Origin of the sequence: Sorangium sp. So ce836, assembly GCF_028553905.1 — a bacterium.
GTDB classification, from domain to species: domain Bacteria; phylum Myxococcota_A; class Polyangia; order Polyangiales; family Polyangiaceae; genus Sorangium; species Sorangium cellulosum_D.
The window spans coordinates 5,079,729-5,195,071 of sequence record NZ_CP102233.1 but is presented as its reverse complement, the minus strand read 5'-3'; the positions used below and the strand labels follow the sequence as shown (position 1 = coordinate 5,195,071).

Sequence of the window (115,343 nt, the reverse complement as noted above, 5' to 3'; positions counted from 1 at the left end):
CGGCGCGCGCGCGCCGGACGACGAGGGCGCCGCGGTGTCGCTCCGGTCGACGCGGAAGGGGGCGCTCGACGCGGAGCTCGCCGAGGCCGAGCGCGCGCGCGCGACGCTCGAGCGCATCGCCGCCCTCGACGCGCTCGTCACGGCGCTGCCGGCGGGCGCGTCGCAGCGCACCGAGATCGTGCGCGGCGCGCTCGCCCGCCTCGCGCGCGCGCTCGGGGCGCTGAACGCGGCCCGCGCGCTCAGCGCGCTCACCGCGGCGGGCGACGGCGACGCGGACGCCTCGCCGCTCAGCGCCCTGGAGGACGCCCTGACGCGCCTCGGGCAGCTGACCGCCGGCGCCCGCCGCCGCTGCGGCGATCACCCGCCCTCCCCGCCCTCCGGCGCGACCGAGCCGCTGCGCCTCGCGATCGAGGTCGCGCTGCAGGAGGAAGCGGACGCGGAGCCGAGCGTCGCCGCGCCCGTCGAGGCGCTCGTCTCGGCTGCGCGCGCGAGCATCCCGGGCGCGCTCGCCGACGTGGTCGCCCTCGTCGTGCCGTGCGTCATGCAGCTCCCGGTGCGGCGGCCGAGCGCGCCGGGCGGCGTCGCCCGGCCCGAGCAGCCGCTGCCCGCGTGGCTGCCGAGCCGCCGCACGCTCGGCGGCTTCTACGTGCACCGCCAGCTCGGCGGCGGCTCGCTGGGCACGGTGTTCGTCGTCACCCGCACCGAGGAGCGGCACGATCCGTCGGCCGAGCGCTTCGCCCTCAAGGTGCCCGAGTACGATCACACGGCGGCCCGGAGCGTCTCGGAGGCCGACTTCCTCCGCCTGTTCCGGGAGGAGGCGGGCGCGCTCCTCTCGCTGCCCGATCACCCGAACATCGCCCGCTTCGTCACGTTCGACGCGGGCGCCCGCCCGAAGCCGATCCTCGTGATGGAGCTCATCGAGGGCATCCGCTGCGACAAGCTGCTCGACGCGCGGGGCCTCACCTCGCGGAGCGCGGTGGCGCTGCTCGACGGCATCCTCGCCGGGCTGGAGGCCATGCACGCGGTCGGCGTCGGGCACCTCGACATCAAGCCGACCAACGTGATCCTGCGCGGTGGGCGGGAGCCGGTGCTCGTCGACTTCGGCCTGGCCGGCCGCCACATCCGGCCCGGCTGCGCCACCGGCTGCTACGGCGCCCCCGAGATCTGGGGCGTCGCTCCGCCCGGGGCCACCGCGACCCCGCTCACGGCCGACATCTACAGCTTCGGCTGCCTCGCCTACGAGATCCTCACCGGCAAGACGCTGTTCGACGCGCCCACCGAGGTCGCCCTCATCACGGCGCACATCACGCACGACGGGCTGCCCGCGCCGGTCAAGCGCCTCGCCGACGACCCGAGGACCGCCGACATCGCGGCGTTCATGTACGCATGTCTACGACATAACCCGCAGGACCGCGCGACCGCATCATCCCTGCGCGAGATGCTGCTCCGCATCACGGGCCAGCTCGCCGATATGAGGTGGCCGCTCGACGACGTGCGGGCTCCGCGGCACGGCGCCGGAGGATCCCGGAAAAATCATACGGGAAATTCCTGACATCTTTTTCCTCCGAATCCTGTGGGCGCAAGGGGGGATTTAGGCAGTAGGCTCTCTCTTGGCGGCGCGTTCGGGGGGGCCGCGTATCACAAGGCCGCCATGGCCCCCGGGTCAGCGCTGCTCGATTCTATCGACGTTCCGGCGCACCCCGGCGGCCAACCTATCTCGAGCGCGTCGGATCGCTGGAGTCGCGCCGCGCGATGCTCTAAGGGCGGCGTCGTTGATCCCCGCGCTGGAACCGCCTCGCGACGAAGCCGAGCTCCGATGCCGGGCGTCCGCGCTCGCCGGCCTGACGCTCGCGGATCTGGCGCGCGCGCTCGGGCGCGCGGTGCCCCGCGGCGGCGTGCGCACGAAGGGGGCCGCCGGCGCGCTCGTCGAGCGCGCGCTCGGCGCGACCGCCGGCTCGACGTCGAGGCCCGATTTTCCTCACCTCGGCATCGAGCTCAAGACGATCCCCGTCGACGGGGCCGGGGCACCGCAGGAGTCGACGTTCGTCTGCTCGATCTCGCTCTCGGACGCCGATCGCGCGGAGTGGGAGACGTCGCGCGCCCGCGCGAAGCTGGCCCACGTGCTCTGGGTGCCGATCGTCGCCGCGCCGGGCGTGCCGAGCGAAGAGCGGCGGCTGGGCGCCCCGCGGCTCTGGCGCCCGACGGAGGCGCAGGAGCGCGTCCTGCGCGCGGACTTCGAGGATCTCATGGGGCTCATCGGCATCGGCGCCGTCGAGGGGCTCACCGCGCACGCGGGGCGCTGGCTCCAGGTGCGACCGAAGGCCGCGAGCGGGCGCGCGAGGACGCTCGCGTTCGGTCGCGACGGCGAGCTGATCGCGGCGCTGCCGCGCGGCTTCTACCTGCGCCCGGGCTTCACCGGCGCCATCCTGAGGGATCCGGCCGCGATGCCGGCGTGATCGGCGCGCGGGCGCGCGTCACTTGCAGGGGATGACCTTCTTGGTGCCGTCCGGCATCGTCGCGAAGCACGTCTCCATCGAGAGATCGTTGTTCACGGTCGAGACGGGGCGCGCCGGCTCGGGCTCGCTGGCGGGCGCCGAGTCGGTCGCCCCTGTCGTGCGCGGGCGCCCTCGCCCGCCCGCGCTCCCGCGCTGCGCTTTGCCCGGCGCAGCGCTCGCCGCCGCCGTGCCCGCCGCGGACGGCCCGGCCCCGCCGTCCGCCGCCGCCTCGGTCGCGCTGCCGCCCGCGTCGGCGGCCCCCGCGTCGGCGGCGCCCGCGTCGCTCGCGCTCGCGCCCGCGTCGGCGGCCTCCGGATCGCCCGCGGGGACGACGTTCGGGAGCGCGGCGGCGGTGTCCGTCGGCTGGGGCGACGGCGGCGCCAGATCGACGGGCGCGGCGGTGTCGCCCGGCGAAGGCGCGGCCGTCGGGGCGACCGCGTCGCCCGCGCCGATGGCGAGCTGGCTGCGCTGGAAATAGAGCGCGCCCCACGCGCCCACGAGCACGGCGACGGCCCCCACCGCCACGTAGAGCAGCGTGCGCCCGCGGCGCGGGGCCTCGTCCTCCGCCGGGGGCGTAGAGCCGGCGGTGCGCGCCACCTTGTCGGTCACCGACGGGCCGCCGCTGCTCGTGCGCGACGCGCGCGACATGGTCCGCGACATCGCCGCGCGCGAGGCCGGCGGGGGCAGATCGAGCTCCGCGGCGTGCTGGCGGAGGATCCCCGCGATGGTCGTGCGCGTGCCCGGCGCGGCGTACGGCGCGAGCGCCTGCACGAACTCCGCGATCGTCTGGTAGCGATCCTCCGGCTCGCGCGCGATCGACTTCTCGATCACCTCGACGAGGCCCTCCGGCACCTCGGGGCGGAGATCATGGAGCGGCTCGGGCGGCGACGTGTAGATCTTCGCGCACAGCTCGGGGAAGCTGTCGGCGACGTACGGCGGCCTGCCGCCGATGATCTCGAAGAGGCACACGCCGAGCGCGTAGATGTCGGTGCGCGGATCGACGCTCTTCGACGAGCGCATTTGCTCGGGCGACATGTACAGCGCCGACCCGAGGATCGTGGTCGTCTGCGTGAGGGAGACGTTGCCCGTGTCCCCGGTGAGGATCTTCGAGACGCCGAAGTCGAGCACCTTGATGAGCGGGGCGCCGTCGGGGCGCTTCGTGAGGAACAGGTTCGCCGGCTTCAGATCGCGGTGGACGATCCCGAGCGCATGCGCCTCCGCGAGCGCCTCGCACGCCTGGACGATGTGATCGATGCACTCGCCGATCGCGAGCGTGCCCGCCTCGTGCGCGTGGCCGGCGAGGTCCACGCCGTCGAGGAGCTCCATCACCATGTACGGCTCGCCGCTGTCCAGCGCGGCGACGTCGAGCACGCGCACGACGTGGTGCGTCTGCAGCTTGGCGACCGTGCGCGCCTCGCGCATGAACCGCTCCGCCGCCTCGGTGTACGACATGAACTCCGGGAGCAGGAACTTGATCGCGACGCGCGTATCGAGGTCGAGGTGCAGCGCCTCGACCACGAGCCCCATGCCCCCGCGGCCGATCGTCCGCTCGACGCGGTACTTGCGCGCAATGACGGTGCCAGGCGCGATCGTGTAGACGTTGTCGGCCTTGGGTTCCCCCGCGCCGAGCGGAAACGCAGCCGTCTCCGGGCCGACGGAGTCCTCCCCTTCGGTCGAGTCCGGCTCACCAGAGGAGCGCGCCATCGAGCTAAGGTATACACGTCGCGCTTCTCCGAAGCGATTCCCCTCACGCCGCAGGAATGCAAAGCGTTGCGAAAAAATGCCTCCGACGTGGGATGAGCGCGCGAAAGGGGTGGAAGCGAGCGCGCCTCAGGCCCTGCCTGCGCTCATGACGCACCGCGGGCGCATCGCCCGCGGCGAGCGGGCGCCGACGCTCCCTGCCGCTGCCGCGGGACCGGCGTCGGCCCGCGGTCACGCCAGGTCGATGGAGATTGACAACGAGCTCAGCGGGTGCGCGCCGGCGGGGTCCGGGAGCGGCGCATGTTCGCCGTCGAGGAGGTCCGGTGCGGCCCCTCGGTGCCCTGCGCCGGCGTCTGCCGCGTGGCCTTGAGGTTGCCGAGATCGGCCTCGATCTCGACGCCGAGCGCGCGGCAGCGCCGGATGAGGCGCTCCAGATCGACCCCCGCCTCGATCAGCAAGCCCGAGGGGGGCGACGGATCGACGAACATCTCGGCCGCTGGCCTCCGCGTACGGAGCAGCTCGCGGATCTCGGGATCCTCGATCCAGAGGAAGCCGGAGGCGCCGACGAAGCTCGCCTTGCCGATGACGACGCTCGCCTGGATGAGCATGCGCGAGATGGTGTCCGGCAGCGGCGCGACCGCCTCGATGCGTGAGCGCAAGGCGTCGCTGTCGAGCCCCACCGACAGCGCGCGCGCGATCGACGGCGGGGTGAGCAGGAGATCGACCTGGTCGCCGACGCGCCCGATCTCGGCGAACGCCGAGAGCCCGAGCACGGTCGAGACCTTGGCGCTCGCGCCGACGCGCAGCGCGTGCGCCTCCACGAACTTGCTCTTGCCGTTGTCCGAGCTCGGCGCCGAGCCCGCGAGCAGCGCCCGCCCGCGCGGCGTGAGCCGGAGCGCCAGGTCCGCGCTGGCCACGTCCTCGGCCCCGCCGAGGTCGATGATCCCGAGGGCCGGCAGCGACTCCAGCGCGATCCGCCGCGTGATCTCGGGGACCTCCGGCGCCTCGACCGAGGCGCGCTCGGCCCAGCGGCGGACGAGCCGCTCGACCCCGGCGATCCGCTCGTCGGCCGCGAGGTAGCCCTGCAGCGACTGCCACGGCACCCAGCGGCCCTCGCCGAGGTCGTGCAGCGCGTCGAGCACCATCTCGCGGAGCGCGCCGATCGGGCTCGCGTCGCGGTTGTCGGACGCGACCCGGAGCACCTCCCGCTCGGCCCGCGCCTCATCCCACGCGCCGCCGCGGCGCCACGTCGTGAACAGGAGCGGCGTCAGCTCCTGCACCTGGAGCGAGCCAGGCGGCGTGGCCGGCGACGCGGCCGAGGCGTCCCAGAGCCCGACCGCCCGCGACAGCGCGGCGACGAGCGCGACGCTCTCGACGTCCCGCCCGAAGCGCTGCGCCAACCGGACGAGCAGCGACCGCGGCGTCCCGACGCCGGGGCGCACGTCGCTCCCCGGCTCGCGCACGCAGTACGCGAGCGCCAGCGAGAGCATCCCCGGATCCGACGCGAAGCGGGCGCGCCGCGGGGCGTGGTCCTCCTCGAGGACGAACGACCGGATCTGCTCCCGCCGCTTCTCGCGCATCCGGCGGCGATCCGCGCCCACGATGGCGGCCACCTCGGTCGGCACGACGTGGCGGTTCGGGTGGATCGGGATGAGGAAGGCGCGGCGCTCGAGCGCGAAGCCAGCGCCGCGCCGGCTCGCCGTCACCCCGCTCGCGCTGCGGAGGCGCATCGGCTCCCGCTCCAGATCGAGCAGCTCCTGCGTGTCGACCTCGCCGCCGACGGACTCGATCGCCTCGAGCAGGCGGCGCTCGACCGGCGCGAGGCGATCGATCTCCTCGCGGAGCCGGTCCGGATCGCTCAGCGTCTCCCAGGCGACCTCGAGGGACAGCGCGATGGGCGGCGTGGCCGGACGGCCGAGGTAGTGCGTCGCGATCGCGCTCATCGTCTCGAACGGCGCCTGCGCGAGCAGCGCCCGGATCGCCCGCGGGTCCTCGCTCTCCCAGCTCTTCAGCTGGACCAGGAACGCCGCGGGGAGCACGAGCTCGATGCCCTCGTCGGTCTTGCGCGCGTAGACCACGCCGCGCGCGATGAGCGGCTCGAGCCCGGCCGGGAGCGAGGGGACGACGAGCACGCCGCCCGCCTCCGCGATGCGGTGGAGCAGCTCCCGGCTGGCGGTCGGGAGCCGCGACGGATCGCGCACGTCGGGGAGGCCGACCAGCGCTCGAGCCGCCTGAGAGGGCGCGTCGATGCGCTTCGCCGCGTCGATGCGGATCCCCATGCGCGTGATGAGGCCCTTGAGCTCCGACTCCGGGAGGGCGCGGAGGATCGCGTCGAGCCGCCTCGGCGACTCGTCGAGCTCAGCCTCATCACTGCTCGCCATGCCTCCCGATTCGCGTGTCACCCGACCTAGCTCCTCATCTGCAGGATTCCCCCGCCCCGACTGTCGTCCGTTGGTCGTGGTCATGCGTTCGACCTATCTCCCGAAGTTCCGATGACCCACGTTAACCAGCGGAATAGCCAGCCTCCTAACGTACACCAGGATGCTCGTCCAGCTTCAAGAAATCGAGCACTTTCCTCCTCCGTTCACAATTTTCTCCGTTCACAATTTCGTCGCGCGCCTCGGCGGCGCTGTCGTTCGCGCGTCGTTCGCGCATCGTTCGCGCATGGTCCGGTTCTCGTTCGCTCGTTCGCAGCGCCGTGCAGCGCCATCGCCGGATTCCGGTGCAGGATTCCTGATGGTCACCGCCGCTTCGCTCTCCGCCTGAGCCGTCTCGAGGTCTTGTGTCGTACGGCGGAGCCGCACGCAATCGCACGACCTCGCACGCACGCGCATGCGCCGGTGCGTTCGCGTGCCGCGGCGCGTGCCGCGGCACGACACGTCTCTACGCTACGCTCGACGTCGACCGCGATATTCCGCGCCGGCGTGCGTGCCCCCCGCCGCAAAGATTCCGTCGCGCGCCGCGCGCGCGCCATGGTCGCCGGGGGAAACGACCAGGTCGCCCCATCGCCTGCGCCGACCAGGTCGCCCCATCGCCTGCGCCGACCAGGTCGCCTCATCGCCCGCGAGGAACGCTCCTCGACGAGCCGCGCTTGCCTTCCCGTAGGCTCGCGTGGGAACGTCGCGCACCTCCTTGATTCCCCGCCCCTGTCCGATGCGCATCATGCTGTGCTCCACGCCGCACGCCCGGAGCGGCGCGGCCTCCCCTCCGCGCACACGCCCGCAGCGGGGCGCCATCAGGCAGCTCCTGAGTGACCTGCCGCCCTTCGCGCCCATGGGGTCGCGTGGAGAACCATCGTGATCCTGCGCGACCCCGTCCACGGCCTGATCGAGTTCGAGAGCGGCGAGGCGGCGATCGTCCCGCGCCTGCTCGGCGCCCGCGAGGTGCAGCGGCTGCGACGGATCCGGCAGCTCGGGCTGACCTCGCTGGCGTACCCGGGCGCTGAGCACACCCGCTTCGCGCACGCGCTCGGGGCCGCCCACGTGATGCGCCTCCTGATCGCGAGGTTCCGCCAGATCGACCGCGACCTCCCGTTCTGGCAAAGGGTGACCAGCGATCGCGCGCGCGACGCGATCGCCGCAGCGTTCCTGCACGATCTCGGCCATGGCCCGCTCTCGCACCTCTTCGAGGAAGCCATGCCGGGCGCGCTCCACCATGAGCGCTGGACCGAGCGCATCCTGCTCGACCCGGCCTCGGACGTGCACCAGGTGCTCGTGCGCCAGGATCCGTACCTGCCCCAGCGGGTGGCCGACCTCATCGGCGGGCGACACGAGCTGCCGTACCTCGCCAAAGCGGTGAGCGGGACCTTCGACGTCGATCGCTGCGACTACCTGCTGCGCGACGCGCACGCGACGGGCGTGAGGTACGGCGAGTACGATCTGCCGTGGCTGCTGCGCAGCCTCAGGTTCAGCGACGTCCAGGTGGAGATGCCCGGCGGCGGCGCCGCGTCTGCCCCGCCCGCTCCCGCGCTCGCCATCGACGGGACGAAGGGGATGCGCGCCATCGAGTCGTTCCTCCTCGCCCGCTACTTCATGTTCCAACAGGTCTATTTCCACAAGACCACGCGGAGCGCGGAGTGGATGATCGGCGCCATCCTCCGGCGCGTCGTCGCCCGCCTCGCCGCCGGCGACCGGATCCCCGAGGTCCCCGCCGCCGTCGCGGCGATGGCCGTCGGCGAGATGCCCACGCTGGAGCAGTACCTGGAGCTCGACGATCAGGTCCTGCTCGGGGCCATCCACGCGTGGGAGAACGCGTCCGATCCCGTGCTGTCCGATCTCGCCCGCCGCCTGCGCGCGCGCTCGCTCTTCAAGTCGGTCGAGCTGTTCCCCGAGCCCGGCGAGACGCCGGCCGGACGCGACGCGCGGCGCGCGACGGCGCTCTCGACCGTGCGCGAGATCGCGCAGGGCGCCGGGCTCGACCCCGAGGTGTATGTCGGCGTCGACGTCGCCGAGGACACGCCCTACGCCGAGGACGAGTCGCTCCTGGTCGTCTACCCGAGAGGACGCCCGCGGCGCCCCGCCGAGGTGTCGTTCTTGCTGGAGCGGCTGCGCAACGAGACGATGACGCGCACCCGGATCCTCTTCGCGCCCGAGCTGCGAGACACGGTGCGGGAGGCGCTGGTACGCTGATGACGACCACGAACAAGGCAGCACGGGGATCCGTCGAGCCCGCGCGGGTGCTCCGCCCGGCGCGCGAGCGCCGCGCCGTTGCCAAGGCGCTCGCCGGCGCCGTGGCGCTCGCGGCGCTCGCGGGGGCGTCCACGGCGCGCGCGGACGGCGACCGCGCGGCGCGCGCGGACGGCGACGGCGCGTACGGCCGCCTGGACGGAGACCTCGATCTGCGCGCGGGCGCGGGCGCCTCGTTCGCGAGCGGGGGCCCGGCGCTCTGCGCGCACGGCGCCGCGGCCTACCTCTCGACCGCAGGCCTGTATGCGCACTACACCGACGCCCTCGGCGCGCGGGGCGCGACCGTCGCGCGCTCGATCGCGGGCGGCGTCTTCATTCAACCGCTGTTCCTCGGCCGGTACGCGAGCGACCTCGAGCTCGGCGCGCCGTGGCTCGACCTGCTCATCGACTCGGTCGCGCTCGGCGTGGGCTCGTTCTGGGAGGCGCCGCCCGGAGGCGGGCTCGCGTCGGAGCCCGGGCTCGAGCTCTCGCTGTCGCTCGACGTGCCGCTCCTGGGCCGCGCCACGGGCCCGTTCCTCGGCGTGCGGGGCGCGCTCCGCTGGGGCGGACCGGCGCTCGCGGGCGACGCGAGCCCGCGCCACGAGCAACGGGCGCTCGTGTCGATCGCGCTGAGCTGGCACCACGTCGTCTCGGCGCACATCGTCGACGCCGGCGACCGCGCCCCCGCCCGGGTAGCGGCGAGGCGCAGCGAGGCCGGCGCGGGGGGCCGTTGAGCGCCGCGCTCGACGCGCTGCGCACGGCGCTCGTGTCCGCGTTCCGCGCCGGGCTGGCGGAGCTCGATCCCGCGGGGCTCGTCGAGCGCGCGCTCGACGCGGAGGCCGGCGCGCGCCGCGGCCGCGTGGTCGTGATCGCGGCCGGCAAGGCGGCGCTCGGGATGGCCCGGGGCGCGCTCCGCAGCTGGGGAGACGGCATCGCCGGGGGGCTCGCGGTCACCGTCGCGGCGCCGGCGACCTCCGCGCGCGATCGGCACGTCGCGCCGGCCGATCCCGAGGAGGCCGCGCTGCGCCCGCTGCGCGTGATGCGCGCGGCGCACCCGATCCCCGACGCGCGCAGCGTGGAGGCGGCCGAGGCGGCGCTCGCCGCGGCGGCCGCGCTCGGGCCCGGCGATCTCCTGCTGGCGCTCATCTCCGGCGGCGCCTCGGCGCTGCTCGCGGCGCCGCCCGAGGGCGTGTCCCTCGCGGACAAACAGGCCCTCGTGGCGGCGCTCCTGGAAGGGGGCGCCCCGATCCAGGAGGTCAACCTCGTTCGCCGCCACCTCTCGCGGATCAAGGGTGGGCGGCTCGCCGCGGCGGCGGCGCCGGCGCGCGTGCTGACCCTGCTCCTGAGCGACGTCGTGGGCGGGCTCCCGCACGACATCAGCTCGGGTCCCACCGTCCCGGACCCGACGCGCGTGGAGGACGCGCTCGCCGCGCTCCACCGCCGGGCCCCTCGGCTCGCGCGGCTCGCGCCCGCGCTGAGCGAGTCGCTGAAGCCGGCGGACGCGCGCCGCGTGGAGGCGCGCCTGCTCGCCGATCCGGACAGGCTCGCCGAGCGCGTGGCCGCCGCCCTCGCCGACAGCGCGGGGCTGCGCGCGGTCGTCGCCCCGGCCGAGGACGGCGACGCGCGCGCGATCGTCGAGCGCCGCCTCGCGCTCGCGCGCGCGCTCGCCCCGGGCGAAGCGGTCGTGATCCCGTGCGAGCCGACGCTCGCGCTGCCGGCCCGGCGCGGCGCCGGCGGCCGCGCGGGGTGGATCGCGCTCGCGGCCGTGCGCGATCTGCCGCCGGACGTGGCGCTCCTCTGCGCGGCGTCCGACGGCGCCGACGGCAGCTCCGGCGCGGCGGGCGCGGTCGTCGTCCGGCCTGCGGCCGCCGCGCTGGACGACCGCGCGATCGACGCGGCGCTCGCGGGCTTCGACGACGCCGCCGCGCACCGGGCCCTCGGTACGCGCGTCGAGACCGGCCCGACAGGCCACAACCTCACCGATCTGCACATCGTCGCGCGCGCGAGCTGATCGTCGGCGCGCACGGCCCGCGACACGCACGCGAGCCGACGCTGCTGCGCGGACGCGGCTGTGCGCCGCTCCCCCCGCGCGCCGCTCCCCCCGCGCGCCGCTCCCCCGCGCGCCGCTCCCCCCGCGCGCCGCTCCGCTCACCGCGCTGCCCGGCGCGCCACTCACCGCGCTACCCGGCGCGCTCCGCTCACCGCGCTGCCCGGCGCGGCCTCACGGCGGCTCGGCGACGGCCGCGGTCGTGTCGCCCATCGCCTCGCGCACGGCGAGGGCGAGCGCGCAGCTGTTCGCCTGCCGCTGCCGCGCCTCGAGCACGCTCCCCTCGACCGACGGCGTTCCGCCGATGAGATGGCCGCTCGCTTCGCGGCGCACCCGCAGCACCGGCTTTCCGTCCGACAGCCGCCACACCCCGACCCGCGCCATGTGCGGCACCCCGAGCAACGCCTCGGTGCTCGTCGCGCCCTCGGCCGGCTCGTCGAGGACGAGGAGGTAGTACTGCGCCCGCGTCAGCAGCTCCGCCGCGAGCGGCACGTCGTCGCGCATCGTGTCCTCGAAGCTCGACTCCAGGAGCCGCAGGCGCAGCTCGGCCGAGGCGTCCTGCGCGTCGCGCACCCACTCGTCGGAGAGGACGTGCATCGTCCGGTAGGCGACGCGCAGGTTGAACGGCTGCGCGGGCCGCGAGCAGCGCTCGGCCTCGTTGCAGTACTCGCCCGCAGGGCAGTCCCGCGTGCGCTTGCACTCCGCGCCCGCCAGCGGGTTCGGGTTCGGCACCCGCAGGAGGCACGCGGTGAACGCGTCGCGCAGCGACTGCTGCGCGTTCTTGCGGACGGCGTCGACGCTCGCCGCCTCGTCCACCCGGAGGCGCAGGTAAATGCCCGCGAGCTCCCGGAAATTCCACGCCTTGAGCGCCTCCCGATCCACGAGCTCGGCGCCCGTGCTCCTCGCCAGATCGAGCGTCCAGCCCTCGACGCGGTCGCGCATCGGGAACCAACGCGGGCCGAGCTCGACGGCGACCGCGCGCTGGCGCGCCATCAGCTTCTGGCGTGCGCTCTCGATCTGCCCCTGGGACCACTTCCAGTGGAGGATCGCCGAGACCGCGAGGACGAGCGCCGTGTAACCCCAGAACTTCCCCCGGGGCCAGCGCATCTTCGAGCGCGCTTCCCGCGCCCTGTAGACCGAAGGCAAGCCGCGTTCGCGGGGCGGCTGTTCAGACGACATACGAGAGGCTCCACGCAGGAGGGACCGGAACGATCACGCGCGCAGGGCGGCCTCCTCCACACGGGCTGCGCGGAGGGAAACGCCGCGCCGAGCGCGCCGCTGTTGCCACCACGTCCGATGGTGACCGGGGCCGCCGGACATCGCCCAGCGCGCCCCTTCCTTCTGTGCTCGATAGGTCAAGAAGCGAGGATCACTGCGACTTCGGGAGCTTGCTGACCATGAAGCTGACGTTCGGGTAACCGGCGAACGCCGCGGTCTGGAACACGCTCTTCACGACCAGCGCGGGCACGTTCTGATCGACCTGGAGGATGCACACGCCCGGGAACGGCTTGTTCGGCTGCACCTGCTTCCACAGCTCGCGCTTGTTCTTGAGCAGGTTGAAGAGCTCGTCGATCTTCTGGAGGCGCCCGAGCTCCTCGATCGCGCGCGTCGACCCGGCCAGGGCGCCGTCGACGAGGATCTGGTTGCCGTTCACCGCCACCATCGGCGCGTCGATGACGTCTTCGACGTTCTCCGCCTTCGGGAGCTTGACGTTCTTGTCGACGGCGATCTCGCCCGACGCCGAGAAGGACATCAGGAGGAAGATCACGGTCACGACGAGGAAGTCGATGAAGCTCACGAGGTTGAGCCCGGCGTTCGGGCTGCGAGCGCCGTGCCCCGACACCTTGTTCCACACGAACCGCAGCGGCACGCCCTTCATCAGCCGGCGGCCCGGCTGATGGATCACGTGAGCGTGGGGGTTCTTGTGGTGATTCGGATTGAACCTATCCATGTGCGCGCTCCTGCCTCAGCGGACCGAGAACGTCATGTTGAACACAGGGACCTGCTTGTTCCCATCCGGCAGCCTCATCTCGCGCTTCGGCGCGTAGAGCGCGTCGAGCACCGCGACGATCTCCTTGAAGGGCGTGCGGTTGTCGGTGTGGAGGATCGCCTGGTCGAGCTTCTTGTCGCTCGGATCCCGGTGGCCGCCGTGCGTCTTCCACTCCTCCTCGATCCGCTTCGCCAGCTCCGGGTAGCGGATGATCTTGGAGCTCGCGTCGCCGAGCTCGACGGGCGCCTTGTTCACCTTGACTTCGTTGACCACCGTCGCGCCCTGCTTCCACACGAGCCCGAACTCGCTCTCGCCGATGTGCAGGTTCAGCACTTTCTCCGGCGTCTGCGGGGTGAGCTCCTTGTTCGGATCGGGCGGGCCAGGGACCTGGGCGTCCGCGTTCATCCGCGAGTTGGTGACCCAGACCGCCGTGATCAACAGGAATGCAATCGTGACCATCAGCAGGTCGATGAACGGGATCATGTTGATATCGCTGTTCGTCGACCGCTTTTTGCCGCCACCGTCGCCGACGTCTACGCCGCCCATATTGCCTTCCCAACGTGAGCCGGAGCTCACTCATCCAAGTTGTTGCGGGAACACCCTGCTCGCAGCTCGCGCAGGGCCACCATGCTGGGTCTGACTTCGTCGCTCTTCTGAAGTTCCCGGGGCCCCGGCGGCGCGAGCCGACCGGGGCTTCGAGGCGCGAGAGCGGGCCCAGGCGGAAGCGCGCGGGACGCGCTCGACGACCTGGGCCCGCCGAGGACCATCAGGCAGCCGCCTGACCGACCGCAGCGACATTCACCTTCTGGCGGTTCGCGACGACGAGGTTGAGGATCTGCACCGATGCCTCGTTGATGTCGTCCTCGATGTGCTGCGTCTTGCCGTTCAGCACGGCGAAGCCGATGAGGCCGATGATCGCCACGCCGAGGCCGAAGGCGGTGCAGTTCATCGCCTCGGAGATGCCGAGGGCGAGCACGCGAGCCTTCTGGCTCGGGTCGACCGACTCGCCGGCGACGGAGCCGAAGGACTTGATGAGACCCGTCACGGTCCCGAGCAGGCCGGAGAGCATCGCGAGGTTCGCGAGCAGCGCGAGGTACGAGGTGCGCGCGCTGATCTTCGGCAGCTCGCGGAGAGCCGCCTCGTCCATCGCCGCCTGGACCTCCTCGTCCGGGCGGTTCACCTTGACGAGACCGGCCTGGACGATGCGGGCCAGCGGGGCGTTCGCCGCGGAACACATCTTCACAGCCTTGGCGACATCGCCCGCGAGGATGCACTTCTGCATCGTCGCGAGGAAGACGTCCTTGTTGATGGACGAGCCGAACAGGTAGAGGGCGCGCTCGACGATGATGCCGATCGTCAGGATCGACCAGAACAGGATGGGCCACATGCCCCACCCACCCTCTTTGAAAGCTTCATACGCTCCGTGCATTGCTTCTGTCCTCCAGTTCGCCTCGCGTCCCCGGGATGAGGTTTCGCGCAACTCGATCGGTTCCCTATGTCAGACTCGTGTTGCCGAGGGGCGGCAGTCTTTCACTCACACGTAAGAACGGATGAGAGGCCTATTTTGCTTGGCGGCGCTGGCCGTGGACGGCTTGCTCCTGTCGCTCTCTGGCGAGATGCCCACGGGACGCTAGCCGAGCGGCGCTGACCTCTGCAAGAGTCCTGATCGTCTCTTCTGGTCCCGGCGCCCGGCGCCGTCCCAGCTCTCTCACCTGTCGTCCAAGACTGACTTCGCGTCGTCACGCCAGGGGCCCGTGATGGCTCTGGGCGCGGCTCCCCGTTCACCGCAGAGCGTGCCGCCATCCGGCAAAGCTTCGCCGATGCACCCGGGGGACTCGCGCATCTTCGCGATTGAGACCCGGCGCCGTCAAGAGAGATTTGGCCACACGTGAGCGCTCTGATGCGGGCAAAACTTTACAACAATCGCAGGGTTATGTCACCATCTGCCGGGCGCGCCGCGCGCAGGCCCGCAGCGGGTCCCGCGAACCCTGGGGAGACGCGGCGCCGGGTCCGACGGCCGACGGCCGACGGCCGACGGCCGACGGCCGACGGCCGACGGCGCGACAGCGCACCGCGGCAGTGCGAGCGGCATTACCCCGAGAGGATGCGCAGTGACTCAGCGAGCGAGCGAGCGCTGGAGCGGTAGAGCACGGCCGCCTGGCGGGGCGCGGCGGCGGGGGCGATTCAGGGAGCTCCGTACCCCTCCGGCCGCCAGCGACCCGCGCCGCCTCGCCGCGGCCGGCGCGCTCGCCGCGAGAGGCACCGCTGGTTCTGCGGGGATTTGCGGAGATCCCGGCCTCTCGCCGCCCGGCGCGGCCGCATCGCCGAGCTTGCGCACGGGATCGGGCGGCAGTTATAGTCGCCGCGCCTAGAGATTGTCGGGCTTCTGACGACGCTGAGAAAGGGACTTCGAGGATGCGTCATCTGCTGATGTTGGCGGCCGAGGGTGGTGGCGAAGGCGGGATGTGGGAGGCCATCAAGCACAATCCGACCTTCCTGATCGCGAACCTGGTCGTCTCGGCGGTCGTGGTGACGATCATCATCGAGCGGACCGCGTTCCAGCTGGGACGCTACCGCGTGAACTCCAAGGAGTTCTTCGCGCAGGTCAAGAAGCTGGTGGCGGCCGGCAACATCGATCGCGCCATCAAGCTCTGCGACGCCAGCGATTACCCGATCCTGCAGCTCGTGAAGGCCGGCCTGACCCACGCGAACAAGGGCGCGGACGAGATCGACGCCGCCCTCAGCGAGAAGCTCTCCGAGCTCAAGCCCGCCGTGGAGAAGCGCATCGGCGCCCTCTGGTCGCTCGCGAACATCGCGACGCTGATCGGCCTCATCGGGACGGTCTCCGGCCTGATCAACACCTTCGCCTCCATCGCCGCCCAGGGCCTCTCGCAGGCCGACAAGCAGCGGATGCTCTCGAACGGCATCGCGGAGGCCATGTACAACACGGCGTTCGGCCTCGCCATCGCCGTCGTGTGCATGATCGCGCACGTCATCCTCCACACCCGCTCCAAGAACATCCAGCACGATCTGGAGGCGACCACGGAGCGCGTCTTCAACCTGCTCACGATCAGCAGCAAGCCTGGCTACTAGCCCATGGCGGACCCGCAAGACGTCCCGCTCAGCTCGGCGCAGCGATCGAAGATCCGGCGCCTCTCGCAGCCCAAGGAGCCCGAAGCCGGGGAGGAGGCCGGCGAACTCAACGTCGTTCCGTACCTCGACATCATCACGAACATCCTCATCTTCGTGCTCGCCAGCGTCTCGGTGACATTCGTGTCGTCGATCGACACGACGCCGCCCTCCATCGGCGGGGGCAAGGTGCGCAGCGAGCTCTCCAGCAAGGCGTTGAACCTGTCCGCGTTCATCACCAGCCAGGGGATCTCGCTGAAGACGTCGAGCGGCAACATCGCGACCGGCTGCCAGGACGTGGGCAGCGGGGTCACGGTGCCGAAGACGACGAACGACAGCTATGACTTTCCCGCCCTCACGGCGTGCGCGAAGCGCCTCAAGAACGCCCGCCCCGAGTTCAAAGAGGAGACGCAGGTGACGATCACGGCGAACCCGGGCATCGACTACAAGACGATCATCGACGTGATGGACGCGCTGAGGAGCGACGCGGGGGAGGAGCTGTTCCCGGAGGTCCACTTCGGAGTCGCCCGATGAGCGCCGAGCAGCCCCCTCCGCCTCCGCCCCGGCCGAAGGCGAGCATCGTCCGCTACAAGGCGGCCCTCCGGAAGGCGATCCGCCGGAACCGGCGGGAGCCCGAGATCGACTTCCTGAACATCACGGCGATGCTCGACCTGATGACGATCATCCTCGTCTTCTTGCTGAAGAGCGTGGGGTCGTCGGCGGCATCCATCCCGCAGTCGAAGGACCTCACCCTGCCGAAGTCGGTGATGCAGTCCGAGCCCTCCCAGGAGGGCGTGGTGGTCATCGTCTCGAAGTCGCAGATCCTGGTCGGCGAGGATTCGACCCCGATCGTCCTCCTGCCCAACCGCGAGCAGCTCGCCCAGTCCGGCGTCGACGCGAAGTACAAGCGCAGCGGACCGAACGATCTCTACATCGTGCCGCTCGCGAACGCCCTGTCCCACGCGCGCGAGACGGACAAGGCCATCCGCGCCGCGAAGGGGCTCGACCCTTCGTCGTCCGAGGCGATCATCGTGGCCGACGCCACCACGCCGTACCGCCTGCTGATCGAGGTCATGTTCACCCTCGGGCAGAGCGAGTTCGGCAAATACCACCTGATGGTCCTGAGCGGCAACAAGCAGTAAGCCGCCCCCTGCCCTTCCGGTAAGCCCGCCACCGCCGATTTTCCGGCGGTCACGTGACCGCGCGCTCGCGAGCGGCGCGCTCCCCCCGGGGCGCGCCGCGGTCCGCTCAGTCCACCGCGAACAGCTCTTCCAGGTCGGCCTTGGTGAGCTTCTTGGCGCCGCCCGCGTCCTCGCTGAGGACGGAGGCCACGAGCTGGCGCTTCTTGTCCTTGAGCAGCAGGATCTTCTCCTCGATCGTGCCCGCGGCGATGAGCCGGTAGGCGGTGACCACCTTCGTCTGCCCGATGCGGTGGGCGCGGTCGGTGGCCTGCTGCTCGACGGCCGGGTTCCACCACGGATCGAAGTGGATCACCGTGTCCGCCGCGGTGAGGTTCAGGCCGGTGCCGCCCGCCTTGAGGCTGATGAGGAAGACCGGCACGCTCGGGTCGTTCTGGAAGCGCTCGACGCGCTCCGGCCGATCCTTCGTGGAGCCGTCGAGGTACTCGTAGGCGACGCCGTCCTCCTTCATCGCCTTCTCGATCAGCTTCAGCATCATCACGAACTGGCTGAAGACGAGGACCTTGTGCCCGCCCTCGACCGCGTTCGCGATCAGCTCGCGGACCGCGACGAGCTTGCCCGAGTCGTCGTCGCCGAACTCGCGCGGCAACCCGAGCAGCCGCGGATCGCAGGCCGCCTGCCGCAGGCGGGTGAGGCCGGCGAGGATCTGCAGCTGGCTCTTCGCGAGGCCGACGCGCTCGACCTCGCCGAGGACCTGCGCCCGCACCTCGCGCGCGACCTGCAGGTAAAGCGCCCGCTGCTCGCCGGTGAGATCGCAGATCTGATCCATCTCGATCTTCTCCGGCAGATCCTTCGCCACCTCCTGCTTCGTGCGGCGCAGGATGAACGGGTGGATCGCGGCGCGGAGCCGCTGCGCGGTCTTGTAGTCGCCCGCCTCGATCGGCCGCGAGAAGCGGGCCTCGAACTTGTCGAGCGAGCCGAGCAGGCCCGGCGAGACGAAGTCGAAGATCGACCAGATCTCCGACAGTCGGTTCTCGATGGGCGTGCCCGTCAGGGCGAGCCGGCGCTTCGCGCGGAGCCGCTTGGCGGCGGCGGCGGTGGCGCTCATCGGGTTCTTGATGTGCTGCGCCTCGTCGAGGATGGCGTAGCTCAGGTCGAGCTGCGCGAGGAAGTCCTCGTCGCGCCGGAGGAGCGCGTAGCTCGTGATCACCACCTCGGCGGCCTTGACCTCGTCGATCTGGTCCTTGCGATCGGCGCCGTGCCAGAGGGCGACCGAGAGCGACGGCGCGAACCGGGCGAGCTCGCGCTCCCAGTTCGTCACGACGCTCGTCGGGGCGACGATCAGCGCGCGCATGTGCTTCTCCTCCTGCTTGACGGCGAGCAGGAGGGCGATCGTCTGGACCGTCTTGCCGAGGCCCATGTCGTCGGCGAGCACGCCGCCAGAGCCGATGTCATGGATGAACTTGAGCCATGACAGGCCGGCCTCCTGGTAGGGACGGAGCGTCGCCTTCAGGTTCCGGGGCCGCTTCGTGCTGCCGATCTCGTCGATGTTGCTGAGCTTGTGGAAGAGCTCGCGCGCGGAGGCGGTCACGTTCGAGCCGCTCGCGTGCTGGAGCAGCTCGTGCACCCGGCCGGCCTGCGCGAGCGGCAGCCGGCCGTTCTTGCCGGCCGCCATCATCAGCTCGACCTCGCGATCGAGCATCGCGCGCACGGCGTCCGGATCGAACGCGGCGAACGACCCGTCCTCGAGGCGGACGTACCGCTTGCCCTCGGCGAGGCAGCGGCGCAGCTCGTCGCGATCGACGCCGACGCCCTCGCTCTCGAAGCTGAGCCTGACGTTCAGCCAGTCCATCCCCGAGGTGACCTTGGCGAAGACGCCGATCGGCCGGCTGCGCACCTGCGTGTCGACGAGATCCTCGGGGACGAAGAGGTCCCAGTCGTCGGGGAGCTCGGCGAGCCCCTCGGTCCAGAACGTGAGCGCCTGATCGCCGTTCGCGATGAAGCCCTGGCCGGTCTCGTCCGGCTTGAGCCCGAGGGCGAGCAGCTTGCTCGCCGCCTCCTGCTGCGCGGCGATGTCCACGCGGATGCAGCGGGCGCGCTTCATCCCCTCCTCGGGCGGCTGCACCAGCACCGGCGGCGATATGCCGTCGGCGCGCACGGCGACCTCCGCGTCGCCGTACGCGGCGAACAGCGTGACGCGCGCCTCGATCAGCGAGCCGCCGGCGCGCATGCGGAACGTGGGCACGAGGTCGACGACCTCGGCGATCTGGTTCAGGTCGGGCAGCTCGGCGCCGACCTCGAGGGCGATCTTGGGCAGCCCCTGCATGATGATGCGGGGCAGCTCGCTCATCGGCTCGCCGATGGTCGGCGAGCGGAGCAGGCGGCGCATCGCCGCGGGGGAGACGCGCTTGTCGATGCGGCGCGCGAGCCCCTCCTGCGTGTCGATGTGCCAGCCCGGCCAGCCCTCGAACCACCCGCCTTGCAGGAGCGAGAAGCGGCGCTTGTCGTTCACCCGCTCGAAGCTCGCCTTCACGATGATGGTGTCGCCGCCGACGGTCTCGAGATCGAAGCGCGGCCGCAGGCTGTCCTCGCCGAAGCGGAGCTGCATCAGCGCGGGCTCGAGGAGCACGCGCTGGCCTTCCAGCAGCGGGAGCAGCTCGGCCACGTCCTCGCCGCGGATGTCGACGGCCGGGTGGCGCGGGTTGCCGCTCTCGAACCGCGCGAGCAGCCGGAGCGCGTCGCGATCGGGCGTCGGGTAAAGCGCCTGCCAGGCGAGCGCCGCGGACGGCAGCACCGGGACGCGCGCCTCGGCATCGAGGACGGTGACGGTCAGCGCCCCCTGGCGCACGTGGAGGCGGAACTCCACGCGGCGGGCCCCGGTGACCCCCTCGGGCGGGAGCCAGGCGCCGATCCCGGTCTGCTTGGCCGTGGCGTCGAGGACCGGCGCCGTGAGGTTGACGGCGGAGCCCGGCGGCCCGTGGGTGCCGACGACGGTCGGGACGGGCACCGGCGGCGTGATCGCCAGCCGCCCGCGGCGGTCGCGCCTGCGCACGCGCTTCAGGGCGTCCCCGCCGGCGTGGGCGGTCTGCGGGACGAGCGCCGGGATCGGCGGCTCGCGCCGGGGCTGCGCGCCGCGGGCCTGGTCGCGGATGCTGATGAGCAGCGCCGCGACGTGCTTGCAATGCTGTCCGGCCTTCTGGAATGCCGGACAGGAGCACTGGGACTGGATTCCATCGGGTGAGAGCTCGACCTTGACCGGATACGGCTCGGAGTCGGCGGCGCGGACGGTGCCGCTCGCCATCGTCTCGTTGATGGAGATGTCCTCGACGACGCGGCGGCGGAAGTACTCCAGCCCGCGGAGGAAGGTGCGGGCGCCAAGGAGCCTTCGCAGGCCACGATCGCTGAGGGTGGAGAGTGCGTCGGAGATCGGAGGCGGCACGTCGTGGGCTCGGGATACATGCGGCGGCAATTCGCCGGGATGGGTCGGGTGGACGGGACCCCTGGCGGATCCCGCTGGATGAAGAACCGTCATCAGATGAAGAACGGCAAGAACACGATGATCACGGCGGGGAGCATCTTGATCAGCACGTGGATCGCAGGACCGGCCGCATCCTTCAGCGGATCGCCGATCGTGTCGCCCACGACGGCGGCGCCGTAGGTGGGGTTGTCCGCCCGCGCCCCCGTCTCATCGACGAGGTAGCGTCCACCGTGCGCGCCGGTCGCGATGTACTGCCTCGCATTGTCCCAGATCGCCCCGGTATTCCCTAAGAAGAGCGACCCGAGGACGCCTGCGACCGTCCCGGCCATGATCAGGGCCGCGACTGAATCCGCCGCGACCAGAGGATTATCTTCCGTCCTTGCAAAGCGCAAGGCAAGTCCCACGACGACGGGCGCCACCGCCGCGACGAGGGCCGGCGCGATCATATGGCGCAGCGCCGCCCGGGAGACCATCTCGACGCACGGCTCGTGGTCGCCGACGAAGCCCGGCGGCCGGGCCCGGGCCTGGCGCTTCACCTCGTCGAGGACGCGGCGGCCGGCCTGAAGCACATTCCGGATACAGCGGCCGGCCAGCCAGAAGACCAGGAGGATCCCGACCAGCGCGCCGAGGTAGACCTCGGGCTGGTCGAGTCGCACGACCATCGCGGCCGTCTCGCCGCTGCTCGGCGCGCTCGACGTCAGCGCGCGCCGCCGGGACTCGTCGAGGTAGCCGGCAACGAGCAGCAGCGAGGCGAGCGCGGCCACCCCTGCCGTGTACGCCTTCGTGAGCGCCTTGGTCGTGTTGCCCACCGCGTCGAGCACGAGCGTCCGCCCGCGCACGTCCGGCCGCTCTCGGGCGACCGTCACGGCGACGATGCCGCCCGCGTTGTCCACGATCGGGCCGAACGCATCCATGGCGAGGACATAGCCCGCGGTGCCGAGCATCCCCATCGTGGCGACCGCGGTCCCGAACAGGCCCCCGCCGGCGAGCCCGGAGCGGGCGCCGAGCTGGTACGAGCCGAAGGTCGCGCCGACGACGACGAGGAGCGGGAGCACCGAGCTCTCGAGGCCGATGGCGAGCCCGCGCAGCACCGCCATCGCGGAGCCGCTGCGGGCGGCCTCGGCGAGCTCGCGCACCGGGCGGTGCCGCTGCTCGGTGTAGTACTGCGTCACGTGCAGCACGCCGATGCCGGTGGCGATGCCGAGGACGCCGCACGCGAAGAAGACGACCCAGTGAGCGCCGAGCAGCCACTTGGCGGCCCCGGCGATGCCGACGGCGTGCAGGATGGCCGTGACGTAGAGCCCCCGCAGCAGGGCGTTGAAGGCGTCCTCGCGGTCGTCGGTCTTGACGACCATGACGCCGAAGAGCGTGGCGATGAGGCCGAACGCGCGGCTGACCAGCGGGAAGAGCACGACGGCGAGGGCGCTCGGGAGCCCGGCGTTGTTGCGGAAGAGCATGGCGCCGACCACCATGGCGCCCGCGTTCTCGGCGACGGTCGAGGCGAAGACGCCGGCCGCGCGCCCGGCGCAGTCTCCGACGGTATCGCCGGCCAGGTCGACGATCGTGGCCGGGTTCTGGAGGTCGTCCTCGTCGAGGCCGACCTCGGCGCCCGCGAGGTCGGCCCCGAGGTCGGCCGCCTTGGAGAAGGTGCCGCCGCCGAGCTGCGCCATCAAGGCGGCGAAGGAGGCGCCGAGCGGATAACCGGCGATGACCCAGGGGATGGTCGGCGCGAGCGCGAGCGCCTCGGCCGGCTCGGCCCCGAAGCCGCCGCGGAACGCGAGGACCGCGGCGAACAGGCCGCCGAGGCCGAGCAGGCTCATGCCGACGACGAAGAGCCCCGACACGGCCCCGCCGCGCAGGGCGATCTGCAGGGCGAGGTCGAGGGAGCGGCGGGCGCCGCTCGCCGCGCGCACGCTGGTGCGGGGCGCGATCCAGGTGGCGACCCGGCCCGTGGCGACGGCGCTGGCGGCGCCGACCGCGAACGAGAGCGTCAGCCAGACCCCGAGCTCCAGCGCCGGGACCGGGTTCTTCTCCCCGGCGCTCCGGAGCAGGCCGTACGCGAGGAAGATGGCGCCGCCGAGCATCGCGGAGACCGCGGCGATCACGCTGCTCTGGCGGCGAAAATACGCCTCGGCGACGCCCTGGATGATCGCGGCCACCCGCTGCATCTCGGGCTCGACCGCGGGGCGCGCGACGACCCAGCGAGCGAGGTAGACCGCAAAGGCGAGCCCGATCAGGCCGCCGCTGAGGATGAGCGCAAGCTCCGTCATGACGGGCGGACCGGGCGCGCACCGTGGACGCGCTACCTCGGCCGGTGAGGGAGAGTGCGGGCGGTGCCCGCGGAAGCGCCGCAGGAACCCGCGCTGCAGCGGCGCACGCCTTCCCTACTCCGGCCGGGTGGGCCGCGCAAGCGAAGACGACGCGCGCGGTCCGGTCATTTCACGACGTTCGCGTCGCGCCCGAGGGCGTGGTCCAGCCGGGTCTTCGCGACCAGCGCCCCGACGCGCGCGTTGAGCTGCAGCAGCCGCGCCGTCGTGACCTCTCGCTCCGAGTCCACGAGATCGGTGCTCGTCGCGCGACCGGCCCGGAACAGCTCCGATTTTACGCGCATCGCCTCCACGGCCGCCGCGAGCTGCCGCTCCGCGGTCTCGATGCTGCGCGCGGCCTTGCTCACGTCGGTGTAGGCCTGGGCCACTTCCATCCGGAGCCCGTCGCGCAGCAGGGCCTTTTGCTCCGCGACCTGCGCGGTCCGGGCGCTCGCCTCGGCGGAGGCCGCGGCGGTCGTCGCGATGTCGTTGAGGACCCACGTGGCGCGGGCGCCGGCGGCCCACGTCAGGTCGAACTCCTCCCGCGCCGGGAAGATGCGCTGGTTGGGGTTCGCGTACGTGACGTCGGCGACCGCATCCAGGCGCGGGAAGTACCCGGCCCGCGTGAGCTGCTCCGACTTCTTGAGCGAGTACAGCGTCTCGTCCAGGGCGCGGATCTCGAGCCGCTTCGAGAACGCTTCCTCCTGCAACGTGGGGAGCGGCTGGGCCGGCGGCTGCGCGGCGACGCTGCCGGTCATGACGTCGATCCCGACCGTGAGCGGCCTGCCCTGCGCCGCCGCTCCGAGCGCGATCCGGATCTGCTCGTCGGCGACGAGGAGCGTCGCCTGGGCTTCGCTGAGCAGCTGCTCTGCGTTCGCCACCTGCGCCTCGAGACGGAGCACGTCTGCCCGCGAGAGCAGCCCCACCTCGAACGTGCGCTGCGCGTCCACGAGGTGCGCCTTCGCCTGGGACACGGCCTCGTCCCGGACGACGACCAGCCCCTTCAGCCCAACCCAGTTGAAGAAGGAGATCTTCGCGTCGGCCGCGATCTTCAAGGCCTCGGCCTGCACCTCGAGCTTCTTCGCGGTCTCGGAGTGGGACGCCGCCGCGTATCCCTGGGAGATGCGGAGCACGTAGTCCGAGATGGGCACCGCCAGGCTCGCCGACAGCGAATACTGGTTGAGGATCTGCGCGCCCAGACCGAACTGCGCCAGCCGCGCGTCCTGCTCCACCTCGGACAGGCGCATGTAGCTGCCTGTGAGGGTGATGCGCGGAAAGAAGTTCACCGCCGCCTGGTCGACCCGCGCGGACGCGGCCCTCAGCTCGGCCTGCTTGGCGCGGAGCGACGCGTGCGTCTGCAGGGCTATCTTCGAGAACTCGTCCGGCGTCAGCCCTCCCGGCTGGGGGGCGAGCGCGGTGGCGAGCGGATCGGCCTTCGGCGCCGGCAGCTGCGCCGCAGCGACGGGAGCCTGGGGGGGCTGCGGCTGACCGGCAGCGGGAGGCGCGGGCTGCGGGGCGGCGGGGGGCGGGGCGGCCGGCTGCGCCGCGGCGGGCGGTGCGATGAGCCCGAGGGCGACCAGCCCGGCGAGCGTCGAGGCCAGCGAGATGCTGCGTCGAAACGAGGGTGCGGTGCTTTTCATGACCGGTGGGTCACTTATGGGCGGTGAAAGCACCCGTCAAGATCGCAGGCGATCGCGCGCATCGCGCCTCGGCGATCGCTCGCCTCGCCCTCGCGCAAACGTGACCGGGCGGCCGGCGCGCTCGGCGCACGGCGCGTGTCGCCGCGCAGGCGCGCCTGAACCCGAGGAGGCGCCCGCGCGGTCCAAGGCCGCGCTGGCGCCGTGGTCTGACGTGTTCGTCATGCCGTGCCGCAATGGGCCAGGACAGCCGGGACATGATGACCGGCTCCAGGGAGGGAGCCCTACGTCCCAAAGACGGTTCGTACCGTCCGCGCGCGCTCCGTGGATGGCAGAAATCCGTCGCTTCCCCGGAGGCAACGCTTATTGCGGCACACAATCGAATGGAAGAACATCTCACCAAGTGGCCGCCATCTTGCTTGGCGGCGACCGGAGGGCCTCACATGCATAGACTGCTTGCATCGCGCCGCAGCTTCTCCCCGATGCTCGCCATCCTCGCGACCGCATCATCGTTTGCCGCCTGCGCACCATGGGAGCTCGGTGAGGACGAGCCCCCCCAGGTCGATGACCCCAGCAGCGTTGCGATCGCGGCGGAGCCGCCGCCCGCCATCAGCGGCGGGACGCTCGCCGTGAGCAAGAGCGCTGCGCGGGCGGTCGCCGCGGACCCGGATCGCGACCGGGTGTGGATCGTCGATCTCGAGGCGCAGCGGTTGACCGCCGAAATCGCCCTGGAAAAGGGGGACGAGCCAGGCCGGGTCGTGGAGGACGCCGCGGGGCGGTTCCACGTCGCGCTCCGCCGCGGCGGCGCGGTCGTCACGATCGACGCGGACAGCGGGAAGATCGTCGGCCGGCGCGCGGTCTGCGCGGCCCCGAGGGGGATCGCGTACGACGCGAGGACCGACGCGCTCCACGTCGCGTGCCTCGGCGGCGAGCTGATGACGCTCCCGGCGGCCCGCGGAGCCGCGACGCGCCACCTGCAGCTCGACCGCGACCTGCGCGACGTGGTCGTGGACGGGAATCGCCTCCTGGTCAGCAAGTTCCGCTCGACCGAGCTGCTCACCGTCAACGCGGACGGCAGCGTCGCGGAGCGGCAGAAGCTCCCGCACTTCAACCTGTTCGGGCAGGAGTTCGCGCCGACCGTCGCCTGGCGGACGGTCGGCCTGCCGTCCGGCGGCGTCGCGGTCGTGCACCAGCGCGCCCTCGTCGCGCCCGTCGAGGTCGTCGAGGGGGGCTACAGCTCCGGCGGGTGCGACGGAAGCATCGTGCACAGCACGGTGACGGAGGTCGGGGCCGCCGGCTCCACCGAGCGCCCGAGGGTCTCGCCCGCCTTCCCATCCGCGACCCTCCCGGTCGATCTCGCGGTGTCGGCGGACGGCGCGTCGTACGCCGTCGTCGCGGCAGGCAGGAGCGAGGTCCTCATCACCACCTCGGCGACCTTGAACGCGAACGCGATCTTGGACTTCGGGGACGGGGCGGGCTTCAACGGCGAGGGGACCTGCGTCGATGCGCAGCAGCGGGTGGCGGTGGACGGCGAGCCCACCGCCGTCGCGTTCGCCCGCGACGCGGTGATCGTGCAGACGCGCGAGCCCGCGGCCATCCACGTGCTCGGGACCCCGGGCATCTCCAGCAACCGCGTCATCACGCTCCCCGGCGAGAGCCGTAGAGACACCGGTCACGAGATGTTCCACAGGAACGAGTCCGGCCCGATGGCCTGCGCGTCGTGCCATCCGGAAGGCGGCGAGGACGGCCACACGTGGGTCTTCAACCCCATCGGCCCTCGGCGCACCCAGTTCATGAGCGGCGGAATCCTCAACACCGCGCCGTTCCACTGGGACGGCGACATGTCGGGCATCGAGGCCATCATGGACGAGGTGTTCGAGCGGCGCATGGGCGGCATGCACCAGGGGCCGCGCCGGGTGAACCTCTTCGCCCGGTGGATCGACAGCCTCCCCGCGCCGCCGGTGTCGCTGGTGCCCGACCAGAACGCCGTGGCGCGCGGCGAAGCCCTCTTCCACGACAAGACCGTGGACTGCGCGCGCTGCCACGCGGGCGCCCAGCTCACGAACAACCAGTCGTTCGAGGTCGGCACGGGCAAGGCCTTCCAGGTGCCGTCGCTGGTCCGCATCGGCGCGCGCGCGCCCTTCATGCACAACGGGTGCGCCCCGACGCTGCGGGACCGGTTCACCGACCCCGCCTGCGGCGGCGGCGACCTGCACGGCAAGACGTCCCACCTCCGCGCGGACCAGATCGACGATCTGATCGCCTACCTCGAGACCCTCTGACCCCCTCCCCCGGGCTCCCCGGCTGGATTTCCGCCGGGGAGCCCGCCCGGATCGCGCCCCCCTCACCGCGAATGATGTAACCCGCGCCGAGCCGCGATATGCTGGCGCGGCGTGAACGTCGCAGAGAAAGTCGCCACCCTCGAAGCGCTCCTCCAGCGGGTGCAGCGGAACGCCGCTGCGCCTCGAACCCGGTCGCAGCTCCCGGTCTCCGCCGAGCTCGTCCCGCACCGCGGCGAGGCGCCCGGCGCCATCGCCAACGACACGGCGGGCGCGGCCTTGCCCGACGCCAGGTTGACCGCGGCGGAAACGTCGTCGGCGAACGAAGCACGGTCGGCAGCCGCGGCCAGCGCGGTCGCCGCAGGCGGGCCGTCGGCATCGCGCGCCGCAGAGCCGGCCCTGGACGACGTCGGCAGCCTCGGCAGCCTCGACGGCCCCGCCGGCGATGCGCGCCAGGTCGCCGCGCAGGCGCCGCAGACCGCGGCCGCCGGCGCAGCGAGGCAGCCGGCAGCGGCCGCCAAGGCATCGCCGCAGCCCACCGCGAAGACGCCGCCGCAGCCTGCGGTGAAGACGCCGGCAGCGGCCACGCCCGCCGCGAGCGGAGCCAGGGCGCCGGCCGGCAAGCCGGCGGCCGCGACGCCGGCGCGCGTCCCCGCGCCGCCTCCCAGCTCCCCCGGAAGGCAGGCCGCGAGGCCCGGCGCTCCCCTCGATCTTCCGCGGGCCGAGGCCCGCGACGCCGGCCCGCAGGAGACCTATCGCCCGCCCGCGGAGCCGACGGAGCCGAGGCCGAGGGACGCGGCCAGGCCCGCGGCCAAGGTCGCCGCGCCGGTCGCCAGGCCAGCCGCGCTGGGCAAGGACGTGGCCGCCGCCGGTCCGGCAGTGCCCCCCGCGCGCGGCTCCAGCCCGCGCGCAGAAGGGAAGCCGTTCTTCCCGCACGAGGACCCTGCGGCGAGGGTGAAGGTCGCGGAGAGCGACAGCGAGCTCTCGTTCGCGGGGCTCCTCCCCGACGAGCCGGAGCCCGCGCAGAGGCCGGCTGCAGCGCTGAAGCTCCCCGCCGAGCGCAGGCCGGAGGCCGCCGCGCCCGAGGCGCGCGCCGAGCGCAGATCGTCGCTCGATCGCGCCGAGGCGCCCGTCGCGGCGCACGCCACGACCACGCCCGTCGGCAGGGAGGGCGCCTCGGCGCTGGACGCGGCCACGGCCCACGCGCCGTCGATCGGCGAGCCGGTCACCCCCAAGGCGCCGGAGCAGGTCGCCGCCGCCACGCGGCGCGCGATCGGGGAGCCTGCCAGCGAACGCGAGTTCAGCCGCGAGATGGTCGACGACGAGCCGACCGTGATCCGCGGCATGCTCGAGGACGAGCCCACGGTCATCCGCTCTCGCCCCGAGGGCCTCGAAGACGAGGAGACGGCCGTGCGCTCCGCGCGGTCCGAGGCCCAGGCGCTCGCGCGGTCGGTCCAGGACCAAGAGACCGTCGAGGCGCCGCCGGGCGTGTTGCCCAAGCTGGCGAGCGAGGAGGCAGACGCCAGGCCCAGGCCGAAGCCGGTCGATCGCGATCTCCTGCCGAAGGTCATCACCAAGGACCCGCCCATCCTCGCGGAGAAGGAGCTCAAGCCGTCCGAGCGCGTCACCACGCGACCGCCCGCGGACACCAGCGTCACCGATCGCCCGTCGCCGCGCCCGCGGTCCCGCGTGGGCCTCGTCATCGCGGCGGTGGTGCTCCTCGTGGGCGGCGCGGCGGTCGCGCATCGGCTCGGGTTGTTCGGCTCCGAGTCTGCGCCCCTCCCGAACGTCGCCCCCGACACCTCCCCGGGCGCGACGCAGGACGTGACCGCGCAGCCGCAGGCCACGGAGCAGGCGCCGACCGCCGCGCCCGCCGAGACCGCGCCCGCGCCGTCGGCGGCCCAGACCGCGGCGCCCGCCGAGACCGCGGCGCCCGCCGAGACCGCGGCGCCCGCCGAGACCGCGGCGCCGGCCGCGAGCTCGGCACCGGCCGCGGGCAGCGCGGAGGATCTGCCGTCGAACCGCGGGCACCTGCTGGTCAACTCGTCCCAGCAAGCGTCGGTGTACGTGAACGGCTCGCTGGCCGGAAACACGGGCGAGACGCTCGACGTGCCCTGCGGGACGCGATACGTGCGGCTCGGCAAGCTGACGACCGAGAAGGCGTCGACGCCCGCGTGGCTCTCCGCTGGCCAGGCGGTCATCGTCGGCTGCCGCAAGCAGACCGTCGTCGCGATCGAGCCCACCGCGGCGAGCCCGTCGCCGGAGCGGCCGACCAAGCGCAAAGCCAACCCCGCTGCTGACAACGAGGGCTCCGCCCCCGCCCCCGCCGAAGAGACCACGTCTCCCGCCCCGGCGGCCGACCCCGCTCCGTAGCCACCCCATCCCGCGCTGGTCCGGTCGCCTCCCGCGCCATCGAGGGCGGCTGCACGCTCTGCAGGGGGGCGGAAGCGCAGTGCTAGGCTCGGCGCTCCATGGACTCCAAGACGGCTGCCCATCCCGACGCGGCAGGCACGGCGGCCAGTGAAGCCGCGGCCTCGCCGGCGCCCGCCACGGCGAGCGCCGGACCTTTCCCGATGCGCAACCCGGCAGGAGGCGAGCTCCTCGAAGACGTCACGGCGACAGCGCCGAGCGCCATCGCGGCGATCGTCGCGAGCGCGCGGGCGGCGCAGGCCGCCTGGGCCGCGGTCCCGATCCGGGAGCGGGCGGAGCGCATCGCGAAGGTCAAGAAGCGCCTGCTCGCGCGGGCCGAAGAGATCGCGGCGCTCCTGCACCACGAGTGCGGCAAGCCGATCGAGGAAGCCGCGCTGGCCGAGGTGCTGCCGAACGCCGATCTCGTCGACTACTGGACCGTGTCCATCGAGGAGCTCCTCGACGAGTCCCCCGTCGATCTCGACGCGCTCGCCTATCCCGGCAAGGTCGGGCGCATCCGGAGGGACCCGCGCGGCGTCGTCGCGCTCATCACGCCCTGGAACTACCCCGTCGCGATCCCGCTGCGCACGATCGTGCCGGCGCTGCTCGCGGGCAACGCCGTGGTGTTCAAGCCGAGCGAGGTCACGCCGCGCGCCGGCGCGCTCGTGGCGTCGCTGTTCGACGGGCTTCTCCCGGAGGGCGTCCTCACCGTCGCGCAGGGCGGCGGCGACGTCGGCGCCGCGCTCATCGAGGCCGGCGTGGATCTCGTCGTCTTCACCGGCAGCGTCGCCACCGGCAAGAAGATCGCCGTCGCGTGCGCCGAGCGCCTCATCCCGACGTCGCTGGAGCTCGGCGGCAAGGACAGCGCCGTCGTGCTGAGCGACTGCGACCTGGAGCGCGCCGCGCGCGGCGTCGTCTGGGGGGCCTTCACGAACGCCGGACAGAACTGCGCCTCGATCGAGCGCGTCTACGTCGAGCAGGCGATCGCGGATCGCTTCATCGCGCGCGTCGTCGCGCTCACCGGACAGCTGCGGGCTGGCGTCGACGTCGGGGCGATGACCACCGCGCGGCAGGCCGAGATCGTGCGGCGCCAGCTCGACGCGGCCGTCGAGCGCGGGGCGGAGATCCTCGCCGGCGGCGCGCCGGAAGCGGGATCGCTCGCCTTCCCACCGACGGTGGTCAAGCTAGAGCGCGAGGACACGCCGCTGCTCCAGGACGAGACCTTCGGCCCCATCCTCCCCGTGATCGTCGTGGAGAGCGCCGAGGAGGCGATCGCGCGCACCAACGCGTCCCGCTTCGCGCTCACGACCAGCCTCTGGACGCGCGGCTACGAGCGAGCCCACGCGCTCGCTCGGCGGCTGCGCTCGGGCGTGGTGACGATCAACAACCACGGCTTCACGGGCGCGCTCCCGGCCGCTCCGTGGACGGGGACCGGCGACAGCGGCCACGGCGTCACGAGCAGCCCGCACGCGCTCGCGGAGCTGACGCGGCCGCGCTTCGTCCTCGAGGATCGGAGCAGAGCGAAGAGCGAGCTGTGGTGGTACCCTTATACGCCGTCGCTCCGGACCGTCGCCTTCGCGATGGCGCGGGCGCGAGGTGGAGCCGGCTTCTTCGGCCGCATCGGCGCCCTGGTCGAGCTCGTCGCCGCGTTCGCGAGGCGCCTGCTCGGCCGCTGATCCGGAGGCATCGAGCGAGCGCATGCGCCCTCTGATCCTCCTCTCCAACGACGACGGCTACTCGGCCCCGGGCCTCATCGCGGTGCGCGACGAGCTCGCCCAGCACGCCGACGTGGTGGTGTGCGCCCCCGCGGTCAACCAGAGCGCGACGAGCCACTCCCTGAGCCTGCACCGCGTCCTCCGGCTGCTGGAGGCCGCGCCCGGCGTATTCGCGGTCGACGGGACGCCCGCCGATTGCATCTACGTGGCCCTCCACGCGGGCACGCGCGTGCTGCCGCGCCGCCCGGATCTGGTCGTGTCCGGCATGAACCACGGTCTCAACCTGGGCTCGGACATCTTCTACTCGGGCACCGTGGCCGCGGCGCGCGAAGGAGCGCTCCGCGGCATCCCCTCGATCGCGCTCTCCGCCGACGCGGGCGCGTCGCGCCCAGCCGCGGCGGCGCTCGGCGTGCAGCTCGCCCTCGCCCTCCACCGGGCCGCCGGGCAGGAGGCGCGTCGGCCGGCGCCGCTGCTCAACGTCAACATCCCCGCGGGCAGCAGCTGGCCCGTGCGCGCCACGCGCATCGGCGCGCGCCTCTACACCGAGGAGGTGATCTTTCGCCAGGATCCGCGCGGGCACGAGTACCTCTGGATCGGCGGCGCGGGCGTGCGCCATGACCTCGTCCCCGGCTCGGACACGGAGGCCTACGACGACGGCGCCGTCAGCGTCACCCCGCTGACCCTCGACCTGTTCGCGGCGCAGCACGAGGGCGTCGCGCGAACGATCGCCGCGGAGCTCAACGACGGCCGCGCCGCCTGACGGCGCGAGCGTCGCCCTCGAGCGCTTTCCGGCTCGGGTGCGCTCGCCTACGCTCGGCGCCATGTTCGACCACGACGCCCTGCCCTCCGAGCACGCGCTCCGTTACCTCAAGGCCCACCTCCGCAACGTCCCGGATTTTCCGAAGCCCGGCATCCTCTTCAAGGACATCACGCCGCTCCTCGCCGACCCGCGGGCGTTCCACATCGCGCTGGATCTCCTGGCCCAGCGCTACATCGGGGAGCACGTCGACGTCGTGGTCGGCGTCGAGTCTCGCGGCTTCATCTTCGGCGGCGCGCTGTCGGCCCGGCTGAACGCGAGCTTCGTGCCCGTGCGCAAGCCCGGCAAGCTCCCGGCCGCGGCCGATCGGGTGGCGTACGCGCTCGAGTACGGCACGGCGGAGCTGGAGATGCACAAGGGATCGATCCAGCCGGGGGCCAGGGTCCTCGTCGTGGACGACCTGCTCGCGACCGGCGGCACGGCCTCGGCCGCCGCGGAGCTCGCGCGCAAGCAGGGCGGCGAGATCGCTGGCTTCGCCTTCGTCGTCGAGCTCGACTTCCTGGGCGGCCGGACGCTCCTCGCGCAGCGGGCCGGCGACGCGGCCCGCGTCTACTCGATCGTGCGCTTCGCCGCGGGCGAGTGATCGTTCAGTCCTGCCCCACGCCGACCTGCAGCTTGCGCGCGACGATGCGGCTCGCGCTGGTCGCCCGGGTCGGCCCGCCGACGGGAAACGTGATCACGACGGCGTCCGCCCCGCCCTTGGTGATGCCGCCGCCGTGCGCCCCGACCAGCTTGCCGAGGGCCGCGGCGTCGAGCGAGGCGCCGGCGCTCCGCAGCGCGTCGACCTGCCCCGCCCCGCGCAGCGCCGCCAGCGCGCCTCGATCGACCGCCGGCATCTCGGCGAAGAGGCCGGACGCATAGACGAGCGCCGTCGCGGCAGCCGCCGGATCCGGGCCGCGGAACCAGGCGCCCGCGTCGTGGTACGGCAGGTGCGCGCAGCGCGCGTACAGGGCGCCAAGCTCAGCGCTCGTCGCGTCGGCCATGCGATCGGCGAGCGCGACGAAGCGCGCCCGGAGCGCGGGATCGAAGTACGCCCGCGCGTATCCGCCGGAGAACCGGGCGATGACGGCGCGCCACGACGGCGAGCGCCCCGCCTCCGCCTCGTCGAACCCGGGGACGATCTCGACGAGCCCGTCGGCGATCGCCGCGAGCTCTGCGTCGGCGGCCCCGGTCAGCTTGCCCTGAGCGACGAGCGCCCCCACCCCCACCGACGCGGCGGAGAGGGCTTCCTGCCCCGCCGCGCCGGCGGCGGGCTGCGCCGCGCCGAAGCCGCGCGGCGTCGCCAGCCAGAGCTCGGCGACCCAGCCCGCGAGCTCGAACGGACCCATCGACGCCCCCGAGTAGATCCGCTTGCGCGCCGCCTCGCAGGTGCGCGCGTTCCGCGCAGCGTCCTCGCCGGCGGTCGTCTCGGGCGCGGCCGGCAAGGCGGCCGGCGCCTCGCGCGATCGGAGCAGGCGCACCGCGACGAGCACGCCGACGATCGCGAGCACCAGGGCCCCGATGGGGATCACGACGTGCCGCGCCGGCCGCACCGGCGCGGTCGGCGCGGGCGGCGCGAGCGAGCTCACCGCGCGGTGCGCCTGCGCGAGCCGCCGCGCGAGGTCGGACGCCTTGCGCGTGCGCAGGTCCTGCGGCAGGAGCGGCCACTGCTCGACCAGCTGCTCCAGATCGATCACGACCGGCGCCCCGCGACCGTGCAGCGCGATCTGCCTCCCCTGGACGCTCACCGCGCCCGATGTTCCGAACAGGCCCAAGGCCTCCTGGACAGCTGCCTCGATTTCACGCGCGCTGGAGTCGTCCACGATCGCAGAGTACCCGGATTTCCAGGCGGCATGCCGTCGCAACTTTGCGGAGCGCCCGAGGCTTTCGGGCGCCGGCGCGGGCGGCGCCGGGGCGGCGCCGGGGCGGCGCGGGAAATGCCGCGGAAGGGCGATGGAAATGGCACATTCCCGCGCGTGCAGAAGACGCGCGTCTACCTATCGCCAGGCATGTTCGGGTTCGCGACCCTCGGCTCCCTCGAGTACTTCGAGCATTTCATCCGCGCGATCGAGGAGCGGTTCCGCGATCGCGGCCGCGCCGCCGAGATCCACGTCTGCGAGGTGCACCCGACGGCATCCATCCTCCGCCGGGCCGCGAAGCTCGCCCGCCTCGTGGACGAGAGCGCCGGGGACGACGATGGCCCGATCCACATCGTCGGCCACTCGACCGGGGGCCTCGACGCCCGCCTCGTCGCCTCGCCCTCGGTGCGCCTGCCCGGCAACGCGCACCGCCGGCTCGGCTGGACGAGCCGGCTGCGGTCCGTCACCACGATCAACACGCCCCACTTCGGCACGCCGCTCGCCGCGTTCTTCGCCACGGTGAGCGGCCAGCGCCTGCTCTACGCGGTCACGGCGCTCACGGTGGCCGGCCTCAAGCTCGGCGCGCCGCCGCTCGCGGCCGCGTCTGCGCTCGTCGCCGCGCTCGGCCGGGCGCAGCTCGGCTTCTTCGAGATCGAGCTCGTCGATCGCTCGGTCGAGAGCTTCATCCGCGTGCTCGACGACGCGTCGAGCCGCGAGCTGCGCGCCTGGCTCAAGCTCCTGCGCGACGACCAGGGCGCCATCGTCCAGCTCATGCCCGAGGCGATGGATCTGCTCCACGCCGGCCTGGAGGACCGCGCGGGCCTGCGCTACCAGAGCGTCGCGACGTACGCGCCGCGCAACGCCGTCCGCGACTGGGTGTCGGCGCTGCGATCGCCGTGGGGCGCCATGTCGGCCGCCATCTTCACCGCGCTCTCGAACATCACGGCCCGCCTGGACGAGCACTACCCCTGTCGCTCGCACGACGGCTCGATCGAGCAGAAGCTCGCGCGCGTCCTCGGCGAGCTGCCGCCGCCGGACGCCAACGACGGCGTGGTCCCGCTCGCCTCGCAGGTCTGGGGGGATCTCATCTGGGCCGGCAAGGCCGACCACCTGGACATCGTCGGCCACTTCCCCGGCAAGGGCGGGCACATCGACTGGCTGGCGAGCGGCGCGCGCTTCAACCGCCTGCGCTTCGACGCGGTGCTCGACCGCATCGTCACCGGGATGGTGGCCGGCGAGCAGAGCAGCGCGGCGGAGCGCGCCGCGCCGCCGCCGCGCCCGGTCGTGGAGACGCGCGTGCTGGAGCGCGATCTCGACATGGCGCAGGGCAGCGTCCTCGACGCCGCGCAGGGCGGCGCCTCGACCGGATCGAGCGGAGAGCCCGCGTGAGCGGCGGCGGCGCGGCGCGCGCGCTCCAGGAGATCGCGGCGGAGCTCGTCGAGTGCCGCCGCTGCCCGCGGCTCGTGGCGTGGCGCGAGGACATCGCGCGGGCGAAGCGGCGCGCTTACCGGGACCAGGCGTACTGGGGCCGCCCCGTGCCCGGCTTCGGCGATCCGGAGGCGCCGCTCGTGATCGTCGGGCTCGCGCCGGCCGCGCACGGCGCGAACCGCACCGGCCGGATGTTCACGGGCGATCGCTCGGGCGACTTCCTCTACGCGGCGCTCTTTCGAGCGGGGCTCGCCTCGCAGCCGACGAGCGTATCGCGCGACGATGGGCTCTCGCTCCGGGGCGTGTTCATCACCGCCCCCTGCCATTGCGCTCCCCCGGACAACAAGCCCGCGCCCGACGAGCTCGCGGCGTGCCGCGGCTGGATCGAGCGAGAGCTCGCGGCCCTGCACCGCGCGCGCGTCTACCTCGCGCTCGGCAAGATCGGCTACGACGCCGTCGGCGCGCTCGCCCGTTCGCGCAGCGCGCCCGCCGGCGACCGCGCGCACCGCCGCGCCGAGGCCGACGTGCGCCTGCCGCCCTTCGCGCACGGCGTGGAGGCGACCCTCCCCGACCCGCGCGGCCGCGCCGGGGAGGTGCGGCTCTTCGGCAGCTACCACGTCAGCCAGCAGAACACCCAGACCGGGCGGCTCACCGGCGACATGTTCGACGAGGTCCTGCGCCGCGCCCTGGAGGCAGCGGGGCTTCGCGCCCTGGGGCGATAAGCTAGCCCTGCTTCGACAGGAGCTTCTGCAGATCGCCCGACTGGAACATCTCCATCAGGATGTCGGAGCCGCCGATGAACTTCCCGTCCACGTAGACCTGCGGGATCGTCGGCCACTGCGAGTAATCCTTGATTCCCTGGCGCAGCGAGGGGTCGGTCAACACGTTGACGTCTTTGAAGTCCACGCCGCACTTCTTCAGGATATCGACGGCCCGCGCCGAAAAACCGCACTGCGGGAAGGTCTTGGTGCCCTTCATGAAGAGGACGACGCGGTTGCTCTCGACGGTATCCTTGATCGTCTGGTGGGTGTCGCTCATGGCTTGTTCCTGATTTCCCGCCGCCAGCGGGATCGCCCGTTGTTCAATCTCCACGGAAGCGGCGCGTGACTGGCGGACCGCATCCGGTGCCGGCCGGCGGAGCTCGCAACGGGATCGCCCTTGGATCGCCAGGCGGACCACGTGACCGCCGCGTGCCAGACGCGCAGCTATAGACGGGGTTTTTGGGGTCGTCCTTCGCCCGCGTCAACTGGGGGAGCGCGCTCCCACGGGTCCGATGCGGGAAGCAGGGAGCCCATGCGCCCACGGGCGGATGCAACGGCGGCCCGGCGCCTCCTCGACGTCGACGCAACGGGAGGGTGGCCACATCGGCCGGGCTCAGCGCACCCGCCGGTGGATCGGACGACCGCTGCCTGGCACGCCGCGGCGCTCGGCGCGACGCCGTGCGCTCCTCTCCCCGTGGGCACGGGCGTCGCATGCCTGTCGACAGCGCGCTCCTCGGAGCCGAGGCGCAGCCGCGGCGACCTCCGCTTTTCGCGGGCTCTGCACGCTTCAGGTCGCCGGAAGCTCAGCGTCTGGCCTCGCGCCGCCAAGTCGTTGTAGAACACGCCCCCCACCTCAGCCGTCTTACCGACCGTGACCAGCGGCCGTGAGCCGCCGCGGGTGCGGCGAGCGTCCCAATGTCGTGGCCTCACCCCGCACAACCCTGAAGGAGCCTCGTATGCGCTTGTACGTCCTCATCCCTGCGGCCCTGCTCGGCCTCGCGCCCCTCGCTTGCGGCGGCAGCGACCCGGAGCCGAACAACCCGTCGCAGATGCAGAACCAGTACGGGGCGTCTACCTACCCGCCCGGCCAGTACCCCCCCGGGCAGTACGGTCAGCCCACCCAGCCGGGCCAGTACGGTCAGCCCACCACCCAGCCGGGATACACGCCGCCGGCCACCACGCCCCCCGCCACGACCCCGACCACGCCGCAGACCGGCACGAGCACCGGGCAGGCGACCCCGATCGCGCCCGCGGCCGTGAGCGCCGCGACCCCTGTGCTCACCGCCATGGCCGCCTCCGAGGTCCAGGGCATGCAGCCGGAAGGCGGCGCCTTCGCCGGGCAGTTCCAGGACGGCCAGACGCTCGAGCAGCCGTTCAACATCCAGCCGGGCAAGTGCTACTCGATCATCGGCGTGGGCCTCGGCGTCCAGGAGCTCAACCTGCAGATCGTCGCGCAGCCCGCGCCGATGCTGCCTCCGGTGGTGCTCTCGCAGGACAACACCACCGGACCGAACGCCACGCTCGGCGGCAAGGGCCAGTGCTTCAAGAACCCGCTCCCCGTCGGCGGCCCGGCGAAGGCCGTCATGACCGTCCGGGGCAGCGGCCTCGCCGTCGCCCAGATCTACGTGAAGTAGCCGCCTCCCTCCGCGGCTCTGCGCCGCCTTCCACGCATCCCGCGGCCCCGCGCGGCGCCGCAGCTCGCGCCTCATGGGGCCGCGGCCTCGCGGGCTCGCCCGGTGCGCGCCCGCGCTTGCGCCTGCAGGCCGCTCGCCGATCATCTGCGTCGCCGGCCACGGCTCGCCGGGAAGCGGCTATGCGCTCGGCCGTCGGCTTTTCGCCCGTGGAGGTGCGAGGTACACTCCACGAGTGAACTTGCCTTCGACGCACTGGGCGCTCCGGGTCGCCATGGTCGGACTGACGTCCTGCTCGTTTCGCCTGACCGATGGGGCCGCGGAGGGCGCCGATGTTCCCCCGGATGTCTCTCGGCCGGTGACGCTCGTGTTCGACGAGCCAGGGACGCTTCAGCTCGCGCCGGGGGAGCTGCGCACGGTGTGGGTCACGGGCCAGCCGCCCGCCCCCTACGAGGTGAGCTTCACCCTGCTCGGTGAGGCTGCGGGCGCGTGGGTCGACCGCACCACGGCGATCGCGGACGACAGCGGCAGGGCCTCGGTCCAGCTCCACGCCTCGAACCTGGGGAGCACGTTCCGGCTCCGCGCTGCCATGAAGGAGGGACCGTCCGCTGAGCTCGGTGTGTCGGTGAGCGCCGAGGGCTTCGGCACGCTGCGCGTCATTCCGGTCTACCAGGGCACGCGCGTCGCGAAGCGCTGGACGGCGAGCGTCGTCGCAGAGGCGACCTGCGAGGAGCTCTCCACCGCAGCGCCCCAGGCGCCGGTCGGCGCGCTCGTGGCGCACAGCGGTCCGGACGAGCCGGTCGTCATCGATGGCGCCCCCGTGGGTCCGAGCCTCACCGTCGCGCTCCACAGCGGTCGGATCATGTGGGGCTGCGTGGGCGAGCGGGAGCTGCAGGCCGGCTCCGCCCGCGATGTGTACGTCCCGGTCAAGGATCTACCGATCCATCTGGCAGCGACGCGCCTCGACGCGAAGCTGACGTTCGCGACGAACGATGGCCTGAACGCGATGCTCGAGGCGGCGGCCGAGCGGCTGATCGACGACTTCTTGCCGTCCGGCGCGGAAGCCGCGTCCCTGCTCGACGCCATGCAGCGCGCGGCGCCGCCCGCGCAGGCGGCCGCGTTCGCAGCGCAGCGCCTCGAGCGCGACTGGGACACGGCGGCGCAGGCGCACCTCGCCGCGCTCCCGGTCTCCCTGCGCAACCGGTGTCGTGAATGGGCCAGCGCCGGGCTCACGGGTACGCCGCTCGCGCTCGACGGCCACCTGAGCGGGCTGGACGACAAGCCGGGAAGCGCGCTGTTCGAGGCGAGCTGGCTCGGCAGCGTGACCGCTGACAGCGCGGGCGTACCAGCGGAGCAGCTCATGTCGTGGACAGCGGATCCAGGCGACGTGCTCCGCCTCGCCGGGACGCTCTCGTGGGATCCGAGCGGTTACGTCGGCGGCGCGGCTGGGCTCGGGGCCGCAGCGGAGACGACGGCGGAGTCCGTCCCCGCGGCGCTCGCCGCCGCAGCGGAGTGCGCGGCGCTCGGCGAGCGGCTCGGCGGCTACGCCGGCTGTGGCAGCGACTGCATGGCGACGCTGTGCGCGGGCGGGCTCAAGCTCCTCTGGCGCGAGGGCGTGGAGGCGTCGAAGAGCGCCGGGATCGTCGGCGAGATCATCGTGAACGCCTCGGGACCGGCGCAGGTGAACAGCGCCGCGGCGCCGATCACCTGGACGGCAGACTGGCTCGGAACGATCCGCGACGGCGCGGGCCAGGAGGTGAGCGTCGAGGGACAGGTGAACGCGGTGTCCGCCGACGTCACCTCCAACTAGGGCTCACCTCGCCGCGTCCTTCGGCTCGCAGCGCAGGCGCCACCTCCGGCCCGTCGCTCGCTCGGTCGCCGCGAGCGGGATCGCGTTCGCGGCGATGTCGAGCTGCTTCTCGGGCGCCTTCGAGAAGGTGCCCTGGAGCCTCACCGACATCGCCTCGACGCACGCGCTGCCGGGATCCAGCCGAAGCCGGAACTCGGCGCCATCGACGGACGGAGAGCTGCCGCCGAGATCGAAGCTCGGCGAGCCCTCCAGGCTGGTGTCGAGGAGCCAGCCGTCCTGACCCGGGAGACAGCGGTCGAGCGGCGTGTCCGCGAGATCTTTGCGGCCGAGCGGCACCGCCTCGCCCAGCGCGCCCGTGTCGCGATCCATCGGGAGCACGTACCAGGAGCCGGCGCGCACGCCGGGGTCCGGGGCCGTCGAGATGAGCAGGCCGACACCGCCGCCCAGCGCGCGCCGGACGAGGCGCGGCGGATCGACGCCGTAGCTCGTGCGCCCCGGGCGAGAGTAGGTCGCCAGCTGCCGCGCGATCCCGAGATCCGCGCGCCACAGCGCCACGGCGTCGTACGAGCCGCCGGGCGTCGCGAAGAACCAGGTCTCGCCGAGCCGCACGGCGCCGTTCGGGAACGGCCGGAGGAAATTGCCGGCGCGGCCGGCGCTGTCGCGCAACGGAAGGACCGGGAGCCCCTCGGAGACCGCGAACAGGTTGCATCCGGCGCCCCGGCACACGTGGGTCAACGCAGCCCGCCCGCCGGGATCGAGGTACGCCCCCCAGGACGCAGCCCCGTGGGTCGCGACGCCGAGCGCCTCGGCGGCCGACGCCTCATCCGACCAGGGTGAGGCGCTCACGCCGCTGGAGCGCACCCCGCCCTCCGGATCGAAGCGGTCGTCGAAGCGGATGAGCCAGCGCCCAGCGCGCGCCCAGTCCGCGCCGCGCTTGCCCCACGCGTAGGCGCGAATCGTCACGATGTCGTACGGCGCTCCGTTGTCGAAGCCGATCTCGTCCGCGCCGAGCGCGGGCGGCGGGGTGTTGCGGAACGGAGCCCACGCGGAGGTCGGCGTCTCCTTGGCCTGCGGGCGCGCGGCCGACCGCGCTGGCCGCGCGGTGGGCGCGGCGCGCGCGGCCGGCGGCCTGTCCGGCAGCGGCGGCGTCGAGGAGCCGAGCGCCTCGCAGCGCATTCCGATCGGGCTCCCCGCGCGCAGCGGCGTCTGGAGCACCGGCGGCGGCTTCGCTTCGGCGAGATCGTCCGGAAGCGCCGTCTTCCCCCAGCCGACCCGGATCCAGCCCTTGAACACGCAGCCGACAGGGCCGCATGCGCGCGTCCGCGACGCCGCCGTGTCGTCGTCGCGCTCCGGCACCTCGATCGAGCGCCAGGTCATGCCGCCGTCCGTCGACTCCGCGGCCTGCTCGCCCTCTCCGAGGGAGAGCGCGAACCGCCCCGAGAGGATCGCGCCCGTCGCGTCCTGGCGCGGCGCGCCCGCGCTCACGGCGCCGCTCTTCACGTCGATCCGGACGCCAACGATCGGACCGCCGGCCTCGACCCAGCCGCCGAGCACGCCGGGCTCGCGCTCCTCGAACCCCTCGAGCCACATCCCGCGCTGGAGCTCGCGGGCCGTGCTGCGAGGCTTGCTCGGAAGGATCAACGGGACGGCGGTGACGTCGCTCCCCTTGAGGAGCGTCACTTGCCCCGACGCGCCGGGGCGAGGCGGCGAGAGGACGGCGACCCGACCGTCCGCGAGCGCGACGACGCGCTCGACGCCGACGTCCCTCGCGGGCGCGCGCACGTGGATCTCGCGGGTGCCTCCGTCGGCGGCGACGACGCAGTACGCGCGGCCGTCGCGCACATCGCCGTCCTCCTCGCACGAGCCGCGGATCACCAGGGCGCCGTTGCCGCTCGAGGACACGAAGCGGGGCTTGTCGAAGCGCATCATGCGGCGCATGCCGAGCGGCGGCTGGAACGCGTAGAGCGTCGTCGGGCCCTCGCGCTCGCCGCAGACGAAGCCGAACGACGCGCCCGTGCGGAGCGCATGGCACGTCGCCTCGCGCTCGGGGTAGGCGTCGGTCGCGACGTCGACGACCGCCCCGTCGCGCAGCGAGACGCGAGCCAGAGCGCCGCCGCGAGCCACGACCGCGGTGGTGCTCGAGTCGGGCCAACCGTCCTCGACCGCGGCGCGCAGCGGGCGCCGCCCGAACGGCCCCTGGACGCGCGCCGGGAGCTCTTGCACATCGTCGGAGGCCTCGAGGGTCCGGTACGTCACGCTGCCGCGGGCGTCGACCGAGTAGAACCCGTTCGCCGTCATCACCGCCGGGTCGCCGCCGATGATGCCCACGGAGGTCGGACGCGCGTCGATCTCGACCGCGCGCCACGTGGCCCCTGCGTCGAAGGTGACGAGCAGCCCGCGCAGATCGGCCTCGACAACGGCGCGCCAGCCGTCGGCGAACGCGAGCTGTCCGTAAGAGCTCGCCGGTGGAAGCGGCCCGAGGGGCATCGCCGCGCCCGTCTGCGCGTCGATCGCGAAGAGCCGCTGGCTGTGCGAGAGCCGCGCGTAGAGGCGATCGAAGCCCGCGATGATCTCGTTCGCCTCCGACGGCAGCTGGACGAGCGGATCGAGCGGGGCGAGCCACGCGGGCGCCCGCCAGAGCTGCGCGCTGCCGCGGCTCGACGCGTAGAACAGGTAACCGCCGCCGAGCCGCGTCGGGAGCTTGAGCGCGGTGACCTGGCCCGACGGCAGCAGATCGGCGGCGCGCTCGATCGATCCATCGTCGTGCGCGATGGCGCGCATGCGATCGATCAGCACCCGCTTGGCCCCTGCCTCGCTGGCCACCACGCCGCGCTCTCCGACGAGATCCGGCAGCAGCAGCGACGGCGTGACCATCGTCACGAGCGCCCCCTGCGCGGATCGACCGCCCGGCCCCGTGCGCGACGCCTGCGCAGCGTCGCCGCCGTCGCGCGACGCCGGCCCTCCTCCGGGCGGCGCCATCGTCGCCCGTCCGCCGCACGCCGCAGCGCTCGCGCCGAGGAGCAGCGCCGCGGCGAGGAGCGGCGGAGCGCCCGGTGTCCACCGAGGAATCGGCGCGTACAGCCGCCCGTCGGGCTCGGTCATGACGGACGATGCTAGCGCGCGCCCCGGGGCGCCGCACCGTTCTTGCTGCCGTCCGCTCGACGGAGGCAGAGCCGGATCCCTCCGTGCGTGGTCGCGCCCGTCGGTCCGCGGCGAGCGCGTATCGCGCGGCCTGCGCTGGAGCCCGCCGCAAGAGCACGGCTCATGCGGCGAACCTCGCCGGCTTCACCGCCGGGGCCTGATCGACGGCCCCCGCGCGCTCACTTGCCCTTGGCGGAGCACTGCATGGCGCACATCAGATCGCCCGCCGCGCACCCGCAGCCGCCGCGCTTCGGGGCCGGAGCGGGCGCCGGGGATGCCGCGGCGGGCTCCTTCTTGCCCGCGGTGCTGCCGCCGCCGCTGGCCGGACGCGACGGCCTCGACGTCGTCGCGCGCCCGCCCGCGGCCGCCGGGGCGGCGGTCGGCGCCGCGGACGCGGCCGCCTCCGCCGTGGCGCTCGCGGTCGCCGTCGCGGTGGGCACCGGCGCCGGCTCGGGCTCCGGGGGAGCCGTCGTCGCCGGGGCCGCCGCCGCGGGCGGCGTGGTCTCGGCCACCGTGGGCGCCGGCGTCTCGCCGCCGCCCTTCATCAGCAGGAAGACGCCCGCGATCGCGATGCCCGCGATCGCGATGCCGGCGCCGATGATGAGCGGCGCCCGGTTCTTGGGGGCCGCCTCGACGGCCGGCGGCGCGACGGACGGCGCCCGCGCCGTGGTCACGATGGGCGCGCTGAGCTGGAACAGGCCGCCGTCGTTGGCGACGATGCTCGCGACCGGCGACGGCGATCGGACGCCCGTCCCCGCGGCGAGGGCCTTCAGATCGATGAGGCCGGAGTCCTCCGAGGCGCTGGCGCTCGACCGCGCCGGAGCCGGGGCGGCCTTCGCCGTGAGGGCGCTCAGCGAGAACAGCATCGAGTTCTCGTCGCGCTGGCCGGGAGCGGCGCCGCTCTTGAAGAGCGGGGCACTCGTGGCCACGTCGTCGGAGCTGGGGCGGTGCGCCTCGGGCCCCGAGCTGCCGCCGAAGAGGTCCTGCGTCGGTCGCGCCGGGTCGCGGCGCACCGCCGCCGCGCGAGGAGCGGCCGCCGCGACCGCCTCGACCCCGGAGGACGTCGGACCGACCGGCGCGGCGGGGCTGGGCACGGACTGCGGTTGCACGGGCGCCGGCTCCTGCGCGGCCACGGAGGCCGGCGCGCTGCCGGCGTGCAGCGCCGCGACGATCGTGTCGACCTGGCCGAGCGGCTGCCAGTCGGCCATCCCGTCCGCCCAGACGTACGTCTCGGCGTTGATCACCCCCGCCTGATAGCTGGCGACGATCTCCGCTATCGTCAGCGAGCGTTGATCGCCGTCCGCCACGTTGACCAGGTACGTGGTCCCGTCGTTCGGAACGCTCGTGCCGGAGACCGGATCGGCGGGCCCGCCGTTGGTCGTCACGCCCGAGCTGTTCACGAGGATCGTCGCGCCGCATTTGCGGCACTTGATCTTGACGGTTCTGCCTTGGACCTTCTCGTCCGAGACGGTGTATTTCGACTGACAGGACTGGCAGGTGATCTTCATTGGGGGCTGGCCCGCAGGGGTGTAGTGCCGGCGAGGCGTCGCGTAGAGTTTACCTTGATACCGCGCCGGTGGCCCGCTCTCTGACGTGCCAGTCGCGCGTCTGATCTCGCAGCTCCGCTTTACGATAGCCGAGGTCGTCGTCCCTTCGTAAAGCACAAAGGGACGGGCCGCCGCTGGGACCGTTGTCGGGACACATCGCAGGAGCCCCCAGGCCGGCTCCCCCCGTGGGACCGGCCGCCTGCGCGGCGCCCCCCGGCGGCGCTCCTCGATGGGCTGCGGCTCACAACCTGGGCGGGGCCGGCGGCGCTGAGGTGCGGCGGTGCTGGAGTGCTGCCGTGCGGCGGGACGAGGGCTCTCCGTTCAGGCGTCGCCGCGCGCGGAGCCGAGCCCTTCGAGGCCGGGCTCGTCGGTCACGACCGGCACGTCGTCGACCGGGTCCTGCGGCTCGGCGCTCTCGTTCTGCCCCTGGGCCTCGTGGCTGCCCACGTGCTCCCCGTACGCCTGCAGCTTCGAGTACAGACCGCGTCGGCTGATCCCGAGCACGCGGGCCGCGCGCTGCTTGTTGCCGCGCACGGCCTCGAGGGTCAGGAGGATGAGCTTGCGCTCCGCGTCCGCGAGGCGCGTGCCGACGGGGAGGCGCAGCACGAGCGGGTGCTCCGCCGCCTCGCCGGCGTCCCGCGCCGGCTCGACCTCGTGCGCGCCCGCCTCCCCCGGCGGCCTCCGCGCGAGCGACGCGAGCGACGCGGGGCCCACGGAAGCCGGCGCAGGCGGCGCGACGACGGCGTGCGACGGCGCCGGCTCGGAGGGGACCGCCATGTCCGACGGGTGGACGATCGGCACCGACAGCGGCTCGGCCGGCTCGGGGTGGGCGACCGGCGCCGCGACCTTCGCCGCCGGGAGGCTGTCGTACGAGCGCCGGGAAGACCGCCGCTCGATCCTGCCCTGGCCGAGCTGGACGTCGTTCGCCGAGACGAGCTCGTTCGAGGCGAAGAGCGCGGTCTGCTCGATGACGTTGCGCAGCTCGCGCACATTGCCCGGCCAGTCGTGCTCCGTCAGCCGCTCGACGGCGGCGTCCGAGAGGCGGCGGGCCGGGGTGCCGTAGCGCTTGGCGAACTTGAGCAGGAAGCGCTCGGCGATGGGCAGGATGTCCTCCTTGCGCTCGCGCAGCGGGGGCAGCGTCACCGTGAACACGTTGAGCCGGTAGTACAGGTCCTCGCGGAAGACGCAGTCGTCGACGAGGTCGAGCAGATCCTTGTTCGTCGCCGCGACGACGCGGACGTCGGCCTCGATCTCCTTGCGGCCGCCGACCCGGGTGAACCGGTACGTCTCGAGCACGCGGAGCAGGCTGACCTGCACGGCAGCGTCCATCGTGCCCACCTCGTCGAGGAAGACGGTGCCGCCGGCCGCCGCCTCGAACTTGCCCTCCGCGGCCGCGAACGCGCCGGTGAACGAGCCCTTCTCGTGGCCGAAGAGCTCGCTGCCGATGAGCTCGCGCGGGATCGCGCCGGTGTGCACCGGGACGAACGGACCGGCGCGGCGGCGGCTCCGGTTGTGGATGGCGCGCGCGACGAGCTCCTTGCCCGTGCCGCTCTCGCCGACGATCAGCACGGGCGCCATCGTCGCGGCGACGCGCTCGATGCGGGTGAAGACCTCCCGCATCCGCGACGAGCCGCCGATCATCCCCTCGAACACGAGCTGCCCGTGGAGGGAATCGTCGTCGTCGAACTCGGTCGGCGGCGACCAGAGCAGCTCGCGCACGAGCAGCACGAGGCGCGCAGGATCGAGCGGCTTCTGGAGGTAGTCGGCCGCCCCGAGCTTGAGCGCGTCGACGGCGCTCGAGATCGACGCGGCGCCGGTGACCATCACCACGTGGGGCGGCGGCGCCTTCGGCTCGGGGCCGTCGAGCTGACCCGGGGAGAGCCGGCGCATGAGATCGACCCCCGTCATCCCGGGCAGGTTGAGGTCCGTGACGAGCACGTCAGCCGGCGTCCGCTGGTGGATCTCGAGCGCCTGCTCGCCGCTCGATGCGACGACCACGTCGAGCCCCTCGTGGCGCAGGACCGCCTCGAGGATGGCCGCCTGATCGGGCTCGTCCTCGACGAGGAGCACCCGGCCGTGGTGGCTGTGGCCTCGATGCGGCGAGCGCGCCTGTCCGCGCGGAATTGCAGCTGAAACTGCGTTCGGTCCCAAAGCTTCCCTCCCAGCTCGGCGGACGGACGGCTCGGCCCCGTGCGATATGAAACGTGCCGTTAAACTTGTAGCTCGCGGGGGCCTCTCATCAACTCGGGAGTTGCCTCCTTCTCGGGTGCAAGGCCCCCCTCACATGCCGTCCGTGACATGTCGTTCTGCGCAACGGATGCGACGCCCCGGATCGCTGGCTCCTGTGGTGACACGCCGTCGCGCGCATCACCAGCGCTCGATGATGCCGCACGCGATGCGATCGGCCAGCGCCATGCACGTGAGCATCGGGTTCACGGCGGGACTTCCAGGAAAGACGCTCGTGTCGGCGACGTAAACGTTGTCGAGATCGTGGCAGCGCCCCTCCTCGTCGACGACCCCGTCCCGCGGCCTCCGCGACATCCGCGCCGTACCGAAGGCGTGGTTCGCCGCGGTGATCGTGTCGCGCCCGTCGAGCCGCTTGCTCTTCAGGATCTCGGCCTCTTCCGGCGACGTCAGCTCGTCGGGGACGCCGTGCAACCCGGGCAGGATCGACGCGGCGCCCGCCGCCCAGCAGATGTCGGACAGGATGCCCAGACCGCGCTGGATCTTCTCGACGTCGCGCGGCGCGTAGTCGAACCGCACCTCGGGGTCCCAGCTGCCCCGCTTCGGACGGACGGTCCCGCGCGACTGCTCCGCGGCGATGATCACGTCGAACGGGGCCATCCGGTTGTAGGTCCGGAGGTGACGCTGGTAGTCGTGCCCGAAGCCGGGGAACCGCGCCGCGAGCACGGCGGGGGGCGACCAGAGGACCTCCAGCTTGATGCCCTGCTCGAGGAAGTGGAGCGAGTGATACCCCTGGGTCGCGCCCTCCCACGGGTCGATCGGATCGGGGAACACCGCCATGATGGCGAGCCCCGGGTGGAGCTGCAGCTCGTCGCCCACGTAGCCGCTCGAGTTCGCGGCGCCGCTGCGGAGCAGGATCAGCGGCGTGGCCATGCAGCCCGCGGCGAGCACGACGAGCTTCGCCTGGATCTCGACGGGCGCGCCCTCGCGCCACGTGAACGGCTCGATCGTGCGCCCGCGCATCCCGGCGGCCCGCCTGCCGGACACGAGCAGGTGCTCGGCGCGCACGCTGGTGAACACGCGCGCGCCCGCCCGGATGGCGGCCGGGACGTACGAGACGTCGGTCGACATCTTGGCGCGGTTGCGGCACCCGGTGAAGCACTCGCCCGAGCCGCGGCAGCCGCGGACGTTGCGGTGCGTCGGCTCGCTCGACAGCCCCAGCGCATCGCAGCCGCGCTTGAAGCGCAGGTTGCGCTCGCCCTGCACCTCCATCGGCGTGGGCGCGACGCCGAGCAGGCGCTCGACGCGCTCGTAGTGGGGCAGCAGCGCTTCGAGGGTGATCGCCTCGGTGCCCGTCCGCGCCGCCCACTTGTCGAACACCCAGGCGGGCGAGCGCGCGCAGATCGCCGAGTTGACGACCGAGCCGCCGCCGAGCGCGATCGCCTGCATGGTCGGGATGAGCATGCGCCCGCGGGCGGCGCGCATCCCGCCCTCGCGCAGCGTGCGCGCCAGCGACTCGCCCGCCTCCTGCCGGAAATCCTCCACCCCGAGCGGCGGGCCCTCCTCCACGAGGATCACGTCGCGCCCCGCCTCGGCGAGCTCCTTCGCGACGACCGCCCCGCCCGGCCCCGATCCGACGACGAGCACCTCGCACGAAGCCCGAACCTCGCCGTCGTAGTCGGCGAACACCTTCACCTGCGGGCGCGGCTCGGCGGGCGGGAGCGGCTCCACCTCGGCCCGCGAGCGGAGCGCGGACAGGGGGAGCGAGCGCCGCTCGCCGCGAGCGGGGTGCGCGGAGCGCGGCGGCTCCTCCAGGCCGGGGAGCTTCACGCCGTCACCCCCGGCGCGAGCGACGGGGGCTTCACGGCGACCGGCTCTCCCGGAGCGCGCGCGGCCCTGCGCCGCTCGAAGGGCGTGGGGCAGCAGGCGACGCCGATCGCGCGGGCGACCTTCTCGTTCGCGAGGTAGCCCATCGAGAGCATCGTCCGGAGCGAGAGGAACGTGACCCGCCGGAGGTAGATGCAGCTCTGCGACATCGAGGCGAGCACCGCGATGCGGTCGGCCTGCGGGAGGCGCGTGAAGCGGGCGCGGCGCGGCCCGAAGACGCAGGGCGAGAGCTCGACGAAGTGGAGGAGCAGCCGCATGTACGGCCGCAGCGGCCGCGGCGTGCGCGCGACGTAGCGCTCCATGTACTCGACCAGCCCCGCCTCGGTGCCGGAGACCGGGATCGGGCCGCCGGCCGGAAAGAGCGCGTCGGCGGCGGCAGCCACGATGGCCCGCTCCCTCACGGAGAGCGCGCGGGCGGGGGCGCCGGGGGCCGAGGCCCTGCGGGCGAGGCCGACGGCGGCGGCGGCGGCGAGCGCCGCAAGGGCAATGACGAGACAGACCACGGGCAGGTGCGCAACGAGCTCGCTCATCACTCGACTCCTTCCTTCCCAGCGCGGGAAGCCATCGCCTGGCTACCTCGACAGCGTAGTGCGACGCCCAGAGTGCGCAATTTCGTTCGCACTGCGTCGGGATGTTCGCACACCATTCCGTGCTGATTTACGCAGCCCGAGGTTGCGGGTGTGACAATCGCGGTATCGTCCGCGCCCGATGAGCGACGAGCCCAGGAGCGCGATGGACACGGACGAAGCGGCGGGAGGCGACGAGTCGACGGAAGACGAGGAGGCGCTGGAAGAGGAGCGCCCGACGCCGCCGGCGCGCGATCTTCGGACGTGGTTCGCCGGCGCTCCCCTCCCCGACCGGCTGCACATCGCGCTCGGGCTGGCCGTGCCGATGCTGGTCACGCTCGCGGCGGCGGCGCGCGTCTCCAGCTTCACGATCGACGACGCGTACATCTCGTTCCGGTACGCGGAGAACCTCGCGAACGGAAATGGGCTCGTCTACAACGTGGGCGAGCGCGTCGAGGGCTACACGAACTTCCTCTGGACGGTGCTCCTCGCCGCGGCGATGAAGCTCGGCGCGACGCCGGAGGCGGCGTCGAAGGTGCTCGGCGCCGCCTGCGCCGCCCTCGCGCTCGTCCCCACCTACCTCCTCTCGCGGCGGCTGCGCCCGTTCTCGAACGTCCCCTGCCTCGCGACGTGGTTCCTCGCGACGAGCATCCTCTTCTCCGGCTACGCGGTGTTCGGGCTGGAGACGCCGCTCTTCCTCCTGCTCACGCTCGCCGGGACCGAGCTCTTCTTCCGCGAAGAGGACGCCGCCGCCTCGGGCGACGCGCCCCGGGGCGCGCGCGCCTTCCCCTGCTCCGGCGCGGTGTTCGCGCTCGCCGCGCTCACCCGCCCGGAGGCGCCGCTGTTCCTCGGGCTGCTCGTCATCTGGCACGCGGAGCAGGCGTTCACGCGGCGGAACGCGCTCCGCCTGGCCACGTTCGCGCTCCCCGTCGCCGCGCACCTGCTCTGGCGGCACAGCTACTACGGCGCGTGGCTCCCGAACACGCTCGCCGCGAAGACCGGCAACTTCTCGCAGCAGCTCCAGGGCGGCAGCGACTACGTCCGCAAGTACGCGCAGCACGCCGGCGCTTTCCTCTGGCTCGGGCTCTTCTCGGTCGCCTCGTCCCTCGTCCACCGGCGGCGGAGCGGCCTCGCGATCGCGTCGATCGCGCTGCTCTTCGGCGTGTACGTCGTCTTCGTGGGCGGCGACTGGATGCCCTATTTCCGGTTCCTGGCCCCCGCGGAGCCGTTCGCGTTCCTGCTCGCCGACCACGCCGTCCGCGCGATCGCCGCGCGCCGCGAGCGGGCGGCGTCGCTCGCGATCGCCGCGTTCGGCGCGATCACGCTCGCGACCCGCACCGGAGAGCTGGTGCGGGCCCAGCGGAACATCCTCGTGAACGACAAGGGCTTCTGGGACGACGCGGCCGGGCGCACGGCCGACTGGCTCGTCCAGAACGCGGAGCCCGGCCCCATCGCGATCGCCGACATCGGCTACGTCGGTTACCGCACGGGCTTCCCGGTGGTCGACATGCTGGGGCTGCTCAGCCCCGAGGTCTCGAGCCTCCCGGGCGGGTACACGAACAAGGTGGGGACCGGCTACACCGACGCGCTCTTCGCCAAGAACCCGCGCTACTTCCTGATCATCTCCTCCGGGACCGACTGCAAGAGCCCGACGGTGCCCTCCTCGCGCGCCTCGTACGGCGATCCCAGGTTCAAGAAGGACTTCAAGCTCCGCCAGGCCATCGGCCTGAAGAAGGGCGGCGCCTGGTGCATCTACGGGAAGACGTCGTACCCCTGACGATCGACCGGGCGCGCGCTCGCCCCACCTCGCGCGCCTGCCAGGATCGCGCGCCCCGCGGCGCGCGTCAGGGCGCCTCGCCCGGCCGGCGCTCCTCCGCTTCCGCGCGCTCCGCCCCCGCGCCGGCCGGCGCGGCGGCCCAGAACGCGCGCACGTCCTCGATGCGCTCGGTCCGGCGCGCGTCGGGCAAGCTGTCGAGCAGCACGCGGCCGTAGCCGCGCGTGCGAACCCGCCGGTCCAGGATCGCGACGATGCCGCGGTCGGTCCGCGTGCGGATCAGCCGGCCGAACCCCTGCTTCAAGGTGATCGCGGCCTGCGGGACACTGTAGGCGATGAACGGGTTGCCGCCGCTCTGCTCGATCGCCGCGCACCGTGCCGCGACGACGGGATCGGTCGGCACCGCGAACGGGAGCTTCTCGATGATCACGAGGCGCAGCGCCTCGCCAGGGACGTCCACGCCCTCCCAGAAGCTCATCGTCGCGACCAGCACGGCGTGCCGCTCGGCGCGGAAGCGGCGGAGCAGCGTGCCCTTGGGCGCGTCCCCCTGCACGAGCAGCGGCGCCTGCTGCCGCGGCGCGCCCCCGCCCGCCCGGGCCTCGGTCGAGGCGCGCGCGAGCCGGACGCGGAGCGCGGCGGCGAGCGCGTTCATCGCGCGGATCGAGGTGCAGAGGACGAACGCGCCGCCGCCCGTGATGCCGATGAGCTCGGCCATTCGATCGGCCGCGCGCTCGACGAACGCCGCGTCGGTCGCCTCGGGCAGATCGCGCGGCGTGTAGAGCAGCGCGGCGTTCGGGTAGTCGAAGGGCGACGGGACCGTGAGCTCGTCGATCGGCACGGGCACGTCCTCGTCGAGCCCCATCCGCGAGCGGAGGAAGCGGAACCCCGACCCGCCGGAGCCGCCCGTGGTCAGCGTGGCGCTCGTCAGCACGACGGCGCCGATCCGCTCGAACACGTGCTCGCGCAGCATGTTCCCGAGATCGACCGGCGACGCGCCGAACGAGACGCCGCGGCCGCGCACCTCGACCCACGTGACCTGGTTCGTCGCGGGGTCGACGATCCGCGCGGCGTCCTCCCGCAGCTGGGCCGCGCGGTTGCCGACGAGCTGCACCGCCTCGGCGATCGCGTTCGCGCTCGCGTACGCGGCGAGCGCCTCGAGGTGGTTGTCGAGCCGGTGGTAGGCCTCGAGCAGCTCGCCGGACCAGGCGTCCCTGGGGAGCGGGACGCGGGCGTCGCCGCGCTCCCCGCTGCCCGCCGCGGGGCCGCCGAGCGCCGCGAGCCGATCGAAGAGGGCGTCCGCGGACTCGCGCACGACGGCCGTGATCGCCGTCCCCTCGCCCCGGCCGAGGATGCGGTCGGCGAGGCCCGACGCGATGAAGGCGCGGTCCGCGTCGCGCAGCATCGAGTCGACCCGCGCCCGCGAGACCCGGACGCCGAAGAAGCTCGTCGCGATGTCCTCGAGCTGGTGCGCCTCGTCGAAGATGACCGCATCGTACGGCGGGAGCGCGCCCGCCCCGGCGAAGCCGCGGCGCGCCCCGGCGATCTTCAGCGCGAGGTCCGCGAAGAAGAGGTGGTGGTTGACGATGAGGAGGCGCGCCGCCTCGCTGTCGCGCTTCATCCGCGTGACGAAGCAGTCGTCGTAGTAGTCGCACGACGCGCCCAGCCGCGTCTCGCTGGACGACGCCACCTCCCGCCAGACCGGATCCCCCTCGGCGAGGTACGCGAGCTCCGCGACGTCGCCCATCTCGGTCTCCTGCGCCCACGCCTCGATGAGCGGCAGCGAGCGCCCCGCCGCCCCGGCGCCCGCGCCCGGGCTGTGGCGGAGCTCGTTGAAGCGGCGCAGGCAGAGGTAGTTGCCGAGCCCCTTCACCAGCGCCGCGCGCGGATCCAGCCGGAGGTGCTCGGCGACGAGCGGCAGGTCCTTCGTGTAGATCTGGTCCTCGAGCGCCTTCGTCGCGGTCGAGACCACGACCTTGCGGCCGCTCAGGATCGCGGGGACGAGGTAGGCGAGCGTCTTGCCGGTCCCGGTGCCGGCCTCGCAGAGGAGGATGCGGTCCTCGGCGATCGCCCGCTCCACGGCGCTCGCCATCGCGAGCTGCCCCTCCCGGTCCTCGTACCCGGGGAGCCCGCGCGCGAACGGCCCGGAGGGCCCGAGCAGGCTCGCGGCTCGGTCGAAGGGCATCGTCTACCGCTTACCGCGGCAGGGCAGTCTTCTCCAGCGAGAGGGCGAACCCCACCTCGCTGACGGCGAGCTCGAGCGACGCCACGGGCTTCTCGAACAGGACCTCGCACCAGGTGTCGAGCGTCCGCTCGGCGTCGCCGGGATCGCGGACGTGGCGGAGGGCGGCCTCGCCCTCGGTGTAGCCGCGCGCCACGGCGGGCTCGGCCATGCCGCGCGCCCGCTCGAAGAGGTGCTCGTCCGTCGCGCCCGGGAAATCGTTGCGCTGGGCGCGCACGACGAACCCGACTCGCAGCGGCTCGGCGCCCACGACGATGCCCGAATCCATGAGCAGGTTCTCCCGCACCCGCTCCGCGACCTGCACGGCGTCGCCCCGGGTACGGTAAACCTCGAATCCGGCTTGGAGCAGGGCCTTCTTTATCTCCGCGGGTGTCGGCATCTTCCGCTGGTTTCCGGCTACCCCCAGCTGTCAGCAGGAACATCCATCGCAAAATTGCGGGTGCCTCGTCAAGCCGACAGCGTTCACCAGGGGTGTGGCGCTTTGGCGCGCCGGCGCGCTCGTGCCGATCACGAGCGCGACCGTGACGACCGTGACGACCGCGACGCCCCGGCGTCCAGCCCGCCGCCGCCCTCGGCGCCGTCGGGGCCATCCAGGAAGCACACCCCGACGATGGATCCGTCCGGCTCGTCCTGCACCCACATGATCCGGCCGGGGCGCGGGGACCTGCCGTCGAGCCAGACCGTTAGCTCCGTACCGGGGTCGAGTGAATTTTCTATCACCACCCGAAGCCCGCCGACGCTCGCGTTGAGCGTCCAGCCGGAGACGGCGCGATCGCCGGTCTCGAGGCGGACCCGCTCGCTCAGCTCGCGGCGGGCGCTCCTGCGGCGGTTGGCCAGGAGCTCAGGGGGAATCTGGAGCGACGGGGGAGTGAGGGTTCTGCGTCGAATCACAGAAGAAATTTACAAGCACATGCCGTGCCCGAAGACAGAAAAATCGGCCGAGGCTGATATTCAGTGTGGACGTGAGCGCGGGCTCACTCAGTGAGCGTCGGCGTGGTCGGGCTTGTGCCCGGATCCGTCGCTCGGCTCCTCGAAGACGGAGACGGGCTCGAGCAGGGAGAGCTGGTCGCGCTTGATGCCCACGCCCTTGTCGGAGAAGAAGAGGTCGTTCTCCTGGAGCCGCGAGCGCACGCGGGCGATGAACAGGATAGGCATGCCGGCCTGCGTGTAACCGAGCTGCACCAGCGTGCCCTTCGGCCAGCTGCCGCCGTCGAACGAGAGCTCCTTCCGCAGCGTGTAGAACCCCTCGGTGGGGAGGCGCTGCAGCGTGTCCGCCCACGTCGTTCCGCGGAACGGGACCGCGGGGCCGTGGAAGTGCCAGCGGTTGTGCACGTTGTGATCGGGCGTCGTGACCGTCGGCAGACCGTTGTCCGAGTGGTTGTGGAAGGAGACGAGGATGCCGGCAGGCACCTTGTCCTCGTGTCCGGGGAGCGGCTTTGTCGTCAGGTAGAGGCCGCAATCAGGGAGGTGTGACTTCGAGCTTGCCATGGCAGGAGCCCCTAGCCCCGCTCTCGACCGCCGTCAAAGACACGCCGTCGACGCCGTGCTATGCCGCGCCTGGCCAAGGCGGGAGGCCGCTCGAGGAGCGAGCGGCGCACGCCCCGGGAGCGAGCCCTTCGTGAACAGACTGAGCCAAATCTTCGGCGCCGCCATCGTCATCGCGATCGCCGTCGTCTTCATCGTCCAGTTCCGCCCGAACACGGGCCCCGTGCAGTCGACCGCGAGCACCTGCGCCGTCGAGGTCCGAGGCAGCTGCATCTCCTCGGTCGAGTTCAACGCCTCGAGGAACCTGCTCGCGATGCGCAGCGTCGACGAAAACCGCCTCCGGGCGATGGGCTACCGGCGGCTCACGGCGGAGGGGCTCTACGAGCGGTGGCTGCTCAACGAGGACGCGAAGCGCCTCGGGATCACCGTCTCGGACGACGAGCTGACGTCCGAGCTCGTGGCCGGCAGGGTGCGTGTCTCGCTGCCTGCGGACAAGATCCGCCAGGTCGGTTATGCCCTCAATCTCCGGGAAGACCTCATTCGCTACCTGGACGTCCGCAACCGCCAGTCCAAGAAGTTCGACAGCAAGCAGTACGAGAAGCAGATCCGGGCGATCACGAAGATGAGCCCGACCGATTTCCGCGAGTACCAGCGGAAGGAGCTCGTCGCCGCGCGGATGCGCGATCTCGTCCGCGCGCGCGTCCGGGTCGGCGAGAGCGAGGCGTTCGAGCAGTTCTCGCGCGAGAAGTCGACCCGGACGCTCAGCTACGTGCGCTTCGATCGGCGCTTCTACAGCGACCTCGTCGTCGACAAGTCGGAGAAGGCGGTCCAGGCCTGGGCGGACGCCAACAAGGAAGAGCTCGACAAGGCCTGGGAGGGGCGCAAGGCGCAATATCTGCCGGAGTGCCGGGTCGCGCGAGACCTGATGGTCGAGGTGAAGCCCGCGGAGGCCGAGCAGGGGCCGGAGGCCGGCAAGGCGGCCGCGAAGGCGCGGATCGAGGCGGCGGTCCAGCGCCTCAAGAAGGGCGAGAGCTTCGCCGACGTGGCGCGCAGCGCGAGCGACGATCCGAGCGCGGCGCGCGGCGGCGAGCTCGGCTGCGTGACCAAGGGCCGGCTCAGCAAGCCCGTCGAGGACAAGCTCTTCGCGATGAAGGCCGGCGAGGTGTCGGACATCATCGAGACCGAGGACGGCTTCCACGTGATCAAGCTCGAGCAGATCGCGAAGGACGCCGAGGCCGAGAAGATCGGCCGGCTGGAGACGGCGCGCGACCTCTACACGGCCCACGAGTCGGAGCGGCTCGCGGCCGAGGCCGCGAAGCAGGTGCTCGCCGCCGCCGCGGGCGGGAAGTCGCTGGACGACGCGCTCGCCGCGCACCTGGCCCAGCTCGCGCCCGCGAAGGACAAGGCCGGCGCCGGGGCGAAGGCGGGCGAGCAGCCCGCCGCCGCGAAGCAGGACGGTGGCAAGGACGAGGGCGCCAAGGACGGCGGCGAGGCCGCGCCTGGAGAGGCGCGGCCGCCCTACACGATGGCGAACCACCCGAACCGGCCCACCGTCGAGGCGAGCCTGCCGTTCAACGTGTCGGGCTCGCCGATCTCGGACGCGAGGGACAGCACCGAGGCCGCGCGCATCGCGTTCCAGCTCGACAAGCCGGGCGACCTGCCCAAGGACGTCGTGGCGCTGGAGAACGGCTACGCCGTGATCCAGCTCAAGGAGAAGACGTCCGCGAGCCAGGAGCAATGGGACAAGGATCGCGAGTTCTACACCGCCGCGATGCGCGCCGCGAAGCAGAACGACGCGCTCGTCGGGTACATCCGCCGGCTGAAGTCGACGATCGGCAGCGAGGTGAAGTACGACCAGAACCTCCTCAAGGAGTCCAAGCCGGCCGACGACGGCTCCGGCGAGCCGCTCCCGATCGAGGACGAGGGGGAATGACGCCGCTCCCGCCGCGTGACGCGCGCGACGTCGTCCTCTCGAACGGCCTCAAGGTCGTCCTCGTCCCGCAGCCGCACGTGCACCGGGCGGTCGCCTCGCTCTACCTGCGCGTCGGCTCGCGGTTCGAGACGCCGCAGAACAACGGGATCTCCCATTTCCTGGAGCACATGGTGTTCCGGGGGACGCCGACGCTGCCGTCGGCGCACGCGCAGGCGCTCGCCTTCGAGCGGCTCGGCGGGACGCTCTACGCGGCGACCCACGTCGACCACGGCGTGATGAGCATCTCGGTGCCGCCGGCGAACCTGGAGCCGGTGCTCGCCCTGCTCGGCGAGGTCGCCACCTCGCCGCGCTTCACCGCGATCGAGGTCGAGCGCGGCATCGTGCGCGAGGAGATCCTCGAGGACCTCGACGACGAGGGGCGCGACATCGACGCGGACAACAACGCGCGCGCCCTCATGTACGAGCGGCACCCGCTCGGCTTCACCATCACCGGCGGCATCGACGCGCTCGATCGCTTCGACGAGCCGATGCTGCGCGCCCACCACGCCCGGCACTACACGACGGCGAACGCGGTGCTCTGCCTCGCGGGGCGGCTCGATCCCGACGCGTGCGCGCGGGCCGTCGAGCGGCACTTCGGCGCCATGCCGCGCGGCGAGCTGGTGCCGGCCTCGGCGCCGCCGAACGGCCAGAAGAAGCCGAGGTTCCGCTTCATCGAGAACCAGTCGAGCCAGACCGAGCTGCGGGTGGCGTTCCGGGGCGTCAGCGAGCGCGATCCGCGCGAGCCCGCCGTGGAGATGCTGCTCCGCGTCCTCGACGACGGCATGTCGACGCGGCTCTACGAGCGGATCTGCGACCGGCTCGGCCTCTGCTACGACGTGTCGGGGATGTTCGAGGCCTACGAGGACGACGGGGTCGTCGACATCGCCGCGGGTGTGCAGCACGACCGCGCGACCGTGGTGGTCCGGGAGATCTTCGCGCTGCTCCGCGAGCTCTCCGAGGTCGGCCCGCGCGAGGACGAGCTCGCCAAGGCGCGCGACCGCCACCTCTGGTCGGTGGAGGCGATGCTCGACGACGCCGAGGCGACCGCCGGCTTCCACGGGCTCGCCGCGCTCGCCGACATCACCCGCACCCCGGAGGCGCGGCACGAGGAGCTCGCCCGCGTCACGGTCGAGGACGTGCGCGACGCCGCGCGCGCGCTGTTCCGGCCGGAGCGCCTCACCGTGGTGGCCGTGGGCCTGCTCCGCGCCGCGGAAGAGGCGAAGCTGGAGAAGGCCGTCCGTTCGTTCGGCTGATCTCGCCAGAGCGCGAGCCCTTCGGCACACGAGCCCGTCGGCACGCGAGCCCGCCAGCGGCGACGGCGACCTGCCGAGAAAGCTGGAAATCAGAGAGCAAACGGACGAGCTCGGTGGACGAGCATGCCCATGGAAGAGCTCTCCTGTGTGGTCCCGCTGACGGCTGCTCGCTGAGCCAGGCCAGCGCCGCCGCCCGCGCCTGCGCGGCCGCGCGCCGCGCGCCGCTGCGGCGGCCTGCGTCGCCGCGGGCGCGCTCACGCCCGCGGACATAGCATTTGCATCTATGCGCATCGACGCATATATAGGATCCGTGGTGACGGCGACAGAGCTCCCTGCCCAGCCGATGGAGGCGGTCGCGCGCTGCGAGCTGTACCGGCTCCTCTCGGATCCGGTGCGGCTGCGGCTCCTCGGCCTGGCCGCGGCGGAGGAGCTGGCGGTCGGCGAGCTGGCCGAGCTGCTCCGCGAGGGCCAGCCGAAGATCTCGCGCCACGCGGCCGCGCTCCGCGAGGCGGGGATCCTGCTGGCCCGCCGTCAGGGGACGTGGACGCTGCTCCGCCTCGACCCGCGCGCCACGAGCGACCCCGTCGTCGACGACGCCGTGCGCGCGGGGCAGCGCGCGTGCGCGGCCGACGGGACGCTCGCGCGCGTCGAGGAGGTGCTCGCCGCGCGCGACGCCGAGACGCGCGAGTTCTTCGCGCGCGGCGGGCGCCCGTCGCGGTCGGGGCCGCCGTCCGAGCTCGCCGCCTACCTCGCCGCGCTCGCGCCGCTCCTGCCCCACCGCCGCCTGGCGATCGACGCGGGCACCGGCGACGGGGCGCTGCTCGAGGTGCTGTCCCCCGTCTTCGACCGCGTCGTCGCGCTCGACCGCGCGAGCGCCCAGCTGCAGCTCGCGGGCGAGCGCCTGCGGCGTCGCAGCCTCGAGAACGTCGAGCTCGTGTGCGGCGAGCTCGACGGGCCCGAGGTGCGCCGCGCCGTGGCCCGCGCGCTCGGCGTCGATCCGGCGGAGGCGGGCGAGGCCTTCGCCGGCGGCGCGGACGTGGTCTTCGCGGCCCGCGTGCTGCACCACGCGCCCCAGCCGGCGAGGGCGATGCGCGCCCTCGTCGAGCTCGCGCGGCCGGCCGCGTCCGGCCGCGGCGAGGACGGCGCGCACGCCCGCGGCGGCGCGGTGTGCGTGCTCGATTACGAGGCGCACCACGATCAGGCCCTGCGAGAGCAGGAGGCGGACATCTGGCTCGGCTTCTCGCCGGACGACCTCCGGCGCCTGGCCGAGGAGGCCGGGCTCTCCGGCGTCGAGATCCGGCGGCTGCCGTCCGCCTGGCAGGGCGAAGGTCCGGATCGACACCTCATTTGGCAGCTGCTCGTCGGCTGGCGCGACGCGCGCTCGAGCGCATTCACCGGAAAAGGCAAAGGGACACCATGACTGCTGAGAAGAAGCTCTCCTACAAGGTCGCCGACATCACGCTTGCAGACTGGGGTCGCAAGGAGATCCGCATCGCCGAGAAGGAGATGCCGGGCCTCATGGCGCTCCGGGCCGAGTACGGCCCCTCGCAGCCGCTCAAGGGCGCGCGCATCGCCGGCTGCCTCCACATGACGATCCAGACCGCCGTGCTGATCGAGACGCTGATCGCCCTCGGCGCCGAGGTCACCTGGACGAGCTGCAACATCTACTCGACGCAGGACCACGCGGCGGCGGCGATCGCGGCGGCCGGCATCCCGGTCTTCGCCTGGAAGGGCGAGACCCTCGAGGAGTACGACTGGTGCATCGAGCAGCAGCTCTACGCCTTCAAGGGCGGCAAGGGCCCCAACATGATCCTCGATGACGGGGGCGATCTCACGATCATCGCCCACGAGAAGCACCCGGAGCTCTTCACCGGCAACGACCCGATCCGCGGGCTCTCGGAGGAGACGACGACGGGCGTGCACCGGCTCTACGAGATGCACCGCGCCGGCAAGCTGAAGGTGCCCGCGATCAACGTCAACGACTCGGTGACGAAGAGCAAGTTCGACAACCTCTACGGTTGCCGCGAGTCGCTGGGCGACGGGATCAAGCGGGCCACGGACGTGATGTTCGCCGGCAAGGTCGCCGTCGTCTGCGGCTACGGCGACGTCGGCAAGGGGTGCGCGCAGTCGCTGCGCGGCCTCGGGGCGCGCGTGATCATCACCGAGATCGACCCGATCTGCGCGTTGCAGGCGGCGATGGAGGGCTACGAGGTGAAGCGCCTCGAGACCGTCGCCCCGATCGGCGACATCTTCGTCACGGCGACCGGCTGCTCCGACGTCGTGCGCGCCGAGCACATGCTCGCGATGAAGGACGAGGCGATCCTCTGCAACATCGGCCACTTCGACTCGGAGATCCAGATCTCGTGGCTCGAGAAGAACCCCGAGATCAAGGAGGAGAACATCAAGCCGCAGGTCGACCACTTCATCTTCCCGGACGGCAAGCGGCTCATCGTCCTCGCGCGCGGCCGGCTCGTGAACCTCGGTTGCGCCACGGGCCACCCGTCGTTCGTGATGTCGACCTCGTTCTCCAACCAGGTCCTCGCGCAGATCGCCCTCTGGACGGAGAAGTACACGGTCGGCGTCCACCTCCTGCCGAAGCGGCTCGACGAGAAGGTCGCCGCGCTGCACCTGCCGAAGCTCGGGGTCGAGCTGACGCAGCTCTCGCCGGACCAGGCGAAATACCTGGGCGTCCCCGTCGAGGGCCCGTTCAAGGCCGAGAACTACCGCTACTGATCGGCGGGCTTCCGGCGCCTCCGCCGCTGGGGTAGGCGGCCGGTCGATGGATCCTCGCCACAGCAAGGACGAAGCCCAGCGTTACCTCGACACCTACGCCGCGTCCTGCGGCGAGGATCTCGCCCTCCGCGTCTACACCTCGCGCCTGCTCGGCGCCGATCCGTCCCTCGTGCTCCACGGCGGCGGGAACACGAGCGTCAAGAGCACGGCCGTCGACCTGCTCGGCGATCGCGTCGACGTGCTCTACATCAAGGGCAGCGGGTGGGATCTCGCGACGATCGAGCCGCGCGGCTTCCCGGCGTGCCGCCTCGCGCCGCTCCAGCGCGCTTGCGCGCTCGAGGCGATGACCGACGAGCAGATGGTGGCGCTCCTGCGCGGCCAGATGCTGGATCCGTCGAGCCCCACGCCCTCGGTCGAGGCGCTGCTGCACGCGATCATCCCCGCGAAGTTCGTCGATCACACGCACGCGGACGCCGCGCTCTCGGTCATCGATCAGCCCGGCTCGGCCGAGATCGTGCGGGCGATCTATGGGGATGAGGCGCTGTTCGTGCCGTACGTCATGCCCGGGTTCGCGCTCGCCCGCCGCGTCGCCGAGCTCGTCCGGGGGCGCCTCGCGCAGGGCGGGCTCCCGTCGGTGATGATCCTCGACAAGCACGGCGTCTTCACGTGGGGCGAGACGGCCGAGGAGAGCTACACGCGCATGATCGACGCGGTGACGCGCGCCGAGCGCTACATCGCCCAGCGCAGCGCGATCGCCTCGCACCCGACGGTCGCGGCGCCGGACCCGGACATCCGGGCCGCCATCGGGCCGGTGGTGCGGGGCGCGCTCGCCCGCGCCTCGGGCCGCCCCTGGGTCTCCACGCTCCGCACGAGCCTGCAGCTCATCGCGTTCTGCGAGCGCGACGACGTCGCCCGGGTCTCGCAGATCGGCTGCGCGACCCCGGACCACGTCATCCGCACCAAGGCGCGGCCGCTCCTCGTGAGCGGCTGCGACGTGACCGACACGGCGCGCCTCCGCGCGGCCGTCGAGCAGGGCATCGCGAAGTACGCGGCCGAGTACCACGAGTACTTCCGCCGCTCCTGCGCGGCGCGGGGCGTCGTCCGCGACGAGCTCGATCCGTTCCCGCGGGTGCTGCTCTTCCCGGGGGTGGGCGCGCTGTGCGTCGGCGGATCGCACGCCGAGGCGGAGATCGTCGCGGACGTCTACGATCACACCGTCTCCGTGATCGAGGCCGCCGAGGCGCTCGGCGGGTACCAGCCGGTCCCGGAGCTCGATCTCTTCGACATGGAGTACTGGAGCCTCGAGCAGGCGAAGCTGAAGCTCGGGGCCGGGCAGAGGGGCCCGCTCGATCGGCGGATCGCGCTCGTGACGGGCGCCGCCTCGGGGATCGGCCACGCGACGGCGGCGGCGTTCCTCGCGGCCGGGGCGCACGTGGTGCTGGCCGATCGCGACGAGGAGCCGCTCGAGAAGGCCGCCGCCGAGCTCGGGGCGCGCCACCGCGGCCGGTGCCTGAAGATCGCCTGCGACGTGCGCAGCGAGGCGAGCGTGAACCGGGCGTTCGCGCAGGCCGCGGCGCACTTCGGCGGCGTCGACGTCGTCGTGTCGAACGCCGGCCGCGCGTTCTCCGGGCCGATCCACACGTCGGAGGGGCACGAGGCGCTGTGCGCCTCGCTCGAGCTGAACCTGCTCGGCCACCAGAACGTCGCCCGCGCGGCGGCGCGGGTCCTCCTCGCCCAGGACTCGGGCGGCGCGCTCCTGTTCAACGCGTCGAAGAGCGCGTTCAACCAGGGGGGCGACTTCGGCCCGTACGCCGTCGCCAAGGCGGCGCTCGTCTCGCTCATGCGCCAGTACGCCGTCGATCTCGGCCGCCACGGCGTCCGGGCCAACGCCGTCAACGCCGACCGCATCCGGACCGCGCTGTTCGGCGCGGGCCTGCTGGAGGCGCGCGCCCGCGCCCGCAACGTCTCGGTCGACGACTACTTCCGCGACAACCTGCTCCGGCGCGAGACCACCGCGGCCGACGTGGCGCAGGCCTTCCTGTACCTCGCCACCGCCGAGGCCACGACGGGCTGCGTCGTGACCGTCGACGGCGGGAACGCCGCGGCGTTCCCCCGCTGAGCGCGGGTCAGAGCCCTCGTTACGGGTCGCCCGGGCCGCCGCCCGCGCCGAGCGCGGCCTTGTCGGGCCCGTGATGAGGGTCGAGCCGGATCTTCTTCCAGTCCCCCGAGCGGAACTTCCACACCATCGTCGCGGCGAGGAGGACGACGTAGGCGACGCCGGCCCCCCAGATGCCCATCAGGCCGAAGCCGAGCGTGATGCCGAGCAGCCACGCGAGCGGGACGAGGCAGGTGAAGTGCAGGATGAGCTCCACCACCATCACGAACACCGTGTTGCCCGCGCCGAAGAGCGCCTGCGTCAGGATCATGCCGACCGCGACGAGCGGCGTGCAGATGCCCATCACCTGGAGCGGCCGGAGCGCCGCGGCCTGGACGAGCTCGCTGCTGCTGGCGAACGCGAGGATCTGCCGGGCGAAGATCGCCTCGAGCAGGCCCACGACCCCGAAGATCGCGAGACCCAGCCGGACGCTCACCCAGCCGAAGCGCGCGGCCTTGTCCCCGTCCCGCTCGCCGAGCGACTGCGCCACCAGGGTCGCCGTCGACGTGCCGAAGGCCAGGCAGGCGGTGAACGTGAGCTTCAGGATCCCGACGATCACCGTGGTCGCCGCGCCGTAGACCGGCTCCGCTCGGCCGCCCGGGCAGAGCGGCGAGACCACGCCCGCCGGCGCGACCTGATCGAGCTTGCTGGCGATCGCGTAGAACAGGCCGAAGCCGGTCATGATGGCGACGGTGGCGACGGCGCTCGGGATCGACAGCTTGAGGATGGACCAGGTGAGCGGAGCCGAGAGCTTGCTCGTGGCGAACGGCCGGTAGAGGCTCCGGTACTGCGGCAGGAGGGCGTACGCGAGCATGATCGCGAGGCCGACGTAGGTCGAGATGAAGCCCGCGATGCCCGCCCCGGCGATGCCGTACTTCGGGATGCCGAGCGAGGCGTTGCCGAAGATGAGCAGGAGGCAGAGCACGATGTTGAGCGCGTTCATCGCGACGGCCGAGACCAGGTGGATGTGCGTCTTGCCGATCCCGTCGAAGAACGCCTTCAGGGCGAACGTCGCCGCCATCGACGTCACCCCGAGCAAGCGCCAGCCGAGATAATCGAGCGCCGCCTGCCGCGCGTCCGGCACCTTGATGATGACCGACAGGATGTACGGCATCGTCAGGTACCCGACCGCGGAGAACGCGACACCGGCGACGAGCGCGAAGAACAGGGCATTCGCGAGGACCGCGCCCGCGTCCTCGGGGCGCCGCTCGGCGAAGCGGCGCGCGGTGAACGCCTGCGTGCCGACCGAGATCGCGCTGAGCGAGCCGCCGAACAGCCAGAGCACGATCAGCGACGGCAGGAGCGCCGCTTGCGCGTTCGACGACTCGGGGCACGGCAGGTGCGCGAAGAAGACGATGTCGACCTCGTTGACGATGCTCTGGGTGAGCATCGCCGCCACGGTCGGCAGCGCGAGCCGCAGGATGGCGCGATGGGGTGGGCCCGAGGTAACGGCGTTCGAACCCGGCGCGGACAGGGAAATCTGAGCCATCGCAGGCTGCGCGGTATACAACGCGGCAGCGTGCGCGCGAGAGAAATGCGCCGCGGGCGGCGCAGCTTACTCGGCCTTGGCGACCCGGGACCGCCGCTTGTGACGGCGCCGCTTCGCCTCGGTGTGATCCTCGTGCCCGTTGCCCTCTTTCTCTGCCGTACCGGCGTCGCCGCGGGCGGGCGTCGAAGCCGCCGGCTCGCGGGCCGAGGACGAGGACGATCGCTCGCGCGCCTTCGTCTCGCGCGTCGCGACCTCGCGCGACGCGCGCTCCGCCGGGCCGCGCGCCGCGGGCTTGTCGGCCTTCGACGCCGCGCCGCGCGCCGCCACCGCCGGGCTGCGCGGGGCGGCCTCGCTCCTCGCGGGCGGCTTCGCCGCGTCGGCCTTCGCGACGGCGGGCTGCGCCGTCGGCGCGGCGGCCGTCGCGGGCGCCGCGGCCCCTGCGCGGGGCAGGGCCGCGAGGGCTCGCGGGGCATCGCTCCCCTGCCCCGCTGCGGCGGGCGCGAGCGCACCGGCCGCAGCGGCGGCGACCGCGGGCGCGCCGGCGGCCTGCGCCGTCGCCGCGGCCGCGAGGACCTGCGCCGCTGCGGCGCTGGGCGGCGCCGCAGCACCGGTGGACGGCGCCTCCGCGGCCCCGGACGGCGCCTCCGCGGCCCCGGACGGCGCGTCGGCGGCCTCGGCGCCGGGCGCAGCGGCCTCGGCGCCGGGCGCAGCTGCCTGAGCCGCCTCCCCCGGCGGCGCGGCCGCCTCGCCCTCGACGTCGAGCAGCGCAGCGGCGGCGGGGGCGCGCGCCGCGATCTCGCGCCCCTTGCCCACCACGACCGCGCCCGCGAGCGCCATCACGGCGGCCACGGCCGCGAACCCGACCGCGCGGCGCCGGGCGCGCGCGCGCCCGGGCGCGCCGAGCGCCCTCAGGATGGCCTGACGCATCTCGACTGCGCTCTGGAAGCGGACGCTCGGGTGGCGCGCCAGCGCGCGCATCACCAGCTCGTCGACGAACGGCGGGATCTGCCGCGCCGGGGCGCGCTCGCGCAGGCGCTCGGGGCTGCCCTTGATCTTCGCGTCGAGCAGCGCGACGAGGCTCGGCTCGACGAACGGCAGGCGCCCCGTGAGCATCTCGTAGAGGACGCAGCCGAGCGCGTACAGATCCGCGCGCCCGTCGATGCGCCCCGACGCGGCCTGCTCCGGCGCCATGTACTCGGGCGTCCCCACGATCGCGACCGCGGCCCGGGCCGGCCCCTCCCCCGCGCCGGTCGCGTCCGCGACGCCGTCGCCCTCGCCGCGGTCGTCGGCGAGGCACTTCGCGAGCCCGAAATCGAGCAGCTTCAGGCCGGCCTCGGCGATGGAGGGCGAGGCCTCGGCGCCGCTCGGGCGCGTCAAGAACAGGTTCTCGGGCTTGATGTCCCGGTGCACGAGGCCCTCGGCGTGCGTGAGCTCGATCGCGCTCAGCACCTTGACCGCCATGGCGAGCGCGTCCCTCCAGTCGATCGCGGCCCCGCGGGCGAGCACGGCGTCGAGCGTCTCGCCCTCGAGCAGGTCCATGCCGCAGAACAGGCGGCCATCCGCGGCCATGCCGAAGTCGTGGACCTTCACGAGGTGCTCGTGGGAGAGGCGCGAGAGCACGCGCGCCTCGCGGCGGAAGCGGCTCGCGACCGCGTCCGCCGCGGAGTGCTCGGCGGAGACGACCTTGAGCGCCACGCGGCGCCCGAGGTCGACGTGCTCCGCCTCGTAGACGGTGCTGCTCGCGCCGGTGCCGATCTCGCGCAGCAGCCGGTAGCGCGTGCCGGGCAGCATGCCCTCGTCGCCGCGCTCGGCCGAGGCCATCGCCTCGGCGCGGGGGCTCACCGGCGTGACGGCCGCGGCGCGGTGCGCCTTCGCGGCGGCGACGAGGGCCGCGAACTCGCCGCGCGAGCGCCCCGGCTCGCCCGGGAAGAGCCGCTGCATCAGGTGCGCGGCCCGCGCGCGCACGCCGCGCTCGCCGCCCGGCAGCGCGGCCGCCGCGCCGAGGAGCGCGGCGAGGTCGCGCGCGGCGGCGCGGCTCGACGGGTACCGGGCTTCCCGATCGAAGGCCGTGAGCCGCGCGATCGCGGCGTCGAGCGTCGGCGGCGCCCCGAGCGAGAGGGCGATCGGCGGCGGATCGTTCTGGTTGCGCGCGACCGCGGCCATGTGCGTCTGCGCGTCGCCCTGGAGGAAGCGGCGCCCCGCGCACAGCTCCCAGAGCATGATCCCGAGCGCGTAGAGATCGACCCGCGCGTCGCCCGGGTCGCCGTTCGCCACCTCCGGCGCCACGTAACCCGGCTTCGCGAACACGACGCCCGCGACCGTGTGGCAGCGCCGGTTCTGTCCGCGGGCGGTCCCGAAGTCGATGATCTTCACGTCGCCGGAGAAGCCGAGCATCACGTTCTGGGGCGACAGGTCGCGGTGGACGATGCCGAGCGCGGCGCCCGACGGGTCCTTGCGCTCGTGCACGTGGGCGAGCGCCTCGGCGATCATCGTCGCGATCGCGACCGCCTCCGCCCAGTCGAAGCGGTGCCCGAGCTGCACCGCGCGCGCCCGGACCTCGCCGAGGCTCCGGCCCTCGACGTGCTCGACGACCGCGTACGGCTCCCCGGTCGCCGGGTCGACGTCCGCCTCGATGACCTGCGCGACGCCGGAATGCTGGAGCTGCGCCTGCACCCGCGCCTCGTCGAGGAAGCGGGCGATGTAGCTCGGATCCGACGCGTGCTCGCGGCGGATGATCTTCACGACGACGGGGCGTTCGGCCCCCTCGAGGCCGGTCGTGGAGGCGAGGAACACCTCGCCCATGCCTCCCCGAGCGATGCGCCGCAGGAGCACGTAGCGGCCGAGCGGCCGGGGAACATCGTCCGCAGCGAAGCCGCTCTTGGTGGGCTCATGCGAGGGCGGAAGAACCGGGCGGGGCACGGTCGCGGAGGAGTTCGCCATGAACCGAACCTATCGGATGTAGGACAAGGTGGGCCAACTTCGCGCTGGCGCGGCGAAACGGGCCGCGCTCCCGCGGCGCCGCCGCCGCGCCACACCGTTTCGACACAGGGGCTCTCCAGGTTATCCACAGGGTTATCCACACCCTGTCGACAAGTCGCGGCTCCGGGCGGTCGTCCTGAGCGGCGCATGGATCCGTCCAGGGTGACGACAAACCGTCGCGTTCTGCTGGAGTCCGGCCCATTGCTCTCCTCTCGGGCCTCGGCTACTCCTTGGCAGGGATGTCGCGACACGCCGTCCAGCGCCTGATGACCTTGCTGACGTTCGCGTTGGCGCTGGTCCTGCCGCTGCGAGCGCGCGCTGCGATCGTTCCGGTCTGCGACGACGACCGGATGACGATCGTCGCGCCGCCGGACGAGCCGTCGTGCACCGTCCTGACGAGCGTCGACGACGAGACGGGCGAGACGAGGGCCGCGCCGATCTGCGATCCGCGCGGCGCTTCCTCGGTCGCGCCGCCGCGCACGCTGCCGATGACCGACGACCGGATCGACGCGGCCCCTGGATGCGACGGGGGCGACCTCTGGCCGAGGGTCGGGCCGAACTCGGGTCGCCCCGGCCCTGTGAGCGAGCTCTCCAGCCCGCCGCAGCAGGCGGTGCTCGTTCCGGAGCTCGTCCTGCCTGCCCCGTGCGCGTCCGTGGAGGTCTTCTCGTTCCTCGCGGTCTCCGGCGGGCCGCGCGCCGGCGTGGCGCAGGGCGTATACCACCCGCCTCGATGAGGCGAGCTCGCCGGCCAAGCCGCCCCCGATCGCGCCGCGTGGTCTCTCGGAGCCTGCTGCGGGCGATCCGTGCCGGTCTTGCCGCGAGATCCGGAGCGTTTGCCGGTCTGAACCGAGCCCGCTAGGCGCTCGTCCGGGCCCACGTCGCGCAGGCTCGCCCTCTCGAGGGCGGCGCGCCTCGCGCGACGGAGGCCGGATGCTGGCGCTGGCGTGACCGGTCCAGAGCGGTCCCGGCGCTCCGCCGGGGGCTGCAGCCGCGCCGCGCGGCGGCGGCTCCTTCGGCCCAGGGTGGCTCGCCGCCCTGGGAGCTCACGAATGGCGATCTTGTCGCGAGCGCGCACCTGGTGTCGCGCCCGCGTTGAAGGAGGGGCCCGCCTGGCGGCGCTCCACCACCGTTGAGAGAGGAAACATCATGAATAAGGGAACAGCCATCGTCGGCTTTCTTCTCTGCTTCATCGCAGGGATGGGGCTGATGTGGAGTATCGATCGGAGCGCCGGCTCGCGCGGGCATGAGATCTCGGCGGCCGTCGACGACGGCCAGCCGTGGAGCGACGAGGACGCGGCGGTGCCCGTGTCGTCGAAGGACCCGGTGTGGGGCGCGCGGACGGCGCCGGTGACGATGGTCGTCTTCAGCGACTTCGAGTGTCCGTTCTGCAGCAGGGTCGAGACCACGATCAACCAGCTCAAGGACAAGTACGGTTCCGAGAAGCTGCGCATCGTCTGGAAGAACAACCCGCTCCCGTTCCACAAGAACGCGCGTCCGGCGGCGCTCGCGGCCGAGACCGTGTTCCGCCTCGGCGGCTCGAAGGCGTTCTGGAAGTTCCACGAGCTCGCCTTCCAGAACCAGAAGAGCCTCACGCCCGACAACTTCGAGAAGTGGGCCGTCGAGGCCGGCGTCGACAAGGCGAAGTTCAAGGCGGCGTACGATCGGCAGGAGTACATGGCCAAGATCGACGCCGACATGGCGGTCGGCAAGTCGTCCGGCGTCACCGGCACGCCCGCCTCGATCATCAACGGCGTGTTCCTGAGCGGCGCGCAGCCGGTCGACAAGTTCACCGCCGTGATCGACGAGCAGCTCAAGGCCGCGCAGGCCGCGATCGCCGCGGGGACGAAGCCCGACAAGGTGTACGCCAAGCTCGCCGCGGAGAACAAGGCGAAGGCGCCGCCCCAGAAGGACCGCGAGCGCCCGCAGGAGGACGACAAGACGGTCTGGAAGGTGCCCGTCGGCGACGCGCCCGCGAAGGGCCCGGCCACCGCGCTGGTCACCATCGTCGAGTGGTCCGACTTCCAGTGCCCCTTCTGCAGCAAGGTCGTCCCCACGATCGACGAGATCCTCAAGACCTACGGGGACAAGGTCCGGTTCGTCTGGAAGAACAACCCGCTCCCGTTCCATCAGCGCGCCGAGCCCGCGGCCGAGCTCGCCATGGAGGCCCGCGCTCAGAAGGGCGAGAAGGGCTTCTGGGATGCGTATGAGCTGCTCTGGAAGAACCAGCAGAAGCTCAACGACGAGGACCTGCTCGGCTACGCCAAGGAGCTCGGGCTCGACGTCGAGAAGGTGAAGGCCGCGATCGCCACCAAGAAGCACGGCGCGTCGATCTCCGCGGATCAGGAGCTCGCGGACGACCTGCAGGCGTCCGGGACCCCGCACTTCTTCATCAACGGCCGCCGGCTCGTCGGCGCGCAGCCGATCGACAAGTTCAAGGCGATCATCGACGAGGAGATCAAGAAGGCCGAGGGGCTGCTCGCGAAGGGCGTCGCCGCCAAGGACCTCTACGCCGAGATCATCAAGGACGGCAAGGAGCCGCCGCCGCCCGAGCGCAAGGAGGTCGCCCCGCCGGCGCCGAACAGCCCGTGGAAGGGCGGCGAGCGCGCGAAGGTCGTGATGCAGGTCTTCTCGGACTTCGAGTGCCCGTTCTGCAAGCGCGTCGAGGACACGGTCTCGCAGATCTCGAAGACCTACGGCGACAAGCTGAAGATCGTGTGGCGCCACCGGCCGCTGCCGATGCACAAGAACGCGCCGCTCGCGGCCGAGGCCGCGCAGGAGGCCTACGCGCAGAAGGGCAACGCCGGGTTCTGGGCGTACCACGAGGTGCTCTTCAAGAACCAGGGTCAGCCGGACGCCTTCTCGCGCGCCTCGCTCGAGAAGTACGCCGAGGAGCAGGGCCTCGACATGACGAAGTTCAAGAAGGCCCTCGACGCGAACACCCACAAGGCGTTCGTGGACTCCGAGAACTCCGCGGCCGACAAGGCGGGCATCAGCGGGACGCCGGCGTTCGTCGTGAACGGCTACTTCATCAGCGGCGCGCAGCCGTTCTCGAAGTTCAAGAAGCTGATCGACAAGGCCATGAAGGAGGCCGGCGAGACCGCTCCTGCCGTCACCAAGAAGCCGGCGCCCGCCGTGCAGCCGGCCGCCGCGCCCGCCGCCCCCAAGTGAACCGCCCGAGCGCGGTCTGATCTCCCGCCGAACCTGACCCACCCGCCCGAGGGGCGGCTCCCGATGACCGGATGAGCCGCCCGCCTCCCTGCCCTCCGCGGGCCCGACGAGGCGTCAGCCCGTGGTGCGGAACCGCGAGCGCCCCTCGGAGATCCACCACGCGCGGTAGCGCTCCTGGGCGGCCTCCCGCTCCTGTCGCGGCAGGTCCTCGTAGTAGCCGAAGTACTCCCGGGTGATGCCCTTCAGCTCGTCGATGGCGGCGCGGCGGATGGCGGGCTTCTCGTGCGTGAGCGCGTCGATGATCCACTCGATGCGATGGCGCTCGCCGTTCCTCGACCACCACGCCATCCACTTGCGCGCGTCGCGGCCGAGATCTTCCCGCGTGATGGCGGTCAGCGCGCGGGCCGCCGCCTCGACGATCGCGTCGTGCGGATCGGAGAGCGCGCTGACGAGCGCCGGCACGCTGGAGCCGGAGCGGATCTCGGACATGGTGTCGATGGCGGTCAGCCGCCGCGCGGGCGACTCCTCCCGGTCGCGCGCGATGTGATCGAGCCCCTGCAGGATCGGGCCGCCCGCGGGCGGCGCCGCGATCAACAAGGCGGCCGAGCGGACCGCGATCCGCCGGACGGCGACGTTGTCGTCGAAGAGCCGCGGGAGCAGCGCGTTGGCGGCTTCCGGGTACGGCAGCTCGCCGAGCACGTGCGTGGCCCAGAAGCGCACCTCGGGGTCGGGCGAGGCGCTCCGCACCGTCATGAAGGGAAGCGCCGGGCGCCGGATCGCGACGATGAGCTCGAGCAGCGGCCCGCACTGGGAGGCAGGCGGCGCGGCGGCGACGCTCGCGGCGCCGTCCGGGCCGGCGAGCTGCTCGCGGAAGCGCTGGCGATCGACCCGGAGCGGACCGGGGAAGCGCGCGGCGACGATCGAGATCGCCGTCTCTCCGTTGCGCACGAGCTCGGCGAACGCCCGCGAGCCCGCCTCGCCGCCCGCGAGGACGTGCTGCACGAGCGAGCTGTACTCCGCGCGCAGCTCGCTGGCCGGAGACGGCGAGACCGCGGCGCGCCGCTCGGACGGGGGCCGCGGATACACCGCGGCGGCCTCGAGGGCGACGGGCGTGCGGCGCCAGTGGGGGCGCGCGGCGACCGACGACGGCGCCGGCGCGTGATCCCGCTGCTCCTCGGCGCCGGGCTTGATCGAGCTGTCGAGCATCCACGGCGGCCGGGAGTACCGCTTCGTCCGCGCCTCTTCAGGCTCGCCGAGATCGAAGTCCTCGGACCGCGCGTGGGTCAGCGCCGCGGGGATCTCGAGATCGGGGATCTCGTCGATGGCTGGCGGCGAAGGCGGCGCCGTGATGACCGGCGACGCCGGCGCCGGGACCGCCTGCATGAGCGGCTGCGTGACCGCCGGCATCATCGGCGCGGTGACGGCCGTGCCCGACACGACGTCCGCGCCCGCCTCGAGGCCGAGCCGGAACTGCGGCTCGGCGCCCGGGCTCGGCGCGTGCGGCGCCGCGGCCGGCGGGATGGTCGAGCTGAACGCCATCGCGTGCGCGACGCCCTCGTCCGGCCGCACGGGATCGGCCTCCACGCCCGTACCGCGGAGCCCGAACGCCCGCGCGACGGCATCGATCCCGGAGCCGCCGTTCTCGGTGGACCAGCCGCCCTGGGGTCGCGGGCCGTTCGGCTCGACGTCCGCGCCGTCGGCTCGCTGTGGCTCGCCCGCGCCGAGGGGCTCATGCGCGGCGGGCGGCGAGGATGCGTCGTCGGCCGCGGCCGGCCCGTGCGCCTCCGCGCGGACCATGCTGCTCAGCTCCATCAGCGCGGCGCGGGTTCGCATGGAGAGCGGGCCCTCCTTGGCGTGCTCGTCGCCGTCCTCGTCCTGCGGCGCGGCGGCCTCGTGCGGCGGCGCGGACGACCTCCGCGCAGGCGCGGCGGCCTCGTGCGGCGGCGCGGACGACCTCTGCGGAGACGCGGCGGCCTCGCGCGGCGGCGCGGACGACCTCTGCGGAGATGCGGCGGCATCCTGGGCTCCGCCGCTCCGGTTCAGCTTCTTTCGCAGGATGAGCCGCTCCAGCACCGTCGTCGCGACCCCGGCGAGCGCGATGAGATCGCCGATGCTGGAGAGCTCGACCGAGGCGGCGCCGTCGTCACCGTAGACGAGCGCCACGACGCGGCCGCGCACGACGATCGGGACGACCGCCACCGCGGCCGCGTGGATCTTCCTGCCGAGCTCGCGCTGGAGCTCCGCGTCAGGGGCGCTGCCGGCGAGCGCGGCGACGAGCGGCGCTCGGAGCGCGCGCGCCCTGGCGAGGGCGGTGGGACGATCGAACGGCACGGCGATCTTCGTGACGCGATCGCGCTCGGCGCCAGGGCCTGCGGCGTTGCGGCCCTCCGCGCGCTCGCCGTGGACCGTGAACAGGACCGTGTACTCGAAGTACTGCTGCGCGAAGTCGAAGAGGACCGCGAGCACCGCCTCGCTCGAGTCGACCGAGGCGAGCTCCTGCTCGGCCATGGCCAGCGTGAACGGGCCCTTGCGCCGCTGCGCCGTCGGCGCAGACCGGCCCGCCTCGCGCATCGAGCCCTTCGCCGCCGGTGCGCTCGCCGAGATCGCGGGCGCGGGCGCCGCAGGTGCGGCGACGACAGGCGCGAGCGCCACGGGCGCGGAGACCGCAGGAGCAGGCGCCGCAGGTGCGAGCGCAGCGGGCGCCACGGGCGTGGTCTCCGCCGGCGCTGTCGCTGCAGGCCCCACGGGTGCGGAGGCCGCAGGGACGGGCACCGCTAGCGCAGAGCCGCCGGGCAGGCGCGGCTGCGCCGCTGCAGCTTGCGGCGCCGTGTCTTGCGGAGCGCGGTGCGCGGCCGACGCCCGCTTCAACCAGCCGGTCAACAGGTGCGTGCCCGGCGCCCGCGAACGCGCGCCGGACGGCGCCGGCGGCGCCACCGGCCTCACGGGCGGCGCCGTTGACTTCAGGGGCGGCGCCGGCGTTGCCACGGCCGGCGCTGGCGTTTCCACGGCCGGCGCCCTCGCCTCCACCGCAGGCGCCGCGGGCACGTCGTCCGCTGCCGCGAACGCCGCGAGGCGCGGCGCGAGCTGCTCGGAGCGCGGCGTCGGCTCTGCCGGCTCGATCGCGGGCTCTTCCTGCGGCGCAGCCAGGTGGCCGGCAGGCGCGGTCTCCTCGCCCTGAGCCGCCGCGGCGACCTCGCGCTCCGCCGGCGCCGCAGCGCCCGCTTGGCCGCGCCGCGGAGCGAGCTTGGAGAGGCGCGAGGCCAGCGCCTCTGCCCCAGGCGTGTGCGCCTCGAGGTAGCGGAACGAGGGCAGATCGATCGGGTACTCCGCGACGACGGTCGGCTCGTCGTCCAGCTCGTGCAGCGGCGGCTTCCTCGGCGTGGGGACGGCTTCATTGAGCGAGACCTCCGCGACGACGGTGTCCTCGTCGTGGATCGAGGTCAGCGCCTCGACCGTCGGAGCATCGTCGATGCTCGCTCGCTTCTTCTGCTGCGCTTCCGCCGTCTCCTCGCGAGCGTGCGCTCCCGCGGCCTCCTCGCGCGCCATCGAGGCCGGCGCCTCGACCGTCGGAGCATCGTCGATGCTCGCTCGCTTTTTCTGCCGCGCTTTCGCCGTCTCCTCGCGCGGATGGATGCCGTCGGGCAACGTCGCGTCGGCGTCGACATCGGCAGGCGCGACCGCGTCCGCTCCCGCAGGCGACGCCGCGTCGGCCGCTGCAGCCGGAGCCGCCGCTGCCGCCGCGAGCGAAGGCGCGTCGACCGGCGCAGGCGCGACCGGGTCGGCTCCTGCGGGTGGAGCCACATCCGCGCCGGCGGGCGACGCCGGCGGCGGAGGCGCTCCCGGCGGGAGCGCAGCGGCGGCTGCGGAGGCGGGCTCGACCGGCTCCGCCGGGCTCGGCTCGGCGCGCGCGTCGAGCTGCTTCACGAGCCGCGACAGGCGCCGCTCGAGTGCGATGCCGTAGTGCTCCGCGAGCGCCTGGCGGATGCGCACCAGCGGCGCGGCGAGCTGCCGCAGGTTGACCCCCAGCGAGAAGCTCAGCTGCTCCGCGACGGCCGGCGCGAGCGGCTCGGCCGTCGCGATGACCAGCGTCGGCTCCGGCTGCGAGGCCCCCGCCGCCGCGCTGTCGACGCCCGTGCGCACGTCGAGCGGGAACACGCGGTGCTGGACCGCGAGCTCAGCCGGGATGGTCCGGAGCACGTCGGGCGACGCGGGCCGGAGCCGGCCGACGGCGGGCGGGAGCCCGAGGCTCTCCGCGAGCAGCGCCGTGAGCTCGCGCTCGCTCACCGCGCCGAGCTCCAGCACGTTCGTGGCGAGGTCGCCGCCATGGAGGACTTGGCGGGCGATCGCCTCCTCGACCACCCGCATCGAGGTAACCCCATGCTGCACGAGGAGAGAGCTCAGCGTCGGCATCGAGGCGCATTCATCGTTGTGCGGTGGAAGTTGGAGCACGCTCGCGACGTGCGACCCGGTTCATCCTAGACGAAGTCTCTATCGGACACGATCCGCGCGTTGGAGCCCTCGGAAGGGTCTCCTCCGTCACCGGCCGCTCGCCGCGTCGCAGCGACCTTCCGTCTCCGGCAATCGGGTGGGAGGATCCCTCCCAACGCCGCCGAGGAAGCAGGTGAAGCGCAGCCCGGTCGCGGACAGGTCCGCGGCCGATGCCGGCGCGCCGCCGTCCGCGCGCTCGGACGACGGCTCCACGGTCAGCCCGCCCCCGTGCGCGCCGAGGATTCCGTGCGCGATCGCGAGCCCGAGGCCGAGCCGCTCGCGGCGGCGCGGCGCGACCGGGTCGGCGGGGATCGCCGCCCGCTCGCCGAACGGCTCGAGCAGCCGGGCGAGCGGCTCCGGCGGGACGGGGCCCGCCTCGTCGACGACGGTCACCACCGGCGCGCCGTCGGCGCTCGAGACGCGGACCTGCACCGGCCGATCGCGCGATCGCAGGATGGCGAAGCCGAGCACGTACTCCAGCGCCACCCGGAGGAGCTCCGGATCGCCCTCCACGGTCGCGGCACCGTCGGGCCCGGCCTCGAACGAGATCTGCACGCCGCGCGCGGCGGCCATCGCCTCGAGCTGCCCCGCGGCGCGCCGGACGAGCTCGGCCGCGTCGCAGCGGGCGATCGACATCGGTCGGCTCGCGTCCGCGCGGAGCCAGATGGAGTTGTCGAACTCATCGAGCAGCCGCTTCAGCCGCTCGCCGGCGCCGCGCACGCGCTCCAGCATGTCGCGCGGCGCTGGTCCGAGATCCTTCTGGTAACGCAGAAGGTAGTGCACCCCGGCCAGCATGGTCGCCAGCTCGCCGCGTAGGTCGTGGCCCACTCGCGCGAAAAACTCGTCATCCATCCACATAGACGCCTGCTCCGAATATGCAGCAGCGCGGACCTCGAGCATCAGACGAGCAAGCCAACTGTCGTCGGGACCGCCCCGAAACAACCGTCGCCAGGCGCTGAGGGCGAACCGCGCAGAGCCCCCATCTGCGCTGGACAGTTGATGGTTGCGGATAAGCGACCTGGGCACAAGGTGTACCCGGGGCTCAGGTTTCGCCTCCACCAACGCAGGGGGACCTTTCCAGGAACGCCGGCGGGAGGTCGTCGCCTGATGCCTCGCATCGAAGCCCGAGCACCTGGGGAGCGCCGTCAGCCGAGCCGCGAGCGGGGGAGCATGTCCGAGGCAGAGCGCAGAGAGTCCGCCGAGCAACACGACGAGGATACCCTCGTGGTCGAGCGACGCCGCCGGGTCCTCATCGTGGACGATGATCCCGATTTCCTCGTCATGGCGGAGGCGGCGCTCGCCGCGCACGGCTTCCTGGTCGAGCGGGCGGCGGGTGGGCTGCGCGGCGTGTTCCTCGCCACACAGGACGTGCCGGATGTGATCCTGTGCGACCTGAGGATGCCCGGCATCGACGGGTTCGTCGTCGCCGAGGCGCTGCGCGCCGACCCGGCGACCCAGCACGTCGCCATCTTCGCGTGCACCGGCCGCCGCGATCTCGAGGCCCGCGCAGCCCTCAACGCCTCGGCCTTCGACGGCGTGCTCGTGAAGCCCGTCGACTGGGACAGCGCCGCTCGTTTGCTCCACGAGATCATCGGCGCCCGCCGGCCCTACGGGCCCACCTAGGGTACGTAAGGAACAACCTTAGACCCCTTCAGGCCAAGTGCAGGGCGACCCCTGCGCGGGAGGGGAAATGCCCGGCATCCGGCCGGCAATAAGGTATACAAACATCGCGTGACCCGAGCGGATCGCCCCCCTACATCACCTGCGTGAGAGACCGGCCGCACGATGTCGGGCTCGTTCGCGCTCGATCGGGCGGCGCGCCGAGGAATGGAAAGGTTCACTGGGATGGAAGTGAAGTGTGACGACAACACGTTCTCGCCGCTCGTCCTGGTCGTGGACGACTTCCAGGACAACCGGGAGATGTTCGCGGAATACCTGTCCTTCTCCGGGTTCCGCGTGGCCGAGGCGGCGACCGGTCGGGAGGCGCTCGATCGCGCCTTCGAGCTGATCCCGGACCTCATCCTGATGGATCTGTCGCTCCCCGAGATCGACGGCTGGGAGGCGACGCGCCACCTCAAGAGCGACCCGCGCACGAAGCGGATCCCCATCGTCGCCCTCACCGGCCACACGCTCGCGGGGCACTCGCGCGAGGCGAAGGACGCGGGGTGCGACGCCTTCCTCACCAAGCCGTGCCTGCCGGACACGCTCGTACTCGAGATCCGCCGCCTCCTGTCGCGCGAAGGCGACGCGCGGGGCCCGTCGCCGCAGCCGGAAAGAACGACCTGACGCGCCGCGAATCTGCTCTCCAGCCATCCCGCGAAACCGGCGCACGGCGCTCGCGCCCCGCGCCCGCGACCCGCGACCCGCGACCCGCGAGAGAAACAGCGCACCTGCGCTCCCGCGCCGCCATGACTTGACTGAGGCACCACCTGACTATCCCGAGCACGGTCTTTCTGGCTAACTGATCGCTTGAGAGCCAAGAGGGAGCGAGGATGGCGGGGGTGACGAGGAAAAAAGCCGGAAAAGACGCGGCGGACAGCGCGGATGGAGCGCCCGGCCGCCCGCTCCGCGGGCGCGCCACGGCGGTGCCCCTGCGCTCGCCGAAGAGGGGAGCGGCGTCGGCTGCGGCGGCTGGGCCTCGCTCCGCGGGGCCGGCGACCCTGCGCGCCAGGGCGCCCAGGCGATCGAAGGCGGACGCGGACCGGCACGCCCCGCGCGGCGACGCGGCCGAGCGCGAGCGGCTCGAGGAGCAATGCCAGCGGCTGGAGCGCCGCGCGGAGACGGCCGAGCGCATGCTCCGCGAGACGGTGTCCACCATCTCGCACGATCTCAGGAACTCGCTGAGCGTGATCGTGGTCAGCGCCCGCATGCTGATGCGCTCGATCCCTCAAGAGGGCCCGGGGCGGCGGCAGCTCGAGGCGATCACCCGCGCGGCGGACGACATCAACCAGCTCGCGCAGGACCTGGTCGACGCCATGAGCATCGAGAACGGCTCGCTGAAGGTCGGCAAGGGCGCGCACGAGGTCGAGCCGATCCTCGACCGGGCGATCGAGCTCATCGCCCCGACCGTCGCGCTGAAGCCGCTCGAGATCGCGAAGGAGCTGCCGCACGACGTGCCGCCCATCGCGTGCGACCGGGAGCGCATCGTCCAGGTCATCGCGAACCTGCTCGGCAACGCGATGCGCTTCACGCCCAAGGGCGGACGCATCACCGTGCGCGCGGAGCCCTCGGGCAACGACGCGCGGTTCTCCATCTCCGACACCGGCCCCGGCATCGCGCCGGACCAGCAGCCGCTGCTCTTCGCCCGCCACGCGCCCGCTCGCCGGCCCCTCGGGCAGGGGATGGGGCTCGCGGCGTTCGTCACCAAGGGCATCGTGGAGGCCCACGGCGGCACGATCTGGGTCGAGAGCTCGCCCGGCCAGGGCAGCACGTTCTTCTTCACCATCCCGGCCGCCGGTCTCTCGGTGCGCGCAGCGCCCTGACCGAGAGCCCGCGCACGCGGAAGAGCGCGGCGCGCGCCCTCGACAGCGGAGCGCGCGCCGCGGGCACGCTCGCGGTGCGCGCTCAGCAGGCGCGCGGCCGTCAGGCCGGCCCGAGCGCCGAGAGCCAGCGGCGGAGGATCGCGCGGCCGTCGGACAGCTTGCGCAGCGACGCCCACTCGTTGCGCTGGTGCGCCTGGGCGTTCTCGCCGGGGCCGAAGTTCACCGCGGGCACGCCGAGCTCTGCGAAGCGGGCCACGTCGGTCCACGCCTGCTTCGGCTCGACCGCGGCGACGCCGGCCTCGCGCAGCGCCACGACGAGCGGGTGCGACGCGTGCGGCAGCGCCGACGGGCTGAGATCGCGCCACTCGATCTCGGCGCGGCCGCCCACGAGCGCCTCGATGGTCCGCTGCGCCTCCTGGATCGAGGTCCCCGGCGGGAAGCGGTGGTTCAGGTTCATCGTGAACTCGTCGGGCACGACGTTCCGCCCGCGCCCGCCCTGCGCCATCGTCGCCGTCGTCACGGCCCGGTAGACGAACCCGTCGATCTCGACCTCGCGCGGCGCGAGGGCGGCGAGCTCGACCAGGAGCGGGCCCGCCTTGTAGATGGCGTTCTCCCCCTGCCACGGCCGCGCGCTGTGCGCCGTCCGCCCGCGGAACGTCAGCCCCGCGTGCAGCGAGCCGCTCGCGCCGAGGCTCAGCTTGTTGTCGCTCGGCTCCAGGCACACCGCGAGATCGAGCGCGCGGAGGCCCGGCTCGCGCTCGATGACCAGCGCGAGCTCGTTCTCGAGGTACGGCCCCTCCTCCCGGGCGTAGAACACGAGCGTCAGATCGACCCCCGCGATGTCCTCCCGCGCGCCCTCGGCGAGGTCGAGCATCAGCGCGAGGCCCGACTTCATGTCGCTCGCGCCGGGGCCGTAGAGGCGATCCCCCTCGATCCGCGGCGGCCCGTCGTGCGAGGTGCGCACCACGTCGAGGTGCCCGGCCAGCGCGATCTTCGGGCCGCCCGTGCCCTGCGTCACCTGCGCGACCAGCGAGTCGCCGTGACGGCGCACCGGCGCGGCGAGCTGCGCCCGACCGAGCCGCTCGGCCACCGCGGCGCACAGCTCCTGCTCTTCCCCGATGGGCGACGGGACCGAGCACAACCAGAGCAGCGTGTCCGCGAGGGCGGCCGCGGCCGCCGCGTCCCGATCGGGCCGCGCGCTCACACCGGCACCGCGAAGTCGCGCAGCGCCGCGTTGAGCGACACCTTGCGGTCGGTCGCCTCGCTCCGCTTGCCGATGATCAGCGCGCACGGGATCGAGAACTCCCCCGCGGGGAAGCGCTTCGGCCGTGTGCCCGGGATGACCACGCTGCGCGCCGGCACCCGGCCGCGGTGCTCGACGATCTCCGGCCCCGTGACGTCGAGGATCGCCGTCGACGCGGTGAGCACCACGCCGGCGCCGAGCACCGCCTCCTCCTCGACGACGACGCCCTCCACCACGATGACGCGCGAGCCCACGAAGACGCCGTCCTCAATGATCACCGGCCGCGCCCCCGGCGGCTCGAGCACCCCGCCGATGCCGACGCCCCCGGCGAGGTGCACGCCTCGCCCGATCTGCGCGCAGCTCCCGACGGTCGCCCACGTGTCGACCATCGACCCCGCGCCGACCCACGCGCCGATGTTCACGTAGCCGGGCATGACGATCACGCCCTGCTCGAGGAACGCGCCGTAGCGCACCGTCCCCGGCGGGACGACGCGGACGCCCGCCTTGTCGAGCCCGCGCTTGAGCGGGATCTTGTCGTGGAACTCGAAGGGGCCGACCTCCATCACGCTCATGCCGCGGAGCCCGAAGTAGAGCAGGATCGCCTCCTTGATCCACGCGTGCGTCACCCACCGGTGCGGGGCGCCCTCGCCGCCGGACGCCGCGCCTTCGCCGCCCGCCTGCGGGGTCTTGTCGGGCTCAGCGACGCGGAGCAGGCCTTGGTCGAGCTGCTCGATCGTGCGGAGGACCGCGGCCTCGTGCGCGGGCGAGCGCAGGAGCTCGCGGTCGCGGAACGCCGCCTCAACAAGGGACTTCAGGGATTCGTCGGTGGCCATGGCGCCGCCTTTAGCACGGCCGCGACAGCACCGGCAGCGGCGTCAGAACGTCATGGTGACGACGCGGCCGCCGGGCCCCTCGACGAGGTCGACGCCCGCGCGGCGCGCGACGACGCGGGCCACGGCGGCGGCCCGCTCGCCGCCGTCGCGCAGCACCACGTCGAGGGCGACCGCCGGCGCCGCCTCGCGCGGGCCGCGCTCCGCGATGCGCACCGTCGAGCGCCCGTCCGGCAGGCGGGACACGGCGAGGTGGGGGCTCGCGACGCCCGCGGCGCTGACCATGCCGACGGCGAGCTCCATGAGCCCGCTCACGGCGCGCACGTCGCCCTCCACCTCGTTGGCGCGGCCGTCCGAGGAGGCGACCGAGATGCCGACGACGGGCCGCCCCTCGACCGCGGCGGCGCTCCAGTTGCGGAGCACGTCGATGAGATCGAGCGGCGTCGGGCGCAGCTCGAGCGTCGCGATCACGAGCTCGGACAGGCGCAGCGCGCCGCTCAGCTCCCGGGCCGTCCTGCGCACCGACGCCTCGAGCGCGAGGCGCTGCCGGGCGTCGATGCCGCGCTCGGCGCCGGCGCGCTCCCCGCGGCCGCGCCCCGCCGGGGCGCCCGCGGCGGCGCGCGACAGCTCGTCCGTGAGGCGCGCGACATCGACGCCCGCGTGCTCGAGCACCGCGCACGCGGCGTCGGCCGCCGCGGCGTCGTCGGTCTCGACGAAGCCGTCGCGGACCGCCGCGGAGAGGCTGTCGAGGGCGGCGACCAGCGCCGCGCACCCCTCGCACACCTCCGGCAGCGCGAGGGCGACCCCGCGCGGCCCGACGCGGCGCGAGCCGAGCAGGTGGGCGAAGCTCTCGATGCCTGCAGCGCCGTCCCGCGCCGCGCCGAGCGCAGCGGCGAGCCGCTCGCCCAGCATCAGTTGGTCGCGCTCGGAGCGACCTCGTAGCCTGCGAAGAAGTAGGCGATCTCGCGCGCGGCGGTCGCCGTCTTGTCGGAGCCGTGGACCGCGTTCTCGCCCACGCTCGCCCCGTGCAGCTTGCGGATCGTCCCCTCCGCCGCCTTCGCCGGGTCGGTCGCGCCGATGACCTCGCGGTACTTCGCGACCGCGTCCTCGCGCTCGAGGGCCATCACCAGGATGGGGCTGCGCGACATGAACGTCACGAGCTCGTCAAAGAAGCCGCGCCCCCGGTGCTCGGCGTAGAAGCCTTCCGCCTCCGCGCGGCTGAGGTGGATGCGCTTCATCGCTTTGATCGTGAAGCCCTCCTGCTCCAGGCGAGCGATGATCGCGCCTGCCTTGTTCTTTTCCATTGCGTCGGGCTTGATGATTGAGAGGGTTCGCTCGAGGGCCATGGGCGGGCCAGTTAGGCGAAAACTCCGAGCGTTGCAAGCGCCACGCATTCCGTCCTCAAGGTCCGCGACCGGTCTCGCTGCGCGTGGCCTGCGCGCCTCCGCGCTCCCGCCGTTCCCGCCCGCCTGCGCCTCGCCGCTCCCGGCCGGTCTCCCGGCGGCGCCCAGGGCCGCCTCCGATCGGGCCGTCCGCCGCCCGGCGCGCGCCGCGGCGCTCCCGTCGACCTCGCGCTCCACCGCCTGCTCGCAGGCGCTGCGCCTCGAGGGATGGACGACGCGCGGCACGCGCGATCGCCATGAAGCTGTCACAATGCGCTGCTACACCCATCGGCCATGCCGAGCCACGTGCTCATCGTCGAGGACGAGCGCGACCTCCAGCGCGTCCTCACGTACAACTTCCGTCAAGCTGGCTTCGATGTGGTCTCCGCCGGGAGCGGAGAGACAGCGCTCCGCGCGGTCAAGGAGGAGCGGTTCGATCTCGTCCTGCTCGACCTGATGCTCCCGGACATGTCGGGCACCGAGATCTGCCGCCGCCTGAAGCAGAACCCGCAGACCTCCGCGGTCCCCGTCATCATGGTCACGGCCAAGGGGGAAGAGATCGATCGGATCGTCGGCTTCGAGCTCGGGGCCGACGACTACGTCGTCAAGCCGTTCAGCGTGCGAGAGCTCATCCTGCGCGCCCGGGCGATCCTCAAGCGCTCCGAGAGCCCCACGTCGGCCCCGGAGAAGTTCGATTTCGGCATCCTCCGCGTCGACCGCGCCGCGCACAGGGCGTGGGTGCAGGAGAACGAGATCGCGCTGACGGCGCTCGAGTTCCGCCTGCTCATGATGCTCTACGATCGCCGCGGGCGCGTGCTCTCGCGCGACCTGTTGCTCGACGAGGTGTGGGGCTCGCACGTCGACGTCACCGCGCGCAACGTCGACACCCACGTGAAGCGCGTCCGCGAGAAGCTCGGGGCGGCCGGCGACTACATCGAGACCGTGCGCGGCGTCGGCTACCGGTTCCGCGCCGAGCCCGAGGCCGCCTAGGGGCGCTCATGCTCGTGTTGAGGCGGCTCGGCATCGGCGCGAAGCTCGTAGCGGCGACGGTGCTCGTCCTCCTCGTCGCGGGCGTGCCGATCGAGCGCCTCGCCGCGCGCGACATGGAGGCGGCGCTGCTCGCGGAGCACAGCCCGCGCGCCGCCGTCGACGCGGCCCTCTCGCGCTCGCGGCGGGCCATGCTGTTCGGCATGGGCGCCGTGATCGTCGTCGCCATCTCGGTCGGCGCCGCCACAACCTTCTTCATCACGCGCCCCATCCGGAGGCTGACCCGCTTCGCGCTGGCGATGTCCGAGGGCGACCTGTCGACGCGCGCGCCCCTGCGCGGCTCGGGCGAGCTCCGCCAGCTCGCGCGCGCGCTCAACCACCTGACGAGCGAGCTCTCCCGCTCCATCGCCGAGGTCCGGACCGAGCGCGATCTGCTCGCCGGCATCCTCGACGGCATGAGCGAGGGCGTGCTCGTGCTCGATCGCGACGGGCGGATCCTCCTCGCCAACCGGGCGCTGCGCGCGATGGCGTCCCTCGGCGAGGACGCGCTCGGCCGATCGGTCATCGAGTCGATCCGCAACGCGCGCCTCACCGAGGCGATCCAGCTCGCCGGCCAGCGGGACGAGCCGGTCGACGTCGAGGTCGAGCTCGGGCGGACGCTGCCGCGGCGGCTGCTCGTGCGGGTGTCGCGCCGGAAGGCCCCGGCGCACGACGCGCTCGACGCGCGCGCGGAGCACGACGGCGCGCCCACGGAGCCCGGGCTCATCGCGGTGTTCCACGACGTCACGGATCTCCGCCGGCTGGAGACGATCCGGACCGACTTCGTCGCCAACGTGTCCCACGAGCTCAGGACGCCGGTCACCGCGATCAGCACCGCCGCCGAGACGCTGCAGCTCGGCGCGCTGCAGGATCCGCACGAGGCCGCCGAGTTCGTCGACGTGATCGATCGGCACGCGAAGCGGCTCCGCCAGCTCGTCGACGACCTGCTCGACCTGTCGAAGATCGAGGCGAAGAACTTCCGCCTCGCGCTCGCCGATCTCGACATCGCCCCCGCCATCGAGCACGTGACGCGGCTGCTCGACGAGGCGGCGCGCCGCCGCAGGGTCACGCTGACGGTCGACGCCGCCGCGCTCCCGCCCGCGCGGTGCGACCGCCGCGCGCTCGAGCAGGTGCTCATGAACCTGCTCGACAACGCCATCAAGTACGCGGGCGAGGGCGCGCACGTCACGGTGCAGGCCGGCTCGGTCGATCAGCAGGTGACGATCGCCGTCGCCGACGACGGCCCCGGCATCCCTCCCCACCACCTGGGCCGCATCTTCGAGCGGTTCTACCGCGTCGACGCCGGCCGCTCGCGCGACCTGGGCGGCACGGGGCTCGGCCTCGCCATCGTGAAGCACCTGGTCGAGCTGATGAACGGCTCGATCGAGGTCGAGAGCGCCATCGGCCGCGGCACCAAGTTCACCGTCCGCCTCGCGCGCGCCGCGTGATCCCCGCGATGTCGGGAAAATCCGGTATTCGCTGTTCCACCCTGCCGTCACACGGTTGTCACAAAGCTCGACTACGCCTGACGGTGCATGGCTCGAATTCTGCTCACCCTGGCGATGTTCCTCCTGGCCGCTGGATGCGGTCGCTCCGACGGTCCCCAAGAGACCAGCTCGCTGCCCGGCTCGAAGCCGAACGCGGCGCCTCAGCCGGCCGCCGATGGGGAGGTCCCCCTGACGGGCGCGGGTGCCACGTTCCCGTATCCGCTTTATACGAAGTGGATCTCCGAGTTCCAAAAAGCCAACTCCAAGGTCAAGATCAACTACCAGTCGATCGGCTCCGGCGGCGGGATCCGGCAGATCACCGAGCGGACCGTCGACTTCGGCGCCACCGACGCGCCGATGACCGAGGAGCAGCTCGCCAAGGCGGCGGGCATCCTGCACCTGCCGACCTGCCTCGGCGCCGTCGTGCTGACCTACAACCTCGAGGGCGTGCCCTCGGGGCTGAAGCTGACGCCGGACGCGGCCGCGCAGATCTTCCTCGGCAAGATCAAGAAGTGGAACGACCAGGCCATCCAGCAGGAGAACCCGGACGTGAAGCTCCCCGACAAGGAGATCGCGACGGTTCATCGCTCGGACGGCAGCGGGACCACCAAGATCTTCGTCGACTACCTGAGCGCGGTGAGCCCGGAGTGGAAGAGCGGCCCCGGGACCGGGACCAGCGTCAACTGGCCGGGCGGCCTCGGCGCCAAGGGCAACGACGGCGTCTCCGCCCTCATCACGAGCACGCCCGCCTCGATCGGCTACATCGAGCTCGCGTACGCGATGCAGAACAAGCTCACCTTCGCCTCGCTCAAGAACAGGAGCGGCAAGTTCGTCGCCCCGTCGCTCGAGAGCACGACCGCCGCGGGCGCGGGCGCCGCCGCCAAGATGCCCGACGACCTCCGGATGTCGATCGTCGACGCCGAGGGCGAGGATGCGTACCCCATCGCCGGCTTCACCTACCTCCTCGTCTACCAGGAGCAGAAGGAGCTCGCGAAGGGCAAGGTGCTCGCCAACTTCGTGAAGTGGGCGATGCAAGACGGCCAGAAGTTCACCAACGACCTCCACTATGCGCCGCTGCCGACGGCGGTCGTCGAGAAGGTCAACAAGAAGCTCGCCACGCTGGTGGGCCCTGACGGCAAGCCCCTGCTCACCCCGACACCATGAAGGACGGCGCGTCAGCGGTGCGCACGGCGCTCCGCCGCGCGCCGCCGGCGCGCGCGCAGGATAGGTCCATGAGCACGGTAGAAGTCCCCATGCAACAAGCCGCCTCGACAGCGTCGGGGGGCGACGTGGCGCGCGGCACGCGCGGCGCGGATCGAGCGTTCCGCGTCATCCTGACGGTGTTCGGCCTGACGGTGCTCGCGGTGCCCACGCTGATGGTGCTGGAGCTCGTCCGGTCGTCCCGGCTGGCCATGGACAAGTTCGGCCTGGCGTTCCTCACCGGCACCGTGTGGGACCCCGCGCGCGAGGAGTTCGGCGCGCTGCCGTTCATCTACGGCACGGTCGTCAGCGCGGTGATCGCCATCGCGCTCGCGGTCCCCGTCTCGCTGGGCCTCGCGATCTTCCTCTCGGACCTCGCCCCCCACCGGATCCGCAAGCCGCTCGGCTTCATGGTCGAGCTCCTCGCGGCGATCCCGAGCGTGGTCTACGGGTTCTGGGGCATCGCCGTGCTCCGCCCCTGGCTCCAGGAGACGATCGAGCCGTTCCTGATCGAGCACCTCGGCTTCCTGCCGCTCTTCGAGGGCCCGCCGCTCGGCGTCGGCATGTTCGCCGCGGGCGTCATCCTCGCGATCATGATCGTCCCCACGATCACCTCGGTCTCGCGCGAGGTGATGCAGGCGGTCCCGCAGCTGCACCGCGAGGCGGCGGTCGGGCTCGGCGCGTCCGCGTGGGACACCATCCGCTACGCGGTCCTCCCGTCGGCGCGCTCGGGCATCATCGGGGCGATCATCCTCGGGCTGAACCGGGCGCTCGGCGAGACCATGGCGGTCACCATGATGATCGGCAACTCGCCGAAGATCAGCGCGTCGATCTTCCACCCCGGGTATTCGATGGCGAGCGTCATCGCCAACGAGTTCGTCGAGGCGACGAGCGACATGTACGTGTCGGCGCTCTCCAACGTCGCGCTGCTCCTCTTCGGGGTCGCCCTCCTCCTCAACCTCTTCGCCCGGTGGCTCGTGAGCTCGACCAAGAGCAAGCTGGAGAGACGCGCATGAGCAACGACGCCCCTGCCCCCGCGGCGCGCCCCTCCGCCGCCGCTCGACGCACGCTGCTCGAGCCGGCGCCCGGCGAGCGCCTGCGCCGCGCCCGCAGCTACTTCTTCGAAGGCCTCTGCGTCTCGAGCGCCGTCGTCGTCCTGGTCCCGCTGTTTCTGATCTTCATCTACGTGGTCAGCAAGGGCCTGAGCGGGCTGTCCCTCGACTTCTTCACCCAGCTCCCGAAGCCGCCGCTCGGCGACGAGCGGAGCGGCATGGGCAACGCGGTCGTCGGCACGCTCATCCTCGTCGCGATCGGCTGCTGCATCGGGCTGCCGACAGGCATCCTCGCCGGCATCTACCTCGCCGAGATCGGGCGGGGCAAGCTCGCGAGCGCGATCCGGTTCATCGCCGACGTGCTCGGCGGCGTGCCCTCGATCACCATCGGCGTGTTCGTCTACGCCCTCGTCGTGGTCCCGATGAAGCGCTTCTCGGCGCTCGCCGGCGGCGTCGCGCTCGCCATCGTGATGCTCCCGACGGTGACCCGCACGACGGAGGAGCTGCTCAAGCTCGTGCCCGCGCACCTCCGCGAGGCGTCGCTCGCCCTCGGCGTCCCGGAGTGGCGCACGAGCCTCCTCGTCGTGCTCCGGACGGCCTCGCCGGGCATCGGCACCGGCGTGATGCTCGCCGTGGCCCGCATCGCCGGCGAGACCGCGCCGGTGCTCCTCACCGCGCTCGGCTTCCAGTACTGGAGCGTCGCCGTCGACCGACCCATCGCCTCGCTGCCGGTGCAGATCTGGAGGAACGCGACCTCCCCCTACCCGAGGTGGCAGCAGGAGGCCTGGACCGGCGCGCTCGTGCTGATCGCCCTCGTCTTCTTCCTCAATCTGCTCGCCCGAATCGTCACGTCCCGGAGCGTCAAGGCGCGTTAAAGGCACCCGATGAGCTCGTTCGACTCACCGCACGATGGACAGGCCGGACAACGCCGCGGCGGGCTCGACGCAGAGGGCGACCGCCGCTCTGCGGAGCCCGAATCCGAGGCGCCGCCGGCCAAGATCAGCGTCACCCGGCTGAACGCGTACTTCAACAAGTTCCACGCCATCCACGACATCACGCTGGACATCCCCGACGGCCAGGTCACCGCGGTCATCGGCCCGTCCGGATGTGGCAAGTCGACGTTCCTGCGCTGTCTCAACCGGATGCACGAGCAAGTGCCCGGGGCCACGGCGAAGGGCTCCGTCATGATCGACGGCGTGAACATCTATGACAAGGCGGTCGACCCGGTGCGACTGCGCCGCCGCGTCGGCATGGTGTTCCAGAAGCCCAACCCTTTTCCCACCATGTCGATCCGGGAGAACGTCCTCGCCGGGCACAAGCTCAACGGCGTCTCCGTCAAGGATGCGACCGGCCTCGTGGAGAAGTGCCTTCGCCAGGTCGCGCTCTGGGACGAGGTGAAGGACAAGCTCGATCAGTCCGGGCTCTCGCTCTCCGGCGGCCAGCAGCAGCGGCTCTGCATCGCCCGCGTGCTCGCCGTGGAGCCCGAGGTGATCCTGCTCGACGAGCCGTGCTCTGCGCTCGATCCCATCGCCACCGCGCGCATCGAGGAGCTCATCGATGAGCTCAAGCAGCGGTATACTTGCGTGCTCGTCACGCACAACATGCAACAGGCCGCGCGGTGCTCTGATTACACGGCTTTCTTCTACATGGGGGATTTGGTGGAGTTCGACAGAACCCAGACAATCTTCACCAACCCGAAGGAAAGCAAGACGGAAGACTACGTCACCGGTAAGTTCGGCTGAGGGGAGTGGGGATTTCATGCCGACGTCGCACACGAGCAAGGTCTACGAGCACGAGCTGCGCACGCTGCGCGAGAAGCTGCTGCTGATGGGCAGCCTGGTCGAGGAGATGATCCAGAAAGGCTCGACGGCGCTCGCGACGCGCGACACGGGCCTCGCCAAGGCGACGATACGGCTCGATCGCCGGATCAACCGCCTGGAGTGCGAGGTCGACGAGCTTTGCATGAGGATCCTCGCGACGCGCCAGCCCGTCGCCTCGGACCTGCGCTTCGTCACGACCGCGCTCAAGATCGTCACCGATCTCGAGCGGATCGGCGACCTCGTGGTGAACGTCTGCGAGCGGGTGCAGGAGCTCAACGAGGAGCCGCCGCTCGCGCCGGCGGCGGAGCTGCAAGGCCTCTCGGACGAGGCGATCGAGGTGGTGCACGAGGCGCTCGACGCGCTGGTCGCCCGCGACTGCGACCGGGCGCAGCGGCTGCTCACGCGCGACGACGTGATCGACGAGCACTACGCCCGCATCTTCCAGGAGGTGCTCCTCATGATGAGCCGCGATCCGAGCACCGTGTACAGGGCCACGCGCATCCAGTCGATCGCGAAGTACCTGGAGCGCATCGCCGATCACGCGATGAACATCGCCGAGTCGGTCGTGTTCCTCGTCAAGGGCACGGACATCCGGCACAACAACCGCCTGCAGGAGAACGACCCGCTCTCCGCCCCGCCGCCGCCCGGGCTGCGCCTGCGCTAGGCGGCGCCCCTCGGCGCGAGCGGAGGGCGCCGCCGTGGCCGTCGCGTGGCTGCGCTAGCCGCCGCCGGCGCCGCCCGGAGGCGCCGCGCCGCCGTGGCCGTGCGCGTGCCCGTGGTGCTCCTCGGGGCCGTGCTCGCCGCCGCAGCGGGCGTCCTCCCAGCCGACCCAGTACGGGCCGTCCGGCCCGTGCTCGCGCTTCCAGATCGGCAGGCGCGCCTTGATGCGGTCGATGAGCAGGCGGCACCCGCGGAACGCCTCGCCCCGGTGCGGCGCGCTCGCGGCGCAGGCCACGGCGACGTCGCCGATCTGGAGCGCGCCCACCCGGTGCGTCGCGGCGACGCGCACGCCGGGGATCTCCGCGGCGATCTCCGCGAGGATCCGCGCGAGCTCGGCCTCGGCCATCGTCCCGTACGCCTCGTACTCCAGCAGCGTGACCGCGCGGCCGTCGTTGACGTCGCGGACCACGCCGAGGAACGTGGCGATGCCGCCCGCGCCAGGATGGGACACGGCGGCGATGAGCTCGTCGAGGCGGAGCGGCTCGGCGCGGATCCGGCTCACGGCGCGCTCCTCTGGAAGTGGCCGGAGCGGCCCCCGCTCTTCTCGAGGAGCTTGATGTCCGAGATCACCATCTCGCGATCGATCCCCTTGAGCATGTCGTAGATCGTCAGGCACGCGGCGCTCACCGCGACCATGGCCTCCATCTCGACCCCGGTGCGATCCAGCGCCTCCGCGGCCGCGGTCACCCGGATCGCCGCGGAGGGCTCGTCCACGTCGAGCTCGACCGCGACGTGGGTGAGCGCGATCCCGTGGCAGAGCGGGATGAGCTCCGGCGTGCGCTTCGCCGCCATGATCCCGGCGATCCGCGCCGCGGCGAGCACGTCGCCCTTCGGCGCGTCGGCGCGCGCGACCCGGGCGATCGTCTCGGGCCGCATCAGGACGGCGCCCGACGCGACCGCGCGGCGGTGCGTGACGGGCTTGCCTTCGACAGGCACCATGCGGGCCTCGCCGCTCGGGGACAGGTGGGTCGAGAGCGCTCCGCCCTCGCCGGATCGATCAGGGGTCTGCGACATCGCTCCGGAATCTGACACGGCAGCCCGCAGGACCGGAAGCCGATCCGTAAGCCAGGGCCCGCGCCGGCCAGCCGCGGGCGTCAGCCGCCGATCGCGCGGATCGACACCGCGGAGGCCGTCTCTTCGGTGCAGCCCTTCCAGACCTTGCCGTCGGGCTTGAGGCGCCACGCCTCGTCCAGGCGCGCCCGGATCGCCGCCGGATCGCCGGCCCTCGCCTCGCGCGAGGCGTCGACGCCGTCGTCCGTGGCGAGGCACGGCCGGAGCACGCCGGTCGACGAGACGCGCAGGCGATCGCAGCTCTCGCAGAACGTGTCGCTCGTGCCCGTGATGAACCCCACGCGGAGCGACGGGTCGCGGCGCGCGCGGACGTACCTCGCCGGCCCCAGGCCGGGATCCGAGATCGCCTCCTCCGGGAGGAGGTGCTCGGCGAGGCGCGCCCTCATCTCGGCCGCGGTGACGAGGTGCTCGCCCACGAGCCGCGCGCCCTCGGCGATCGGCATCACCTCGAGGAAGCGCGGGACCATCCGCCGCTCCCAGGCCCACAGCGCGAGCCGCTCGATCTCGTCGTCGTTCACGCCGCGGAGGACCACCGTGTTCAGCTTGATCGACGAGAAGCCCGCCGCGATCGCGGCGTCGATGCCCTCGAGCACCCGGGCGAGCTCGCCGCCGCGGGTCATCTCGCGGAAGCGCAGGGGGTCGAGGGTGTCGATCGAGACGTTCAGGCGGTGCAGCCCGGCGCCGCGCAGCGGCGCGGCGAGCCGCGCGAGCTGCGAGGCGTTCGTCGTGAGCGCCAGATCCTCGAAGCCGAGCGCGGCGAGGGACGCGACGATCGAGACGATCTCGGGGTGGAGCAGCGGCTCGCCGCCGGTCAGGCGGACCCGCCGGATGCCGGCGTCGCGCAGGGCCTCGAACATGGTGCGCCAGGCCGGCGTCAGCAGCCGGCCGTCGGTGTAGCCGTCGTGGCGCGACGGGCGGCAGTAGGTGCACGCGAAATCGCACCGATCCGTGACCGAGATGCGCACGCTGCGCGGCGCGGGCCCGGCGTGCGCGGAGGGCGCGCCGCGGGCGCCGTCGCGGTACGGGATCACGGCGGCGCGGCGGCCGGCCTCCCCGCCGCCGACAAGCGGCAGCGACCGCCGCCGCTGGGCCGGCGCGTCGCCCCCCACGCGCGCAGAATCGAGGCCGGTCGAAGAAGACATGACGCGTCCCCCGAGGCCCCTAGCCGCCCGCCACCGGTGGGATGAGCGCCACCTCGTCTCCGAAACCTACAGGATCGCTCGGCGTCGCATAAACGCCGTTCACCGCCACCCGGATAGAGCCCTTGTAGGGGATCAGCCCCGGATAGCGCGCGCAGACCCGATCGAGGAGCTCCGCCGCGGTGCAGGGGCCAGGCAGCGGCAACGCCACTTCTCCCGCGCCGAGAACGTCCCTCGCGCCGGCGAAAGCGAGCACGCGAACCGCTGCATCCATGGCCGCAACCTAGCATCGCTCCGCGGAGGCGACACGACGAACTGGGAGCGAGCGACCTCGGGCCGCCTGGGCGAGATCGAGTCTACCGGGCCCGGCCGGCACGGCTATCATCGGACCGCTCACCGCCATGGCCGAAGAAGGGTTCTTACCGGGCACGATCCTGGCCGGTCGTTACCAGGTCCGCCGCGAGCTGGGTCGCGGCGGCATGGGGGTCGTCTATCTGTGCCGCGATCTCGTGCTCGACGAGCGCGTCGCCGTGAAGCTGCTCGACCGGCCGGGCGCGGCCGCGCGCCCCGAGGACGCCTGGTGGTTCCAGGAGGAAGCCCGGGCGCTCGCCGGCCTCTCGCACCCGGCGCTCGTGAAGGCCCGCGACTTCGGGGCGCTCAGCAACGGGACGCCTTACCTCGTGATGGACGCGGTCCCGGGGAGGTCGCTCCACGAGTGGCTCTACCTCGCCCGGCTCGAGGACCCGCTGCCCTGGCCGATCATCTGGAGCGTCATCGACCAGGTCCTCGGCGCGCTGGCCCACGCGCACGCGCGCGGGGTGGTCCACGGGGACCTGAAGCCGTCCAACGTCCTCGTCGACCTCCAGCACGGCGGGGAGCCGCCCCTCGTGCACGTGCTCGACCTCGGGCTCGCGTGGCTCATCCAGGACCGGATCGATCACCGGCTCGACGGCTCCCGCGAGAGCGAGCCGACCGTGCGCTGGGGCGCGGGCACGCCGGGCTGGATGGCGCCGGAGCAGATCCGCTTCGCGGCGCCCCACGTGGGGCCCCCGACGGACCTCTACGCCCTCGGCTGCATCCTCTACGCCCTGCTCGCCGGCGGCGAGGTCTACGACGGCACGAACGAGGAGCTCCTCCAGCAGCACCGGAGCGCGCCGGTCCCGGACCTGCCGCTGCCCCCCGAGGTGCCGAGCGACGTCGCGAAGTTCGCGAAGCGGCTGCTCGCGAAGCGGCCGTGGCACCGCTTCGATTTCGCGGGCGACGCGCGGCGCGTCTGGAAGCGGTTCGAGCCGCGGAGCGACGTGAACGTGACCGCCACGCCGCTGCCGCTCGCGCTGCTGACGACCGGCCGGCTGCCCCCGAGCCGCAAGGAGCTGCTCACCCCCGAGCTGATCGAGCCTCCAGACGACGACCCGCCGCCGTCGGTGACGACCACCGGCCTGCTCGCGCTGCGGCCGAGCCCGTTCGTCGCCCGGACCGGCGAGCGGGCGCGCCTCATGGAGGTCGTCGCCGAGATGGTCGACGCGCCGAAGGCGATGCACCGCTTCGTGCTGCTCGCGGGCGAGGCGGGCGTCGGCAAGAGCCGGCTGGCCGAGTGGCTCTGCGAGGAGGTGCACGAGCGGGCGCTCATGGTGCCGCTCCGCGCGCGCTACCGGCGGATCGCGGCGCCGCTCGACGGCGTCCTCGGCGCGGTGACCCAGCACTACCGGCTGGAGCGGGCCGAGCGCGAGATCGTCGAGAAGGTGCTGATGAACCTCTGGGAGGTGCCGCCCGAGGACGAGGTCGGCAAGACGTGGGTCGCGGCGACCGCCGAATGGATCAAGCCGTCGCCCCCCGGCAGCGAGGCGGTCGGTCCGACGGGGAAGCGCTTCCGCCTGGACCGGCCGGAGCTGCGCTGGCTGATCATCCGCAAGACCCTGGAGCGGATCGGCCGCGATCGGCCGGTGCTGCTCTGGCTCGACGACCTGCACTACGCGTCCTCGACGACGTTCGAGGGGCTCCTCACGCTGCACCGAGACGCGCCGAACCTCGGCCTCTTGGTCGTGGCGACGGTCCGGAGCGAGGCGGTCGAGTGCGATCCGGTCGCGGCGAAGCGGCTGGAGGGGGCGCTCGCGGCCTACGGCGGGGAGCGGCTCGACGTGGCCCCGCTGAACCCCGCGCAGACGCACGCGCTGCTCCGGGAGACGCTGCCGCTCGACGACGCGGCGGCCGAGGCGGCGACGGCCCGCAGCAAGGGCAACCCGCTGTTCGCGCTGCAGCTCTTGCACGCGTGGGCGGGCGGCGGCCACCTCCAGCTCCGCGCGGGCAAGTACTTCGTGCCGAAGGCGTCGATGGCCGTGCAGGCGGCGACCACGGCCGACCTGTGGGAGGAGCGGCTCGCGGCGCTGCCCGAGGAGCTCCGGACCGGCGCGCGCGCCGCCGCCGCGCTCGGCGGCGACATCCGGCGCGAGATCCTGCGCGCGCTGCTCGCGTCGCTCGACATCGCCGCGGACCGCGCGATCGCGGCCATGCAGCGCGCCCAGATCCTCCTCGCCGTGGGCGATCGCCTCCGCTGGCCGCACGCGCTGCTCCAGGAGCACCTCCTCTCGCAGCTGTTCCTCGAGCCCGACGCGGCCCGCGTCTTCCGCGCCGCCGCCGACGCGCTCGGCGCGCACCCGTTCGCGTCGAGCCGCCGCATCCTCCGGCACCGGGTGGTGAGCCTGCTGCGCGCCGGCGACACCGACGAGGCGGCCGCGCTCATGCACGCGCACGTGGCGGCGCACTGGCAGAGCTCGCGCGACATCGCCGCGACGCTGCGCGATCTCGCCGTGCTCGACGGCAAGCTGCCCGGGGGGAGCGACTCGCGCCCGGGCCTCCGGGGCGCGGAGACGCGGCCCGTGCTGACCGGGACGCGGCTCGGGACGCAGCTGCGCTTCCGGGCCGAGGCGCTGCGGCTGGCGGGGCGGCTCGACGAGGCGCGGCGCGACGCGGAGGACGCGCGTCGCATCTTCGAGCACGCCGGCGACCGGGAGAACCAGGCGCACTGCCTGCGCCTGCTCGGGCACATCGCGTCGGACGTCGGCGCGGAGGCGCAGGGCCGGCGGCTCGTGGCGCGCGCGCACGCGATCTTCGACGAGATCGGCCACCGCCATGGGCAGGCGCAGTGCGAGGTGCTGCTCGGGGAGATCGACTACCAGCTCGGGGAGCACGCGCGGGCGCGGGCGGTGCTCGCGTCGGGGGAGGCGCGGTTCCTGGAGGTCGGCGATCGGCTCGGGAGGGCGCAGTGCCTGCTGCTCCAGAGCATGGTCGAGCAGGCCGGGGCGCTCTCCGAGGCGGCGCGGTCGCTGCTCACGACCGCGCGTGCCGACTTCGACGCGATCGGCTACCGGCTCGGGCTCGCGCAGTGCGACCTCACGCTCTCGCACGTGGATCACCGCCTCGGCGACTTCGAGGCCGCGCGCGCGGGCGCGCTCGCGGCGCGGCAGAGCTTCCGCGATCTCGCGAACCCGCGCGGCGAGGCGGGGTGCGAGCGGCTGCTCTCGATGGTCGCGCTCGACGCGGGCGCGCCCGAGCTCGCGGAGGAGCACGCGCTCGCGGCCGGCCGGCTCTACGAGACGCTGGCGGACCCGTGGGGGCTGGTCGAGGCGCGGCTCCTGTTCGCGCAGATCGCGCTCCACCGTGGGGACGCGGAGCAGGCGCGCGAGCACCTCGTCGCGTGCGAGGCGGTGGCGCTCGCGGAGGCGGAGCCGCGGCAGCACCGGCACCTGACGCTGGCGTGGCTCGCGTACCACGAGGGGCGGTTCCACGAGGCGGCGCGGGAGCTCGACGCGGCGCGGGCGTCGTTCAAGGACAGCCGGACCGGGGACCACACGCCGCAGCTCCTGGAGCGGTTCGCGCGGATGGGGTGGCCCAAGCCGGCGGGGACGCGGATCAGCGGGTGGATGCGGACGCTCGCGCTTGCCTGACGCGCGCGTGGGCCCCCGGCGCGTGCCCCCGCCTTGGAACTAAAGCGGGAGCCAGAAATCCGGGCCGAAGAGGCGACGCGCGGCCTCGATCGTGCGCAGGGCGCGCGGGAGGTCGAGCTTCGCCTGGTGCTCGGCCAGCTGCACCACGTACGGGATCCAGAGCGGCCGGCACACGACGAGCGCCGCGAAGTGGAACTCCGCCTCGTCGGTCTGGCCGAGATCCACCGCGACCCGCGCGAGGATCGTGTGCACCGGGACCGGCGACCCGAGCGGCGCGATCGCCGTCGCGCAGCGACGCACGCTCTCCGCCGCCTCCTCGCTGGGATGCCGCCGGAACTCCTGGAACGCCTCCTCGAGCTCGTGCTCGTCGCTCACCTGCTCCGGCAAGTGCTCCGCGACGAGCCGCTTCCAGTGCTCGACGAACGGCAGATCCGCGAGCGCGCTCGACCTGTCGGCGTGAGCGAGGAGCAGATCGGCCTCCTTCCAGTCGCCCGCCTCGCGCGCGAACTCGAGCCCGGAGACGACCCGGGCCTCCTCATGCAGCCCAGGCTCCTTCGTCATGAGCCAGCGCTGCCAGTAGAGCGCGCCGCGGAACGCCACGCGCGCCAGCGGCTCCTTGCCCTCGGCGCGCTGCGCGAGCGCCGCATCCATGAGCGCGCTCTTGTGCCGCCGCACGTCGTCGACCTCGAGGCTCGCCGGCCAGGCGCAGAGCCCGCACGCCTCGGAGATCATCGCGCCCACCTCGCGCCGCACGAGCACCGCCCGCCCGCGGGTCGCGCTGAAGGAAACCTCCCCGACACAGAGCAACGCTACCACGACGCGCGCGGCACGCGAGAGGTCGTCGGCGGCAAGTGGCAGGCAGACAACACGCGCGGAGCGAGCGGGCTCATGGTTCTCGATCTCCACCGAGGCTTCCTGCACAATGAGCGTTGGCGGCAGCGACGGAGGGGGGGCGCAGGCGGCCGCTCGAGGTGCTGATTGGCGATCGAGCTCGAGAGGACAACCCGGCGCGACGGCGCTCCCAGCGCCAGGCGGCGCCGACGATGAGCCATCCTGATCTTTACCGCGCCGCGTTCGAGGCGGCCGAGGACGCGCTCCTCCTCCTCGAGAGCGGGCGCGTGATCGACGCCAACCCGAGCGCGGTGCGGCTGCTCGCCGGGCCCGACGAGGGCCTGCTCGGGCGCGAGCTCACCGGGCTCTCGCCGCTCCTGCAGCCCGACGGACAGGCCTCCGCGGCGGGCCTGAAGCAGCGGATCGAGGCGGCGAGCCGCGGCGAGCCGCAGCGGTTTCGATGGCTCTACCGGCGGCCGAACGGGGGCTTCATCCAGGCCGACACGCAGCTCGCGAAGCTCGCGTTCGCGGGCGGCTCGGGGCCGATCCTGCGCGCGGTGGTGCGCGAGGAGGACAAGGAGCAACGCCGCCTCTACGCGCTCGCCGTCGACATGCTCGGCATCGCGACGCTCGACGGGCGCTTCAAGGAGCTCAGCCCCTCGTGGGAGCGGACGCTCGGGTTCAGCCGCCAGGAGCTGATGGCCGAGCCGTACGTCGAGTTCATCCACCCCGAAGACAAGGCGCGCACCCTCTCGGAGACCGATACGTTCTCCACCGGCGCGCAGACGCTCACCTACGAGAACCGCTTCCGCTGCAAGGACGGCTCGTTCCGGTGGCTCGAGTGGAACGCGATGCTCGCGCTCGACGAGGGGCTCGTCTACTTCGTCGTCCGCGACGTCACGCGGCGCAAGACCGCCGAGATGGCGCTCCGCGAGTCCGAAGAGAAGCTGCGGGCGCTCTACGAGGGCATCCCGCACTACCTGATCGTCGTCGACAGGGACGCGCGGATCGTCTCCGTGAACCAGCAGCAGGCGGGGATCCAACAGGAGAGCATCCTCGGCCGGAGCCTCTACGATTTCACGCCGCCGGAGTACCACGCGACCGTGCGGGAGGCGCTCGAGACCGTGCTCCAGACCGGCGGCCGGGCCCACTACGAGGTGGTCGGCCTCGGGGTGGACGGCGGGCGGGCGTGGTACGCGAACCACGTCAGCCCGATCCGGGGCGCCGACGGGGTCACGAACGTGCTCATCGTGGCGGAGAACATCACCGAGCGCCGGCGCGCCGAGGAGCAGCGCCGGGAGAGCGAGGCGCGGTTCCACGCGGCCGTCGAGGCCAGCATGGACGCGTTCCTCACGATGACGTCCCACCGCGACGGGAGCGACGAGATCGCCGACCTCGTGATCACGGGCCTCAACGCGCGCGCCGCGGCGATGCTGTCGATGCAGCGCGAAGAGCTCCTCGGCCAGCGCCTCTCGGAGCTCGAGCACTCGGCCGAGGCGGGCGTCCTCCTCGACAAGTGCCTGCGCGTCATCCGGAAGGGGGCGCCGCTCGAGGAGGAGATCCGCTTGCCCGCGCCCCCCGCCCAGCCGTCGCGCCCGCGCGTCTGGGTGCACCACCAGATCGTGCCGATCCGGGACGGCGTGGCCGTGACGATGCGGGACACCACCGATCGCAAGCGGCTCGAAGACCAGCTGCGCCAGTCGATCGAGCGCCTCGAGGCGTACGCCGAGGAGCTGGAGGGCAAGAACCGGATGCTCGCCGAGGAGAACGCCGACCGCGAGCGGACCGCGAGCGTCCTGCGGCAGCAGCAGGAGGCGATCCGCGCGCTGTCGACGCCGATCATCCAGGCGTGGGAGGGCGTCCTCGTCCTGCCGATCATCGGCGCGCTCGACAGCGGCCGGGCCACGCAGATCATGGAGAAGCTGCTCGGGGAGATCGTCCGCACGCAAGCCCACTTCGCCGTGCTCGACCTGACCGGCGTGGAGGACGTGGACGGACCGACGGTCGACCACCTGCTCCAGGTGGCCCGGGCCGCGAGCCTGCTCGGCAGCCGCTGCCTCGTCTCGGGCATCTCCCCCGGCGTCGCGCAGGCGATCGTCGAGCTCGGCAGCGACGCGCGGACCTTCGAGACGTTCGGGGAGCTGGAGGACGCCCTGCGCCACGCGCTGCGCGTCTCCGGCGCGCGCCCGCCGAGGCTGCGGCGCAAGGCGCGCTAGCCCCGCGCAGAACCTGCAACGCGCGCCTAGGCTTCCTCGGCCGCGAGCTCGTCGCACAGCTCGCGGGCCCGCGCCGCGTAGCGCGCCGCCGCGGCGCCCTCGCCGATCGCCGCGGCGAGCGCCGCGGCGCGGTCGTACGCCGCCGCGGCCGCCCGCAGATCGCCGCCCCGATCGTAGTGGTGCGCGAGCAGGGCCGCGCCGTCGTCGCCCGGCGCGCGGTGCTCGAGCCAGTCCGCGACGAGCAGGTGGATCCGCCGCCGGACCTTGAGGCTCAGCATCTCGTACGCGACCTCGCACGTGGCCAGCTCGGTGAACACGTACTCGCGCTCGCCGGGGAACGACGCGGGGGAGCGGAGCCGGATCAGCTGGCGATCGCACAGGCGCGCGAGCAGCTCGGCGGTGGACGCGCCTGCGCCGTGCCGCACCGAGAACGGCGGATCGAGATCCTGGAGCTCGGCCAGGATGCGCTCGCTCGACATGGGCGAGCGCGCCTGCGGGGCGTCGTTCCTGAGCCGCTCGACCGCGCCCTCCCAGAAGGTCCGGCCGACGACGGCCGCCTGGACGAGGACCCCGCGCGCGTCGGCGTCGAGGCGGTCGAGGCGCGCCTGGACGGCGCCGTGCACCGACGGCGGCAGGCTCAGCGCGCCGAGCGCGCCCTCGTGGACGCGCCACGCGCCCTCCTGCGCCTCGATCGCGCCGGCGTCCACGAGGAGCTGGAGCATCTCCTCCACGGTGCGCGGGTTGCCCTCGGCGCGCTCGGCGAGCGCGCGCACGAGCTCCGGGTCGAGCTCGGGCGCGCCGCGGAGCCGATCCCGGATCATCTCCTCCGCGTGCCGCCGCGCGAGCGGGAGCGCGTCGACGCGGACGTAGGCCTCCTTCGCGATGCCCCAGTCCGGGCGGCGCTCGTAGAGCTCGGGGCGCGCGGCGCACACCACGCAGAGCGGCAGCCCCTCGGCGTGCGCCACGAGCTCCTCGATGAGATCGAGCGTGGCGTCATCGGCCCACTGGAGGTCGTCGCACACGATCAGGATCGGCGTCCGCTCGAGCGCGAAGGTGACGAGCTGCGCGAGCGCGGCGGCGATCCGGCGCTTCGCCAGCACGCTGCCGCGCGCCGCCGCCTCGAGGAGCCCCGCGGGCGCCGGCCGCGCGCCCAGGATGGCCGCCAGCCGGGCGAGGATGTCCTCGACGTCGCTCGCGCCGCTCGACGTCGCCAGCGACGGGGACGGATCGAGCTCGTCGTCGTCCTCGTACCGCACCGCGCCGGCCGTCCTGCGCGCGTTCACGGTCGAGCTGACCGGCCCGCGCAGGGGGACCGCCGACGCGCGCGTCACGATGGGCGACGCGCCCCCGAGCGCGGCCCTCGCCCCCGCGCCGGCGGCCTCCCGCTCGGCGCGGGCGCGGGCGCGGGCGGCGCGCAGGCGGAGCCAGCGCAGGCCCAGGCGCAGCTTGCGCAGGATGACCTGGGCCGGATCGGCCTCGTGGATCCCGAACCAGCGGCGGAGCAGCGCGCCGGCCAGCCCGTAGCTCGCCTCGCGCGCGAGCGCCGAGCACTGCGCCGAGAGGACGAACGGCGCGTCCGGCGGCGCGGGCGCGGCGCCGCGCCCGGACGAGGGCGCGCCGGACGCCGGCCCGCCGTCGAGGCCCGCGGAGAGCTCGGCGAGCACCCGCGTGCGGCCCACGCCGGGCGCGCCGACCAGCGTGACGAGGCGCGGCCGCCGCTCGTGGAAGGCGGTCTCGACGAGATCGCGCAGGCGCTGCATCTCCGCGCCGCGCCCGACGAGGCGCGTCGCCAGCCCGTGGAAGTCGGGCGGCGCGAGCCCGCGGCTCGGCGGAGCCTCGCCGAGCACGCGGTAGATCGGCATCGCCGCGCCGCGCGCGGCGGGCTCCGCCGGCGCCGCGCGGGCCGCGCTCGCCTCGATCGGCTCGACGCGGAAGCGCCCGAGGACGAGGCGGTGGGTGTCGCGGCCGATCACGATCGCGCCGCGCGGCGCGAGCTGCTGCAGGCGCGCGGCGCCGTCCACCGCGTCGCCGATGACGGCGAGATCCTGGCGCGCCGAGCTCCCGGCGCCGACGAACACCCGCCCCGTCGAGATCCCGATCCGCACCGAGAGGCGGACCGCCCGCGCCGCGCGCGGCAGCGCGAGGCGCGGGATCGCGGCCTGCGCGGCGAGCGCCGCGACGATCGCCCGCTCGGCGTCGCAGTCGGTCGCGCGGGGCGCGCCGAAGACGGCCATGACGCGCCCGCCGATGGGCCGCTCGACGATCCCGTGCATCTGCTCGACGTGCTCCGCGAGCGCCTGGTAGCAGCGATCGACGACGTCCTTGACGTCCTCGGGATCGAGCCTCGACGAGAGCGCGGTCGCCTCGGACAGATCGGCGAACAGGACGGTGCAGATCCGGTGCTCGCCGCCCTCGAACGGGACGACGCCGCGGCCCCTCGGCGCGCTCCTCTCGGGGCCCACGCTCCCGCGGCCCCCGCTGCTCTCCGGGGGCCGACGCTGCGGCCGCGACGGCGGCGGCAGCGACGGCGGCGGGACCGAGAGCGCGGGCGGCGGCGGCAGCGGCGGCAGGTGGAGGGCGGCGAAGTCGAGCAGCCCGTCGTCGTCGACGGGGTCGGCGGCGTCGGCGCCGCCCGGGCCGAACGCGGGCGCGCGCAGGGTGTCGCGCGCCACGACGACGACGCTGGAGCGCTGGGCGGCCTCGAGGGCGGACCACATCTCGCCGAGGCTGCGGAACCGCTGCGAGGGGTTGATCGCGAGCGCGCGGCCGAGGACCGCCTCGACGTCGGGGCTCGCGCTCACGCCGCGAGCGCGGAAGCTCGGCCGGATCGACTCGTCGCTCGAGGCGACGAAGAGCTGGATGACGTCGCTGCCGGAGAGGGCGGGCTGGCCGCTGGCGACCTCGATGAGGATGAGGGCCATCGCATAGACGTCGGTCCACGGCCCGGTGGCGCCGAACCGCGGGCTGAACTGCTCCGGCGCGCCGTACTGCGGCGTGAAGGCGCGGAACGTTCGTCCGGTCTGGACGAGCGCCTCGGCGAACGTCGGCGTCTCGGAGAAGACCTTGGCGAGGCCGAAGTCGAGGACCTTCATGCGGTCGCCGAGCAGGAACAGGTTGGCCGGCTTGACGTCGCGGTGGGACACGTTCTCGTCGTGGGCGACGGCGAGCGCGGAGGCGACCGGCGCGAGGAGCTTGATCGCCTCGGCGAGGCTCCGCGGCGGCGCGTTCTCGGCGCGGCGGCGCCGGAGGTCCTGCTCCAGCGTCTCGCCCTCCAGCCACTCCATGACGATGTACGGCGTCCAGGGGCCGTTCGGCGCGGCCGCAGCGCCGATGTCGAGCGCCTGGACGATGCCCATGGTGCGGCGCGAGAGCTGGTGGAGCAGGCGCGCCTCTTCGCGGAACTTGGCGAGGAAGGCGTCCTGCTGCTCAGCGCTCAGGCCCGTCGGGATCTTGAGGCATTTGACGGCGACCGGCGCGTCGAAGCCGAGGTGCCGGGCCCGGTAGACGACGCCGAACGCTCCCTCGCCCGCCAGCGCCTCGACAGCGAACTGACCGTCGATGATCGACCCCACCCAGCCGAACGGGTCGCTGGCCTGCATCGTTGCCTAGGCTACCTGCTGCGCCGAACCACGAGCAAGGTGGCAACGGCGGCTGCTCCAGGGGGGGAACGGGGGGCGGTCGGCGCGAGCCGCTGGGCGGGATACGGCGCGGGCGGGGCGGTGAGCCGAGGAACGCGGACGGTGGGAAATGAAGGGCGCTGTGGGCTGAGGTCGCGCCGGGTCAGTGGACGACCGAGCTCAGTTGATGACCGGGGTAAAGCAACCGATGGACGTGTCGATGCGGAAGTTCGACTCGGTCGTGCGGCGCTCGGCGAAGAAGAAGTCGAGCGCGTACGTGTTGCCCGGCGTGATGCCGAGGTCCTGCGCGCGCGCGTCGAGGTCGATCGTCGCGCTCTCCGGCTTGTGAATACCGCCCAGATCGATCGCGAGACGGCCGTTGATGAAGGTGAAGAGGTCGTCGTCGCCCGAGAAGGTGAACACCTCGCCACCCTTGTATTCGAACGTGGTGTGGAGCTCGAGCGTGAAGTGATAGTTGTGGCGCCGGTCCTCGTTGCCAAACCCCATGTCGTCGATCGGGAAGAAGTCGGCATCGTCGTACGTGGACGTGCCGTTCCCGTTGTCCACGAGCGAGATGGATATCTGGATGGCGGTGTTCACGTCGGGCACGTCGCGGAACCACTGATCGAAGGCCTCCTTGCCGGTCGTGGTCAACGTGCCCTCGCTGCCGCCCGCATAGACCGGCTTGCCGTCCGCGCCGAGCTGAGCCTCCACGATGCCCCGGTCCTCCCCGGGCCGGGCCTCGAAATCCGGGTGCGTATCCTTGAAGTCGCGCACGATCGCGATGAGCTCGCTGCCGCAGGCGTCGCCGCCCGCGCTCGGGTCACCGCCCGAGCTCGCGCTACCCCCGATGTCGCCGAAGGGGTCCTGCCCGATGTCGCCGCCGCTCGCCGTCCCGTCGCCGCCGCTCGCCGTCCCGTCGCCGCCCGAGGCAGCGTCACCAGCGTCGCCGATCCCCCCTCCACACGCGGTCGCCGCCACGAGGGCCACGCACGCCGATACTGCCACCACCATCCGCCGATAAGCCATCATGTCTTGCCCCTTTTCCCAGCCGCCGGAAGCCATCGAATCCGCATGGAACGACGTCGGAGACACCGCGTCGCCAGCTTCCGCCCCTGTGCGCGGGGGTGGGTGGAACGGGTCAAATTTTTATTCAACAAAATGACCGGCGTTCCCGGCCGCAAAAATACAGCTGCCTCGTCCATCCCTGGTGAGCTGCTCGTCGGAGGCTCCTGCGCTGGATCGCCGAGCGCCCTCGGCGCCTGCTCATCGCGCAGGAACGCCGAAGAAGTAGTACCCCTTGCCCCACAGCGGGAAGTCGTAGGTGCCGTACTCCCACGCGAACGCGTTCCCGAGCGGGGCGACCATCTCGCGCAGCTCGGCCTCGGTGTAGACGCGGAGCGTGCTCACCACGCCGTCCCACACGCTGGCCGCGGCGGCGATCGGCGTCGCCCACGTGAACCACGCCTTGGCGGCCCGGGAGCGGCGCGCGAGCAGCGGGTTCGCGGCGAGCGCGGCGACGCCGACGGGGACCATCGGCAAGAAGCCGAGCGGGTTCCGCTCGAAGCCCTCGGACAGGAAGATGCCGGACGAGCCGCGCACCGCGTCCGCCAGGATCGCCCGCGCGAGCTCGGGAGAGAAGTGGTGGAAGGCGTTGATCATGAGCCGCGCGCGGCCCTCGGCGAGCGCCCGCGGGATGCGCGTCGCGTCCACCGGCGAGGGCTCGAAGGCGACGTACGACGGGTGCCGCGCGGCCGCCGCCGCCCACGCCTCCGGCTGCGGCAGGAGGTCGGTGAGCACGAAGCGCGGCGGCGCCGCGCCCGCGCGGAGGAGCTCGTCGATGAGCACCTCCGACGGCCCGGCCGCGCCCGCGCCGAGCTCGATGACCTCGGTCGCCCCCGAGGCGGCGAGGAAGCGCCGGAACGGCGCGATCAGGCCGCGCAGCATGCCGCCCCATCGGATCGTCCGGCTCAGCGACTCGATGATGAGCTCGCGCAGCGGACCGGGAGACCACGACGAATCGTTCCACTCGAAGAGCGACAGACGAGGCAGGGCGCGCGGCATCGGTTCACCGTCGACCGCCGGGGGCCGCGGCGCCATCCTGAACGCATGAACTTCCTGCTTCATCGCCACCTCGCCGCGCGCGACCTCGGCTCGGTCGCGGCCGGTGCCGGCGCGATGCTCCCCGACCTCTGGCGCATGGCCGACCGGCGCGTGAAGCCCGCCCGCGCGCCCGAGCGCCCCGCCGCCCCGCCGCCCCGCCTCGCCGAGGTGCTGGCCGGCATCGATCACCACGTCGCCGTCGACCGCTGGTTCCACGCCGCCCCCGTCTTCGTGGAGGGGGAGCGCCGCCTCGCCGAGGCGCTGCGCGGCGCCGCGCTCGGCGCGCCGCGGCTCGCGCTGTTCGCCCACGTGCTCTGGGAGATGTGCCTCGACGGCGCGCTCGTGCGTCGCATCGGCCTCGCCCCCCTCCTCGACGACCTCCGCGCCGGCCTCGCCTCCATCGACGGCCCCCCGACCGAGGCCGCCGCGTGCATCCACCATTTCGAGCGGCGCGCCCCCTCCCCCGCCGTCGCCCTCGCCGATCGCCCCGCCTTCGAGGCGCGCCTCCGGCGCATCTGCGACGAGCTCGCCCGCGGCCCCTGGATCGCCGGCTACCAGGACGGCGCCGGCCTAGCGTTCATGCTCTCGCGCGTGCGCTCTCGCTTCGGCATGCCCCCGTTCACGCCGGAGCAGCACGACCGCCTCGCCCCGCTCCTCGACGGCCTCGCCGGCGTCGCCGACGCGTCGCTCGACGACATCCTCCGCACGGCTCCCCCCTGCGCCCACTGAAGTTCCCCTCTCCCCTCCCCTCGAGACGGCGACCGCCGATCATTCATGAATGATGATCGTCGTCCCGTCGCCCAGCTCCTCGCCGGTGTTGATGGCGTGCCAGCCGGGGGGCACGGGGGGGTCGGTCCACAGGAACACGCGGTGGGCGTCGATGGGCGCCAGGTTGATGCAGCCGTGGCTGCGCGGCGTGCCGAAGACGTCGTGCCAGTACGCGGCGTGGAGCGCGTAGCCGCTCGCGAAGTACTGGATGTACGGCACGTCCTTGAGGGCGTACGTCCCCTCGCCGCGGCGCCGCGTGACGCCGTACTCCCCGTCGCCCTTGCGGGGGACCGCCTTCTGGCCCGCCGCGGGCTTCTCCGCCGCGCTCGCGCCCGGCTTCTTCTTCGAGCGCTCCTTCGACGAGCCGCCCTTGTCCGGCTTCGCGCCCCGCGAGGCCGAGGGCGCCTCCGCGGTCGTCTCCGGGCGGCCGCCGACGCTCGACGACTCGTTCGAGTCCATCGTCGCCGTGATGTGCTTGTTCCGGATGCGGAAGATGCCGCGCACCGTGGCGGTCGTGGTCTTTGGATCGGCCACCCCCGCCTGGCCGGTCGAGACCAGCGTGGCATAGACAGGGCGCTTGCCCTCCCAGAGGACGAGCGTCTGGTGCGTGATCGAGACCTCGATCCACTTCTCGCCCTTCTCGGCGACCTGGGGCCACGCGGAAGGGGCGACCGCGAGCCCCACGTCGAGCTGGCTCACGTACCGCTGGTCCTTCGTGCGGTAGTACTTCACCCCCTCGAGCCGGCGCATCCTGCCGGTCAACGGGATGACCTCGCGGAACGGGAGCTCCTTGCCCGGCGTCGCCTTGTCCCCCTCGATCTCGACGTCGCGCGCGCTCCGCGCCCGGACGAACGCGAGCGGCAGCGTGAGCTCGTCGTTCAGCTCGACGCCGTGCCACGGCGAGCCCGTGTCCGGCTTGATCTTCGTCGCGGGCGCGAGCCGGAGATCGGTCGTGATCGCGAACCGCCGGTTCAACGACTCCGGCCCGGTCGGGAACGATCCGATCAGCGACAGGCCGGTGAAGCGGCGCGCCCGATCAGCGAAGACCGCGTAGTCCGGGACCTTGAAGTCGCTGATGTTGCGGATGCGGCGCTTGCCGCCCTCCAGCCAGAACGGGATCGGGTCGTTCTCCCCCTCCCCGCCCAGCAGGGCTCCCTCGCCGAGCTCGAGCGAGTTCTTCCCGAGGCCGAGCTCGCCGATCCGCTTGCCCGGCAGCGGCACGCCGCGCGCGTCGATCGGCACGTCGTTCGCGCCGAGGGCCACCCGCTGCACGGTCGCCTTGTTCTCCTCGAACCACGCGAGGTGCTCGTCGAGCTTGAACTCCGACTTCCGCTGCTCCTCGGCCGTGGGCACGCGCAGGTAGAGCGGCAGCACGGCGCGGACGAAGGCATACCGGTACGGGAGCGCGCTCCGCAGGTTCGGCCCGGGGCCGGCGGCCTTGAGGATGGGGTCGTCGAGATCGAGCGTCGCGTCCTCGCCGACGCACAGGAAGCCGCGGGGCTCGATCGCGTACCACCCGCCCGGGCAGCCGGCCGTGCCGGCGGGCTCCGCGGCGCGCGGCACCCTCGAGCCGACGCGCAGGTAGCCGAGCTTCTTCGAGGTGTCGCGCGGCTCTTTGTAAACGGTCGCGACGAACGCGGTGACCCCGAGCAGCGGCTTGTCGCTCGGCGGCCACGCGGCGGCCGGCACCGGCTCCGCCGCGGGCGCCGCCTCCGCAGCGGCGGCCGCCTCGGCAGCGCCCGCGTCGCCGGCCAGGAGGGCCCCGGCGTCCGCCGGCGCGTCCGCGGGCTTCTTGCACGCGCCCGCGCCGCACGCGGCCGCCGAGAGCGCCGCGAGGCGCGCGAGACGAAGGACGAGGCGCGCCGCGCGCGTCGAGCGAGTCGAGCGCGGCGCGCGGCGAGGCTTCCCTGAAGACAGCAGGCCGCCCATGCGGGCCTACTTGCCAAAAACGGCGCGCGACGAAAAGCCCAAAACACCCGCCCGGCGCTCAGGCCAGGAGGCCCGACAGCGGGCCCGCGCAGTACGCGGGGTTGCCGAACGTGGACACGTCCACGCCCATCGCGTTGCACAGCGTCACGAGCAGGTCGTTGTGGGCGTCGCCGCCATAGCGCACGTACCTCCCGGTCCGGAGCGCCCCGCCGGCGCCGCCCGCGATCACGTACGGCATGTTGTGCCGCGAGTGGGTCTGCCCCTCCGAGATGTCGGTGCACCAGAGGATGAGGGTGTTGTCGAGCAGCGTGCCCGTGCCCTCCTTCACCGCGTCGAGCTTCCCGAGCAGGTACGCGAGCTGCTCCGCGTGCCAGCGCCCGATGTCGACGAGCTGCTGCTGCTTGTCCTCGTCGGTCACGTTCGAGTGCGAGAGCGAGTGGTGCGTGTCCGACTGGCCGAGCCAGGTGAACACCTTCCCGGCCTGCGTCGAGCTCCACTGGATCGACGCGACCCGCGTGAGATCGCAGGCGAGCGCCATCGCGAGCAGATCCATCTGCAGCTTCCCGATCGCCGGGTAGTCGTCGTTCGCGTAGACGTCGAGCGGAGCGCCGAGCTCCGGCAGCGCGCACGCGCCGCCGAGGAGCCCCGGCGCGTCGAGGCGCTTCTCGGTCTCGCCCACCGCGTCGAGGTGCTGCTCCAGCTTCTGCCGGTCCTCGCCCCCCAGCGTCCTCGCGAGCGCGCCGTAGTCCTCCATGACGCTGCCGAGCACCCGGCGGCGCAAGGCGCGCCGCCGCTCGAGGTCCGCCGGATCGGCGCTGAGGTCGAGGAAGAGCCGGTCGAACGCCGCGCGCGGATCGTCCTCGGGCGGGACCGGCTGGCCCGGGCCGAGGTACGAGACGCGCGACGAGACGTTGGCGTACTGGACCTGCACGCCGAGCTCGAGCGACGAGAGCTTCGTGCTCTGCCCGAGCTGCGCGGCGAGGAACTGATCGACCGAGATGCCGCCGCCCCAGCCGACGCGCGCCGCGGGGTTGCAGGCGTACGGGAAGAGCGTCCCCTCCTGGAGCTCCGTGCCGGTGAGGGCCTGGCCGATGCCCTGCTGGTGGGGATCGCCCGGCCCGTGGTAGGCCGAATCCATGTTGATGCCGTCGACGACGAGCAGCTTTTCCCGGTAGGGCGAGAGCGGGGCGAGGATCTCGCCGAGCTCGAACGACGCCCCGGTCCCGGTCGGCTCCCACGCCTTCTTGACGGTGCCGAGGCCCGTGAAGAAGACGACGAAGCGCTTCGGGAAACCGACGGCGCTCGCCGAGCCGCCCATCGCGTCGAGGAACGGCAGCGCGAGGGCGAGCCCGCCCGCGCCGCGCAGGAAGGTGCGGCGATCCAGGCGTCTCCTCGACGCGCGGCGCGGCGCGGCGCGGCTCACAACGCCCCCCCGTCGGCGGGCAGCGCGCGGCGGTAGCGGAACGCGTCCGTCTGCGTGAGCGCCACGAGCAGCGCCTTGATGTTGTACCCGCTCTCGGCGAACGCCGCCTGGATCTGGGTCATGCTGCACTCGTCCTCCGCCTGCTCGGCGCGGCCATAGCCGAAGCGGAACCACTGCGTCGCGACGCACTGGCGCACCTCGCCGCTCTCCGCGAGGCGGTGCGCGAGCTCCACCGCCCCGTCGAAGGGCCCGTCCGCGCCGCCGGTCCCCCCGATCTCGCCGCTCGCGTCGATCGGGACGCCCTGGTCGGCCTCGCGGTACAGGCCGATCCCGTCGTAGCGCTCGAACCCGAAGCCGATCGGATCCATGAGCTTGTGGCAGCCGGAGCAGCTCGGGTCCGTGGAGTGCTGCTCGAACCGCCGGCGGGTCGGGATCCCCTCCCGCACCTCGGGCGGCTGGATGTCCACGTCGGGCGGCGGCGGCGGCAAGATCTGGCAGAGCAGCCGCTCGCGGACGAACTTGCCGCGGTGCACGGGCGAGGACTGGTTCGGCTTGGCGAGCACCGAGAGCAGGCTCGCGTGGGTGAGGAAGCCGGCGCGCTGCGACGGATCGAGCGGCACGATCGCGAGCTCGTCCGGCGCCCCGGCGGGGCCCGCCGGCAGCCCGTAGAACGCGCGGAGCTCGGCGTTCATCATCGAGTACGGCGCCGTCAGCAGCGTCGCCACGTCGCCGGCGGGGTCGTCGAACACGACGTGCTCGAGGAACGCCTCGGTCTCCGCCCGGAGGAGCGCCGGGAGCCCGGCGTGGAAGCTCGGGTAGACCGCGGGGTCCTTGGTGATGGTGTCGATGTTCGACAGCTGCAGCCATTGTTTGTGGAAGTTCGCGACCGCGGCGCGGGCGCGCGGATCCTCGAGCAGGCGGCGGGCGTGCGCGGCGACCTGCGCGGCGGTGCGGAGCTCGCCCGCGTCGGCCGCGGCGAACAGCGCGTCGTCGGGCATCGAGCCCCAGAGCAGGTACGACAGCCGCGAGGCGATCTCGTGATCGGAGAGCGGCACCACGCCGTCCCCGACCGGATCCGGCATGCCGAGCTCGACGCGGTAGAGGAAGTGCGGCGACTGGAGCATCGCCTGGATCACGAGCTCGACGCCGGTCGAGAAGCCGTGCTCGGCGTTCCCCCAGGCGAAGAGCCGCGCGAACCGCTCGCCCTCCGCCGGCGTGAGCGGCCGCCGGAACGCGCGCTTTCCGAAGCGCGCGATGAGCTCGTCGGCGCACACCTCGGGCCCTTGCACCGCCGGCTCGCACCCCTCGAGGAGCGCCTCGAGGCTTCGCGCGGCCCGGGCCGCGATCGCCTCGGAGGCCTTCATGAGCTGCTCGGCGAGCAGCGGCGTGACGCCGAGCGCCGCCGCCTGGTTGTTGAACCCGAGCGCCTCCTCCTCGACCACGAAGGCGTCGGCCGGCGCGCTGTCGTCGCCGAGGAGATCCCGGATCGTGTTGTTGTACTCGAAGCGCGTCATCCGCCGGAGCGGCGAGGCGCCCGGCCGGATCTCCGCGCAGCGCGGCGGCTCGCCGTCCGCCCCTGCGCCGGACCTCCCCGAGCAGGCGGCTGCCGCCGTCAGGGCGATCATCGCGGCCCCCAGCGAGGCGCCAGGGCCGCGCCGCGCGCGGGAGTGCCGTCCTCTTGACCGATCCATGTGCCCTCTGCCTGGGACGAGCGGGTCTCGCGATGCGCCGCGTCGCGGCGCCGCGCATCGTGCGACAACTTTTCTACTTGATTGAGGGCAGTCAAGGAAGGCGGGCGCGCGACGCGGCACCCCTTCTGAGTCCGGTCATAGCGGAGTCTCTTAACGACACTGCGTGTCGCGAGAAAGATCCCCCGATCCTTTCGCAAGACGCTGGATTCCGTCCTGACATCGCTTGTAGGCTCGCGCGCGTGCAAGCTTCAGTCGACGCCGCTGTCACCACGAAAAGGCCCGTGCGCAAGCTCACTAGGTTCACCACGCTGTCCCTGTCGTTGAGCCTCTGTGGGAGGATCCTCCTCGGGCTCTCCGCCGCAACCGCAGCCACGTTCGCGGTCTCGCCGGTCGTGCTCGCCGCCCCCAAGGCGTCGAAGTCGATCGCGGTCCACGTCGAGGGGCCCAACGCGGATGCGATCCGCGACGACATCCTCGCCCTCGTCCCGAAGACGCTGGAGGTGGTCGAGCCCGCCGCGTTCTCGAAGGCGCTGAAGGGCGCCGGCCAGACCAAGCCCGTCGGGGACGCGGTGGTGATGAAGGCCCTGCGGAAGAAGGCCATCGACCGCATTCGCAAGGCCGGCAAGACCGTGAAGGCCGAGGGGGTGATCTACGGCGTCTCGCGGACGAACAAGAAGAAGAAGAAAGAGGTCTACCTCGTTTACGTCGACGAGAACGCGGGCGACCTCGCGGTGGACGGCGCGGTGCCGCTGGGCGGCTCGGACGACGACCGCAAGAAGGCGCTGGAAGACCTGCTCGGCCCGACGCTGGCGCAGATCGCGCCGCCGCCCGCCGACGAGAAGAAGAAGGACGGCGGCGGCGAGGGCGAGGGAGAGGGCGGCGAGGGCGAGGGAGAGGACGGCGGCGGCGGCGACGGCGACGGCGAGGAGAAGGCCGAGGACGGGAAGGACGACGGGGGCCCGGCGCGGAAGCGCAACGACGTCCGCTCGGCGCTCTTCTCGGTCGAGCTCGGCGTCGAGTTCGTGGGCCGCTGGTTCGACTACTCCGATCCGCTCTCGCAGAACCTCCGGCCCTACAGCGTCTTCGGTCAGCCGGCGCTGTCGATCTCCGGAGAGCTGTACCCGCTCGCGGGGACGAACATCGCGGTGCTCAAGGGCCTCGGGATCACCGCCGGGTACGCGCGGGCGCTCGGCCTCAACTCGGCGGTGGGCGACGGCGACCCGCTCAGCACGACCTACCAGCGCATCAACCTCGGGCTGCGGGAGCGGCTGACGCTCGGCGAGTCGACGGTGCTCGGGATCTCCGCCGGGCTCCGGTTCGTGACCTTCGAGATCGACGCGCCGGACGCCCTCGCCCGGACCGTGCCGAACGTCGACTACACGATCTTCCGCGCCGGCCTCGACGCGCGCATCCCGGCCGGCCCGGTCGCGCTGGCGCTGGGCGCCGACTACCTGATGCCCCTCTCGTCCGGCCCGGTCTACGATCGGTTCACCGGCGCCAGCGTGCAGGGCATCGGCGCGACGGCCGGGGTGCTCGTCCCCGTCGCGAAGGGGATCGAGGCGCGGCTGCTCGTCGAGTACGCCCGGTTCTTCTCGTCGTTCCAGCCGGAGCTCACCGACGACTACGCCGCCGGCGGGGCGACGGACCAGTACCTGGGAATTCGGCTCGCCGGGGCATACATCTACTGAGAGTGAGGTAGCACGTGACGACCATCGCTTCCCTTTTCGGGCGCGCCGCGCTCGCCGCTGCCGCGCTGACGAGCGGCGCCGCGCTGCTCGCCAGCTGCGCGGGGACCCTCGACGAGGACTTCAAGGACGAGTACGCCGCCGGCGGCGACGAAGGCGCGGGCGCCGGCGATGGCCAGGGCCCCGGCGCCACGGCGACCACCGGCGGCGGCGGTGCCCCGAGCGCCACCACCGGCGGCGACGCGGTGACCACCGGCGGCGACGCGGCGACCACCGGCGGCGACGCGGCGGCCACCTCGAGCGCGAGCGGCGGCGGCCCCCAGACGTGCGCCGAGGCCCCGACGCTGATCGCGGACTCGTGCGGCCGCGGAGGCTGCCATGACGCAGGCTCGAAGGCCTCGGGCCTCGTCCTGGCGGCGGGGTTCGAGAACATGATCAAGAACCAGCCGTCCCAGTCGTGCGGCGGCTCGGTGCTCGTGCCGGGCCAGCCGGACATGAGCTCGATCTACACGAAGCTCCAGGACCCCCCGCCGTGCGGCGTACGGATGCCGTTTGGCCAGATGGCGTTCACCGAAGAGCAGAAGACGTGCGTGCGCGACTGGATCGCGGCGCTCCCGCCGTGAGGGCCTGAGGGAGCGGAACGCCGCGGGCGGCGGCGGAGGCGGCGCGTCGTTCCACCGACGAGCCCGCCTCGTTGGCGCCCCCGCGGCCAGACGCTACGCTCGCCGCGATGCTGCGCCGGCGCTCGTTCTGGATCGCCGCGGCCGCCGTCGCCTACACGGCCTTCGCCGCGCTCCGGGCGTCCGGCGGCCACGGGCCCGCGTGGCTCGCCCTGCTCGGGCTGCCGGCGCTGCTCGCGCTCGGCCTGCGGTGGGTCGAGCGGCCGCCGCGCGGGGAGGACCGGATCGAGCCGGCCGCGCGCAGCGCCGCCGCCGTCTGCCTCACCGGCGCCGCGATGCTCGCCGCCGCGCGGAGCGGCCCCACCGGGCTCGCGCTGATCGCGCTCGGCAACATCGGCGCGGCGGCGGCGTCGATGGCCGCCCTGGTCGGGCTCGCGCGCATCGCGGGCCTCGGCGGGCTGCTCGATCCCCCGCCCAGCACGCGGCGCCTCGACGCCGCGGCGTTCGCCTCGCTCTTCTGGACCGTCGCGGTCGCACTGCCCGCCGTGTCCGCGGCGGCGCCCGAGCGCGCGGCGGATCTCGATCCGCTGCTCGTGCACTACGCCACCTCCGCGGCGTCGCTCGGCTCGCTCACGGTGATGCTCGTGGCGATCGCGCGCGTCCGCATCGCGCGGCGGCTCGAGCTCGGCGTCGCCGACCGGGTCGAGGCCGCGCTCCTGCTCTCGGCGACCGCGCTCGCGGTCGGCCTCGCGGCGGCGTTCGTCGGCGTCGCGGCGCCCGAGTCGATCCTGCCCGTCACGAGCGCGGTCGCGGCGGTGTGCGTCGCGTTCTGCACCGTGGCCGCGGACGCCGCGCAGGTCTCGCGCGCGCTCCGCCGCACGCTCGCGCTCGCGGCGCTCGCGACCCCGCCGGCGCTCCTCGCGGTGTACGCGGTGCACGAGGCGCCGCGCGGCGATCTCGGGCTCCGCGGCGCGCCGGCGTCGTCGGTCGGCGTCGCCGTGTTCGGCGCGTGCGCGCTCTGCGCGCTCGCCGGGCTCGCCGCGCCGGCCCTCTCGCGCCGGTTCGCGCCGGAGGGGGCGCGCTGGCTCGGCGCCTTCGACGCCGCGACGCGCGCGGCCATGAACCCCGAGCCGGAGGCGGCGCTGGAGGCGGCGCTCTCCGCGCTGCGCGACGCGTCCGACGCCGGCACGGCCGGGCAGGCGCCGCCGGCGCTGTACCTGCTCTCGCCGCCCGAGCGGGTGACCGTCGATCGCGCGGGTTACGCGCACACCGCGCCGGCGGAGGTGCCGGCGCGCCTCATCGAGCTCGCGCAGCTCGAGCCCGAGCGCGTCCTGCGCGTCGAGGCGGCCGAGGCGGTCGAGGTCCGGCGGCCGGAGGTGCGCCCGCTGCTCGCGTGGCTCGCCGAGCGCGACATCGGCGTGGTGGCGCTGGTGAACGACGCGGAGGGGCCGATCGGGGCGCTCGCGATCCCGCGGGGCCGGCGCGCGTCGCCGATGACGCTCGAGGAGGTGTGCGGCCTGCGCGCGGTCGCCGACCGGCTCGGCGCGGTGATCGCGGTGTCGGCGATGCTGTCGGGGTCGCGCGGCCGGGAGGTCGCCGCCCGCCGCGAGGCCGAGGAGCGCGCGCGGGAGGTGAGCCGGCTCGAGCGCGCCGTGGCGCAGGGCGCGGGCCGGTTCCGCGCGATCGCGGCGCTGCTCTCGCGGCCGGCGCGGGCCGCGGCCTACAGCCCCGCCGCGCGCGCGGCGCTCGAGCAGCTGGAGCGGCTCGGCGAGACCGGCGGCCCGGTCACGCTGCTGACCGCGCCCGGGATCGACGCGGTCGCGTGGGGCGCGGTCGTGCACCTGTCGTCCGCGCGGGCGGGCGGTCCGCTGGCGATCGTCGACGGCGCGGCGCCGGTGCCCGAGGGGTTCGCGCAGGCGTTCGCGCAGGCGCGCGGCGCCTCCGCGGAGCCCGCGCGCGGCGCCTCCGCGGAGCCCGCGCGCGGCGCCGGGCCCTCGGGCGGCGCCGGGCCCGCGGGCGCCGCGGGGGCGCCGCCCGCGCTCGCGCTGTGGCGCGATCCGGACAGCTCGCCGATCGAGGCGGCGAAGGGGGGCACGCTGCTGATCCTCGACGCCCAGGCGTTGCCGGCCGAGGTGCAGAGCTACCTCGGCGCGGCGCTGCCGGACGACGTGCGGCTCGTCGTGGCGGTGCCTCAGACGGTCGACGCGCTGGTGGCGACCGGCCAGATGAGCGAGCGGCTCGGCGATCGTCTGGGAGACCGGGCGGTCGCGCTGCCGTCGCTGTCGTCGCGCGCCGAGGATCTCCGGGCGCTCGCGCTGGACCACCTCGCGCGCATCGGCGTCCGGCTGCGGGGCCGGCCGTTCGGCCTGGATCTGCGCGCGTTGCAGGCCGTGCTCGATCATCCGTGGCCCGGCAACGACGCCGAGATGGGGGCGGTCCTCCTCCGCGCCGCGCTCGTGGCCAAGGGCGACGTGATCGGCGAGCGGGATCTCGCGGCGATCGGGTTCACCCCGCAGCCGGAGCCCTCCAGCCAGGGAGGCGCCGCCCGCAGCGAGCCGCGGCGCGCCCGGCGGCGGCGCGCGGAGAAGGCGGGGTAGCCGGGCGGCCGGCGTGCAGCTCACGGTGGGGGGACCGCCGCCGGCGTGCAGCTCACGGTGGGGGGGACCGCCGCCGGCGTGCAGCTCACGGTGGGGGGACGCGCGCCGACGTGCAGCGCCGCGTGGGGGGACGCGCGCCGACATGCAGCGCCGCGTGGGGGACGCGCGCCGACATGCAGCGCCGCGTGGGGGACGCGCGCCGGAGGGGTCGCTACGCCTCCGGGCGGATCCGCCGCGCGGCCCTGGGCGGCACGCCGGGCCGGATCTGCGCGGCCCGCAACATGTCCTTCTGGATGAAGTGGTCGAACATGTGCCGGCAGCTGGGGCAGGGGCTGATGGGATCGCCGGCGTCGAAGTACCTGGACGCCTCGGCCTGGATCGCGATCGCGCCGTCAGGGAGCTCGCGCAGCGCCTGCCGGACCCCCGCCTCGCCCGCGGTCCCGGGCGGGAGCCTTCGCTCGCGCTCCCACGCCATCAGGTAGTCGCTGATCGCCGCGGGCGTCGCGCACCGGGGCGCGCTGATCGGGAGCTCGGCCGGCGCGCCCTTCGAGAGCGCCTCGATCCAGCCGCGGTACCACGCCGTGAAGCTGTCGTGGGTCGGGAGCAGGCCCGAGCCCGCCGCGCGGAGATCGGCCCAGACGGTGCCGGCGCGCGGGCCGCGCACCACGAGCACGGAGAAGTAGCCGCAGCCCATGTGCGCGAGCGCGATCGTGCCGCGGACCGTCGCGTCGGCCTGGTACGCAGCGCGCTCGGACGCGCTCATCACCCGCAGCTGGGGCCGGTAGGGCCGCGTGTGGGGGAAGTCGCCCGTGAGGCTCTCGATCTGCCCCGGGCCGTCGAGCGGCAGGAGCCCGTAGTAGGGCCCCGCGCCGGCGCTGCCGACGCGGGTGAGGAACGCCGCGTAGTCGGCGGGGGTGCGGGCGCCCGAGGACGCCTCGATGCGGCGGAGCTCCTCCGGCGCGAGCGGCGGGAGGAGCCGGTAGCCGTGCTCGCGGGCGCCGAAGCGGTCGAGCCACGGGTCGTGATCGCGGTGGCGGTGATCGATCGCCTCGGCGACGCCGGCGATGAAGCCCTCGACGACGGCGACGGGCGCGGGGTGGTGGAGCCCTTCGGCGCGCAGGCGCTCGAGCGCC

At 73.2% G+C, this 115,343-nt stretch carries 82 protein-coding genes (2 of these 82 cut by a window edge); 42 read left to right on the top strand and 40 right to left on the bottom strand.

The features are described from left to right. Positions 1–1,552: the end of a serine/threonine-protein kinase gene (locus NQZ70_RS18910; protein WP_129575459.1), read on the top strand. It extends 2,003 nt beyond the left edge of the window; the window shows 1,552 of its 3,555 coding nt (coding positions 2,004–3,555); the start codon falls outside the window, past its left edge; its stop codon occupies positions 1,550–1,552. Between the two features lie 220 nt (positions 1,553–1,772). Then, on the top strand, positions 1,773–2,456 hold the full coding sequence (gene mutH / locus NQZ70_RS18905; RefSeq protein WP_129575458.1) for a DNA mismatch repair endonuclease MutH: 684 nt from the start codon (positions 1,773–1,775) through the stop codon (positions 2,454–2,456). Between the two features lie 18 nt (positions 2,457–2,474). On the opposite strand, the gene NQZ70_RS18900 is transcribed toward mutH, so the two are convergent. Both NQZ70_RS18900 and NQZ70_RS18895 read right to left on the bottom strand, forming a co-directional pair. Beyond that, the gene (locus NQZ70_RS18900; protein ID WP_129575457.1) at positions 2,475–4,199 is read right to left on the bottom strand and encodes a serine/threonine-protein kinase; all 1,725 of its coding nucleotides are present in this window, start codon (positions 4,197–4,199) and stop codon (positions 2,475–2,477) included. 260 nt (positions 4,200–4,459) lie between these two features. After that, complete coding sequence (locus NQZ70_RS18895) at positions 4,460–6,577, bottom strand: hypothetical protein (RefSeq protein ID WP_129575456.1); 2,118 nt, start codon at positions 6,575–6,577, stop codon at positions 4,460–4,462. Between the two features lie 160 nt (positions 6,578–6,737). On the opposite strand from NQZ70_RS18895, the gene NQZ70_RS18890 reads away from it, so the two are divergent. From NQZ70_RS18890 to NQZ70_RS18875, 4 genes are all read left to right on the top strand, one after another. Next, a complete protein-coding gene (locus NQZ70_RS18890) occupies positions 6,738–6,962 on the top strand; it encodes a hypothetical protein (RefSeq protein ID WP_129575455.1) in 225 nt (74 codons plus the stop codon). Between the two features lie 530 nt (positions 6,963–7,492). Further along, a complete protein-coding gene (locus tag NQZ70_RS18885) occupies positions 7,493–8,824 on the top strand; it encodes an HD domain-containing protein (protein WP_129575454.1) in 1,332 nt (443 codons plus the stop codon). Further along, positions 8,824–9,594, top strand: a complete 771-nt coding sequence (locus NQZ70_RS18880) for a hypothetical protein (protein WP_129575453.1) — start codon at positions 8,824–8,826, stop codon at positions 9,592–9,594. The genes NQZ70_RS18885 and NQZ70_RS18880 overlap by 1 nt, the downstream gene beginning before the upstream one ends. Then, a complete protein-coding gene (locus NQZ70_RS18875; protein WP_129575452.1) occupies positions 9,591–10,871 on the top strand; it encodes a glycerate kinase in 1,281 nt (426 codons plus the stop codon). Before NQZ70_RS18880 ends, NQZ70_RS18875 begins: the two co-directional genes overlap by 4 nt. Positions 10,872–11,081: 210 nt before the next feature. Here NQZ70_RS18875 and NQZ70_RS18870 read toward each other — a convergent pair whose 3' ends face one another. The 4 genes from NQZ70_RS18870 to NQZ70_RS18855 form a co-directional block, all read right to left on the bottom strand. Next, positions 11,082–12,014, bottom strand: a complete 933-nt coding sequence (locus tag NQZ70_RS18870) for a hypothetical protein (protein WP_129575451.1) — start codon at positions 12,012–12,014, stop codon at positions 11,082–11,084. A gap of 262 nt (positions 12,015–12,276) precedes the next feature. Further along, entirely contained in the window at positions 12,277–12,858 is a 582-nt protein-coding gene (locus tag NQZ70_RS18865; protein WP_061624316.1) for a biopolymer transporter ExbD, read from the bottom strand. Between the two features lie 15 nt (positions 12,859–12,873). After that, positions 12,874–13,443: a biopolymer transporter ExbD gene (locus NQZ70_RS18860; protein ID WP_129575450.1), complete on the bottom strand. Its 570-nt coding sequence runs from the start codon at positions 13,441–13,443 to the stop codon at positions 12,874–12,876. 220 nt (positions 13,444–13,663) lie between these two features. After that, complete coding sequence (locus NQZ70_RS18855) at positions 13,664–14,284, bottom strand: MotA/TolQ/ExbB proton channel family protein (protein ID WP_231864858.1); 621 nt, start codon at positions 14,282–14,284, stop codon at positions 13,664–13,666. 1,043 nt (positions 14,285–15,327) lie between these two features. Here NQZ70_RS18855 and NQZ70_RS18850 point away from each other — a divergent pair. From NQZ70_RS18850 to NQZ70_RS18840, 3 genes are read left to right on the top strand one after another with little or no spacing between them, the layout of a single operon-like run. After that, entirely contained in the window at positions 15,328–15,990 is a 663-nt protein-coding gene (locus NQZ70_RS18850; protein WP_236644648.1) for a MotA/TolQ/ExbB proton channel family protein, read from the top strand. 3 nt (positions 15,991–15,993) lie between these two features. Next, positions 15,994–16,560: a biopolymer transporter ExbD gene (locus NQZ70_RS18845; protein WP_020735579.1), complete on the top strand. Its 567-nt coding sequence runs from the start codon at positions 15,994–15,996 to the stop codon at positions 16,558–16,560. Beyond that, positions 16,557–17,168, top strand: a complete 612-nt coding sequence (locus tag NQZ70_RS18840) for a biopolymer transporter ExbD (protein WP_129575448.1) — start codon at positions 16,557–16,559, stop codon at positions 17,166–17,168. Before NQZ70_RS18845 ends, NQZ70_RS18840 begins: the two co-directional genes overlap by 4 nt. 106 nt (positions 17,169–17,274) lie before the next feature. Here NQZ70_RS18840 and NQZ70_RS18835 read toward each other — a convergent pair whose 3' ends face one another. The 3 genes from NQZ70_RS18835 to NQZ70_RS18825 all read right to left on the bottom strand — a co-directional run bounded on the left by NQZ70_RS18835 (position 17,275) and on the right by NQZ70_RS18825 (position 24,589). Continuing rightward, positions 17,275–20,604 carry a DEAD/DEAH box helicase gene (locus NQZ70_RS18835; protein ID WP_129575447.1) on the bottom strand — a complete coding sequence of 1,110 codons (3,330 nt, stop codon included), beginning with the start codon at positions 20,602–20,604 and terminating at the stop codon, positions 17,275–17,277. A gap of 92 nt (positions 20,605–20,696) precedes the next feature. After that, positions 20,697–22,913 (bottom strand): sodium-translocating pyrophosphatase, encoded by a 2,217-nt coding sequence (locus NQZ70_RS18830; RefSeq protein WP_129575446.1) that lies wholly within the window; start codon positions 22,911–22,913, stop codon positions 20,697–20,699. A gap of 164 nt (positions 22,914–23,077) precedes the next feature. After that, positions 23,078–24,589, bottom strand: coding sequence for a TolC family protein (locus NQZ70_RS18825; RefSeq protein ID WP_272828735.1), 1,512 nt, complete (start codon positions 24,587–24,589; stop codon positions 23,078–23,080). A gap of 440 nt (positions 24,590–25,029) precedes the next feature. On the opposite strand from NQZ70_RS18825, the gene NQZ70_RS18820 reads away from it, so the two are divergent. From NQZ70_RS18820 to NQZ70_RS18800, 5 genes are all read left to right on the top strand, one after another. Beyond that, positions 25,030–26,868 (top strand): c-type cytochrome, encoded by a 1,839-nt coding sequence (locus NQZ70_RS18820; RefSeq protein ID WP_237245423.1) that lies wholly within the window; start codon positions 25,030–25,032, stop codon positions 26,866–26,868. A gap of 111 nt (positions 26,869–26,979) precedes the next feature. Beyond that, positions 26,980–29,238 (top strand): hypothetical protein, encoded by a 2,259-nt coding sequence (locus NQZ70_RS18815; protein WP_165374038.1) that lies wholly within the window; start codon positions 26,980–26,982, stop codon positions 29,236–29,238. 98 nt (positions 29,239–29,336) lie between these two features. Continuing rightward, complete coding sequence (locus NQZ70_RS18810) at positions 29,337–30,950, top strand: aldehyde dehydrogenase family protein (RefSeq protein WP_129575445.1); 1,614 nt, start codon at positions 29,337–29,339, stop codon at positions 30,948–30,950. Positions 30,951–30,972: 22 nt separating this feature from the next. Further along, on the top strand, positions 30,973–31,749 hold the full coding sequence (gene surE, locus NQZ70_RS18805; protein ID WP_129575444.1) for a 5'/3'-nucleotidase SurE: 777 nt from the start codon (positions 30,973–30,975) through the stop codon (positions 31,747–31,749). 37 nt (positions 31,750–31,786) lie between these two features. Then, on the top strand, positions 31,787–32,389 hold the full coding sequence (locus NQZ70_RS18800) for an adenine phosphoribosyltransferase (RefSeq protein ID WP_129575443.1): 603 nt from the start codon (positions 31,787–31,789) through the stop codon (positions 32,387–32,389). A gap of 4 nt (positions 32,390–32,393) precedes the next feature. Here the strand turns inward: NQZ70_RS18800 and NQZ70_RS18795 are convergent, their stop codons facing one another. Then, on the bottom strand, positions 32,394–33,533 hold the full coding sequence (locus NQZ70_RS18795; protein WP_237245422.1) for a hypothetical protein: 1,140 nt from the start codon (positions 33,531–33,533) through the stop codon (positions 32,394–32,396). Positions 33,534–33,761: 228 nt separating this feature from the next. On the opposite strand from NQZ70_RS18795, the gene NQZ70_RS18790 reads away from it, so the two are divergent. Both NQZ70_RS18790 and NQZ70_RS18785 read left to right on the top strand, forming a co-directional pair. Next, entirely contained in the window at positions 33,762–35,033 is a 1,272-nt protein-coding gene (locus tag NQZ70_RS18790; RefSeq protein ID WP_129575442.1) for a triacylglycerol lipase, read from the top strand. Next, positions 35,030–35,794 carry a uracil-DNA glycosylase gene (locus tag NQZ70_RS18785; RefSeq protein ID WP_129575441.1) on the top strand — a complete coding sequence of 255 codons (765 nt, stop codon included), beginning with the start codon at positions 35,030–35,032 and terminating at the stop codon, positions 35,792–35,794. Before NQZ70_RS18790 ends, NQZ70_RS18785 begins: the two co-directional genes overlap by 4 nt. Position 35,795: 1 nt before the next feature. Here NQZ70_RS18785 and grxD read toward each other — a convergent pair whose 3' ends face one another. Next, complete coding sequence (grxD, locus tag NQZ70_RS18780) at positions 35,796–36,110, bottom strand: Grx4 family monothiol glutaredoxin (RefSeq protein WP_129575440.1); 315 nt, start codon at positions 36,108–36,110, stop codon at positions 35,796–35,798. A 679-nt stretch (positions 36,111–36,789) separates the two neighbouring features. On the opposite strand from grxD, the gene NQZ70_RS18775 reads away from it, so the two are divergent. Both NQZ70_RS18775 and NQZ70_RS18770 read left to right on the top strand, forming a co-directional pair. Continuing rightward, the gene (locus NQZ70_RS18775) at positions 36,790–37,467 is read left to right on the top strand and encodes a hypothetical protein (RefSeq protein ID WP_129575439.1); all 678 of its coding nucleotides are present in this window, start codon (positions 36,790–36,792) and stop codon (positions 37,465–37,467) included. Between the two features lie 232 nt (positions 37,468–37,699). Continuing rightward, positions 37,700–39,274, top strand: coding sequence for a hypothetical protein (locus NQZ70_RS18770; RefSeq protein ID WP_237245421.1), 1,575 nt, complete (start codon positions 37,700–37,702; stop codon positions 39,272–39,274). A 3-nt stretch (positions 39,275–39,277) separates the two neighbouring features. Here NQZ70_RS18770 and NQZ70_RS18765 read toward each other — a convergent pair whose 3' ends face one another. From NQZ70_RS18765 to NQZ70_RS18745, 5 genes are all read right to left on the bottom strand, one after another. After that, positions 39,278–42,376, bottom strand: coding sequence for a hypothetical protein (locus NQZ70_RS18765; protein WP_129575438.1), 3,099 nt, complete (start codon positions 42,374–42,376; stop codon positions 39,278–39,280). A gap of 218 nt (positions 42,377–42,594) precedes the next feature. After that, positions 42,595–43,923, bottom strand: coding sequence for a zinc-ribbon domain-containing protein (locus NQZ70_RS18760; protein ID WP_129575437.1), 1,329 nt, complete (start codon positions 43,921–43,923; stop codon positions 42,595–42,597). Positions 43,924–44,283: 360 nt separating this feature from the next. Further along, positions 44,284–46,032, bottom strand: coding sequence for a sigma-54 dependent transcriptional regulator (locus NQZ70_RS18755; protein WP_129575436.1), 1,749 nt, complete (start codon positions 46,030–46,032; stop codon positions 44,284–44,286). 297 nt (positions 46,033–46,329) lie between these two features. After that, positions 46,330–47,976: a GMC family oxidoreductase N-terminal domain-containing protein gene (locus tag NQZ70_RS18750; protein WP_129575435.1), complete on the bottom strand. Its 1,647-nt coding sequence runs from the start codon at positions 47,974–47,976 to the stop codon at positions 46,330–46,332. Continuing rightward, entirely contained in the window at positions 47,973–48,563 is a 591-nt protein-coding gene (locus NQZ70_RS18745) for a gluconate 2-dehydrogenase subunit 3 family protein (protein WP_129575434.1), read from the bottom strand. The genes NQZ70_RS18750 and NQZ70_RS18745 overlap by 4 nt, the downstream gene beginning before the upstream one ends. Before the next feature lie 202 nt (positions 48,564–48,765). Between NQZ70_RS18745 and NQZ70_RS18740 the strand changes: the two genes are divergently transcribed. Next, positions 48,766–50,376, top strand: a complete 1,611-nt coding sequence (locus NQZ70_RS18740) for a hypothetical protein (protein ID WP_237245420.1) — start codon at positions 48,766–48,768, stop codon at positions 50,374–50,376. A 67-nt stretch (positions 50,377–50,443) separates the two neighbouring features. Here the strand turns inward: NQZ70_RS18740 and NQZ70_RS18735 are convergent, their stop codons facing one another. The 4 genes from NQZ70_RS18735 to NQZ70_RS18720 form a co-directional block, all read right to left on the bottom strand. Then, entirely contained in the window at positions 50,444–52,555 is a 2,112-nt protein-coding gene (locus NQZ70_RS18735) for an ATP-dependent DNA helicase (protein WP_129575432.1), read from the bottom strand. 10 nt (positions 52,556–52,565) lie between these two features. Further along, a complete protein-coding gene (locus NQZ70_RS18730) occupies positions 52,566–52,991 on the bottom strand; it encodes a hypothetical protein (RefSeq protein ID WP_129575431.1) in 426 nt (141 codons plus the stop codon). A 128-nt stretch (positions 52,992–53,119) separates the two neighbouring features. Further along, positions 53,120–53,503 carry a PilZ domain-containing protein gene (locus tag NQZ70_RS18725; protein WP_165374037.1) on the bottom strand — a complete coding sequence of 128 codons (384 nt, stop codon included), beginning with the start codon at positions 53,501–53,503 and terminating at the stop codon, positions 53,120–53,122. An 87-nt stretch (positions 53,504–53,590) separates the two neighbouring features. Further along, entirely contained in the window at positions 53,591–54,100 is a 510-nt protein-coding gene (locus NQZ70_RS18720; RefSeq protein ID WP_129575429.1) for a hypothetical protein, read from the bottom strand. Positions 54,101–54,230: 130 nt separating this feature from the next. Between NQZ70_RS18720 and NQZ70_RS18715 the strand changes: the two genes are divergently transcribed. The 5 genes from NQZ70_RS18715 (at position 54,231) to NQZ70_RS18695 (ending at position 62,174) form a co-directional block, all read left to right on the top strand. Continuing rightward, positions 54,231–56,030, top strand: coding sequence for a peptidylprolyl isomerase (locus tag NQZ70_RS18715; RefSeq protein ID WP_129575428.1), 1,800 nt, complete (start codon positions 54,231–54,233; stop codon positions 56,028–56,030). Continuing rightward, entirely contained in the window at positions 56,027–57,322 is a 1,296-nt protein-coding gene (locus NQZ70_RS18710; RefSeq protein ID WP_129575427.1) for a pitrilysin family protein, read from the top strand. The genes NQZ70_RS18715 and NQZ70_RS18710 overlap by 4 nt, the downstream gene beginning before the upstream one ends. Positions 57,323–57,635: 313 nt before the next feature. Beyond that, positions 57,636–58,742, top strand: a complete 1,107-nt coding sequence (locus NQZ70_RS18705; RefSeq protein WP_237245419.1) for a metalloregulator ArsR/SmtB family transcription factor — start codon at positions 57,636–57,638, stop codon at positions 58,740–58,742. After that, a complete protein-coding gene (gene ahcY, locus NQZ70_RS18700; protein WP_129575425.1) occupies positions 58,739–60,055 on the top strand; it encodes an adenosylhomocysteinase in 1,317 nt (438 codons plus the stop codon). Before NQZ70_RS18705 ends, ahcY begins: the two co-directional genes overlap by 4 nt. Positions 60,056–60,101: 46 nt before the next feature. Then, positions 60,102–62,174 (top strand): bifunctional aldolase/short-chain dehydrogenase, encoded by a 2,073-nt coding sequence (locus tag NQZ70_RS18695; RefSeq protein ID WP_129575424.1) that lies wholly within the window; start codon positions 60,102–60,104, stop codon positions 62,172–62,174. 19 nt (positions 62,175–62,193) lie between these two features. Here the strand turns inward: NQZ70_RS18695 and NQZ70_RS18690 are convergent, their stop codons facing one another. Together NQZ70_RS18690 and NQZ70_RS18685 are read right to left on the bottom strand one after the other, a co-directional pair. Further along, positions 62,194–63,699, bottom strand: coding sequence for an MATE family efflux transporter (locus NQZ70_RS18690; RefSeq protein WP_129575423.1), 1,506 nt, complete (start codon positions 63,697–63,699; stop codon positions 62,194–62,196). A gap of 66 nt (positions 63,700–63,765) precedes the next feature. Next, complete coding sequence (locus tag NQZ70_RS18685) at positions 63,766–66,639, bottom strand: serine/threonine-protein kinase (RefSeq protein ID WP_129575422.1); 2,874 nt, start codon at positions 66,637–66,639, stop codon at positions 63,766–63,768. A 305-nt stretch (positions 66,640–66,944) separates the two neighbouring features. On the opposite strand from NQZ70_RS18685, the gene NQZ70_RS18680 reads away from it, so the two are divergent. Both NQZ70_RS18680 and NQZ70_RS18675 read left to right on the top strand, forming a co-directional pair. Further along, positions 66,945–67,412, top strand: coding sequence for a hypothetical protein (locus tag NQZ70_RS18680; RefSeq protein ID WP_237245418.1), 468 nt, complete (start codon positions 66,945–66,947; stop codon positions 67,410–67,412). Positions 67,413–67,824: 412 nt separating this feature from the next. Further along, positions 67,825–69,846, top strand: a complete 2,022-nt coding sequence (locus tag NQZ70_RS18675; RefSeq protein WP_129575420.1) for a thioredoxin domain-containing protein — start codon at positions 67,825–67,827, stop codon at positions 69,844–69,846. 114 nt (positions 69,847–69,960) lie between these two features. Here the strand turns inward: NQZ70_RS18675 and NQZ70_RS18670 are convergent, their stop codons facing one another. Together NQZ70_RS18670 and NQZ70_RS18665 are read right to left on the bottom strand one after the other, a co-directional pair. Further along, positions 69,961–74,256 carry a HEAT repeat domain-containing protein gene (locus NQZ70_RS18670; RefSeq protein WP_129575419.1) on the bottom strand — a complete coding sequence of 1,432 codons (4,296 nt, stop codon included), beginning with the start codon at positions 74,254–74,256 and terminating at the stop codon, positions 69,961–69,963. A gap of 126 nt (positions 74,257–74,382) precedes the next feature. Further along, complete coding sequence (locus NQZ70_RS18665) at positions 74,383–75,162, bottom strand: sensor histidine kinase KdpD (protein WP_237245417.1); 780 nt, start codon at positions 75,160–75,162, stop codon at positions 74,383–74,385. Between the two features lie 396 nt (positions 75,163–75,558). Here NQZ70_RS18665 and NQZ70_RS18660 point away from each other — a divergent pair, with 396 nt between their 5' ends. The 3 genes from NQZ70_RS18660 to NQZ70_RS18650 all read left to right on the top strand — a co-directional run bounded on the left by NQZ70_RS18660 (position 75,559) and on the right by NQZ70_RS18650 (position 77,816). Continuing rightward, a complete protein-coding gene (locus NQZ70_RS18660; RefSeq protein WP_237245416.1) occupies positions 75,559–75,957 on the top strand; it encodes a response regulator in 399 nt (132 codons plus the stop codon). Between the two features lie 222 nt (positions 75,958–76,179). Beyond that, positions 76,180–76,620 carry a response regulator gene (locus NQZ70_RS18655; protein WP_129575416.1) on the top strand — a complete coding sequence of 147 codons (441 nt, stop codon included), beginning with the start codon at positions 76,180–76,182 and terminating at the stop codon, positions 76,618–76,620. A gap of 206 nt (positions 76,621–76,826) precedes the next feature. Further along, positions 76,827–77,816 carry a sensor histidine kinase KdpD gene (locus tag NQZ70_RS18650; RefSeq protein ID WP_129575415.1) on the top strand — a complete coding sequence of 330 codons (990 nt, stop codon included), beginning with the start codon at positions 76,827–76,829 and terminating at the stop codon, positions 77,814–77,816. Between the two features lie 100 nt (positions 77,817–77,916). Here NQZ70_RS18650 and dapE read toward each other — a convergent pair whose 3' ends face one another. From dapE to ndk, 4 genes are read right to left on the bottom strand one after another with little or no spacing between them, the layout of a single operon-like run. Further along, entirely contained in the window at positions 77,917–79,020 is a 1,104-nt protein-coding gene (gene dapE / locus NQZ70_RS18645; protein ID WP_129575414.1) for a succinyl-diaminopimelate desuccinylase, read from the bottom strand. Beyond that, the gene (locus NQZ70_RS18640; RefSeq protein ID WP_129575413.1) at positions 79,017–79,892 is read right to left on the bottom strand and encodes a 2,3,4,5-tetrahydropyridine-2,6-dicarboxylate N-succinyltransferase; all 876 of its coding nucleotides are present in this window, start codon (positions 79,890–79,892) and stop codon (positions 79,017–79,019) included. Before NQZ70_RS18640 ends, dapE begins: the two co-directional genes overlap by 4 nt. A gap of 42 nt (positions 79,893–79,934) precedes the next feature. Then, on the bottom strand, positions 79,935–80,801 hold the full coding sequence (locus tag NQZ70_RS18635) for a hypothetical protein (protein ID WP_129575412.1): 867 nt from the start codon (positions 80,799–80,801) through the stop codon (positions 79,935–79,937). Continuing rightward, positions 80,801–81,235 (bottom strand): nucleoside-diphosphate kinase, encoded by a 435-nt coding sequence (ndk, locus tag NQZ70_RS18630; RefSeq protein WP_061629540.1) that lies wholly within the window; start codon positions 81,233–81,235, stop codon positions 80,801–80,803. Before ndk ends, NQZ70_RS18635 begins: the two co-directional genes overlap by 1 nt. 330 nt (positions 81,236–81,565) lie before the next feature. Between ndk and NQZ70_RS18625 the strand changes: the two genes are divergently transcribed. The 7 genes from NQZ70_RS18625 (at position 81,566) to phoU (ending at position 88,520) form a co-directional block, all read left to right on the top strand. Then, positions 81,566–82,261, top strand: a complete 696-nt coding sequence (locus tag NQZ70_RS18625) for a response regulator (RefSeq protein ID WP_020735531.1) — start codon at positions 81,566–81,568, stop codon at positions 82,259–82,261. A gap of 8 nt (positions 82,262–82,269) precedes the next feature. Further along, the gene (locus NQZ70_RS18620; RefSeq protein ID WP_129575411.1) at positions 82,270–83,745 is read left to right on the top strand and encodes an ATP-binding protein; all 1,476 of its coding nucleotides are present in this window, start codon (positions 82,270–82,272) and stop codon (positions 83,743–83,745) included. 87 nt (positions 83,746–83,832) lie between these two features. Continuing rightward, positions 83,833–84,948: a phosphate ABC transporter substrate-binding protein PstS gene (gene pstS / locus NQZ70_RS18615; RefSeq protein WP_165374036.1), complete on the top strand. Its 1,116-nt coding sequence runs from the start codon at positions 83,833–83,835 to the stop codon at positions 84,946–84,948. Between the two features lie 68 nt (positions 84,949–85,016). Next, positions 85,017–86,000 carry a phosphate ABC transporter permease subunit PstC gene (pstC, locus tag NQZ70_RS18610; protein ID WP_237245415.1) on the top strand — a complete coding sequence of 328 codons (984 nt, stop codon included), beginning with the start codon at positions 85,017–85,019 and terminating at the stop codon, positions 85,998–86,000. Then, positions 85,997–86,911, top strand: a complete 915-nt coding sequence (pstA, locus tag NQZ70_RS18605; protein WP_129575410.1) for a phosphate ABC transporter permease PstA — start codon at positions 85,997–85,999, stop codon at positions 86,909–86,911. Before pstC ends, pstA begins: the two co-directional genes overlap by 4 nt. A gap of 9 nt (positions 86,912–86,920) precedes the next feature. Beyond that, entirely contained in the window at positions 86,921–87,778 is an 858-nt protein-coding gene (gene pstB, locus NQZ70_RS18600) for a phosphate ABC transporter ATP-binding protein PstB (protein WP_237245414.1), read from the top strand. Positions 87,779–87,794: 16 nt separating this feature from the next. Continuing rightward, entirely contained in the window at positions 87,795–88,520 is a 726-nt protein-coding gene (phoU, locus tag NQZ70_RS18595; protein ID WP_129575409.1) for a phosphate signaling complex protein PhoU, read from the top strand. Positions 88,521–88,574: 54 nt separating this feature from the next. Here the strand turns inward: phoU and NQZ70_RS18590 are convergent, their stop codons facing one another. From NQZ70_RS18590 to NQZ70_RS18575, 4 genes are all read right to left on the bottom strand, one after another. Continuing rightward, positions 88,575–89,078: a molybdenum cofactor biosynthesis protein MoaE gene (locus NQZ70_RS18590; protein ID WP_129575408.1), complete on the bottom strand. Its 504-nt coding sequence runs from the start codon at positions 89,076–89,078 to the stop codon at positions 88,575–88,577. Beyond that, the gene (gene moaC / locus NQZ70_RS18585; protein ID WP_129575407.1) at positions 89,075–89,590 is read right to left on the bottom strand and encodes a cyclic pyranopterin monophosphate synthase MoaC; all 516 of its coding nucleotides are present in this window, start codon (positions 89,588–89,590) and stop codon (positions 89,075–89,077) included. The genes NQZ70_RS18590 and moaC overlap by 4 nt, the downstream gene beginning before the upstream one ends. An 80-nt stretch (positions 89,591–89,670) precedes the next feature. Next, positions 89,671–90,789: a GTP 3',8-cyclase MoaA gene (moaA, locus tag NQZ70_RS18580; protein WP_237245413.1), complete on the bottom strand. Its 1,119-nt coding sequence runs from the start codon at positions 90,787–90,789 to the stop codon at positions 89,671–89,673. Between the two features lie 19 nt (positions 90,790–90,808). Next, the gene (locus NQZ70_RS18575; protein WP_063823977.1) at positions 90,809–91,060 is read right to left on the bottom strand and encodes a MoaD/ThiS family protein; all 252 of its coding nucleotides are present in this window, start codon (positions 91,058–91,060) and stop codon (positions 90,809–90,811) included. Between the two features lie 127 nt (positions 91,061–91,187). Here NQZ70_RS18575 and NQZ70_RS18570 point away from each other — a divergent pair, with 127 nt between their 5' ends. After that, entirely contained in the window at positions 91,188–94,730 is a 3,543-nt protein-coding gene (locus tag NQZ70_RS18570; protein ID WP_129575406.1) for a serine/threonine-protein kinase, read from the top strand. Positions 94,731–94,769: 39 nt separating this feature from the next. Here the strand turns inward: NQZ70_RS18570 and NQZ70_RS18565 are convergent, their stop codons facing one another. Next, a complete protein-coding gene (locus NQZ70_RS18565) occupies positions 94,770–95,462 on the bottom strand; it encodes a hypothetical protein (protein WP_129575405.1) in 693 nt (230 codons plus the stop codon). A gap of 311 nt (positions 95,463–95,773) precedes the next feature. Here NQZ70_RS18565 and NQZ70_RS18560 point away from each other — a divergent pair, with 311 nt between their 5' ends. Further along, on the top strand, positions 95,774–97,777 hold the full coding sequence (locus NQZ70_RS18560) for a PAS domain S-box protein (RefSeq protein WP_129575404.1): 2,004 nt from the start codon (positions 95,774–95,776) through the stop codon (positions 97,775–97,777). A gap of 26 nt (positions 97,778–97,803) precedes the next feature. On the opposite strand, the gene NQZ70_RS18555 is transcribed toward NQZ70_RS18560, so the two are convergent. From NQZ70_RS18555 to NQZ70_RS18545, 3 genes are all read right to left on the bottom strand, one after another. Then, positions 97,804–101,376, bottom strand: coding sequence for a serine/threonine-protein kinase (locus NQZ70_RS18555; protein WP_129575403.1), 3,573 nt, complete (start codon positions 101,374–101,376; stop codon positions 97,804–97,806). 198 nt (positions 101,377–101,574) lie between these two features. Continuing rightward, positions 101,575–102,426 carry a fibro-slime domain-containing protein gene (locus NQZ70_RS18550; RefSeq protein ID WP_129575402.1) on the bottom strand — a complete coding sequence of 284 codons (852 nt, stop codon included), beginning with the start codon at positions 102,424–102,426 and terminating at the stop codon, positions 101,575–101,577. A gap of 234 nt (positions 102,427–102,660) precedes the next feature. Then, positions 102,661–103,521 (bottom strand): hypothetical protein, encoded by an 861-nt coding sequence (locus NQZ70_RS18545; RefSeq protein ID WP_129575401.1) that lies wholly within the window; start codon positions 103,519–103,521, stop codon positions 102,661–102,663. Between NQZ70_RS18545 and NQZ70_RS18540 the strand changes: the two genes are divergently transcribed. Beyond that, on the top strand, positions 103,504–104,226 hold the full coding sequence (locus NQZ70_RS18540; protein ID WP_129575400.1) for a hypothetical protein: 723 nt from the start codon (positions 103,504–103,506) through the stop codon (positions 104,224–104,226). The genes NQZ70_RS18545 and NQZ70_RS18540 overlap by 18 nt on opposite strands. Before the next feature lie 39 nt (positions 104,227–104,265). Here NQZ70_RS18540 and NQZ70_RS18535 read toward each other — a convergent pair whose 3' ends face one another. Genes NQZ70_RS18535 through NQZ70_RS18525 form a run of 3 tightly spaced genes read right to left on the bottom strand, consistent with a single transcriptional unit; the run spans position 104,266 to position 109,242 of the window. Further along, the gene (locus tag NQZ70_RS18535) at positions 104,266–106,194 is read right to left on the bottom strand and encodes a L,D-transpeptidase (RefSeq protein ID WP_129575399.1); all 1,929 of its coding nucleotides are present in this window, start codon (positions 106,192–106,194) and stop codon (positions 104,266–104,268) included. A gap of 58 nt (positions 106,195–106,252) precedes the next feature. Further along, positions 106,253–107,617 carry a DUF1552 domain-containing protein gene (locus NQZ70_RS18530; RefSeq protein ID WP_129575398.1) on the bottom strand — a complete coding sequence of 455 codons (1,365 nt, stop codon included), beginning with the start codon at positions 107,615–107,617 and terminating at the stop codon, positions 106,253–106,255. Beyond that, complete coding sequence (locus NQZ70_RS18525; RefSeq protein ID WP_129575397.1) at positions 107,614–109,242, bottom strand: DUF1592 domain-containing protein; 1,629 nt, start codon at positions 109,240–109,242, stop codon at positions 107,614–107,616. Before NQZ70_RS18525 ends, NQZ70_RS18530 begins: the two co-directional genes overlap by 4 nt. Before the next feature lie 347 nt (positions 109,243–109,589). Between NQZ70_RS18525 and NQZ70_RS18520 the strand changes: the two genes are divergently transcribed. The 3 genes from NQZ70_RS18520 (at position 109,590) to NQZ70_RS18510 (ending at position 114,210) form a co-directional block, all read left to right on the top strand. Continuing rightward, positions 109,590–110,996 (top strand): hypothetical protein, encoded by a 1,407-nt coding sequence (locus tag NQZ70_RS18520; RefSeq protein ID WP_129575396.1) that lies wholly within the window; start codon positions 109,590–109,592, stop codon positions 110,994–110,996. Positions 110,997–111,010: 14 nt separating this feature from the next. Beyond that, a complete protein-coding gene (locus tag NQZ70_RS18515) occupies positions 111,011–111,616 on the top strand; it encodes a hypothetical protein (RefSeq protein ID WP_129575395.1) in 606 nt (201 codons plus the stop codon). Positions 111,617–111,723: 107 nt separating this feature from the next. After that, complete coding sequence (locus tag NQZ70_RS18510) at positions 111,724–114,210, top strand: hypothetical protein (protein ID WP_129575394.1); 2,487 nt, start codon at positions 111,724–111,726, stop codon at positions 114,208–114,210. Positions 114,211–114,421: 211 nt separating this feature from the next. Here NQZ70_RS18510 and NQZ70_RS18505 read toward each other — a convergent pair whose 3' ends face one another. Continuing rightward, on the bottom strand, positions 114,422–115,343 hold the 3' portion of the coding sequence (locus NQZ70_RS18505; protein WP_129575393.1) for a lipopolysaccharide assembly protein LapB. It continues 641 nt past the right edge of the window; only the last 922 of its 1,563 coding nucleotides appear in the window; the start codon falls outside the window, past its right edge; it ends in the stop codon at positions 114,422–114,424.

Coding starts and splice junctions, on each gene's coding strand:
- ndk (WP_061629540.1), bottom strand. CDS start 81,235: ATGGCCCTCGAGCGAACCCTCTCAATCATCAAGCCCGACGCAATGGAA.
- NQZ70_RS18855 (WP_231864858.1), bottom strand. CDS start 14,284: ATGTGGCCCATCCTGTTCTGGTCGATCCTGACGATCGGCATCATCGTC.
- NQZ70_RS18900 (WP_129575457.1), bottom strand. CDS start 4,199: ATGGCGCGCTCCTCTGGTGAGCCGGACTCGACCGAAGGGGAGGACTCC.
- NQZ70_RS18655 (WP_129575416.1), top strand. CDS start 76,180: ATGGAAGTGAAGTGTGACGACAACACGTTCTCGCCGCTCGTCCTGGTC.
- ahcY (WP_129575425.1), top strand. CDS start 58,739: ATGACTGCTGAGAAGAAGCTCTCCTACAAGGTCGCCGACATCACGCTT.
- NQZ70_RS18850 (WP_236644648.1), top strand. CDS start 15,328: ATGTTGGCGGCCGAGGGTGGTGGCGAAGGCGGGATGTGGGAGGCCATC.
- NQZ70_RS18640 (WP_129575413.1), bottom strand. CDS start 79,892: ATGGCCACCGACGAATCCCTGAAGTCCCTTGTTGAGGCGGCGTTCCGC.
- NQZ70_RS18570 (WP_129575406.1), top strand. CDS start 91,188: ATGGCCGAAGAAGGGTTCTTACCGGGCACGATCCTGGCCGGTCGTTAC.
- pstS (WP_165374036.1), top strand. CDS start 83,833: ATGGCTCGAATTCTGCTCACCCTGGCGATGTTCCTCCTGGCCGCTGGA.
- NQZ70_RS18840 (WP_129575448.1), top strand. CDS start 16,557: ATGAGCGCCGAGCAGCCCCCTCCGCCTCCGCCCCGGCCGAAGGCGAGC.
- NQZ70_RS18560 (WP_129575404.1), top strand. CDS start 95,774: ATGAGCCATCCTGATCTTTACCGCGCCGCGTTCGAGGCGGCCGAGGAC.
- NQZ70_RS18745 (WP_129575434.1), bottom strand. CDS start 48,563: ATGAGCGAGCTCGTTGCGCACCTGCCCGTGGTCTGTCTCGTCATTGCC.
- NQZ70_RS18720 (WP_129575429.1), bottom strand. CDS start 54,100: ATGGCAAGCTCGAAGTCACACCTCCCTGATTGCGGCCTCTACCTGACG.
- moaA (WP_237245413.1), bottom strand. CDS start 90,789: ATGTCTTCTTCGACCGGCCTCGATTCTGCGCGCGTGGGGGGCGACGCG.
- phoU (WP_129575409.1), top strand. CDS start 87,795: ATGCCGACGTCGCACACGAGCAAGGTCTACGAGCACGAGCTGCGCACG.
- NQZ70_RS18735 (WP_129575432.1), bottom strand. CDS start 52,555: ATGCCCTTCGACCGAGCCGCGAGCCTGCTCGGGCCCTCCGGGCCGTTC.
- NQZ70_RS18620 (WP_129575411.1), top strand. CDS start 82,270: ATGCTCGTGTTGAGGCGGCTCGGCATCGGCGCGAAGCTCGTAGCGGCG.
- NQZ70_RS18550 (WP_129575402.1), bottom strand. CDS start 102,426: ATGATGGCTTATCGGCGGATGGTGGTGGCAGTATCGGCGTGCGTGGCC.
- NQZ70_RS18775 (WP_129575439.1), top strand. CDS start 36,790: ATGCGCTTGTACGTCCTCATCCCTGCGGCCCTGCTCGGCCTCGCGCCC.
- NQZ70_RS18810 (WP_129575445.1), top strand. CDS start 29,337: ATGGACTCCAAGACGGCTGCCCATCCCGACGCGGCAGGCACGGCGGCC.
- NQZ70_RS18880 (WP_129575453.1), top strand. CDS start 8,824: ATGACGACCACGAACAAGGCAGCACGGGGATCCGTCGAGCCCGCGCGG.
- NQZ70_RS18685 (WP_129575422.1), bottom strand. CDS start 66,639: ATGGCGAACTCCTCCGCGACCGTGCCCCGCCCGGTTCTTCCGCCCTCG.
- NQZ70_RS18565 (WP_129575405.1), bottom strand. CDS start 95,462: ATGATCTCCGAGGCGTGCGGGCTCTGCGCCTGGCCGGCGAGCCTCGAG.
- NQZ70_RS18870 (WP_129575451.1), bottom strand. CDS start 12,014: ATGCGCTGGCCCCGGGGGAAGTTCTGGGGTTACACGGCGCTCGTCCTC.
- NQZ70_RS18695 (WP_129575424.1), top strand. CDS start 60,102: ATGGATCCTCGCCACAGCAAGGACGAAGCCCAGCGTTACCTCGACACC.
- NQZ70_RS18760 (WP_129575437.1), bottom strand. CDS start 43,923: ATGAAGATCACCTGCCAGTCCTGTCAGTCGAAATACACCGTCTCGGAC.
- surE (WP_129575444.1), top strand. CDS start 30,973: ATGCGCCCTCTGATCCTCCTCTCCAACGACGACGGCTACTCGGCCCCG.
- NQZ70_RS18830 (WP_129575446.1), bottom strand. CDS start 22,913: ATGACGGAGCTTGCGCTCATCCTCAGCGGCGGCCTGATCGGGCTCGCC.
- NQZ70_RS18710 (WP_129575427.1), top strand. CDS start 56,027: ATGACGCCGCTCCCGCCGCGTGACGCGCGCGACGTCGTCCTCTCGAAC.
- NQZ70_RS18535 (WP_129575399.1), bottom strand. CDS start 106,194: ATGGGCGGCCTGCTGTCTTCAGGGAAGCCTCGCCGCGCGCCGCGCTCG.
- NQZ70_RS18680 (WP_237245418.1), top strand. CDS start 66,945: ATGACCTTGCTGACGTTCGCGTTGGCGCTGGTCCTGCCGCTGCGAGCG.
- pstB (WP_237245414.1), top strand. CDS start 86,921: ATGAGCTCGTTCGACTCACCGCACGATGGACAGGCCGGACAACGCCGC.
- NQZ70_RS18635 (WP_129575412.1), bottom strand. CDS start 80,801: ATGCTGGGCGAGCGGCTCGCCGCTGCGCTCGGCGCGGCGCGGGACGGC.
- grxD (WP_129575440.1), bottom strand. CDS start 36,110: ATGAGCGACACCCACCAGACGATCAAGGATACCGTCGAGAGCAACCGC.
- NQZ70_RS18730 (WP_129575431.1), bottom strand. CDS start 52,991: ATGCCGACACCCGCGGAGATAAAGAAGGCCCTGCTCCAAGCCGGATTC.
- NQZ70_RS18525 (WP_129575397.1), bottom strand. CDS start 109,242: ATGATCGCCCTGACGGCGGCAGCCGCCTGCTCGGGGAGGTCCGGCGCA.
- NQZ70_RS18860 (WP_129575450.1), bottom strand. CDS start 13,443: ATGGGCGGCGTAGACGTCGGCGACGGTGGCGGCAAAAAGCGGTCGACG.
- NQZ70_RS18890 (WP_129575455.1), top strand. CDS start 6,738: ATGCTCGTCCAGCTTCAAGAAATCGAGCACTTTCCTCCTCCGTTCACA.
- NQZ70_RS18650 (WP_129575415.1), top strand. CDS start 76,827: ATGGCGGGGGTGACGAGGAAAAAAGCCGGAAAAGACGCGGCGGACAGC.
- NQZ70_RS18510 (WP_129575394.1), top strand. CDS start 111,724: ATGCTGCGCCGGCGCTCGTTCTGGATCGCCGCGGCCGCCGTCGCCTAC.
- NQZ70_RS18540 (WP_129575400.1), top strand. CDS start 103,504: ATGAACTTCCTGCTTCATCGCCACCTCGCCGCGCGCGACCTCGGCTCG.
- NQZ70_RS18675 (WP_129575420.1), top strand. CDS start 67,825: ATGAATAAGGGAACAGCCATCGTCGGCTTTCTTCTCTGCTTCATCGCA.
- NQZ70_RS18740 (WP_237245420.1), top strand. CDS start 48,766: ATGGACACGGACGAAGCGGCGGGAGGCGACGAGTCGACGGAAGACGAG.
- NQZ70_RS18895 (WP_129575456.1), bottom strand. CDS start 6,577: ATGGCGAGCAGTGATGAGGCTGAGCTCGACGAGTCGCCGAGGCGGCTC.
- NQZ70_RS18865 (WP_061624316.1), bottom strand. CDS start 12,858: ATGGATAGGTTCAATCCGAATCACCACAAGAACCCCCACGCTCACGTG.
- NQZ70_RS18825 (WP_272828735.1), bottom strand. CDS start 24,589: ATGAAAAGCACCGCACCCTCGTTTCGACGCAGCATCTCGCTGGCCTCG.
- NQZ70_RS18670 (WP_129575419.1), bottom strand. CDS start 74,256: ATGCCGACGCTGAGCTCTCTCCTCGTGCAGCATGGGGTTACCTCGATG.
- NQZ70_RS18845 (WP_020735579.1), top strand. CDS start 15,994: ATGGCGGACCCGCAAGACGTCCCGCTCAGCTCGGCGCAGCGATCGAAG.
- NQZ70_RS18820 (WP_237245423.1), top strand. CDS start 25,030: ATGCATAGACTGCTTGCATCGCGCCGCAGCTTCTCCCCGATGCTCGCC.
- NQZ70_RS18690 (WP_129575423.1), bottom strand. CDS start 63,699: ATGGCTCAGATTTCCCTGTCCGCGCCGGGTTCGAACGCCGTTACCTCG.
- moaC (WP_129575407.1), bottom strand. CDS start 89,590: ATGTCGCAGACCCCTGATCGATCCGGCGAGGGCGGAGCGCTCTCGACC.
- NQZ70_RS18545 (WP_129575401.1), bottom strand. CDS start 103,521: ATGAAGCAGGAAGTTCATGCGTTCAGGATGGCGCCGCGGCCCCCGGCG.
- NQZ70_RS18555 (WP_129575403.1), bottom strand. CDS start 101,376: ATGCAGGCCAGCGACCCGTTCGGCTGGGTGGGGTCGATCATCGACGGT.
- NQZ70_RS18625 (WP_020735531.1), top strand. CDS start 81,566: ATGCCGAGCCACGTGCTCATCGTCGAGGACGAGCGCGACCTCCAGCGC.
- NQZ70_RS18765 (WP_129575438.1), bottom strand. CDS start 42,376: ATGACCGAGCCCGACGGGCGGCTGTACGCGCCGATTCCTCGGTGGACA.
- pstA (WP_129575410.1), top strand. CDS start 85,997: ATGAGCAACGACGCCCCTGCCCCCGCGGCGCGCCCCTCCGCCGCCGCT.
- pstC (WP_237245415.1), top strand. CDS start 85,017: ATGAGCACGGTAGAAGTCCCCATGCAACAAGCCGCCTCGACAGCGTCG.
- NQZ70_RS18575 (WP_063823977.1), bottom strand. CDS start 91,060: ATGGATGCAGCGGTTCGCGTGCTCGCTTTCGCCGGCGCGAGGGACGTT.